Origin of the sequence: Spiroplasma endosymbiont of Ammophila pubescens (assembly GCF_964020965.1) — a bacterium.
GTDB lineage: Bacteria > Bacillota_I > Bacilli_A > Mycoplasmatales > Mycoplasmataceae > Spiroplasma.
Genome location: NZ_OZ026611.1, coordinates 1,441,788 through 1,557,130 on the forward strand (window position 1 = coordinate 1,441,788; position 115,343 = coordinate 1,557,130).

A 115,343-nucleotide genomic window follows, 5' to 3' on the forward strand; every position below is an offset into this window, starting at 1 on the left:
CTGTAAATCATTGATATTTGTTTTTAATTTATTTAACATTTACGTTAAATTATATTTAATTGCAAAAGAGTAAATAAAATTAGTTAATTCTCTTAAAAATTGTTTTTTATCAACATCATAAAATTTATTAATATTATATTGTTTAATATAAGTATCTCAATTTTTATATAAATCCATAAATTTATCACTAGGTTTATTATAAGAAACACCAGTTGAATAACTATCCTTTAAAAAATCTAAATATCATTTATCGTTATAAGTTAATGATTTTGATGTTTTTAAAGTAGGATTAATAAAATAATTGGTATCACTTCAATTTTCAAAAAAAATGCTGCGTAAAAACATCGTATTAATAAAATTAGTTTCATTAATACCAGTTTCCACACTACGCTTTGTTCTTGATTTTTCTGTTGTTTGTGATTGATGGTTTTGTTGTAATGTCATTGCCCCTAACGAAAAAAAAAAAAAAAAAGAAATCAATAAAATTGGTATAAACGAAAATAATACTAAAAACTTACGCATTATTCTCTACCAACTTATTTTTACGATTTTCTTTTATTAATTTAATAATTTCATTAAATAAATAACCATAAAAATAATGAATTATTAAGATATATCACAATATATCAAATAATAAACCACAAATTATATAACCATTTATACCATCATATTTCTCTTTTAATTCTTCAATCGTTGAAACTGTATCTAAAATACATACAAGCGTTAACGAAAAACTTATAATAAGATATAAAATTAAATCAACCCAAGAAATAAACAAACCATTTTGTTTCTTTTCTTTTTTTATTTTCTACATTACTTTTCATAAATTCAACTCCTAACTATATAATGTTTTTGAAATAATAAAACCAATAATATATAAACTTGATATTGTTAACATTAACGGATGACTAAATAAAATCGCCATTTTACCAAAAATAGATAATAATCAAGTATCAGAATTATATAAATCCATAATAATATTTTTTGCTGATGTCAACTGATTAATAATAACAGTAATAAAACCATTACCAAATATAGCGATTGCAGCTACCAATAAAACTAACTTAATCATATAAAATTAACTCCTTACTTATTTTTTTATTCTTTTAGTGCTATGAATTCTTTTAAATCCTTGTTCTCTTGTTTTTACTTGTCTTGCTAAACTTGATAACTGTTGTTTATTGCGACTAACTTTAAATTGTTTTCGTTCTTTAATATGTTTTTGTAAACCTTGTTTAGTACTAGAAACACTCCGAATAGTAGCACCGTATAGTTTAGAACTATTAATAACACCGCTTTTAACCGTTGAACCTAAATCGTTATAATTAATTGATGTTCCGTGAATAGCATAAATTGATAACTTAATAACCATAAAAAAGATTAAAAAATAAGCAATTGTTATATTTGTCATTGGTAATTTAGTATTTCAAATCACATTAAAAACAAATAAAAAATTATCAAAAATAAAACTAAAAATCTTATTTCAATTATCGTTATTAACGCTTTCACTTAATAAATTACTCATTTTTTATTTTTCCTTTTCCTTTTTTTGCTTTTAAATTTTCTTTCAAAATATCAATATCAAACAATTCTAAGCGTTGTTTATTGTTTAATTTTGATATATCTTTTCAAAAGTATTCTTTTTTATTAATAACTTCATCATTTTTTAAATCACGGACAAAACTTAATCAATGACTATCATATTTATTAGCAAATTCAAGCGGAATAATTATCTTAAAAAACCGAATTCCTAATCCAACATCTGACTTATGTTTTGCTCTTTTACCTTCTGCTGTTCGTTCTACTGATTTTGTTTTTCAAATTTCATAATCAATAATATCTTGGAAAATACCAATTCGCATAATAAAAAAACGATTAAAAATATTACCTAATTTAGATTTAACGGGTTTTTTCAATGAAATCGGAATAATAATACCGCTTGCTAAATGACGAATATTATTTCACATCATACCCTCACGCTGTACGGTAAAAATCGCTCTATTTTTAAAATGTCTTGCTAAAACAATCCACACACTTTTACCACCATGAACTTTTTTAACTTCGTGAGGACTAATTCCATCAATATATAAAAAACTCTCATCAAATAAAATTAAACTATCATCAGGTGGTACTAATTTAGTTCTATCAGTAAAATCTAAATTATTAAAAGTTAAAAGTTTTATTGCATCATCTTCAATTGGATAATTACTATAAATTTTCTTCGTTAAAAGTTTCATAACTTGTGATAAAAAAGTTAAAAGTAATGTTTTACCAGTTCCTAATTTACCAATAATTACGGATAATGGATTATCTCAAATAAAGTAAACTAAACGAAAAACATTTAACTGATAAAAAACATTTTTTCAAACTCACCAAATAAAATAAACAGATTGTAAAGCAAATAATAGTCAAAATACTAAACCAGTATAATTTAATGAAATTATTCAAAGTAATAAATCAATTAAACTAAACAAAACCATTTAACCATTAATATAACAAAAATTTATTAGAAAAAATACAAACTTTTTCATTTTACCCCCAATAGTTTTTTATAATTAAACTAGTATTATTATGGTTTTCTCTCCCCACAAATCAAAAAGGAGAGTGATAAAAATTAAGAAAATTTTAAAATAATTTCAATATTATTGCCTATTATTGGAATTATAAACTTTTTAATTAATCCTATCGGAAAATTAATTACTACAATTAATTTGTAGAATGAATATTTAAAAATATTAGTCAAATAAATGCAAAAGAAATATTTTTTACAACATTATTTATATTAATAATTACTGCATTCATAATGAAAATATACATTATATTCAAAAAAAGATTTTAAAATTTTGTGGGGAGAGAAAACCATAATAATAACAAAATTTAATTATTTAAAATAACTAACTATTTTAAAAACCATTCACAATAAAAACCATGTTAAAAACAAAATTACAATTCAAACACCAACCATCAGAGTTAAATATTCATTTTGAGTTAAATTTCAAGTTGTAATAGTTTCAACATTTGTTTTATCTATAAATAAAAAGACATGAATAAAAAACTCTTTTAATTTTTCTCAATCATTTTGCATCTTTAAAAACTCCACATTTTTTGAATAAGTTTAAAAAATATTCCAAAAAATAAAATAATAAATAATACAAACGATAAAACATATAAAAATTCAGGGGCATTTTAACCAATAATATAACTAATAAATTGAACTCAATAATTATATAAACTCATTTAATTTAAACTTTCTAAGTCATTAATTAATTGTTGTACTTTTTCATCACTTCAATTTGTTAAATTATTATTGTTATTTGTTTTTACTTTTTTAGGTTCATTTTGAAATAATGCTTTATGCATACGCGTAAAATAGTTTTGTTTATATTGATTATATAAATCAATTATTTCTGTTCCAGTTAAAAATTTTCAATCGTGTTGTTTTAAATTTTCATCATATTTTACAATACGATAATAATTATCATAAATCAAACCAATTGCTACTTATTCAGAGTGTTTTTGACTAGGATAAATAAACTTATTACTCAATCAAAAACCAATATGGTGATTATGATTAGGTAAATTTATAAAACTTGCTTTATCTGTTTCAAAAGGAATAAGTTCCTTGCTAATAAAATAATTTTCTATATTTTGATTTTTCTTAACAAAACTACTCAATTTTTTCAACTCCTTCATAACAATTTAAACAATAAAATTCATCAAATCGTAATCTTTTCATATCATTAAAACAAGTTTCACATTTATATTCAAAATAATTAATCATTACTTATCATCTCCTAACTAAATGTTTGTTTAATAAACAATGTTATATTTAATGTTTATATATTGTTTATTTATTGATAAAAACATTTATTATTAACAATGTTATACATAATGCTAATATATTGCTTATTTAATGTTTAATAAACAATGTTATTAACAATGTTAAATATATAAAATAGTAAAAATTGGTACACTGAAAAATACTATTAAGTTTTAAAGTAATAGTTATATAAAATAAATTAATAAAAAATAAATAAATTAGTGTGCCTTAATTTTGTTTAAAATAACTTAAAATATAGTGTTATATTCTATTAAAATCCTTTAACCATATGACGGAAAAAGTTTAATATCTTAATAATAATAAATAATCCAAATGGAATTAAAATAATTCACGCATCACCTAAAAAGGTCATTAACTGCGGTAAAATACCATATACAGCATCTTTTACTTTACCCATTGCATTACCTAACCCAGTTCAAATAGAATCCATTCCAGTCCCAAAAGTAACTGCATCTGCTAAAAAATTCATTATTTTCTATCCTCCTTGTTTTCAATTTCTTTTTTATCTTTTTTCTTACCTTGAATTTGTCTAACTTTTTGATAAATTGATAAACCAATTCACGCAAAAATACCTAACAAAATCAAAATACTAAATATTCATGTTAATCATACTGGCATGATATAACTCCTTTCAATAAATTAAAAAATTGAAATTTGCAAACTCGCTCCGCTCGTTGTCGCTTTGCTCCACTTAAAAACATTATTAAATAAATTATCCACTAATAAATTACGCGGAATAATTTATTCTTTTACTTTTTAATTTCAATATCTTTTGCAATATTATTGATAATATTAATAACAATATCTTTACCATACTTTTTCACTAACGACCACAAAATAAAATATTGCTTTGTTTGCATAATTTCAACTCCTTATTTAAAATATTAATAAAATTTATTTTGTAAAAAATGTAAATACCACAAAAGTACAAAATGTATGTGGTTTCTACACCCCCCAACAGACAACATTCTTAGACTGTTAACTTTTCCACATAATCCTCATCAGTTCTCCTACTATTTCCCAACAATTCTAATTCGGTTGTTAACCCTCGAATCCGATCAACAATTCTTAATGCTTTTACTTTATTAATTTCTTTATCATTAATTTCAGTTTTAACATTTGCATAAATCGTTGTTAAAGCTGTTGTTGTAAAATTTGATGAAAAAAAAGTTGGCAGTCGACGACTAATACGGTCATTTAGAATACGAAATAATAAATCATCACGAACTCATGGAGAAACTGTTTCTCCACCAATATCATCTAAAAATAAAACATCCGCTCCTAATAAAATTTCTACTAATGATGATTCACTATTAAAAAGATTAAATGATTCCTTTACTCGATTAATTAAATTAATTACTGAAATAAAAGCAACTTTACGATTATTATTTGCTAAAACATTAGCTAAGCGAATTAATAAATAAGTTTTGCCAACTCCTGGCTGGCCATGAATATATAAACCTTTTTTTCGTTGACCTTTAACAAATTTAACCATTTCGCCAATAATAAGATGCATATTATTAAAATTTTCATCTTTTTTAATATCATTTAATCGTAGTTTTAATAATTCATCACTAAAGTCATAATAAAGATAATTATTTTTAATTTTATTTTTTTCTTTAATAGCTATTGTATGATTACATTCAACTCGTGTTAAAAACAAATTATTATTTTCTTTTTTAATATAATATTTGTAACCTTTAAAGGATTGTTGGCATAAAGATAAAGATGATGTTTTTTCACATTGATGATAATTTTTTAAATATTCTTGAAAGAGTGTCTCAAACTGTTGATAATTATTAATATCAAACACAATTTCTTGTAAATTAAGTATTAACTCTGCATTGTTTTGAAGTTGTTTTAATAAATTTAGTTTTGACATTGCCCCCATCTCTCTTTCATTTTTACTATTATAAATTTTTTAAATCATCTAATAATTGTGTAAGATCAACTTTTTTAATTCCTTGTTCTTGCCGTTTTTGTTCATAAATTTTATTATATTCTAATTCAGCCATATTATGTTTAACTTCTTTTTCTTTCCATTGATATGTTTTTGCTTTAATAGCATCTTTTGTAACTTTACTTTTTTGTGTTTTTGCATAAGCACCGCGTAAATGCTCCATTGCTTTATCAACAGTATTAATTTGTAATTGATGAAAAGTGTTTGCAATTTTTTCACAATACTTTCTTTCAATTCGATGAGCATTTTTAAATCAAACATATTCAATTAAGCAATTAACTACCCCTTGTCTCAATGAATAATTAATAATTAAATCGCGAATTAATTCAATTTCAATTGGTGTTGGCTTCTTATTTTCTCGTAGTAAAGTTAAATATTGAATTGGATCAATTGAAACCATTTCATTAATTTTTGCTTCTAACATATTAGTTGGTTTAATAACATTTTCATCATTAACAATTAAATTTAATTGTTCTCCATTAAGTTGTTTTTTTAATATTGCTTTTTGATAAAAATCAGATAGTAAATGTTGAAATGTTTCATAATTAAAAATTCGTTCTTTGGTAGTTAACTCAATACTTTTATAAATAAAAATAGCAAGATTATTTGTTAAAACATTGTAATAATTTGCTAACTGGATAATTTTTTCACGATATGGTAAATATAATTTATGATTTGCATTTTTTGATGCTAAGTATTTATCAATATAAACAAAATCAAATGTCATTGTTTCATCACTTAATTGACCAGATAAATCATTATGCTTCTGTTTACCCTCTTGCTTATTAACAATAAATTTAGCTTTAATAATTGCAAAAGATTTTTCTCCTACAATATTCAATAAATAATTTCTTAAAATTTGATTTTCAAAAAAAGCAATTGCGGAAATTGGTAATTGTGGTTTTAAAATATAATGCTTTCCTTTTTCACGTTTTAAAATCTTTAATAAACCAATTGTTTCTAATTTACTTTTTGCTACTAAAAATTCATCATATGATATTTGTAATAATGTTAAAAGATTCTCTAAATGATATTTAGTATTTAATTCTAAGATGAAATCTTGTGCTGTTAAGGCAATATATAACATATGTGCTTTATCGCCAATAATTGGCCGATATAAACATAAAAGTAACATACGTTCATCATCTGACAATTGATACTCTTGTTTAATTAAATAAGTAGTTTCTTTTTCCATCATTTTCCCGTTCCTCTTTGTTTAATCATTAATAATATTACAATGAACAATTAATAAGTAAATATAATTTGTTAAAATAATGCTATTAACTTACTTATCCACAATCTTTTTTAAATAAAACAATTATAATTATTAAGTTTTTAAAACTTTTCCACATATAAACAACTTTTAACTATTATATCTTTTCTGTTTTTTAAATTTAATTGGTGTTAAAACTAATAATCCTTTTTGGGTGCATCATAAAGCAAGATTATGACGTGAAGTAATTAATTTATATAAAATAGTAAAACTTGAAATAACCATTGGTAAATAAATTGCCAATTGAATTGGAAACTTAATTGCTTTAATAACAAAAGCCATTGGGAAAAGAACTTGTTTTAGACCGATTGCATATAATCATAAAACATTAAATGCAAATGAAATTAAAGCAAACCCTATTGCATATAAGATAATTGTTTTTAATATTCAAAATTTATCACTTTTAAATAAAAAAATCATACTTCCTAAAAAACCATATAAAGCAAGATTAAAGGAAAAACCACTATGATATGTTCCACCAATATTTACCAAAGCCCCTAAAGCATCAGTAGCAAGACCACTCAATACACCCCAAAATGGTCCAAATAACATTCCAATCACAAAAATTAAAAAGTTACCTAATGCTAATTGAATTACTCCTCCTCCCATAAATGGAAACGTAATAGTATAACTAATGACATTTGTTAAAATAACAGATAATGCAATTAATAAACTTATAATTGTAATTGTTAAAATACTAATTTTTTTTCAATTTTTATAATCTAATAATACCCCAAGATAAAATAAAATAGCAATCCCTAAACAAGCACCAATATTTGTTAATATATATAGCATATTTTACACCCTCTCTAAATAAAACTGATAAACCAACGGAATAAAATATAAAGACCCACAAACTAAAATATTTTTTGTTTTATTTCGTAATAATAATTTTTTCCAATTTTTAACTTTGTTCTGTATCTTAATATTATTAATGTCTCAGGACATTGGATGCTGAAATTCCGTAATATATAAATTATTGCCAAAATGTTCCTTCAATAAAGTTAAATTTTGCATATAATCTTTTTTTTGTGAAGAAGCATACAATACTAATACTTCATTTCGATTCAAATTATGTAACATTTCAAAAGTATGAATACAGGCACGAATTCCTTCTGGATTATGTGCTCCATCAATAATAAAATACGGATTTTTACTTAGTTGGGTAAAACGCCCTAAGACTGGGTTCACTTTTAAAAGCTCATAATTAATTTTAAACTTAAAAATTTTTAAAAACTTAATAACTAAGCCAACATTAAATTCTTGGTAATAATTAATTGCTTGTGGGTAAACTTCGCTTGTAATAATATTATCCGAATTATAATATTTTGCAATTAAATTAAAATGTTTTTTACAACTAGCACTAATAAAAAGTTGACAATTGTTTTTTGCAATTCCAACTTTATTTTGAATAATACTATTCAAAGTATTGCCTAATATCTCAGTATGTTCATAATCAATTGAAGTTAATAAAACAGCTAATTGATTATTAAAAACATTCGTTGCATCTAAACAGCCACCAATTCCAGCTTCAATAATTGCAATATCAATTTTTTGATCTAAAAAATATTTAATACAAATTAAAACTCAAATTTCAAAAAAAGTTAATTGATAAATTTTAATTTCTTCTTTAATTTCTTTGATAATTCGTTTTAAATCACTATCACTAATCATCTTGTTATTAATTTTAATTCGTTCATTATGTTTTGAAAATGCTGGTGATGTAAAAAGACCTACTCGTTGATAATTTAACATTAACTGGCGGTGTAAGTAATTTGAAACTGATCCCTTTCCGTTTGTACCAACAACATTAATTACTTTAATTTTATTTTGTGCATCCGCATATTTTTCTGTTAATAATTTTGCCAAATTATATTTTTTTCGAAAAAACGTTGCCTTAAAAAGTTGTTTTTTAACATCCATTGTAACCTCTTACTTTAATAAAGGTTTTAAATATTGCGCCGTATAACTAGTGCCACTTTTTAAAACAAGTTGTTCTGGTGTTCCTGTTGCAACAATCATGCCACCACCAACGCCACCTTCTGGTCCTAAATCAATAATATAATCAGCCATTTTAATAACATCTAAATTATGTTCAATCGTAATAACAGTATCACCATTATCAACAATTTTATTCAAAACTACTAACAATCTTTTAACATCATCAACATGTAATCCCGTTGTTGGTTCATCTAATAAAAATAAAGTTTTTCCCGTTGTCCGTTTTAACAAGAAGGTTGATAACTTAACTCGTTGGGCTTCTCCACCAGACAATTCTGTTGCTGATTGGCCTAATTTAATATAACCTAACCCAACCTCTTGCATTGTTCCTAACTTCTGACTAATTTTTGGTTGTGCCGCAAAAAAATCACAAGCTTGGTCAACTGTCATTTCTAAAACATCATAAATATTTTTATCTTTGAATTTAACTAATAATGTTTCATCATTATAACGTTTCCCTTCACAAACTTCACAAGAAACATAAACCGTTGGTAGAAAGTGCATTGAAATCTTAATAATTCCATCACCTTGACAATGTTCACAACGTCCACCTGGCACATTAAACGAAAAACGACCCTTCAAATACCCTCGTCCTTTAGCTTCATTTGTATTGGCAAATAAATCACGAATATCATCAAAAACTGATGTATAGGTTGCTGGATTACTCCGTGGTGTTTTCCCAATTGGATCTTGGGAAATATTAATTACTTTATCAATGTTATCAATCCCAACGATTTTATCATGTGCCCCTGGTCGTTCAGTTGCTAACCCTAAATTTTTCTTAATACCCTTTCATAAAATTTCATTCATTAAAGTTGATTTACCACTTCCTGAAGCACCTGTTAAACAAACAAATTTATTTAAAGGAATTGTAACATTAATATTTTTTAAATTGTTTTCTCGTGCTCCTTTAATTTCTAATACTAAGCCATTACCACCACGCCGTTTTTTGGGCACATCAATTGCTAATTCACCAGTTAAATATTTACCAGTAATTGAATTTGGGTTTTGTTGAATATCATCAATACTTCCCGCAGCAACAACTTGCCCCCCATTAATTCCTGCACGTGGACCAATGTCAATAATATAATCACTAGCACGAATCGTATCTTCATCGTGCTCAACAACAATTAAAGTATTTCCTAAATCACGTAAACTTTTTAATGTTTCAATTAATTTATCATTATCTCGTTGGTGTAATCCAATTGAAGGTTCATCGAGAACATATAAAACCCCTGTTAATTGACTGCCAATTTGCGTTGCTAATCGAATTCGTTGAGCTTCTCCACCTGATAATGTTGAAGTATTACGTGATAACGTTAAATAACCTAATCCAACACGACTTAAAAAATCCAAACGATTAACTAATTCATTAATAATTAATCGTGCAATTTCTTGTTGTGATTCTGTTAATTTTAAATTCAAAACTTCTTTTAATTCATCTTCAACAGATAAATCAGTAAATTCAGAAATACTAATATTATTAATCTTAACTGATAAAGGAATTTCATTTAATCGCTTTCCTAAACAAGTTCCACATTTTTTATCTGTCATAAATTGTTTATAATATTCACGTTGTGATTCACTTGATGTTTCCGTATAGCGACGTTCAATTAACTGCCCAATTCCTTCAATATAATCATATCCCCGTATAATGTTCCCACTAGCTGTTTTTAAATTATATTCAATTGGTTCATCACTACCACGAATCAAATATTCTAGCTGCTCTTTTGTCAAATCACTGACGGGTTGTTCTAACACAATATGATAATGATTGGCTAAAACTTTAAACTTTTGCCATTCAATATTTGTTGTATTAACAATATTTTTTAAATAAATAATTGCCCCTTGTAAAATTGATAATGACCGATTAGGTATCAATAAATCTTCATCAACTTCTAATTTTACTCCTAATCCTTTACATTCACTACAAGCTCCTGAGGGTGAATTAAATGAAAATAATCGTGGTTCTAATTCCGGAATAACAAAACCACAAATACTACATGAATAATTAGTTGAAAAAAGCATTTCCTTTTTTTGATCAGCAAAATCAATTTTTACTAATGCATTACCATATTTTAACGCTACTTCAATTGCATCATGAATTCGACTTAATAAATCTGCTGATTCTTTATAAACCAAGCGGTCAATAATAATATCAATCTTTTGTCGTTTATTTTTATCTAATTCAATTTCTTCATCTAAAGTTTTGATTTCATCATTAACCTTGACACGAATAAAACTTTCTTGTTTTAAACGTTCAAATAAATCTTTAAAACTACCTTTCTTATCACGAACTACTGGCGACAAAATCATAAATTTTTCACCTTCTATTAAAAGTTGTTTTAAATTATTTATTATTTCTTTAACTGTTACTGATTTAATAACCCCATGACCATTAATACAATATGGTGTCCCAACGCGAGCATATAATAAACGTAAATAATCATAAATTTCAGTAACTGTTCCAACAGTACTGCGAGGATTATGACTAGTTGTTTTTTGATCAATAGAAATCGCTGGTGACAAACCTTCAATTGCATCAACATCAGGTTTTTCATTTCCACCTAAAAATTGGCGAGCATAACTTGATAGACTTTCAATATAACGGCGTCTTCCTTCTGCATAAATGGTATTAAAAGCTAATGATGATTTTCCACTTCCTGATAAACCAGTAAAAACAACTAATTTATCTTTAGGTACCTTAACATCAATATTCTTTAAATTATTCTCTCGAGCGCCTTTAACAACGATTCAATCTTTTCCCATTCTCTCACCCTCTTAATTAGTTTTTTGTAAATTAGCATCATAAAATAATCTTATTTTTAAAAAAGAAAATTGTAAATTTTTAATATGTACAAATGATTAAATCTAAGTTTAAAAAATCTAACATTAACTGTCAGATTAATAAAATTAGTTAAGTTCTGTCACAATTTGACTTACTTTGGTTTCAACAAAATAAGCATATTCTTTAATTAATTCTTCTTGTCCTTCTAAAAAGAATAAAATTTTCATGATTTTTTCTTTTAGATCTGAAACTTCTTCATCACTACTATAATTTTCAATAAAATAGATTTCAACTAATTGCTCTGCAATTTCTTCATCAGCAACTGATTGTTCATAATAATTATTGTAATTAGCTTCATTTAGAACTTCGCCAATAAAATCACGAAAAAGTTTATCATCATTAATTTTAGTTTTAATTTCTAATAATAATTCCTTTAATTCTGGTTTCATAACTTCCTCCCTTGTTTAAACTACTTATATTGTACTATATAAATTAATTATTTGTTTGAAGAAATAATTTGTTATATTGCTTCAAATATTTAGCACGATGTTCATTAATTGCAAGCAATTACTTACTAAATTAATGTTTCTTTCGTCAAAAATTCATTTTTTTCAATTTCAAATGGTTTTAAAATTAGAATTACAACATTTTGTAATCTTAATACTAATTCTTAATTATCCAATAATTGAATAGCATTAGTTAATATTTTTTCATAATTAAAGCCTGCTAAAGAATCATTTACGGGGCCAATTAGTTTGGCGTTCCTTTTTAAAAGTAATCGTTGTAAACGCTCATATTCATCATCAAAATAATTTCGTTTAATATAAAACTCAACTTCTTTTTCAAAATCATTAGTATTTTTTGACTTTTTGCGACGAAAAATATTACGATGATTACCAGTTGTATATCCTTTAAAAACTAAATTTGATAAATCCGTTGTTAAATCAATATTTTCTTCAACCTTTACTGTTACAATAAACAAAACTCGTACGACATAACCAATAAAAATTTGATTACTTTTGTCATTAAAATCATAATATTTTAAAATATCTAAGCAAGTAATAATATCATTACGCAGTGATTCTGTTTGATAACGATGATATAGTTTAGTTAATTCATCAACTAAAACTTTAATATTACTATCCATCCTACCCCCGCTTCATGCTCCTATTATGATTTTACCATATCTGATGAAATTACAAATGGTAAATTAATATTATGTTCTTGCAAAAAGATAATTTTTTCTAACCGTGATAATTGCTTAAAAGCGGCTTCACGTTGCATTGCTGTAGAACGAGTTGCATATTCTTCACTATAAATTATTTTGACTGGTCGTCGTTTTGCTAAAGCGGTATATTTTGCCCCAATGCCCATATTATGTTCTTTTTCGCGCCGTCTTAAATCAACCGTATAACCAGCATAGAGTGTTTCATCAGCACAGAATAAGACATAAAAATAATGTTTTTGCATCATATTGCTAAACCATCGTTTCAAAATCAAGCACTTTGTCAGCTCAATTAACATTAAAATTAATATCATGCGTTGTAATTAGAACTGTTCCATCAAAGGCTTGAATTGCTTCTAACAATGATTCTTTGGCCAAAACATCAATATGGTTCGTTGGTTCATCTAAAATTAGTAAACTACATGGTTGTAAAGATAATGCCGATAACCGAACCTTTGTTTGTTCACCACCCGACAAATTTGTCATCTGATTTTGCATTAAAGTACTTTTAACGCCAAAGTTGGCTAAAATACTTCGAATTCTCCCTTCTTCCAAGTCTGGATATAAGTTTTTTAAATATTCAATTGGTGTCATATCCATTAATTGTTCAATTTGATGAAAATACGCAATAACTACTCCATTACCAATTTTTAATGTTCCACCTAACTTAGGAATATTTCCTGCTAAAGTATTTAGAAAGGTTGTTTTTCCAATTCCATTATATCCTCGCACAATACATTTTTCACCATCACGAATATCAAATGTTAATTGCTTAATTAAAGGAAACTGATATCCTATTGCTAATTGCTCTGCACTAATAATAGTCGTACTAGCTGGTATCTTATATTTAAAAACAAATTTTGGTTTTGTTAATTCATGCCGTTTATCCATTACCTCAATTTTATCAATTTGTTTTTGTCGTGACTGGGCGCTTCTTGCTGTTGAAGCACGCGCCTTATTTTTTGCGACATAAGTTTCCAATTTTTTAATTAGACGTTCTTGACCTTTTTGTACTTTATCATATTGTTCATTTTTTAATTAACTTAATGCTAAATATTGTTGATAATTACCAACATAGCGATTAATGCTTGAGTTTTCAATAGCATAAATCACTTTTGCTACTTTATTAATAAAATCAATATCATGAGAAACAACTAGAAACGCTTTTTCATAATTTTGTAAAAATTTGGCTAATCATTCAACTTGTTCTAAATCTAAAAAGTTAGTTGGTTCATCTAATAACAAAAAATCATTTTCTGATAATAATAACTTTGCTAGGATAACTTTTCCTCGTTGACCACCCGATAATTCGGATAATTTAACATTAAATTTTTCTGGATCAATTCCTAAACCATCAACTAAACTACGAATTTCCTTATCAATTGTTTCAAAACCATTTTGATCTAAGTGTTCTTGTAATTTTAGTGCTTTGACAAGTTCATCTTCATCATAATTAAGACTCATTTTTTCATAAATTGCATGAATTTTTTCCTCAATTTCAAATAAATGTTGATATGTTAATTTTAAAAATTGATCAACTGTTAATGTTCCATCTAACTCTTGGTGTTGGTGTAGATAACCAATTTTTACCCTTGGATGCAACTCAATATCTGCTTCATCAGGAGTAAGTTTTCCATAAATAATACTTAATAATGTTGTTTTCCCTGTTCCATTTGCTCCAATTAAAACTAAATGTTCACCTTTATTAATTCGAATTGCTGAATTTTTATATAAAACTTTCCCACCGTTAGCATGACTTAAATTTTCAATATTAATTAAACTAATTTTAACCTCAATCCTTTATTCCAAGATATAATTATATCTTATTTTAAGAAAAATAAAAAGAAGTTAAATCTATCAAAGTTAACTTCTGAAAATAAAATCTTATTTATTATTTTTTATTATTAATTATTTTACTAACCCTAAAAAAGTTTTTGGTTCTAAACTAGCACCGCCAACCAAAGCACCATCAATATCTGGTTGAGCTAATAATTCTTGAATATTTTCCGGTTTAACACTACCTCCATATTGAATTCGTATCATATTTGCTACTACTTCATCATAAAGATTAGCAATTTTTGCTCGGATTATTGCACAAACATTTTGTGCAATCTCAGCTGTTGCTGTTTTCCCTGTTCCAATTGCTCAAATTGGTTCATAAGCAATAACAATTGTTTTTGCATCTTCAAAATCAATACCTTGTAATGCTTTTTCAATTTGTGTTTCAACAATTTGCTGTGTTTCATTGTTTTCATATTGTTGTAATGTTTCACCACAGCAAATAATCGGCACCATCCCTTTTGCTAAGATTTTTTTTGCTTTTAAGTTTACTGTTTTATTTGTCTCATTAAACATTTCACGACGTTCTGAGTGTCCAATAATAACATGCGTAATCTTTAAAACTTGCAACATTTCAACTGAAATTTCACCAGTAAAAGCCCCAAAATCTTCATAATGACAATTTTGAGCCGCAATAATTAAATGATACGCATGTTGTTTTGCCACTGCTAAATTAACAAATGGTACTGCAATACCAGCTTCAAGTTTTAAATCATGACATACATTATCAACTTGTTTTAAAAAGTCAATTGTTTCATACGTTGCTTTATGCATTTTTCAATTTCCAATAATAATTGGTTTTCGCATTCTTCTCCCTCGTTTCTATCTAACATTTTAATTATATACTTAAATTTTAATGATTTCTTAATAAAATATTAACTTTCTTAATGTTATAATGTTTTCATAGAGGTGAAAAGATGTTTTTATCAGCATTTGAAATGAAATACAATACTAAATCAATTAAAAGACTACCAAAAATTAATAATTCAGATAAATGGTTAATTATTGATATTCGTCCAAAAGAAGAATGAATTGAAAGTCATATTATTAATAGTATTAATATTCCTCATCATCTTTTTCGTTTAATTTATTCAAAAAAAGTAACTAAAAATAAAAAAATTCTTTTTGTTTCAAGTGCTGACCATTCTCATTTAGATTTATACCGTTTATTAAAAAAACATAATTTTAAAGTTTATATTCTTCTTGGTGGATGAAAAAAAGTTCATCAAACTGATGAACTTGATAAAATTATTACTTATAATCCTATTGATTAACATTATTAATCAATGGGGTTTTTATTTTTACTTCACCAGCAGGTGGTGTTGCTTTATGCCATAATAATAATTCATTAATACCTCATATTACTAATGTTCCCCCAATAATAATTAATAAACTATATAAAGTTTTATGATTACTACTATAAGCAAAGAAATTATACATAATATAATCTATTGAACCTATTAGCAAGAAAAGAGAAAAACCACCATAATAATACATTCCTTTTACTTTTGCTACTTCTACTCGCTTTGTATAACGATTAACACAAACAGCAATAATTAAACTAATATAACATAGAAAAGCAGTAAAACTAACGGCATTAGAAGAAAGATCTAATAAATACATTGGATCACCTATAACGCCAAGACTAAGTCCCATTAATATTAAATTGAAACAAACAGTAATTGCCATTTGAATCAAACCAATTTGTTGATAACTTAATTCTTTCTTTCCAATATAAACAAGATTTTCTTCTTGCACTGTATGTCCAAATGAAGGAGCTACAAAGGTTAAACCATTAATACTCATTAATGCTGTTAACATAATAAATCACATTAAGACTTTTGCAATTGGACCACCAAGGAGATTTTTAAATAAAGTAAAAACACTACCATCATTTGTTCCTAAAAATAAAGAAATAACTTCTAAAATATAAAAAATAGTAATAAATAACATTGCAGCAAATAATGCTTTTGGAACAACATTTTTGTTAGAAACTTCTTTTTGTAATCCTGCAGCATAAATAAAACCATCAAATGAAAATAATACTGGTAAAATCCCCATAAAGAAGTTACCAAACTTTAATTCCCTATATTTATCAAAAACATTATTTTCAATTGGAGCAACAAAGCCTATAACTAGACTAACTAGTAAAGGAATAAATTTAATAAATGTTCCAATTGTTTGAACTCATTTACCAACATTTCGGAAAAAAATATTTATTAAGTAAAATAAAATTAAAATAACAAGGCCAATAGCAATCGCAATTATATGTTGTGTTTCCTTACTAATGCTTTGCACTTCTAGTGCATCAAACATTGCATTAATACTAAAAATTGGGAAAAGACCCAATAAAATTGGGAAATAAAAAAAGATATAAAATAATGCTATTAAACTACCAACTTGCCGACCAATTAAAATATTAGCCCATGATGGTAATGTCCCATGTCCACTTTTAGTTTTTACTGATGTAACTTCAATAAAGACCATAATCATTGCCATTCCTAAAATTCCAACTAAAATCCATAATCCAATTGATAAATAAGGATTTTGAGTAAAATATAAAAGATGTCCTTCTGAAGTATCATTTTTTAAATAAATTCCAATTCCAATTGTAATTCCAACCGCTGTTGAAAAAACAGTTAAAAATTCAAAAAATTTAACGTGCTTTTTAGGCTTTCCCATTAGTTTTTCCTCCATTTTTAATGACCTATTTTAATAAAAAATAATAAATGAATTATAACATAAATTATTTTATATTTTCATAATATTTTTTCTTAATTTCACGAAATAAGTGGTTTACTCCCGATTTTGAAATTTCAATACTAGTTTCATTTTCTAATAATGCTGACAAATCTTGCAACGATGCATCGGGATAAGCAATTCGTAATAAAGCTACTTTTTTGGTATTTTCATTTAGTTCATCAAACAAATCATGTTCAAGTAAATAATTAATCATTGCAACTTGTTCTTCCCCAGCTTTAATTGCTTTTTGTTGATTTGAAATTTCAATATTATTTAAACGATTAATACTATTAACCATATCCCTTGAAATACGAGTATTTTCAAAAGCAAGGACACTATTAATTGCATCAATTAATTTTAAGAAATCTGAAACTAAAATTGATTTTTTTAAATAACAAACATAACGATCATGACGGACAATTATCTTAAATGAAAAATGAAATTTATGCAATAATTTTTGAAAATATTGTGCTGAAACTTCATCATTAAACTGAACTTCTAAATGATAATTACTTGTTTCTGGTGAATTAACACTACCACAAGCAACAAAAATGCCTGCAATATAAGCACGTTGTTGTCGTTCATTTCATTCTGATGGGATGGCAACAATTTTTTGATTAGTTTCTGCATCAAAAATTTGTAGGTCTTTTAATATTTCAGTAGCTCGTTCTTTAATTCGTAAACTGAATGTTTTGCTATTTTTTAATTTTGTACCTTGAACAATAATGATGTCAATTTTAACTTGATATAAATTTTTTAAAAACGTATAAATTGTTCGAATAATTAGATTACTAATTGAGGTTACTTCAAAGTTAAAAAAATGATTACTAATATTTAATGTCATATTATATTTAACAAAACCAGTTAAAAAAGCTTTCTGACACATTTGGTCAAATTCTTTTCTAACAATTTCCTCTTTTACTTCCAACGCAAAGCTCATATTTATCCCTCATTCTAATTTAATAATACAGAAAAACCACTACTTTAGCATAGTGGTTTATTAATTACCCTTTTTGTTTAAATTCTCGAATTTCTTGTTCTGAATCATGAAACGATTCAGCTTGAATATCACCATCAATTTTGCGAATAACAACATTTGCTAATTTAATTACAACTTCATGTGCAATTGATAATTGCATATGCTCAAATAATTTTGCAGCTTCTTCAACATAAGCGTGTAATGGATTTGTTTGAGCATAACTTCGTAAGTAAATTCCACTTCGTAATTTACTTGCTTGATCAATATGTTTTGTTCAATAATCATCAAACGAAGTAATAATTGCACTTCGTTCAATTTGATTAATAACATCAGCAGGAACATCTTCTGTTCGCGCTAAATAAAATTCATTCATTTTTGTTGCCACATATTTCGCAACTTCTTCTCGCTTCATTTTTTCCATGGCTGCTTTATCTAACACATTAGCTGCAACAACTTTATCACTAATCCCCTTAATTAAGTCATCATAATGAATAAATCATTCCCCATGCGATTTATTACCAAACATTTTGGTTAAATCATAAGCTGCCGAATATTGCATTTTTTTAATGATTGGTTTTAAATCAGTTGCTGTTAAAATTTGATCACGTCGTGCATACATTGCTTCACGATGTTGTGCTAAAACATTATCATAATCTAAAATATGTTTTCGTTGATCAAAATTCATTCCCTCAACTTTTTTTTGTGCATTAGAAATTGCTCTTGTTAACATTCGTGATTGAATAAAATCCGAACCTAACCGAGCAAAAATTCGACGTAGGCGATCCCCACCAAAACGCATCATTAATTCATCATCCATAGCAACATAAAACCGTGAAAAACCAGGATCTCCTTGTCGTCCTGCTCGCCCTCGTAACTGGTTATCAATTCGACGTGCTTCGTTTCGTTCAACCCCAAAAACAGTTAATCCTCCAATTTCTTTAACACCATCACCTAACTTAATGTCTGTTCCCCGACCAGCCATATTTGTTGCTAAAGTAATGGCTCCTTTTTCACCAGCTTTTGCAATAATGTCTGCTTCACGCTCATGATTTTTCGCATTTAACATTTCAAATTTTAAGTTAGCATTTCGTAAATAATGCGACACAATTTCTGATGAATCAACTGAAGTTGTTCCAATTAAAATTGGTTGTCCCTTTTCATGCAAGGCAATAATTTCTTTCATCATTGCTTGCATTTTTGCATCACGATTTGCAAACATATAATCAGCTTCATCACGACGAATTAATGAGTGATTAGTTGGAACTTGAATTACACGCATATTATAAATTTTAATAAATTCTTCTTCCTCTGTTTTTGCAGTACCAGTCATCCCACTTAATTTATTATATAATCGGAAAAAGTTTTGGTAAGTAATTGTTGCCATTGTCACTGTTTCTTCTTCAATATCAACACGTTCCTTTGCTTGTAATGATTGTTGCAAACCATCACTATAAGCACGTCCCGGCATTAAACGGCCAGTAAACTGATCAATTAAAATAATTTCATTATTTTGAACAACATATTCAACACCATTTTTAAAAACAAAATTAGCTTTTAAAGCATTTAGGATTAAATGGTATAATTCAGTATTTTTAATATCAAATAAAGAATTAATTGAAAAGATTTTTTCTGCTTTAGTAATTCCTTCTGGAGTTAAATAAACTTGTTTTGTTTCTAAATCAATTTCAAGATCATTCTCTCGTGATAATGATTTTGCAAAATGATCAGCTGCTTGATATTGCGGTGTTCGGTTTTGACGTCCCCCCGAAATAATTAATGGTGTTCTTGATTCATCAATTAAAATTGAGTCAGCCTCATCAATAATGGCATAATTTAATCCTCGTTGGACTTTCTCACTGTAAACTTTTACCATATTATCTCGTAAATAGTCAAATCCTAATTCAGCATTAGTAGTATAAGTAATATCACAACTATATGCTTCTCTTTTTGCATCTTTAGTGATATCACGAGAATTTAAACCAACTGTTAAACCTAAAAAACTAAAAACTTGACCATTAATTTCTGAATCCCGTCTTGATAAATATTCATTAACAGTAATAACATGAACACCCTTACCAGTTAAACCATTCAAATATGTTGGCATTAAAGCAGTTAAAGTTTTTCCTTCACCTGTTTTCATTTCAGCCACATCACCTTCATGAAGAACAATGCCCCCAATTAATTGGACACGATAAGCATGTAATCCTAAAATTCGACGAGCTGCTTCACGGGCAACAGCAAATGCTTCAACTAAAATATCATTTAATGTAGCACCTTCTACTAACTTCGTTTTAAATTCATTTGTCTTTTCTTTTAATACATCATCAGACAGTGCTCGCATTGTTTCATCTAATGCCATAATTTTATCTGCTATTTTCCCATGTTTTTTTACAATTTTACGATCGCTAACTGCCATTCAACTATCTCCTCTATTCTATATAATATAATTATAAACATTCAAATTTATTCTATCATAAAAAACAATAGTTGGCATAATTATTCCATTTTGACAAAATAAAACGACATTTTGTCGTTTTATTATATTATTTATTTTGAACAGCTTCAATACCAGGCAGTGGTTTCCCTTCCATATATTCTAAACTAGCACCACCACCAGTTGAAATATGCGTAAATTTATCTTTATATCCTAATTGAATTGCCGCTGCAGCTGAATCGCCTCCTCCAATTAAAGTAAAGGCTCCTTTTAATTCAGCAATTGCTTCACAAACAGCTTTTGTTCCAATACTATAATTTTTAAATTCAAAAACTCCCATTGGTCCATTTCAAGCAATCGTTTTTGCATCCGCTAATTCTTTTTTAAATAATTCAATTGTTTTGGGACCAATATCTAACCCCATATAACCATCATTAATATCCAAACCTGTTGTAACTTTTGCTGGTACATCAGCAAATTCAGGTGCTTCTAATGCATCAATTGGTAAAATAATTTTTCCTTTTCCTTTTGCTAAAAAGGTTTTAGCAATTTCAACTTTATCAACTTCTAATAATGAATTTCCAATTTTGTGACCTTGAGCAGCAAAAAAAGTATATGCCATTCCACCACCAATTAAAATCTTATCTGCTTTTGTTAATAAATGTTCAATTACCCCAATTTTATCAGAAACCTTTGCGCCACCAATAATAGCAACAAATGGTTTAACTGGATTGTCTACTCCTTGTGACAACATTTTTACTTCTTTTTTCACTAAAAATCCTAAACATGATTCAGCAATATTTTCTGCAATCCCAACATTTGAAGCATGAGCACGATGCGCAGTTCCAAATGCATCATTAACAAAAACATCACCCAAACTTGCTCAATATTTCCCTAAAGCAGGATCATTTTTGCTTTCTCGTTTTGCAGTTGCTTTACCATCACTATCAACACTAATTTGACCATTACTATTAATAATATCAGCAAAGCGTGTATTTTGAAATAAAATTACATCTTGATTATGCATTTCATCAATAGCTTCTTCCAATTGTTTTCCTTCAAAAGCATTAATAAACTTAAATGGTTGTCCTAATTTTTGTTCTAATACCTTTGCCACTGGCGCCATATCACGTTTTTCTAAATCATCAGCTGTTTTAACTTTCCCTAAATGAGAAAATAAAATTACTTTTGCTTCTTGTGCTAATAAATATTTAATTGTGAGTAAAGCTGCAGTAATCCGATTATCATCAGTAACTTGCCCATCCTTCATTGGAACATTAAAATCAACACGGACTAAAACTTTTTTTCCTTTAACTTGAACATCTTTTAATTCTTTTTTGTTTGTCATAAATCCTTCTCACTTTCTTTTTCATCTTTATCCAATATATATCTTACCGCAAAAAATACCTTTTTAATGACAACTATTAAGGTATTCTAAGGCAAATTGCGCTGCTTTTGCTCCATCACTAATCGCAGTTGCAATTTGTCGTAATGTTGTATTTGTCACATCACCAGCGGCATATAATCCTGGCAATGCTGTTAAACATTTATTATTAACAATAAAATAGCCTTCTTCATTTAAAACTCCTAAGTTTTTTGCAAAATCACTAATTGGAATCGCCCCAATATATGGGAAAATAGCACTAACTGGTAAATTATCAATTTTACCTGTTTTCACATTTTTAATAACAACTGTTGTCACCCGTTTTTCGGTCACATCCTTAATTTCAGTTACTATTGTATCAACAATAAAATTAATTTTAGGATGTGCTTTTACTTTATTCACAATATTATTATCAGCACGAAATTCATCACGACGATGAATTAGATAAACTTTATTAACAAAGCGCGCTAAATAAAGAGCTTCTTCAAGAGCAGCATAGCCTCCCCCAACAACAACTACATCTTTTTCTTTATATAAAGCGCCATCACAAACTGCACAATATGAAACTCCATGTCCTTCCAATTCTAATTCATCAGGCACTCCTAATTTACGTTCAACTGTTCCGGTTGCAACAATAACTGCTTTTGCTAATAAGATTTTTTTTGAAAATAACTCTAATTTAAACAAATTATCTTGTCTTATAATATTTGTCACACGATCAGCAATATATGGGATTTTTAATTTTTGGGTTTGTTCAAACATTTTCATGGCTAATTCATAGCCTTGAATATTATCAAAACCAGGATAATTTTCAATTTCACTTGTCTTTGTTACCTTTCCTCCTGGTGCTCCTTTTTCAATCATTGCAATATTTGCCATTGCTCGTGCAGCATAAATTCCTGCTGTCATCCCACCAGGACCAGCTCCAATAATTAAAATATCATATATTTCATTAGTATTGTTTTTCATATAATCATCCGTCTTTTCTTCATTTTATAACAGCTATCCATTGGGCAAATAATATTAAAATAATACCAATTAAAATCATTAAACTAAGAATAACATAATTCAATGTTCGCATATTTTTTAAAAATAAATAATGATCATCTCTTTGTGTTTCTAAAATAATCCGAATGAAATTATAACCAGCAATATACATCCCAGTTTTAATTCCACAACGGAAAATTTTTAAACGATGAGGGTTTTCTATTTTTTCTAATTCTCGGACATCAGCTGTAAAAATTTGTTTTAATCGTGCACCACAATATTTCCAATGTGCTTTCATCACTTGTTTTTTTGTCATCTTATGTTTATTTTTAAAATAAACTTTTTTCAAATTTACTTGTTGTGATAAATTATTAACAACCATAGGATCGGGTTTGATATCATAGTATCATTTTGCTCAAAAACCTTTTCACGATAACTGCATAAAATCAGGTTCTTCTTTTTTAAACCTTCAATAATAACTATAACGAAATATTAATGGTAATGCAATCACAATTAAGAATCATAATAAAATATTAGCCAATGATTCATATAGAAAAATTGGTTGAAAATATTGCACATTATTAAAATCAGTTGGGTCAACAGGGTTTCCGTTAATCCCAATTGCCTCTGTTGGATGAAAATTATTTGGTACCGGAGTTGGGACATATCATTTAAATAAATTATCACGAATAAAACTTGGCAATCACATTAATTGTTCGCGTGCAATTGGTTCTCCTAATAATTCATGATTAAAAAAATTACCTCATCGCCCAATTGCTTGTGCTAACAAAATATTTGGAACAATTAAATCAGCATATACTCATAACGAAATATTATGTTTTCGTGATTCAAAACCAAATCAAATTCAGCCGGCAATTAAACCAAAAATTAGCCCCCCATGAATACTCATTCCTGGTTCTCAGAAAGCAAATAATGTAAAAAAGAAAATTGGATTTTTAACATCAAATTTACCAAAAAAACTAGCCCCTAATAAAGCAATCGGTGTAATCACAAAAATTCCTCAGTAAAATCCTTGCGTTGGAATATCACGTTTGCGAAAATTAATTCATGATAAAATAATGGTAATTGCAAAACCACAAAAAATTAAAAATCAATAAGGACGAAATCAATTTCCATAAGTATCGTGGACAATTCATGTTGCTAAATTCACGTTATAAACTCCTTCTCAATTCTATTTTGAATATTCTTTAAAACGATCTTGTAAAATTTGCATCGAAGAAATTCCCGCTTCATCTAATTTTAATTTTGAAACTGCTGTCTCAACTAATTCACTAACATTACGCCCATATGTAACTGGAATTGTTACAATTGGTACCTTTGTATCTAAAATTTTAATATGTTTATACTTAGATCCTAATCGGTCAATTGATTTATAATGTTCATCATCTAAATGAATTAATTCAATTACTAAATCAATTTTTGATTCATCTAATAACACTTGCAAACCATAAATTTTACTTAAATCTAAGATTCCTAAACCACGGACTTCAATTAAATTTTTTAACATTTCATGTGATTGCCCATATAATCTATTATTTCGTTGCTGAATAATAATCCGATCATCACCAACAAACAAATGATTTTTTTTAATTAATTCTAATGTCATTTCTGATTTTCCAATTCCTGATTTTCCTTTTAATAAAATTCCTTTCCCAAAAACATTAATTAATGATGCATGTTCTTCTGTTACTGGTGCGAAATGTTCATCAAAAAATTCTAATACCATTTGATATAAACGACTTGTTGTAATATTGCTTGCACGAACAACTGGACAACTATGTTTTTCCGCAATTTCTAATAATAATTTATCAGTAAATTTTTCCGTTAAAATAATCATTGGAATATTTTCATTTAAAATATACTTATAGCGCTCTCTTCTTTCTTTTTCACTTAAGGTATTCACAAATAATTGCTCTTTATTTGATAACAAAACTACCCGACGATTACTATTATTTTTTTCAAAATCAAAGCCAGCTAATTCTAATCCTGGTCGATTAAGACCATAAATTTTAATAGGTCGTTTAAGACCTTCCCTTCCAGCTAACACCTCGTAGTCAAATTTATCAACAATATCTTTTACAATAAACTTTGTCATTCCCAGTTCCTCCCTGTAAATTAATACTATCACAAATCATTATTCTGCTTCAATTTCAATAATAATATCGCGTAATTCTGCAGCTCGTTCAAAATCAAGTTTTTTACTTGCCTCATACATTTCTTTTCGTAAATCTTGTAGTAATCCTTTTTTAACTGTTTTATAATCTTTTGATTTTTTATTTTTAATGTTATGTAATTTATCATTTTGACGTTTAATATTAGTATAATTACGAATATTCTTAATAATTGTTGTTGGAGTAATATGATATTTCAAATTATATGCCTCTTGAATTTGCCGATGGCGAGCAGTTTCTCGCATTGCTTTTTGCATTGATTCAGAAACACTATCAGCATATAAAATAACATGCCCAGCTGCATTCCTTGCAGCACGACCAATTGTTTGAATTAAACTTCGTTCATTTCGTAAAAATCCTTGCTTATCAGCATCAAGAATACAAATTAATGATACTTCTGGAATATCAATTCCTTCACGAATTAAGTTAACACCAATAATACAATCATAAACTCCTTTTCGTAAATCCAATAAGATTTGACTACGTTCTAAAGTTTTTAATTCACTATGTAAATATGCAACTTTAACATTTTGTTCTTGTAAGTAACTTGTTAAATCTTCTGACATCCGAATTGTTAAAGTAGTAATAAAAACACGTTCATTTTTTTTCCGACGAATTTTTACTTGTTCAATAATATCATCAATTTGTCCTACTGTTGATTTTACTTCTACGGTTGGATCTAATAATCCCGTTGGACGAATAATTTGTTCAACCACTTCATTATTTACTAAACCTAATTCATAATCACCCGGAGTTGCTGAAACATAAATAACATTTTTTAATTTTTGATTAAATTCATCAAAATTTAAGGGACGATTATCTAATGCACTTTTTAAACGAAAACCATAATTTACTAAGGTTTCTTTTCGACTTCGATCTGTATTATACATTGCTCGAATTTGCGGCAATGACATATGTGATTCATCAATAATAGTTAAAAAATCTTGGCCAAAAAAATCAATCAAAGTATACGGCGCTTCACCTTCTTCTCGTAAATCTAAATGTCGTGAATAGTTTTCAATTCCAGAACATATTCCATTTTCACGAAGTAAATCTAAATCATATTCAGTTCGTTGTTTTAAACGTTGTAATTCAACAATTTTTCCAGCTGCTTCTAATTCAGCTAAGCGAACTTTTAATTCTGCTTCAATTCGTTTAATTGCTTCAGCTAAACGTTCTGGAGAAGTAATATAATCTTGCGCTGGAAAAATTGTTAATGTTGATAACCGCTGTGTAACATTACCAGTAATTCCATCAATATAAGCTAAATCATCAATTTCATCTTCAAACAAATCAATGCGAATAAAAGTTTTAACATTTCACCCTGGAACAATTTTAATTACATCACCTTTAGCACTAAAACTACCTGGAATCAATTCAATATCATTACGAACATATCCTGATGATACTAAAAAATTGGCTAAATCTTTTTTACTAATTTTTTGATTACGATTAATTTGCAAAAAAGATTTTTTATATTCATTTGGATCTTGTGCTCCATAAATTGCAGCAACAGAAGCCACGACAATAACATCTTTACGAGTTGTTAAAGCATTAAAAGCACTTAACCGCATCATGTCTAACTCCATATTTTGGCGAGAATCTTTATTAATGTATAAATCTTTTCCTGGCAAATAAGCTTCCGGTTGATAAAAATCAAAGTTTGAAACAAAATACTCAACACGATTTTCTGGAAACATTTCTTTTAACTCAACATATAATTGCATTGCTAATGTTTTATTATGTGCCATCACCAATGTTGGTTTTTGATAATTTTCAATAACATTTGCCATTGTAAATGTTTTTCCAGTTCCCGTTGCTCCTAATAAAACTTGATGTTTTTTATTTACTAATAAATTGGTAGTTAATTTTTCAATTGCCAGGGGTTGATCACCTGCTGGCAAATAATTTGATGTTAATTTAAACACTATTTCACTACTCCTTTATAATTTTGCTTTTCTATAATTATATCAATTTTCCTTATAATTACTTTAAAAATAAAAAAGTAAAAGGAATTTTACTTTTTTAGCCATTAGTAATATTAACAACAGGAATATCAACACCAGCTCAATAAAAATCAATTGTTTTATTGGTTGTAAATTGCATTACTTGCACTTTCATTTCATAACTACCCGTTACTTTTCCCCCATCTGGTGTAATTGTTACAATATATTCTCCCTTTACTAACTCAGCACCAGTTGCTCCCGTTGGTTTCTGTTTAATTTCTGTATTTAAAGAAACTCCAGCACGGTATTCTTTTGGCAATCATTCCATAACAGCTGTTTGAACACTTTTTACTAAATCTTCTTCTTTAAAATTATTATTTAAAAATGAAGGAGCTGGAATTTTATTTGCAAACTTTGTTAAATCTAAATCAAACATTGGTTCATCAACAACCTTAACTGTAATTTAAATTTTTTTAGTAACACTTGTTGCTTTTTCTGGTGCTGAAATAATAACATTATATGCTTGTTCTAATAGTTTTTTTGTATCATCAGTTTCTTTTTCAACTTTATATTCAATTTCATCTTTTTTTTAACTGCTGGTGCTAATTTTCCTTCAACATACTGTTGAACAGCTTTTTTTAAATCACCCACAGTATTATTAATCGTTAAATTACTCTTAAATCCTTTTGTTGAAATAGTTGCTAAATCAAATTTAAATTTACTTTGATCAACAACATTAATACTAAAATTACCCATTCCTTAGATGGTCTTTTCATTAGCTTTTGCTGTTAAGGTAAGTTCATAATTTCCAACCACTAATTTTCCGCCTGTAGTACTACCAGCTGGCATTGTTTTTACCTCTAATTCAATTTCATCAGGATTTACTTTAATATTACTTTCTTTATCTAATTCAGCAATAATAACATCTTTAATATTAGATTCACTTTCATTGGTTGTGAAATAATCCTTTTTTAATATGGTAAAATCAACTGCCCCTAAATCTGATAAAACTGAATAACCCTATTGATGAATTTTTGCTTTACCATTGATTTGATAATAACCCTTTAATGTTTGCTTTGCTTCTGCACTAACTTTTGCTTTATTAACCATTGCAGTATTAATAAATTCTGCTGATGGTAATAAATTTTGGGATGTTTGAAACAATGTTCCATCAGCAGCCGACATTATACGGACAACTACTCCATTAATACTCGTTGGTTTATCTTTTTCATTTCCCAACAAAGTAACACTATAAACTGCAACCGCCAAAGAATTAACTGCGGCTGTCCCTTGGTCATAATTTGTTCATGGATTTTATAACTCTAACGATGGATAACGCATTCATTGATTTTGTGAAATGTTTTGATAATTATAATAAAACTTATTTTCTGCCACTGAATCGCCTTTCATATATAAAACGTTATACATTAAAAAATTATTAACTGCATTAATTACGGCTGGAGCAGCTGTTTTGGCAACTTGATTATTACCAGGAAAATCATCAAATGGATTAGTTTGACAACCAATAACATTAATTCCAATTGCTGATGATAAAGAAAATGTTGTTAATAATGATAATAATTTTTTCATTTTCTATACCTCCTTAATCAATTGTATTTCGTTCCATTTTTTTAATTTGTCTTTTACTTAGTTTTGTGTAAGAATACTTTTCACTAATGTTAGTAAACAAGATTTCTTGAACTTTTTCTTTAATATCTTTCTTCTGATCTTTTGTTAAAATTAATAAAACACTTCTTTTATGCGCATATTCTGATGTAGAACTAACTTTGGCCATCGCTTTATAAATCACACTCATTCGACGAATACCATAATGAGCTCGCAAGAAACGAATATGTAAAGTGATTAATGTTATTGCAATCATAACAATCGCCATTGCGAGTAACACTAAACAGTTCTTAATAATATCTGCTTGATAATATCATAGTTGTCCTGCTCCAGAAGCAATTCCATAAATAATATTGCCCATATTATGCATTGCATAAGTAAACGGCATAATGTTTGATAATGTATTATAGAATGGATTTGACATAAAAGCTGGGAATAAAATTCAGCCACAAGCAAAGTTAAACATTAAAACAACCATATTTAACACTCGTGATGATACTTCACCTGAAATTGCTAATCAAATTCCGCCAACAATAAAAGTAAAGATAAAGCCAACATATAAAGCAAATAAATATAATAATCAAAATGCTGAACCTAATTGTCAAAACCCAATTGGTAATAACATTAGTAATAAAATTGAAACTTGAATAAACATATTAACTTGCAAAATTAACATTTTGCATAAATAATGTTGATAAAATCTCGTGTTTGGTATTCGTGATCGGCGATTATAAATAATTGTTGATGCAAAAATTCCAATAAAAGTAGTAACTAAAATAAATGCCTCTCCCAAACCAATTCCATATTGACTATATTGTTTTCCAATTAAAGTGTATGGCATTTTAAAAATATCAAGAAGATATGAACCTGTTTTCGGTAAAACTTTTTGCTGATGATGAAAATTCAGAATAATTCATTTCTTTTCTTGCAAAAGAAACTTGTTTTGTGCTTTTATCAATTTGAAACGCTGGAGGTGGACTTGTAATCCCAATATGAAATAAATCATTAACAATTGGCATTAAAGAGATTGGTAAAATTCCAGTTAAAAAACGATAAATTTCATCAGCAATTTTAGCATCAATATAATTTCCTGAAATAGCAACATCTAAAATATTTTTTAAGGCAACTGCTCTTTTTTGCACTGGAATAATATCAACCAAATTAATTCCCATGATCCCTGGAATTAATGATGGATCAAGAAATTCAAAAAGAAAACGATTAATATCTGCCTCTTGAATTGTTCGATCATTTGGTGTAGTTGATGTTGGAGGATAATAACTAAACATTGTAAATAATGTTGTTGCCATTAATTGTGGTAAAATTTGTGCAAGAAAGATGTTGTTAAATTCGCATAAAAGTTACTAATCATTCCACTAGCAAAATTTTGCCGGAATGTTCCTCAAAATGTAATCCGATTATTTGTAAACCAACGTAGTTCTTTAATAATAAAACCATTTAATTCTGTTGCTGGTAAAGTATGAGTTGGATCACCATCTTTACAAAGATTATTACCATCAAAGCCATCAAAACAAACATAACTAGCTTTATTCATATTTACAATTAATGTAGCTAAATGTTGTGTAAATCCTTGTGGAATTCGAACTTGTATTAAGTACTTACTATCTAATTCTCTAACATTTTGCCCACTATAACGAACATAATCGCCTTCAACTTTTCCAACTTTTAAATCATAAGTAAAACGATTAGTATTTGGATTATAAAAATTTAATTTAGTAACAGCTTCATCAGTAATACTAGTATAATAATCAATCTTTCCAACCATTTTTGCTTGAATAGTACAGTCAGTTTGATTATGAACAGTATAATCAAATGAAACTGCTTCTGCATTTAGTAATGAATCAGTTCCATCTGTTGATGGTGGAAAATTTTTATCATCTTTATAAATCATACAAACATTAGCATCTTGATTAACAATTGCCATTGGAATTCTTTGTAAATTTTGGTATGGATTAAAGAAAGCTCAAATATAGAAAAATCCATAAATAAAGGTCATAAAGCAACCAACAATGGCAATTACTTTATTAAATGGTTTTTCAATAAAAAATGCCCGTAATTCAGTTCTTAAAATTTGACGAAATTTTGGTTTAATTTCAATATTGTTTTTCTTATTTACCTTGTATTCATCATTTTTCATTCAAGAGCCTCTTAATCGATTCCTTCTCGATTATCGTTATAAACATAATTTGTTTTTAATTTTATTAATTCTGCATTATATTTTGCAAATTTAAATTTATTTGTAATTTTATCTTTTTGTTGTTCAACAATTACACGCAATTCATTTTCTAAATTTTCTATTTCATGATTAATATCCATAATTTTATTATTTATTTTACGAATTTTAATGTTGTATAATTCATCTTTTATAATTTTTGATAATTTATAGTTTTTATTTTTTTCCGCATTCAACTCTTCTAATTGTCGTTTTAATTTTATAATTCGCTCTTCTATATGACGATTAACTTGAGTTTTATTTGCTTCTAATTCTTTAATATTATTAGCTAAAATTAATAATTTTTCTTGATAAATTGGAATTAATCTAGCTTCTGGTTTAGTTTGTTTTAAATGATTTAATTGTTCTTTTTCTAAGTTATATCCCACAATTAATTTATTAATTTTTTTATCATGCGGATTATCAAAAACAGTTAGCATTATATTACTATTTAATTCATCAATTTTCTTTTGTAAATATATTAATTCTTGTCGTAATGTATAAACTTTTTTTAATTTTAGTTTAGAACTATGTTCATTAACTATTCTTGATATAAGCATATATTCATCTTTTAATTCTTCATATTGCTCATTTAAAGCAACAATCCGGGCATAATTTGGATTTCTTTTTAACATTTCAATTTCTTTGCGTGCTTCTGTAATTTTTTCCCCTAATGCTTCTAATTTTATTTTTAATTTTTGGGATTTACGAATATCTTTGGCATCATTAGTAATCTCTGCTTTTTGAACTAAAACAACATATTTTTGCTTAATTACTTCAAAACGATTATGTTAAACTTCACTTATTGCTTCTAATTTCTTGCTTCGAACTATGGCTGGATCTTTATATAAAGAATTAATTTTATCTTCTAAATTTTTTATTTTTTGTTCGCGATGTTTCTCATCAATATATTGTTTAATTAATAGCGAATATTCAACACTTAAGTTGTTAATAACACGGCGACTTCTAACAAAGTCTTTTGTTGCATCAATACTATCCATTGTTTCATAAATCTCTTTTAAACTGAATGTACCAAACATTTCAATACTACGATAAATATATGCGGTACATAATCCAATTCCTAAGAAAACTACTAGGAAAATCATTAAGGCACCAAAACATCCTAAAATTTCTGTATTGTACATGCTAATAATTCCCTCATTAGAAGCAATTCCATAGACAATATTGCTCATTCCAAAAATTGTATATTTAAATAGCACAATTTAACTAATTGCTTGGAAAAAACCATTTTGTAAAATAACTGGAAAACTTCCACCACCAGCAGTTAAATTAAAGACCGTATAAATAATACATAAGAATCGTCCAACATTATCGTCTGGCATCGAATATCATAAAGCCTGGGTTATTGTTGTTAAGACGGTCGCGGTGACTATCATTCACATTAACATATAAACAATTGGTGAGCCCAATTTTCCATAACCAACATCCAATAATCCTAAAAATAATAATAATGTTTGAACATAAGAAGTGATTAACATTGTAAATCATTTTAAAAAATAATGTTGATATCATTTTGCATTAGGTGTGTAGCTTTTTTTACGATAAATAAAAGTTTGTGTAATTTCTCCAATTCATAATGAAATTGAAATGAAATATAATTCTAATCCATATCCTTATGTTCCAAATTCATATCCTTGAATATGTCTATCAACGCTTGTTGAGCGTGACATATTATTTAAAAAGTATTGTGTTACTGATAATAATTTTGTTTTGTATTCAGAAAAATAAACACGTTGTTCTCATCTTGGATCATTGTTTGGATTTCCTAAATCTGGAAACATAATTTGAAATGCAAATGGTAAAATTTGTTCCATTTTAAGATTAACTGTTATTCCAATATTAATTGAAACAAGCACATCATTTTTAATATGATTAAACATTTTATTTACAGATTCATATAAAACCGGATTTTTTTTCTTTTAAATGTTGTAATGCTTTATATAAATTTGATGGTTCACCTGGTTTAGTACCAGGAAAACAAGCAGTTACGGTCCCATCACAATCATAATTATTAATATTTTTTACAACTTCCATAATAAAATTATAAATATTTTTGGGAATAATATAATACTCACCAAAACGAGAACTACCACCACCGTTTGAACTTTCGCCATGGTCTTGGCGCGATGATAATCAAAACATTGTTTCTGGTGCTAATGTTGTTAAAATACTAGTTGCTAAACTTCCAAAACTAACTTGTAACATACTCATCATATTTCCAATCATAAAACTATGTTCATAAGTTGCTCAAAATTCCATTTTATTACTGCTAAAATAATCCATTGTTTTAAAGAAATCATTTTCATCATCAGTAAAATTAGGATCACCAATTTGTGCTAATCCTCGCATTAATTTATATGTATTTAAAGTATAACTAGTTTGAATTTTTAATTGCACTCAATATTTACTATTTGGTGTAAAGTTAGTTTCATCTTCTTTTAAATATTTAATTGTTGGTGTAATATCACCAATCGATGTTGTTAATGTTTTTGAATTTTCATCGTATTTATTATTATTAGTAATAACACTGTCAATTAATGAAGCATAACGATAATTAAGTTCATATTGATTAGGATCAAATCCTTCACTTTGATATCATTTGCTAGCTTGACCATTACATTCCTCTGAATTTTTTGCTTGTAAATAACCGACTTTAACAGCATTATCAATAAACTCTGTTCCACCTTTTGTATTTACATAAGCAACACAAGTTGCATTGTCACGATTGGCAATTGCCATAGGTACTTTTAAAATATTAGCAACTGGATCTCAAACTACAGTAATACAAATAATTCCATATAAAAATGACATAAAACAGATTAGCAAAAATCTTAATAAATGTTTTTTATCGCGAGCAATTGAATTATACAATTCTGTTTTAAAAATGCTTCCAAATGTCGCACGACCATATTTAATGTTATTGATATTTTTTTCAGTTTTAGACTCAACAACTTCATTTCGATTTCCATCATCGCCATCCATATTTTCACTAATTTCTTTTTCGTTGTTGTTCATATTCAAATAACCCCTTTATAAATTTATAAAAAACACTGACTCATAAATGATATCACAAAAAAAGTTATTAAGCAATAAAATAAATTATGTAAAATAATACACGATATGAATATAAAATACAAGAAAATAAATAATTAATTTTAAAATTTATAATTATGAATGAATTTTTATGACAATTAAGAATTTGTAAAAGAAAATAAAAATATTTTAAAATAAGGTATTATAGCAAATTATTAACTACAATTTTTCATTAATTTTTTTGAATTGCATTTACAATTAAAAAATAAAACTCTAAATTATAAAAGTTTTATTTTCTAAATTATTTTTAAATTTGTAAAATCTAAAACAAATTTTTTAGGTTTCTTAATAAAAAAAGCTTTAATTGTTTGTGCGGCAATAAAATAAATAGTTGTTAAATAACCAGTAATATTTAATTTACTAAAAAAACTATTTGCATTCTTAATACAAGAATTAAGAATACTACCAACTAAATGAAATAATAATAAAATAATTAATTTTAGACATAATAATAATGTTGTTCAATTAATGCAAATTTTAAAAAAGTTGCTTTTTGATAAAAAACGGTATTAATAAAAGATAGAATAAAAAATAATGAAAAAATAACTATACATATTACAAAAGGAAATATTTCTTCTTTTATCGTTAAAATATCTGTTGTTGAAAATAAAATAGCAAAGTAAACAAAAACAAAAATACTCGTAATAAAAATAATAATATTTTCATGAAAATTCATTCTTTGATTAACATTAATGCTTGTTTTAACAATTTTGTCAATTTCTTTTTTATTAAAAAAAATAAATTAATAATAAAACTTAAGTTAAAAAAACTATATATTAAAATTAAAAAATAATATTTATTATATTTATTATCTTCTAATACTGTTGTTCAAGTAATAATTAAAATACTATAAAAAATATTCATAATTACACCATACAGAACAATAGTTAAATATGGATAATAACCCTTTAAAATAAAATTAAGAAAAAATATTTGAAAAATGGGATCATATATCGTAATGCTAATATTGTACTTAAAAAAGAAAACTGCTGTAAATAAATAGTAACTAATAATCAATAATAAGAATAACATTAAAATTAAAATACTTATATTAATAATAATTTGAATAATGCGTCTATAACCATAAATTGAAGTTGTCATTATTTGCTCCTTGATATTTTTAACTAGTGATATATTGTAATATAATAATTTGGATAAATAGCTTTTTCTTAATTTAATTATAGCAAAAAACTACTTTAAAATTGATTATCTAATAATAAATAAATTACTCTCTTTCTTAATAAAAAAATTAAATGTTATAAAAAAAATTTGCATTTCTTAACTAAACAATGCAAACTTTACCAACTATTTTATTTTTTTATTTTCTCAATTATTTTTTTATTTCCTCGTTACATTTTGAATAAACATCTGATAAACTACGTTTTTCAATCATTGCTCTAATCATCTGTGAAATTAAATTAGCAATTAAAATGACTTCTAACCCGTCAAATAATCGATCTTGATTAATATCAATCGTATTTGTAACAATAACCTTTTTAACTGTCCCATCATTAATAAGTTCTGTTAAACGCTCTTTTGCTGGGGGTGAAAATACTCCATGGCATGCTAATAAATAAACTGCTTTTGCCCCATGCTGTTTTAATGCTTTTGCTGCATTACAAATTGTGCCAGCTGTATCAATCATATCATCAACAATAAAACAAATACGGTCTTTGACATCTCCTAAAATAAATTGAACTTCACTAACATTTGGTTTTGGACGGCGCTTATCAATTACTGCAATATTCCCAGCTAAATTTCCTAAACGATTAGCCACATCTCGTGCCCGTACTAATCCACCATGGTCTGGTGAAACAATTGTTATTTCTTCTTTAAGATGGTCTTCTTTAATTTTTCGAACAATTGTTCTTACTAATTCTTGTGTTGAACGTAAATCATCAACTGGAACATCAAAAAATCCCATTGATTGTGGTGAATGTAAATCAACAGTCATTACTCTTGTTGCCCCTGCTGTTGTTAACATATTTGCCACTAATTTACATGTAATTGGTTGGCGACCACGTGCTTTTCGGTCTTGACGAGCATATCCAAAGTAAGGAATGATCACATTAATGCTTTGTGCACTACCTCGTTTTAGAGCATCAATCGCAATTAATAATTCCATTAGATTCTCATTGACTGGTCAAGATGTTGATTGAATAATATAAACATCTTTCCCCCGCACTGAATTCATTGCCCGTACCAAAATTTCACCATCAGCAAAACGAACAGTTTCCATTTCTTGTCTTGTTACACCTAAAATTTTACAAATTTCGTCTGCTAATTTTATTCCAGCAGATAGTCCATATATACTAAAACTTTTTTCTTCCATTAGTCCTCCTCTAAACATTTAAACTCCAATAAAAATTCTAAATTGAATCTCTACCTATTATTATATACATATCCATAATTAATTAAACTAACTTTGTTATAAAAATGCTATAATTAAATAGTGAAGGTGATTAGAATGACACAAACAAATCAAGCAAAAGATATTATTGATAATCTTCGCCCTTATATTAACCAAGATGGCGGAGATATTGAATTTGTTGAAGTTAAAAATAATATTGTTTATGTTCGTTTGGCAGGAGCATGTGTTGGTTGCGGATTAATTGATTCAACAATTAAAGATGGTGTTGAACAAATTGTTAAACAAGAAATGCCTGGTATTATTGCAGTAGAAGTTATTATGTAACTTCTTTTTTTGTAAATATTTTTTAAAGCAATTTTTTGATCAATCTGATGAGTAACAACCATTCCAACTAATTCGCTAATCTTACTTTCAACTTGGTCACGATTATAATATTCACCACTAATAAATTTAGCGCTAAAGAAAACAACAACAATTAAAATAAAGCAACTAATGGCATAGCTTAAATATAAATATAAAATAACTTGCTTTAATGAATCTAAAAATAAATCATTTTTAATAAATGGTAAATTTCAATCTAAATTTAAATTACTAAAAATACCAACTTGATAATGTGCAAAACCCCGAATTAAAAACTGTACAAGAAATGTTACTAAAGCATTTAATGCTGAAAAACAACCCGTGACAGGTTGATTTTGAATCCGATAATTCCACATCATTGTCATTGAAAATAAAATTCCAAACAAAAATATCATTGCAAAACCATTTAAAAATTGACAAATTAATAAAACTTCCGGAATTGAAATGATAGCAACAAAAATAAAATATAGACTTCAAATTATTAATGCTAAAATTAATGAATTCTTAATTCCAATTTTTCTAATAAAAAAATAAATAAACATTGCACCAATAATTTGCGCAAACCATAAAATTTCTTGAACTAAATGTAAATAATATTCCACCATCATTTTACTGTGATAACGTACTCAAGTTTCTTGTGCTAAAATAAGATTTAAAAAATCACCTTGACTTAATTATCTTAAAATAGCAATAAAAAATAATAAACTAAGAGAATAACAATAATTTTTCATCATGAAAATGTACTAAAATGTTTTAAAACTTTCGGAGAAAAAGCACCAATATTGTTTTTAATTTCCGGCATATAAAAACAAAAAGCAAATGAAAACATTAGGATAATAGTAATTATTCCAAAAATAATATAACGGAATGTTAACTCACTATTATTAAAATTTTTAACAAACATCAATACATTAGCACCAGTCATATTCGCTATTACAACAATTGGTAAATTTAAAGTTACTGTTGCAAAAGGATTAGTTCGATAAAAATAAATCTCATTAAAACTTAAATATCATAATGAATTTGTTGAAACACCAAAGCCAAAAGTAATCGTACAAATAATCATAGTAATTTAATTTTGCGGTAAAATAAAAACTAATAAAATTCCTAAAAACATTAAGCAATATGAAATTCAAAACCATAATTTCCGACTTTGAAATAATCCTGTAATTCATGAAGCTGGAATAAAAAAGATTGCCGCATATAAAGATGTACTAACTACTAATAAAAGAGTAATTGAATTAATATTTTTAGCAAAATCAAAAATGATAAAATTATAATTTAAAGTTAGTTAACATGATAATGCTAACCAAAAACAAAAATGCTGAATAATAAAAACTCATTGATAAAAATATTTTATTCCTTTTTTAACCAAGTTAGTTATATATCCTAACATAAGTAAAACTGTTAAAAAAGGATATAAAAATAAATTATCTCAATTATTCATAATTTTATCCTAAAGATTATTAAGTTTTTCAACACGAAGCGCATGACGACCAGCATCAAAAGTACTATTTAAAAACATATCAACAATTCAAATTGCATTTTGATTTGCAATAACTCTAGCACCCAATGCCAAAACATTAGCATTATTATGTTCGCGCGCTAATTTTGCTAGCATTGTTTCATTACACAATGCTGCTCTAATTCCTTTTACTTTATTTGCCGCAATTGAAATTCCAATTCCTGTTCCACAAATTATAATTCCAATACTATTTTTTTCTTTAATTACGCGTTCACCAACAACTTGACCAATATCAGGATAATCAACTACCTCAATACTATCTGTACCTAAATTAATAATTTCATATTTTTGTGCAATTAAATGTTTAACAATTGCATTTTTCATTTCAATACCTGTATGATCATTCCCAATCACAATTTTCATTCTTGTTGTTCTCCTTTTCCTACAATTTAACTATAACATATTGATTTTTTAAATAAAAAACAAAAATTAATTCCTTGTAATAATATCCAATAATTTTCCAGGACTCATTGACGTTACTGTTACAATTAATTTTGTCTGTTTTGCAACTACAACATATAAGTTCCCTTTTAAATCATCTAATTTAATATATAAATTTTTTGTTGTCTCAATTCGATCAGAAGAATTATCAATCATTTTAATAATTTTTTCTTTAATAATTCAGTCATTTTCATTTTTAAAAGCAGAAATTCGTTCTCGAATTCGTTGCAAACAATGAAAAGAAAACCCTAAACGGTGTTGATAATAATATCCCATTTCTATATCCACCTACTTTACAATTATTATACAGATATATTTTTAAAAAAAATAATGATAAAATATTAAAAAAAAGTAGTACTTTCCTTTACACTTTTTTATCTATTTGCTATAATTCCTTTGTGTCTTAAAAGTCGAAAGGAGAGCAAAAATGGCTAATATTAAATCACAAATTAAAAGAGTTAAAACAAATTCAAAAGATAATTTAGCAAATAAATCTTTTAAATCATCAGTAAAAACAGCAATCAAAAAAGCAGAAATCGCTATTAACGCACAAGAAGCAAACGCATCAGAATTAGTTAATACTGCAATTAGTTTAGTTGACAAAGCAGTGACTAAAGGAATTTATCATGCTAATAAAGCAGCTCGTGTTAAAAGCAGATTAATGCTTAAAGCACATTAATTTCAAAATCCTTTTCAACAAAGACAGTAAATATTAAAAAATAAAAAAAATCATAATTAATATGATTTTTTTATTTATTTTTTGATTTATTAGAGTCATCTTTTTCAAAAACATTATCATCCTTAAACTCATCATCAAATAGTGTTGGATCCATTTCATATTTTTGTCCATTCATCATTGCAGTAACTACTTTTTGGTATTCTGTATTGGCACGAATTAATTTATTACGGTCTGTTTTAGGAGCTAAAACTGCTAAAATAATAACCATAATTCCTGCAAGAAGACCAGTAATCATTGAAATAATTGTAAAAATATGTAATACTTGGTAAGTTGTGCTATTATAAACTTCGCTTACTAAACTATTAATTGTCATAGTTAAATCTGAATCTGGTAATAATAATCATCCTGTTATTTCTAATTGTGGGTCGTTTTTAATAATATAGCCACCATTAGGTACCGATATACTATTAAAATATTTCTCAACAACATTTGGTAATAATACTTGAATTAATGACAATGAAGAATAAAGAAGAATAATGATTGATAATACAACTGGTCAGAATCTAACAACATAATTATCCCGTTTAAAACGCTTTTTCCCTAATAATTCATAACCCAAGAAAATTCCTGGCAAAATCGATAAAATTCCTGAGAAGGTTTGCAACCCTGCGGACTGCATTAATAAAAATTTATATTTTGAACCAAAACTAAATACTTCACTAAAATTATTGTTAGCATTATGTAAAGCACTATCAGCCACACCACCAATAATAACAATTACACTAGTTCCTGGAATTGTATAAACAATTACTTTTGTGTCTAAATAGATATTTAAATAGGAATTTAAAAATCACAATAAAATTAACAAAGCAGAAGCTAAAATAACAAAACCAGCAACAATTTTCTTTAAAATTGGCATATACTTTGGTTTTGAAGTATAAAAGTAAAACCGTGGGTCTAGGCGTGGATGAATTGGCATATTTGCCATTTGCTGCATCATTTGTGACATATCAAATTTACCTGGATCACTAAAGTCCGGGCCAATGCCACCCATTGACGCTCCTATGCCTCCAATTCCCCTTGCTGATCCTACTTCCGGTTGTGATTCGTCTGCCGCTTCTTCATTAGCTTTAACTTTTAACTTCTCACGAGCATTATCAATTGCTTTTTCATCAGTAAAATCAGCTGTGGCATCAATTAACTCATTAGTGACGATGTTTTCTCTGGTAATATAATTTTTTTCAACACCAAAATTTGAAACAATATATTGCACAAAAGCAACATATTCTTCATCTAACATATTAAAAGTAGCCCCATCAACCTTTTCAATTGTTTCTGATTCATTAGTAATATCAGCCAAAACCTGAGCAAATGAAAGAGTAAATTTATTATCATTTAAATTTGCATTAAATTCTTTTTCTAATGTTAATAAATTACAAACTTGTTGAATTATTAATTTTTTAAAGTCCTGGTTAACTATTACTTGTGCCTTAATATTATCATCGTTAAAGATATTATATAATGTATAAACTATATGGGCATATAATTTATTTTCTTTCATTTATTTATGTCCCTCATCTCTCTTTTTTTAATAATTTAATTTATATCAAATAATTTAATTAAATACAAATCACTACTAATTTCTTTTCTTATTATACCTTTTTTTATATTATAATCAATTCAAAATAATTCTTGAATAATATTATTTGCTTTATTAATACTGAAATTATGCATATGCTCTGAAATTTTTTTTACTCGAAACGGATGAATTTGTAAAATTTCTGCAATTTGTGAAGGTGTTTTTTTTAAAGCAGATAAAACAATAATATCTCTTGTAAAAATAATACTATTGGTAATTAATGCTAATAAAGCAATACTATTTAAACCCCGTTCTTGTAAATAATGATAATTTATTAAAAAACTATTCAAATCATTTTTTAATAAATCATCAACTAATTTAAAAATATCGGTATCTAAATACTTTGTCATATTATTTTCAATTAATTCCATCGTAATATTTGAGTTTATTAATAACAATTTTTCTAATTCATTTTTAATAATATATAAATTATTTGGCAAATATTCAACAATCTTAGGAATTAAATTTTGTTTAATCGTCCCATTATGCTTTGTAATATAATAATCAATAAACTTAATTAATTCATTATATGATAAATTTGTTGCTTTTAAAACACTAGTTAATGCTAACATTTGTTTAGTTATTTTTAAACGATTACTAAGTTTATTGACTGGACAAATAAAAATAATAAAAGTACTCGGATTTGGAGCTGCTAAATATTCCATTAAAATTGTTAAATAACTTTTATTGTCTATTTTTGTTTTAATCTTTTCTTCTGTAAGAAAATAACTATCATTAACTATTATTATTCTTTTTTCTGAAAAAATTGAAGTTGTGTTGGCATCATTCAGAATAGATAATAGGGGGTCTTCTAAATAATTATATTCTTGTAAATCATACTCATTATCAGGATTAATTTTTTTTAAAATCTTATTTTTTTGCATTTTAATTAAAAAAGCATCTTCTCCATATATTAAAAACATCTTTTAAAGCTCCTTTAGAATGTTTTAAAACTTATGACAAAGTAATATTATCATATAAAGTAAAAAATAAATTAAGGATTTAAAATAATTTAATTGCTGTTGATGCTGACATAATATTAAATTGAAGATTTCTTCTACAATTTGTAAAATAAATTTAACACCTAATTGTTTTTAAATTTTCAACAACAATTGGCGCCGGATAATTTTGGCGTTTTGTTTTTTCACCAGAGATGAAGCAAACCTTTGGTGTTATTTTTTGTAAAAATGCTAAGCTTGAACTAGTTTCTGAACCATGATGCGGAACTTGTAACAGAATGATTGGATATAATTTTTCTCGTAATAAATTTATTTCAATTTTTTTACTAATATCACCTGTTAATAAGATTTGATATTGACTTATTTTAACCAAAAGCACTAAACTATTATTATTTTCATCTTTATCATTAATTGTTTTATGTAAGACAGTAAATCCTAATCCACCAAATTGAAATGTTTTCAATTTTGTATCATTTTGAATTACTTGTTTAACATTAAAATATTTTTTTACAGTTGGTAAATTATTCTTATGATCATCATGTTGATGTGAAACAAAAATAGCATCAATTCAATTAATACCTGCTCATTTTAAATAATTACTAACTAATTGTTTTGAACGACCATAGCCAACACCAACATCATATAAAACTGTTTTTAAAGCACGCTTGTCTTGAAAAAACAATTGTTTGACCGTTACCAACATTTAACATTGTCTTTGAATAATGAATACTAGTAAAATATGATTGCAAACTATAACAAATTATTGATAGAATGCAAAATATTCTAAATATTTTGTTTCCAAACACACTTTTATTCATTCCTCATAAAAGAATATAATATAATAAAAGAAATCACAAAGGGACATAACCAATATTTCATATTAAATTAATTTTATTTAAAATCACCATATAATTAATTAATTAATTAAAAATAAGTAAAAATATTGATAAATAAAATAACATGGTGGTATAAAAACAATTATTAAAGAGAATAAATAAATTAATGATAAGATTATTAACAATAATAAATTAAATAAAATACTGGAAAAATTTAATTGATAATTAAAATATAACATTCATCCAAGTAGAAAAATAAATACCATTAAGTTATAATATAGCAATTTCTGTCAAAAATAATAATGTTTTGTTTTTAAATTTAAGTTTAAAAATAATCATGTTATTGTAAAACTATATCAAAACCCACTTCCTAAAAAACTATATGGAAAAAATAATAATATTAATAAAATACTTAAATTTCATTTTTGCTTTGCTATTAATTTATAGTCTCAAAAGTGAACATTAAATAGTGATAACGATAACAAGACAATTGCTTTTACACTAGCAAAAGAAAAATTTAATAAATATAAATAAAAAAATAAGAATAAGTAAATTAAAAAATAATAACCTTTTTGTCGTATTATTCGTTTAAAAATTTTGCTTAAAATATAAAACAAAATATTAAGATGATAACCTGAAACAACTAACAAATGAATAACGCTCAATTAAAGAAAATAATCATATAAAACAAGTGTTGTCTTTGTTTTTTGCCCAAATAAAAATAAGGTAAGCGTATCTTTTGTTAAGTTATCATAACTATTAAAAAACTTTGTTATTTTGGCAAGAATAGTATTTCCAGGTTTAACATCAATTACTTTTGTTATATTAAACTGATAAAAAATGTTATTAGCATTCAAAAATGATTGCATATTTAATTCATATACATTAGGTTCTGATTTAATGTTTGAATAATAACCCTGTAAACAAATTTGATCATGTAAATTAAAATTAATAGTTGTTTTTAAAAAATATTGTTTTCAACCAACACTAAAATAATAATAACCATTTCCTTGTTTTTGAATTTTGCCACAAACAATGTTGTTCTCCTGCAAACTTGGTTGTTGTAAATAATAATGACATAATGCTGAAACAATGATTGCAAAAATTAATACTCCTCAATAAATTTTTTGTTGTTGCCAAATCAAAATAAACCCTAAACATAAAACGACTAAAATTGACCAATAACTATTAATTAATAATAAATAATTAAATCCAATAATACCACCCACTAATAAAAATTGTTCTTGTTTTAAAAATTTTAATTTAGATTTTAAATTAAAAAACACAAAATAACCTTAAAATATTAAAATATTTTACATAAGTTCCTGCTAAATATTGTTGTAATTTATTTATTATCTTTTTTGTATCAGTAGTTTCTAATTGTAAAATATTTATTATTTGAGAATGTAAAAATTGTGGAATTAAAACCTGATTCAAAAGTTGTTTGGTAATTAAATAGCAGTGGTATCATTTAATATATTTTGGGTTTGGAATTAAACCAATATTTGTCAATTGCCGATATTTTTTTTGCAATGTATTTTGATTAATTGGCATATAGTTTTGAAACTTAAAATTAAATTTTAATAAAATTTCTTCAATTGAAATCCCAAGCATTTGTTCAGTTATCTGAAGCGGATTTGGAATAATATTTTTGTTAAGTAATGGCAAATTATATTTATTAGTAAAAACAATTTGATAAATATTGTTATTAAAATATGTTGTAGGTTTATTTTTTTTGATAATTATTATCACGAAAAGAAAATAAAAAATAAATTAACGTAACTAATACTCCGAATAAAATTGTAAACATAAAATACCCCTGCTTTTTAATTGTTCTTCCCTACTTTCAAATTACTATATAATCATCTTATTTTTTATTTTTAAAATAATTATTAGTTTTTCCCAGCAATTAAAATATTATATTTATTTAATACATAACCATCTAAATTAGTTATTTTAAATGGTCTATCGACCATTTCTGGTTGAGCAACATACATTCCCTTCTCATTAAGTTTCGCTACAGGAACATAATCACGTTGATAATTAATCATTGCGCCAGATTCTGGATCATGACCATTACGATAATAATTATAATTATTTTCATAATCCATTACTTGTTGATATGGTGAAGTGTAATTAGCTTCTTCTGTTAATGCTGATGAATTTTGAATAATAAAATTCATAAATTTATAAGCTAACTCCTGATTTTTAGCATTTTTTGATAAAACCATATTATCACTTCAAATGTTAGTTCCTTCAACTGTTTCTGGTGTTCACGCCGTTGTTGCTCGTGGGCGAGTAATAATTAATTTTTTTCCCTTCGCTTCTTCATAACTCTTTGCAAATAATGTATCCGCATAAATTGCATCCCCATTATACATAAAAGCAAAATCAAAACGTCCATCACCAACTGCATTGATTAACTCATCATTCATTAAGGCGACATTATTATGTTTTAGCAATGTTGCTAATTCGTTGTAACCATGATCAACTTCCATTTGCGTTGTTGGTACTGGTTTGAAATAATTTTTTTCAGTAGTTAACATAAATAAATTTCGTGGATCATTATTAATTAAAACTCGTTTATTTGCTGCGGCTGCTTGTCATAAAATATCTCATGAAATGCCATTTGAGATAATCTTATTATTTTCAACATCATTAAGTTTAATTTGATCGCGATTTATACTAGGTTCTCACTCTGCACGTTGATAACCAAATTTTCCTTGAGCTGTTGTTGGTAAATTTTTATTTGCTTTAGCAAATATCTCATCTAAAAATTTTAAGTTACTTTCTGTTGGATTAATCACAAGTGATACTTCTCCTCAAAAATAAGGTAAACTATAATTAACAATTGTTTTTTGAGTAGCATCTTTCAGTTTATTTTTATTTAAAACATTTAATAATCCATCAGCTAATGATGCCGCATAATTTTTATCAAAACATTTTGCTGTTGTTGGATCCAAAGTAGAAGGAATAATACAATTTTGATAAAATTCTGGATTTGTTTTTTGTACTGTTGCTACATCAACATTTAAATCATTAAAATATTCATTCCCAATTGTTCGTTCTTTGACATCTTGTCCATGATAATTTGGATTAGGTTTAATAATGTTGAAATTTTTATCAACATCATTTAATTTTTGATAATCAATTTCTTCTAAACGTCCTTCTTGCGCTAACTTATTAATCATATAGTCACTTGGAACCATCACGTTATAATGTGTCGTATATAATTTGTTATACAATGTTTCATTACTATCATAAACACTATATTTAACTTTTACATTATATTTTTTTTCAAACTTACTAATTAAATCTGAAGTAATATATTCACCTCAATTTGCTACTGCTAAATCATAAATATTATTTTTAATATAAACTGCTGTTAGCAAAGCAATTGAGCCAACTGAAATTGTTACTAATGATAATGGCTTTCAACTTTTTGCCAATCAACGGAATTTTTTTCGTGATATTTTATTAATATTTTCTTTGGTTTCTTGCCGTTCAATAAAAGTTTGTTTTTTATTCTTAATTCATAAAACACTTTTATCATATTTTTTTTCTAGTTTAACAATTTTTCAGCGTAATTGTTCTTTTTGTTTTTCATTATTAATTTTTTTATTATTTAATTGATGATAAAGAAAGGCTAATTTCTTTTCATAGCGCATAATATCTTTATCTTTATAAGTTCCTTTTAACATTTCTCGGCGAAATTTATTATAATTAATTTTATAAACATTTCATCCATTTCATCCAATAATAATAACTCCAATAATTGCAATACAAATAGTACCAAAAGCATTAATAAAAGGTTTAATTTTTTTCATTGTATAAATAAAAGTTGCGACATTGACATCGTCACCACCAGTAAAATAAGAGATAATAAAGTCATCAAAACTCATTGCAAAGGCAATTGCTGCAGCTGCAATAATTGCTGGTTTTAAAATTGGTAAAATAATTTTTCGCAAAGTTTGTGAGGGCTTTGCACCTAAATCTAATGAAGCTTCAATTAATTTTGGATCAACTTTCCGTAAGCGTGGTAATACTGTAATAATTACATATGGAACATCAAATGAAATATGCGCTAAAACTAATGTTAACATTCCAAAATTTGCTCCTAAAGCAATAAATAACATCATCAACGAAACAGATGTAATAATATCAGCATTAATTAATGGAATATTAGTAATTGATAATGTCATTTTTTGTGTAACTCGCCGTGCTCGACTTAATCCAATCACAGCTAAAGTGCCAATAATAACTGAGACAACAGTTGCAATTACTGCTGTAAAAACTGACACAATAATACTTTGTAAAAAAGGTTGCTCACTAGCAAGTTGTTTATACCAACGATCAGAAAAACCATTAAAAATACTCATACTTTCACCATTATTAAATGAAAATAAAATTAAAATCATAATTGGAATATAAATGAATAACATAATTAATGCCATATAAGATGATTTAAAAAACTTTTTCATTGCGACGCCACTTTCTTGTTTCAAAATATTTTGATAATGAATTTGATAGCACAATAATTAAAAAAACAATAAGGGCTAAGACAACTGAGATTGCTGCGCCAATTCCAAAGTTTTCTCCTTTAAAGAAATATGCTTCAATTACATCAACAATTAAATTAATACGACCATTCCCCATAAATTTAACAATAATTAACGAAGTTGCTGATTGCACTAATAATAATGTTCCACCCGCAATAATACCTGGGATTGATTGACGAAAAATAACTTTTCAAAATGTTTTAAAACCATTTGCTCCCAAATCTTTTGAAGCTTCAATTAATGAAGTATCAATTTTATCTAAACTATTATAAATTGGTAAAATTACAAATGGTAAAAATGCATACACCATTCCAATAGAAACCGAAATTGGGGTTCCAAGTAAACTTGGAGCAATAATATTAAACATTGTTTGTAATCCAATAATTTTTAGTAACATATTAATTCAAATTGGTAAGGTTACTAAAATTCAAATATTTTTTGACAATAGTTTTGATTTACAAAATGCCATCACATAAGCAACTGGATAAGCAATCACAATTGCAATTAAGGCCGCAATTAATGAATATCCTAAGGCTAAGAATAGTGCAATAACAAATTTTTGCTCTGAAAAAAAAGTTACAAAATTTTTAAAATTAATTTCAAAAACTAAACTATTTCCCGTTGGTTGAATAAACGAATATAATAAAATAATTAATAATGGTACAACAATTAATAAAATCATAATAATAAGGTATGGCCATAAAATTGGATTGAACCCTCTTTTAAACCATTTGTTTTGTTTTGCATGATAAGAAATGTTTAAATATTTTGTTCGACATCACGCAGCAAAATGTTGACTAATTGATTTAATTTTACTACCTTGTTTTTTAAATCATCCTTTACCTTTTTTTGGTGGTTTATTTTTGTTTTCCATCATTCTTGCTCCTTAATCATCAATCTCTTTCCACATAACATGAATATCTTCAACATTTCATGAAATATCAATTTGATCACCTTCTTCAACTCTATCTGTTGAATGAATTAAATATTTTCGTTCTTTACATTTAACAATAATTTCCCAATGAACTCCTTTAAAATTAACTCTTTTAACTGTTCCTGTGAAGAATCCTTTCCCAACTGGAACAATGTCAATATCTTCAGGACGAATAATAATATCAATTTGGTCTTCATTTTCACCAAATCCACGGTCAACACAAACAATTTTTTTGCCATCAATTGCTACTAAATTATCTTTAATAAAAATTGCATTTGAAATAATATTTGAGTCCCCAATAAATTGTGCTGTTCATAAATTCTCTGGTTCATTATAAATTTCCGCTGGTGTTCCAACCTGTTGAATTGCTCCATCATTCATTACAATAATACGATCAGACAATGTTAATGCTTCTTCTTGATCATGCGTTACTAAAATAAAAGTAATTCCAATTTCTCCTTGCAAAGTTTTTAATTCTGATTGCATTTTTTTTCGTAACTTAACATCTAATGCAGCCATTGGTTCATCTAATAACAAAACCTTTGGCTTATTAATTAATGCTCGTGCTAATGCAACGCGCTGGCGTTGACCACCCGATAATTGTTCAACTGATTTATCTTCAAAACCTTCTAATCCTACTAATTGTAAAAATTTCTTTACTTCAGTTTCAATAACATCATACTTATTGCGTTTAACTTTTAAACCATAAGCAATATTATCAAAAACAGTTAAATGCGGAAATAAAGCATAATTTTGAAAAACAGTATTAACTTCTCGTTTATGAACTGGCGTTTTTAAATAGTCCTTTCCTAAAAATAATAACTTCCCACTATTAGGTTGTTCAAATCCAGCAATAATTCTTAATGTTGTTGTTTTTCCACATCCTGATGGTCCTAGTAATGTGACAAATTCTCCTTCTTTAATGTTTAAGTTAATTCCTTTCAAAACCACTTTTCCTTCATATTGTTTTGAAATGTTTCGTAACTCTAAAATATTTGTTTCCAATGCTCCTGCTCCTTTTCTAATCTTTTAAAATATTGGTGGTGTTGAAATTCATAATACCTCAACAACTTCATTTGTTTCATTTTTTAAATAGTGTTGATTATTACCATATAAATAAAAACTATCACGAGTATCTGCTGTTTGTACTTTTTGCCCAGAATAAACTAACACTGTTCCTTTCAAAACATAACCAAAAATCTGACCATCAAATGGTAATATCCGTTCTGATTCTCCTTGCGGCTTAATTTGAATTAAAATTGGTTCTAATTCATTTACTTGCGCATTAGGAACTAATCATTCAATTCGATAATCATTTTGTTCAACTTCATAATGTTCTTCTGCTGCATAAACGAATTTTCTATTTTTTTCTTGTTTAAAAAAATCTGCTAAGTTGGTGCCTAAAACTTCTAAAATACTTTCTAGTGTTTCAATACTCGGAGAAGAAATATCGCGTTCAAGTTGACTAATAAAGCCTTTCGTTAATTCACAACGATTTGCTAATTCTTCAATTGTTAAATTATTTTTTTGACGTAATAGTTTAATTTTCTCTCCTAGTAACATAGACAACCCTCCTTTGGTAATTTTGTTTAGTTATACTAAACTTTTTGTTTTTAAATTACGACCACATTAATTATAAAAAAAACAAAAAAAATATCAATAGTTTTGATGATATTTTTTATTTTTTAAAATATTTATTAATTGCTTTTGCTACTCCTGAGCGACGATAATGGGCAGTTGTATCATCAGAAATAGTTTTAATATCCGCTTTAGCATTTCCCATCGCAATTCCAACGCCAGCTCATTTTAACATTTCATAATCATTTGAACCATCACCCATCGCAATAATTTCTGCTGGTTGAATATTATATATTTTAGCAAGATATTCTAAAGCATCTTTTTTGTCACTACCCTTTGGACTAATTTCTAAATTTAAACTTTGATTTGGCAAATATGACCAATCAAAAATATTAAATTCATATTTTACTAAAAGTTTTGCTTTAAATTTTTGAACATTCTCTTTTTTACCATTAACAACAAACTTGTAAGCTTGGTCATGTAAAGTAGTAGGATCATACACTAATATTCTTTTTCGTTTTGTGTGAAAACTCATTCATTTAGTCATCAAACTATGCTTAGTATTAACATAAGCAAAATGTTCATTCTTAACGGAATATGCTCATAATTGAATTTTACACTCATTAGCAAGATAAAAAACATTGATTAATTCATCATTAGAAAAAACATTTTGTTGAAGAATTTTTTCTTTCGCAAAATCATAAATTATGCCACCATTAAAACCAATTACTAGCATTTTATTTTCAATAATGCCTAATTTTTTTGCAACTTTTCTAATCGCACCAATACTACGCCCAGTTGCAATAATCACTTTAATCCCATTTGCCAATGCTCACTTAATTGCTACAACATTTTGCTTTGAAATTCGATTTCTACTTGCTGTTGTACCATCCAAATCAAGAGCAATTAACTTATACTTCATTAGTTTTTCTCCTCTTATTCTTTATGTTAATTATATCTAAAAATTAAACACCTGGTAAATATTTTATTAAACTTTGAACTTTATCTAATCTTTCTCATGGTAGTTCAGTATGGTAACGACCAAAATGCCCATAAGTTGCCGTTTGTTGATAAATTGGTTTTTGTAAATCTAACATTTCAATCATTGCTTGGGGACGAAAATCAAAATTTTCTTTAATCGCCTTCAATATAATATCATTTGCAACAAAATTAGTTCCAAATGTTTCAACAAAAATTGAAATCGGTTCAGCAACTCCAATCGCATAAGATAATTGAATCTCACATCGTTTAGTTAATCCTGCCGCAACAATATTCTTTGCAACATAACGAGCCATATATGCTGCTGAACGATCAACTTTTGTTCCATCTTTTCCTGAAAAAGTACCACCACCATGCCGTGCATAGCCACCATATGTATCAACAATAATTTTTCGCCCTGTTAACCCAGCGTCACCTTTTGGTCCACCAATTACAAATCGACCAGTTGGATTAATTAAAACTTTAAAATCTAAATTCATTTTAAATTCTTGCACAACTGGTTCCATAATTTCCGTAATAACAAAGTGTTTAAATTTAGCTTCATCAATATCTTCATCATGCTGAATTGACATTAAGATTGTATCAATATAAATATATTTAGCATTTGTTATGTCTAACGTTACTTGTGATTTCATATCTGGTCGTGCCCCAATAAACATTCCTTTTTTACGTAGCATACTTGCTCGCTTTACTAAAGCATGAGCAATAGAAATTGCTAACGGCATATAATTATCTGATTCATTTGTTGCATAACCAAACATAATTCCTTGGTCCCCAGCTCCAGCTTTATCAACACCAAGTGAAATATCTGGTGATTGTGTTTTAACTAATATTTCAACTTCACAAGTTTGTCAATCAATTCCTCATTCTGCATCATTATAACCAATTTCTTTTAATACTTTACGTGCTACATTGGCATAATCAACTTTTGCTTTTGTTGTAATCTCACCACCAATAATAACCCGGTTTGTTGTAATAAAGCATTCACATGCTACCCGTGATAAGGGGTCTTCTTTTAAGCATGCATCTAAAACAGCATCTGAAATTTGATCACAAATCTTATCAGGATGCCCTTCTGATACTGATTCTGATGTAAATAAAATTCGCTCTTTTCCCATCTTTTTCTTCTCCTTAATCATAAATAAAACCACATCAGAATAATGTGGCATTAATAACAATATTTTTACATATAAATTAATAGTTAAGTTCTATTCAATAACTAATAAATCTTATTGGTAGCATATCATTTTGCCCTGCTAAAAGCACCTTCTAGTTAAATATAGGGTTGCTAGTGGATCATTGCTTAGCGTACTAACCACTTCTGAATAAGTTTTATGTTGTTACTTGACAACAAGTATATTATAACTTAAAAATTAGTTAATTTTAATTTAAATTAATTATTTCGGTAAGAATTTCAACACTAATATTTTGATTAGTGAATAAGTAATGTTTTGCTGTTTCAATTTTTTTTATTTTAACTAGCCCATTATTAATTAAAGTTACTTGTTTTGTATCATAAAATTTATCAACCTCTGCTTGTAATATTAAAGTTTTTACTTTAAGATTATTAATTTGTTTTACTATCTTTTTATTAAGATAATTAAATTGTAAAATTTGATTTAAAAAATAAGTTTGTTCTTTTTCCATCATTAAAGTACTATAATCTTCATTTTGACTTAAAAGTTGATAATCAATATGAATTTTAAGAGTTTTGTTTAAATTAAATAAAAAACCAAATCCAATCCCAATTTTGCTAATCATTGAAAATTTTATTCCATTTAAATTTGTAATTGGATTAACAAAAACAACTTTTTCAATTAATGGTTTTTGTTTCAATAATAAATTAATTAAACCACATGAAAATCCTTCTAATAATAAAATAATTCTTTGTTGTTCATATTTATTTTTTAATGCTGTAATTACGTCAATAATATCATTCACTAAAACTCCAACATTTTTAATACTAGTTGGCACATTATCTCCGACATTGCGTTGATTAAAACCAATTACTGAAACTTTATGCTTAGCTCATATTTCATTATTAATTAAACCAGTAAAATTTTCCTTACTACCGTATAAATCATGAACTGCTAAAATAATATCCTGACCAGTTTTATCAATTGTTCCTAATGTTGATAATTCATATTGATCAGAAGTAAGAAAGTGTTTATGTTCGATATATTCAGGTAATTGAATTTCTCCTCGTTTTGTTTTCTTGTTTAAAAGACGATAACAACGTAGAAAAAAATAACAACACAAAAAAATTCCTAGAATAATACAAACAACAATAATGATTACACTCGTTTTAATTAAACTAGTCATTTAAGTTACTCCTTTATTATCCTAAAAAATCAGCTTCATTTTTTGGATGAATTAAAATTCGTTCAATTTTCACTGCTTGGTTAGTTTTATCATCTACTTGTAATCATACCGCTGAAAAAATTAATTTATCATTTTCAGCTGCTGGTTCAAAACGCACTGGTAAACCAGTTTTTTCCTTAAGAATAATTTCTTCTGGATTTGCCCCAATAATTGAATTATAACTACCACACATCCCAACATCGGTAATATATGCTGTTCCTTTTGGCAATATTCGATTATCTGTTGTTTGAACATGAGTGTGCGTTCCAAAAAAACCAGTAATAATACCATCATAATTCCAAGCAAAAGCTAATTTTTCTGCACTAGCTTCGGCATGAAAATCAACAAAATAAAGCTCACTATCATCATTATTAATAATTTCTTCAAAAATTGTGTATGGATTATCTACTGGGTCCATAAAACTACGACCCATTAAATTAGTCACACGAATTTTTTTATTATTAATCTTAATAACAACTGTGCCTTTCCCAGGTGTAAACGAATTCATATTTGCTGGTTTTAATAAATCATTTACTTTTTCAATATAATTTAAAACTTCTGGATTACGAAAAATATGATTTCCGGAAGTAATAATATTAATCCCCATTTCTTTTAATTCATTATAATGATGCTTTGATAATGATTTCCCATGGGTAGTATTTTCACCATTTGCAATAATTAAATCAAGCTTATATTTTTTTATTATTTGTGGCAAATATTTATTAACAGCTGTCCGTCCAGCTTGTGCATAAATATCACCAATCATTAAAATATTCATTTTAGTTTCTCCTTAATCACTATCAATTTTTTTTAATTTTTTTATTAATCCAGCACATTCCTTAATATTTTCAAATTCTTGATAAATGATATCTCGCTGATGTTGCTTATAACCTAATTGTAAGTTATTTTCAAATTTATGCAAAGCATTTGTGATTTTTACCAATGAATCATAAACAGCATTACGCGAAACATTTTTTAACCCTGCAATTTCACTTAATGAATAATCATTAAAAAAATATAATTCAAAATATTCTCTTTGCTTTGTTGTTAATAATTCCCGATATAATTCATATAAAAGAATTAACTCATTTGATTTTTCTAAATCTTTCATTATTCTATTTCCACTTCATCCTTGTTAAATAAATCTTTGGTTAAATTATAAATATATTGCTCAATATCAAATTCTTGTAAATCAGTTGGTTGCTCACCCAAACCAATTAACTTAACGGGAATATTTAATTGGTCCTTAATTGCTAAAACAACGCCTCCTTTAGCCGTACCATCCATTTTTGTCAAAACAATCCCACTAACATCGGTTACCTCCAAAAAATTCTTTGCTTGTGAAATACCATTTTGACCAGTAACCCCGTCAATTACTAATAAGGTTTCATGTGAAGCATCGGGAATTTCGCGTTTAATAATACGATTAATTTTATTTAATTCATTCATTAAATTAACTTTATTTTGTAAACGTCCCGCTGTATCAATAATAATAATATCAACTTGTTCTTTTTTTCCTTTAATTAATCCATCATAAATAACACTAGCTGGATCTTGCCCTTCTTTTAACGGTTTAACAATATTAACATTTAAACGTTCTGCTCATTTATTTAATTGTTCAACCGCCCCTGCCCGAAAAGTATCACCAGCAACTAATAGGACCTTTTTCTTTTGATCAAGAAATTGTTTTGTTAATTTAGCAATAGTTGTTGTCTTACCGGCACCATTAACACCAACCATCAAAATAACATTTAAGCGCTGGTCTTTAATATTTAATTTATTTTGTTTACTTTTTGGATCATTATATAAATCCATAATTACTTCAACCAAATAATCATTTGTGTCCTCAATGCTTCAACCTTTTCGTACTTTTTTACGAATTTGATTAGTAATTTGTAAAACCATATTCATTCCCATATCACTTGCAATTAAAATTTCTTCTAATTCTTCTAAGTATTGATCATCATATTCTTTATATTTATGTGCTAATTTTTTAATATCATTAGAAAAGGTTAAACGTGTTTTACGTAACGCCTTTTCTAATTTAATTTGTTTTTTTTCTTCACGTTTTGCTTTTAATTTTTGAAAAAAACCCATTTCTTTCCTTCACCCTATTCTATTGCTTGTTATAATTTCACAACAACTTTAAAAATATCTGTCTCCATAAAAGTTTCATATGCTTTTAATACTTCATTTCTATTAAAAGTTTTTGATACTAAATACTTCGGAATAATTTCCTTATTTTTAATTTTTAATACAAGTTCTTTTAAAATATAACAATTTAAAATTCTGGTATGAATAGTAATATTTTGATTTCATAATTGTTGTAAGTTAAAGACAACTGGTTTTTTAAAAACACCAATTGTAATAATTGTACCATTAAAATTAATCATTTGTTGTGCCTACTCAAAAGTACCCCGGTCATTACCTACACATTCAATTACTAAATCATATTTAATATCAAAAGTAGTTAAAGTACTATCATAAATTTTATGCGCCCCCATTTTTTTAAAATAATTTAATTTTTGACTATGATGACTATAAATATCAATTTTTTTATTATATTTATTTAATAACAATAAAATGCCTAAACCAATTGGCCTCCATCACCAATAATAGCAATATTATTAATTTGTTTTAAATCAATTTTTTTAATAACATTTTCATATCCTGTTGGTAACACATCGCTTAACATTAAAGCATCAGTTAAATTCATTGTTTTTGAAATTTTAATAACACTATTTTTCCCATAAGGAACATGAGCATATTCAGCATGCGTTCCATTAATTTTAGTTCCTAAAATAAAACCACCATTAGTACAATTAGCAAATGCTTTTTGTTCACATCATTGACAAATATTACAATGAGTAACACATCCAATTGCAACGCGATCACCAATTTTAAGATTTGTAATATCAGCTCCAATTGCTGTCACGACGCCAACTCCTTCATGCCCCATAATTGTGTTAGGAACAACACTATTATCATGCCCCGAATATGAACAATAATCCACATGTGAAAAAGTAAATCCCTCAATTTTAACAATAATATCTGTTGCTTTTTTAATAATTGGCTCGTTAGTTTCAGTTCATTAAATTTTCTTTTTTCCTTGAAAAATTAATGCTTGCATTTTCTTTCACTTCACTTTCTACTTATGATTATACCGAAATAATAATGATGTTAAACAAAAAAGAATAAGACTAAATAACTTTAACCTAATTATTTTGATCTTATTTTTCAACTTGTAAGGTACCTCGTTCAAGTTCTCCTGCAACATTAGGATCAATTAAATCCGTAAATAAACGTTGACGAGGTGTTCTTAAATTAAAATATTGACGTGAATTTTTTCGAATTAATTCTTGATTCTCATTAGTTAAATTCATAAAAACACAGGCATCAGTACAAACTGGTAAATTATTAAACATAATAACTTCTGCAGCATATATTTCTGCTAATTGCACAATATCCTTAATATCTTCATCAAATGGAACAATAAAACTCTCTTCTAAATCGTTAATTCTTTCAATTGATGGATCATTCGCAATCCCAATGCCAATTCTAACCTCACGGACAGCTTGATATTTTTCATATAATGTATAATTAATAATTTTAACAGTTGTATTAATATAATTAGCAATTTCAATTAAATAATTTAAATCCCCATCATCTTCGTATAATGCCAAATAAATATTTTCATGGCGATGAATTCCAATAATATTTTCACCCATTTTTAAAGAATTTAAAATAGTTTCTTCTAAACTATTTATAATTCATTGATAAGTATTTTTATCATATGCTTTTTTAATTTCTTTTTCATTAATAAAACGAACAACAACTGATGAAACAGATTGACTTTTATCTTCTTTTAAATAAAAAGGTGGTAATTGTAAATTTGATAATGCCACACAATTACGATATTCATCAAATCTGTTTTTACTATAAACATATTCTTTTAATATTTCAATCGTTTGTTGCGGTTCTCACTTCACATTGGTTACCTATTATTATAAATTAATTAAGTTAATTATATCATAAAAAGCCCTAAATTAAAGGCAATTATTAGGTTATAGTTTAAAAACCATAACCTTTTAAGTCTTTAAAATAAATTTAGAAGGAAGAACATAATAGGTCGCATGTAAAAGATTGGGGTTTTTGTTTTTAAATATTATTTAGTTCAATAAAATAAAGACATTTTTTTCTTGTTTTTATAAAAAACCCCAATTTTCTTTATACGACCACATATACCAAACATTATTTTAAAGTTAACTTTAGTAAGAACATAATTTAATTATTAAAAAATTCTTCTTATAAAACTTTTTATTTTGTAAGAAGAATTTTTAATTAGATATATGATAATTATATTTATTTTTCAATGTATGATAAAAATTAGAAATAGATGTTATCACATCATTGCTTAATTTTTTATTTTTAATTTTTCCTTCTCATTCTTTAATCATATTGTTATTAACTTCTTTTAAAAAGTGCTTTGCAAAAAGAATAAATTGGTCTGAATTATTATTTTTTTCAACAAGGTCTAAGGCAAGACTTCAATCAATTCTATTTAATATTCATTGTCATATTTCTTCACTACGGTCAACAGATAACCGGATTATCAACATCATTTTAATAAATAATACTTGATATTCTTTTGAAGCTTTTTTCAATAATTTAAACATTTTTTTTAACTTGTCTTTGATATTTAAAAGTTTGAAAAAAATAAAAGTATTTCTTTAAAATTTTCTGGTTTTTCGCTTTCTACTTTTTCTTGTTCAAGTTCAGTAAAAGTTTTTTTACTATTATTAAATATTTCATGTTTTAAACTAATAATATTATTTAATAGTTTTTTAACAAAATTATCTGCCAATTGTTTAGACGATGTTCTTTTTTCTATCTTCTTTTGATTATTAATCTGCTTATTCTTTAATAATGTCCAGTAATTAAAAATTACATCATAAAATTCATTTTTAATAAATCCATTAATAAATTTTGCTTGTAATTTTTCTTTATCTTTATAAGTCATAATTTTCCTCCTAAACATTATTATTTTCATATGACTTTTTTATTTTAAAAGCATCTTTTAACTAATATCATGTTCATTGGAGTTTGTTATTTCCCCTTCCATTCTTTCATATGATTGATCTTTATTACTTTGTTTAAATAATTTTATAAAACCATTAATCGCATTGTCAATTGTGGAAGATGTTTTGTTTATTAGAATTTCCATTATTCTTGAATGATTTTCTATTAACTTTTTATGTATTTCATCAATTTTTACTTTATTTAGTTGATTATTTTTATTAGCAATAAAAATAAATATTGAAGAAATAATTGTACTTATGAATGATAACTAAGCAACAATAACGGTAACTATTTCTCCCGTACTCATTTCTACTTCCTCTCTTATTTATACTTTTATTATAACTTCTAACAGTTTTACACTCATATATTAACTAAAAAATAATATATTTCCTTATTATTAATCATATTTATTATAATTATTTCTTCTTTTGTTTTAATTTTATATATAAAATTCCTTTCTTTTCTTTAAAATCATAATTGTCTTCAAAATTGTTTTTAAAAAATAATGAAGATTTATTATTTTGTGCCCCATAATTTTTGGGATTAAAATCTGGAATTTTTCGAAGTAAATTTTCAATAATTATAGAAAACTGAGTAAACCCATCATTATTTTTATCATTTTCTTTAATTATTGAATTTACTACCTCAATTAATTCTTTTTTTTTACCTTCTACTATTGTTTTATTTACATTATTTTTAGCACTACTTTCTTTTTTATTTTCTTGAGGTTTTTTCTCATTAATTTTTTTAGCATTTAAAATTTTATTAACACTTATGAATCTATGATAAAGTTTTTTATATTCTTGAGATTTTTCTAAATTTCCTGCACCAATAACTGTTTTATTTTTCTGTTTAATTCTTCTTACAATTGGAGTAAAATCTAAATCATTAGTTGCCAAACAAAAACAATCAACATAATCTTTTCTTAATCATTCCATTACATCCAAAGCAATTCTAATATCAACCGCATTTTTACAATTTGAATATGTAGTCTCAACAATAAAATCATTAAAACCATATTTTTTCCCTTTTTCATATATGTTTTTATCATCTGTATTAGAATAAAATGCACCTTTATAAATAACATTTCCCATTTGTTCTAACTCATCAAATAAAATATTTAAATGCTCATCACTATTAAAATTATCAAAATCAATCATTAAAACTATTGTTTTATTAGTTATTTCCATACAAGATATTCACCTTTATTATGGAATTTTCAATCATCCTAGTTAATTTTTAATACTTATAAAGTTTAAAATAATATTATAAATTAAAAAGTTTATTTATTTACTTTTTCTAACTTCAAGGTTTTCCTATTTTCTTTTGTGTATGATTATCCTTAGAACTACAATTAGAACAGTTGGTACAAAATTCACCATCAGTTCCTAAGCAAGAACAATTACAAGCATAACAACCTTGTGGGTGTTGTTTAGGATTCATAATTTTAAAACTCCTTCTTATATAAAATATTATTTAATAAATTATTATTACTAATTAGCAAATAGCAATATCATACTTTTTATTAATTTTAACATATTTAATATCAGAAAAATAAAATTTCTAAAATTAACTTTTTAAAAATTAATATTTCCGACGTAAACGCTCATTATCGCGTTGCTTAATTGTTTCTCGTTTATCATAATTCTTCTTCCCACGAACTAAAGCAATTTCTAATTTAGCATAATTATTTTTAAGATATAACTTTAATGGTACTAATGTTAAACGTTCTAATTTAATTCGTTGCAAAATTTTTTTAATTTCTTTTTTATGCAAAAGTAATTTTCTAGTCCGATCAGCATCTGATATATATGATGTTGAAAATTTATATTGAGCAATTATCATATTGATAACAAAGGCCTCATTTTTTCGAATAATAACAAAGGCCTCATTAATTGATACATCATTATTACGAATTGACTTAATCTCACTGCCTGTTAAAACAATACCAGCTTCATAGGTTTCAATAATTTCATAATTATACCGTGCTTTTTTATTAACTGTAATTGTCAACATTAATATCAACTCCTTAATCAACTAGTTCAAAATCAATTTGCCGTAATTTTTTACTTGCTTTCTTTACTCTAATTCGTACTTTTTTTCCTAAAAAATATTCTTTTCGTTTCCGTTCTCCAATTAATTTTAAACTTTTTTCATCAAAAACGTAATAGTCATTTTTTAAATCAGTAATATAAACCAATCCTTCAATTGTATTTGGTAATTCAACGAAAATTCCAAACGAAGTAACTCCTGCAATAATGCCATCATATTCATAGCCAATTTTATCTTCCATATATTCAGCTTCTTTCATTTTGTCAACTTCTCGTTCACATTCCATTGCCCGTAATTCTGCAAGGAATGACTGTTGACTAGCATGACTAACAAAAGTTCGCGTTTGTTCTAAATCAGTAATTTTAACTTTTCCTTGAAATAAATATTCTTTTAATAAACGATGAACAACTAAATCAGGATAACGCCGAATTGGTGAAGTAAAGTGCGTATAACATCAAGATGCCAGTCCAAAATGGCCATCATTAATAGCACTATATTTAGCTTTTTCCATACTTCGTAATATTAAAGCTGAAATAACTTTAAAATTTTCCTTATCCTTTAACTTATTTAAAATTTGCTGTAAATCTTTAGAATGAATATTTTCTAACTTACCTTTAATATTTAAACCTAAATAAGATAATTGCGTATACAAATCAAACAATTTTTTTGGTTTTGGCTTATCATGCACACGATAAACAAATGGCAAATCCATTCAATAAATTGTTTCGGCTACCGTTTCATTAGCGCGAATCATAAAACTCTCAATCAATTTTTCTGCATCAGCACGCTCTCGCACAACAATATCTTTAATCTTACCATTTTTATTAACAATAAACTTTGGTTCATCTAAATCAAAATCAACAACCCCATCATGTTCTTTTTTTAAAACTAAAATTTGATATAACTGTTGCGCTAAAAGCAACATTTGAGCAATTTCATCTGAGATTTGATTTTTTTCTTGACAGAATAACTTATTAACTTCATCATAAGTTAATCGCGCTTTTGAAATAATGACAGCTTCATAAATACTAGAATTAACAACATGTCCCTTCTTATTAATTTCCATTTCACAAATTAATGTTAATCGTGGTTCAAAAGGATTTAACGAACAAATCCCATTACTTAATTTTTCCGGTAACATTGGAACAACCCGGTCAATTAAATAAACTGAACACCCTCGATCAAAAGCTTCTTTATCAAGATAACTATTCTGTGGAACATAATGTGCAACATCAGCAATCGCAACCAATAATAAATAATTACCATTTTGATTTTTTTTAACTAAAATAGCATCATCAAAATCTTTTGAATCATTCCCATCAATTGTAACAAACATTTTTGCTTGTAAATCACGGCGTGATTTATCTGCTAACATTCTTGCAACATCAACATCTTGTTTAATTTGATTGGCTTCATTTAATGTTTCTTCATTAAATTTAGTACGAATATTAAATTCATGTAAAATAGCCAAGACATCAACACCGACTTGATTAGTATTACCAATAATCTCAATGATTTTAACTTGCATTAAATTGTTTTTACTATTAATATTTGTAATGATTCCCTTTACAATTGTATTTTCAATTGCATCAGCTAAATTAATAATTTCAGCACGATATTGCGTTAATTTATTATTTAAAATTTCTAAATATTTTTGTTGATGACGATTCTTTTTAATAACTCCAATTACATATTCATTATTTCGCTTCAAAACTTTAATTACTTGTGCTTCTGCTTTTTTAGAATTATTATCATTTTTTTGTTTTTTTAAAATAAACAAAACTTGATCTTGGTCTAAGGCATTATTTAAATCATCTTGTTTAACATAGTATTCTTCTTGGTTTTCACTAATTTTAATAAAACCAAAACCTTTTTTATTAATGCTAATAACTCCTCGTAAATAAATTTTTAGATCAAAATAATAGAACCGATGTTGTTGTGTGACCCCAATAATATTATCATTTTCTAATTCAACCAAAACTTTTAACATCATTTTATTATCATTAATTTTATTAATATCTAATAACTGTGCTAATTCAATCGTATCAATTGGTTTTGTTTGTTTTTTTAAAATAGCTACAATTCGATCATGCATATACCTTTCCCCTAAATGAAAAAAGAGACATTTTTAAATCTCTTTTCAATTAATGATATTTTTAAAGATTTAATTATTACAATAGAACTTTTGTTAATAAATTTATCAATAATGTAATAATTAATAATGTTGAACCAAATGTTAACATAAAAATAGATAATGTTCGATCTAACCCACGTTCTTTACTATTAGCAAATAATTCATCATTACCACCATTTAAAGCACTTAACCCTGTTTGTGCTTTTTTGTTTTGTAATAAACCAATAATAATCATAATAATTGATACAATTAAAGCAATTATTTCAAAAACATAAATAATTGTATTGGCTACTTGTGGTTCAATTGCTAAAAACATCATGCTTGATAGGTTCATTAAAACATCCCTCTCTAAATTAAATTATGTTCTTATTAATAATACTATAAAATTACTAAAATTATTGTATTTTAAATTAATTTTAATTATTTTTTTCAAGGTTGCTTAAATAATGATAAATTCCTCCGGTATTATTGCTGCTAGCTACATCGTATGCTAAATTTAAAATCGGAGTTTGACTATGTTCCATTGCAATTGCATAAGGTAAAATTTCAAACACAGAACGGTCATTATAATTATCACCAAAATATAAAACATTCTCTAATTTAATTTCACGTCCTTGCCTTTGATTTAAAATATCAATTAAATGTAAAATTGCTTGCCCTTTATTTGAATTACCATGTACAATATCACATCCATATTCAGACAGTGGTTCAACATTAATATTTAAAACTTGTTTTAAAGTTGTATACATTTCTTGAAACATTATTTTGGATGAATGCTTTGCAACAATTTTATTGGCTATTCTAATATCATCAAAGCAGAATGGTTTTACTTGCTTCATTCCATCTAAAAATGCATCTGGTTTTGATTTAATTTTTAATAATTTTTCACCCGCACAATATAAATTATCATCATCTTGATATGAAATTGTAAAATCACATTGATATTTTAATAAAATATCAATTACAATAACTAAATCCGAAACTGGCATTAAATTGCTATAAATTGACTTATTGTTTTTAGTATCATACACTAAAGCACCATTAGCACCAATAACATATTGACAATAATCCTTAATTTTTAATTCTCTTGTGTAATTATCAAAACCAAGGGGCATTCGTCCTGATGCAATTGATACAGCAATCCCTTTTGCTTGCAATGCAAGTAATTTATTTTGAACAAGAGTTGGTAATTCTTGCTTATCAGTAATTAATGTGCCATCAACATCAGTAACAATTAATTTAATTTGATTACCATTAATTTTTAACATGACAACCTCATCTTCTATTTTAATATTGTCTTATAAAGATAATAAGCAATTCCTGCCGCATTATTATCTTTTGCAGTAACTGCAAAAGCAACTTCTTTTAATTGCGGTGTAGCATTGGCTAATGCAATTCCATATTTTGAATTTTTAATCATCTCATAGTCATTCATTTGATCACCAAAACACATAATTTCATCTGAATCAAGATGGTGATTTTCTTTATGTTTAAGTGCTTCAATTAATTTTAAAATTCCCTGTCATTTATTAACATTTTTAGGAATAATCTCAATAAACCCATATCCCGTAACTTCTGTCCTTAATGTTTTACTGACTGCAATTTGTTGTCGTAACCAATTTTGTTTTTGTTCATCATGACAAGAAATTACAACCTTACGCATTTGCGGAATTTCATTTCAATCTAAAACAATTGCTTTAATGTCAGTATTACAAAATAAAAAAAGATCATCTTTAATAATGCTTGATTGTGAAACATAAGCTTCTTGTTCATTAAGTGGTGCTAAATAAAAATCATGACCAAATTCTCGAACAATATTCATTGCTCATAATGTATCTTGATATGAAATTATTTCATCATAGACATATTCTTTTGTTTTTAAATTTAAAACAGCCCCACCATTAGCACCAATAACATACGGACAATGGTCAAGAATTCCTAATGTTGTTGCATAATCAGATAAACTACTAGGAACCCGTCCTGAAGCAATCGTTACTAAAATACCCATTGCTTGAGCCTTTTTTAAAGCCTCAATATTTATAGTTGGAATCTTTTTGTCTTTATCAGTTACTAATGTTCCATCAATATCACACACGATCATTTTTACTATCATTACATTGCCTACCTTCTTTTAATATTACTTAGTTTATCATATAAGTAGTCTCAGACATTATCATTTTATCATGTTTTATTTTATATTTATAATTAAGAAAATTAAAACAAAAAATCTCAAAAAAGAGATTTCTATTTTCGTATCTAACTAATAGATTCAACTTTATAAGCAAGAATTTTAACAAATTCTTGTTCAACTTGCAAAATTCCACCAGCAATACTTAATTTATATTCTTTATTATTAACTTTGTATGTCATTTCAGATGGAACAATTGTTGAAACAAGAGGAATATGACCATACAAAATACCCATATATCCCGTAATTGTTTTCACTGTTATAATATCAACTAAACGATTAACAATGACACCCTGTGGTGTAATAATTTTTAAACTAATTTGATTCGCCATTTTAATTATGTTTTAAAGCCTCGGCGACTTTAACAACCTCATCAATTGTTCCAACATATAAGAATGCTTGTTCTGGTACATCATCATATTTTCCTGCTAAGATTTCTCTAAAAGCACGAATTGTTTCTACTACAGGGACATATTTCCCTGTTTTTCCAGAAAACTTTTCAGCTACAAAAAATGGTTGTGATAAAAAGTTACGAATTTTTCGTGCTCTTGCAACAGCTAATTTATCTTCATCTGATAATTCATCCATCCCTAAAATGGCGATAATTGATTGTAATTCTTTAAACTTTTGGAGGATTTCTTGTACTCCTCGTGCTACTTCATAATGTTCTTCACCAACCACTAATGGGTCTAATAATCGAGACGAACTTCCTAATGGGTCAACTGATGGATAAATTCCTAATGCTGCAATTTCACGGTCTAAGACAACCTTAGCGTCTAAATGAGCAAATGTTGTTGCAGGAGCTGGATCAGTTAAATCATCCGCTGGCACATATACTGCTTGGACAGAAGTAATACTTCCTTTTTTTGTTGAAGTAATTCGTTCTTGTAATGCTCCCATTTCGGTTGCTAATGTCGGTTGATAACCAACTGCTGATGGCATCCGTCCTAATAAGGCTGATACTTCAGAACCAGCTTGGGTAAAACGGAAAATATTATCAATAAATAATAAAACATCTTGGTTTTTATCATCACGGAAATATTCAGCAATTGTTAATCCAGTTAAAGCAACTCGCATACGAGCTCCTGGTGTTTCATTCATTTGCCCAAAAACCAAAGCTGTTTTATCAATAACACCATTTTCAATCATTTCATAATATAAATCATTACCTTCTCGTGTTCGTTCACCAACACCAGCAAAGACAGAAATTCCTCCATGTGCTTTTGCCACATTATTAATTAACTCTTGTACTAATACTGTTTTTCCTACTCCAGCACCACCAAACAAACCAATTTTTCCCCCTTTTGCAAAGGGAACTAATAAATCAACAACTTTAATGCCTGTTTCTAAAATTGCAACTGTTGTTTGTTGTTCTTCATATGATGGTGCTTCACGGTGAATTGGACGCATTGTTTTTGTCTTTGGCTGTGGTTTTTCATCAATTACTTCTCCAAGAACATTAAACATACGTCCTAAAACCTCTTCACCAACCGGAACTGTAATTGGCGCTTTTGTATCAATCACATACATTCCCCGAACCATTCCTTCTGTTGGTCCTAAGGCAATTGCCCGTACGGTGTCATCACCAATATGTTGAACAACTTCTAAAACTAACTTTGTACCATTATTATTAACCGTAATAGCATTATATAATTCAGGCAAATATTCTTCCGTAAACCGTACATCAACAATAGGTCCTAACACCTGTACTACTTTTCCATTTTTCTCCATTTTTTAACCACCTTTTAATTTTCTTGCGCGCCAGCCCCAGTAACAATTTCTGTAATTTCCTGTGTAATTGCTGCTTGACGCTTACGGTTATATAATAACGATAATTTTTCTAACATTGCATTTGCATTATCTGTTGCATTTTCCATTGCTACTCGCCGTGATGCTTGTTCTGAAACCTGTGATTCAACAATTGATGAAAATAAAATGGTATTTAAATACATTGGCACCGCATTTTCTAAAATCGTTGCTGGATCTGGTTCAAATTCGGTAATAACATTAATGTGTTTTGGTTTTTCATGTTGTGTTACCTTAATAATTGGTAACAATTGTAAAATTGTTGGTTCAAAAGTTACATTATTAATAAATTTTGTATAAGCAATTTTAATTTCATCATAAGTATTTCCATTAAAACCAGATAAAATTTCTTGTGCAAACTCACGTGCATCATCATAAGAAAAATTAATATCAATATTTTTTCTTGTTTGCATAATTTCATAACCTTTATGGGTATAAAATGTTTCTGCTTTAGAGCCGATTGCAATAATACAATCACTTTTTCGTAATTGTTGTAACACCAACTTATTAATATTAATATTATAACCACCACATAAACCTAAATTTGAATTAACAATAATTCAACAAGTACGTTTACTATCTTTTATGCCATCTTTTTTTTGATAAATTGAATCATCTGCTTTACTAATGATATCATTAAAAACAGTATAAACTTCAGCAAAATATGGTTTTGAATTAGAAATTCGTTTACCAACTTTTTTTAATTTTGCTGTCGCTACTAATTTCATTGCTTGTGTTATTTTAGATGTTGAAGTAATTGAAGTAATTTGTTTTTTTAAATCTGTTCCGACTGCCATTTTGTTCTTTTAACCTTTATTGTCCTAATTTTTTCCACTCTTCAATTTGTCCAAACATTTCTGGTTTATAATCAGCAATTTTATTGGTAATTTTTTTAACAACATTAATAATTTCATTATCAATATTAGTCATTAAGGTATCGTTATAGGCTTTGGCCTTTGCTAATTCAGTATAGTATTTTTTTGCTTTTATATTAAAATGTTCAATTATTTCTTCTTTAAATTCTTGAATTTTATCAACTGGAATTCAACGAATTCTTTTTTTCTTAACTGCTAATAAAATTATTGCTTGGTCAATTTGTGAAAGCGGTGAATATTGTTTTTGTTTTAAAATTTCAATTACTCGTTTTCCATGTTCTAATACTTCTTTTGTCGCATCATCCAAATCAGAACCAAATTGAGCAAAGGCTTGTAGTTCACGATATTGTGCTAATTCTAATTTTAATGAACCAGCAACTTGTTTCATTGCTTTAATTTGTGCTGTTGACCCTACTCGTGACACCGATAATCCCGCATCAACCGCAGGGCGAATTCCAGCATTAAACTGATAATTATTTAAGAAAATTTGCCCATCAGTAATTGAAATAACATTAGTTGGAATATATGCTGAAATATCACCCGCTTGTGTTTCAATAATTGGCAAAGCAGTAATACTTCCGCCTCCATATTCTTTTGTTACTCGCGCGGCGCGTTCTAATAACCGACTATGTAAATAAAAAACATCACCAGGATATGCTTCACGACCAGGTGGACGGTGTAATAATAGTGCCATTGTTCGATAAGCAACAGCATGTTTTGAAAGATCATCATAAATAATAATAACATTTTCACTAGATTCCATCCATTCTTCACCAATAGTAACACCAGTATATGGTGCTAAGTATTGTAATGGCGCTAATTCACTTGCTGTGGCTGAAACAACTGTTGTATATTCTAATGCACCAGCAGCTCGTAATTTTTCGACAATTTGTGCAACAGTTGATGCTTTTTGCCCAATTGCAACATAAATACATTTTACATTTTTCCCTTTTTGATTTAAGATGGTATTAATTCCGATTGCTGTTTTTCCTGTCTGGCGATCACCGATAATTAATTCTCGTTGTCCTTTCCCAATGGGAATCATCGCATCAATTGTCATAATTCCCGTTTCCATTGGTTCATCAACTGATTTTCTAGTCATAACACCAGGTGCAATTCGTTCCACAGGACGTGTTTTTGTTGCTTTTAATGGTCCTTTCCCATCAATTGGTTGTCCTAATGCATTAACAACACGGCCTAACAACGCATCACCAACTGGCGTTTCAACAATTTTTCCTGATCGACGAACTTGATCACCTTCATGGATTGTTGTATCGTCACCCATTAAAACGGCTCCAACAGCGCCTTCTTCTAAGTTTAATACCATTCCATAAATTTCATTCGGAAAAATTAGCAATTCACTCATCATTGCATTGTCAAGACCATCAATTAAAGCAATTCCATCACCAACTGTTACAACAGTTCCTTCTTCATGAATTTCAATTTTTTTATCATATTCTTTAATCTGTTTTTTAATTATTTTGGAAATCTCATTTACATTTAAAGCCACTTTTTCACCCCATCTTCTATTTATTATATATTGCTTTTTGTCGCATTGTTTCTAATTGTCCTGCAATTGAACCATCAATAATTTCATGCTTAATTTTAATCCGAACTCCGCCTAATAAAGATGGATCAATTTTGTTAACTAACTCAATATGATAGCCAAATTTTTTACTTAATTTTGTTTCAATTGTTGTAATTTGTTTTCTTGTTAATGGTTGGGTTGAATAAATATTTCCATATTGAACATCATAACTAATATTTATTAATTTTCTTAAACTTTTAAAAATTCTTCTAACATAACAAAAAGCTTCACGATCAATTAATAAAAAAAGGGCATTTAAAATTAACGGATCAATAACTTTTTGAAATGGTTTTGCTAAAATGTTCTTTCGTTCTTCTTTTGCAATGTCAGCATTCATCATTAACTTAATATAATCTGGTTCTTGTTTAAATAAATCTACGATTATATTACTAACTTCTAAAAAATGATCAATTTTTTTTGTTTCAAGCGCCAAGTCCATTAAAGCAGCTGCATAATTATCAATAAATTTTTCACTAACTAACATAACTTACTACTCTAATTCTTTGATAAACTCTTCTACCAATTTTTCATTTTTTTCTTTATTAATTTCTTTGCTTAATAATTGCTCAGCTGCATTAAAAGCAACATTAATAATTGATTTTCGAATATCATCATAATATTGCTCTTTTTCTTTTTGAATTTCTTTATGGGCCTGTTCATTTAATTGCATAACTTCAGCTTTTGCTGTTTCTAAAACTTGATGACGTTTTGCCTCTGCTTCAGTTCGAGCCGCAACAATAATACTATTTGCTTCTACCTTCGCTGTTGTTAACAATTTCGATGCTTCTTTTTGATCAATTGTTGCTTTTGCTTGTTTTTCAGCAGCATCTTGAATTAATTCTCGAATTTTATTGCGACGAGCCCGCATTGCTTTTCGAAATGGATTATAAACTCATTTTGATAATAAAATTAATAAAATAATTGTCGCAATAACATGCGCAATAAAAACCCATAGATTAGGAAATAATTGATTAATAATTTCTGCTGGTTCAATTGGTTTTGACATTAATCACATTGTCATAGACATCTAAGCCTTCTTTCTTTCCAACTTTTTACTTTTCATTAACCAGTAACAAATGCTAAAATAATCGCAATAACTAATGCATAAATTGACCCTGATTCAGTAATCGCAGCAGCAATAATATATTGTGTTCTAACTTTACTTTCAACTTCTGGGTTTCGAGCAATTGCTTCAACAGCTTTTCCACCAGTATACCCTTGTCCAATTCCTGAACCACAACAACCAATGGCAGCTAATCCTGCACCCAATAATGACATTCCCTTTGTAAAACCATCATTAATTCCAGCCATAAATCATATTGTCATCATATTCGATAGCAAATCTATTGTCATAAAATTTATCATATTATAATTTTCCTCTTCCTTAACAAATATATAATTTTATTTTAATCCTTTTTTAGCCATTTAAATTAACATTTTTAATTTTTTGTTCTTTTTTTAACTTAATTATCTTTTCGTTTTTATCTTTGGTTTCTGTTTTCATTTCCATTGCCCAATAGGCAATTGTTAAAATTGCAAAAATATATGCTTGAATTAAACCATCAAAAACATCAAAATAAATACTTAAAAAAGGTAAAAATACACCAGCTAATAAATCAACAGGCCCAATATAAGGAATCTGTCCTCAAATAAAGCTCATTAAAGCTGTGAACAAGATAATAATAACTGTTCCTCCCAAAATGTTTCCAAATAAACGAAATGAAATTGAGATCAAAGGAACAAATTGGGTTAATAATTCTAATGGATTGACAAAAAACTTTTTAAAATATAGTAGTTTTTGATATTTAATCCCAAAATAATATATTCCAAAAAAGGTAATCAATCCCATTGATAATGGGACAGTATAAGATGTTGCAAGTGATTCAAACCCAACAACACTCATTAAATTTCCAATCCCAATATACAATAATAAGTATATAACATAAACTGTTAAAAATTTATATTTTGATCCCATCAAATCAACAACTTGTTTTTCAACTCACTTAATTGTAATTTCAGCAAAAAGTACTAAACCAGTTGGAATATCGGTTGGACCAAGTTTTTTTAAGCGTTTATAATAACCTATTGATAAAAGCATAATAATAAAGGTAGTAATAACTATCGTTACTAATTGCGGTAATAAAATTGTATAACTTCATGCATCCATTCCACTTTTATTTGGATCAGGGATTAAATCCATTGCAAGAAATTGACCAAAGTTACTATTCATTGCCATTTTTCTTTTCCTTTCTGCGTTGATGAATGGGAAATTTAACATTTGCAAATAATGATGAAAATGGACATAAACTAATTCCAACAATTATTGTGTAGATACTAAAAAAACTAGTATTCTCAGCATAAATAACTATAGGTATAGCATAAATCACTAAGCGAACTAGGTACAATAAGATAAAAAAGTACTTATTTAAACTTATACTTAACAATCATCCAGAAAAACAAATGATTAAGAAACCTATAAGAGAAAACAAATACCCCAAAACTAATCCTGTGTATAAAGTTCAATCTCGTTTTAATGTCAAATATATCATCGTCAATACTATTAGTATTCCCAAAAACATTATTAAACTTATTATTGACAGTTTATATTCTACACCTTTAAAATAGTTTTTTCAATTTAATTTATTTTTTTTATTTAGTTCCAAAAATACGGTCTCCAGCATCACCTAGACCAGGAATAATATAACCATGTTCATCTAAACGTTGGTCTAATGCAGCAACATAAATATCAACATCTGGATGATACTCTTCAATACATTTTTTTCCTTCAGGTGCAGCTACCAAACATACTAATTTAATATTATTTGCTCCTCATTCTTTAACTTTTTGAATTGCCACATTAGCACTGCCCCCTGTCGCTAACATTGGATCTAAAACTAAAACATTTGCTTTATTAATATTTTCTGGTTTTTTGGCAAAATATTCATGTGGTTCTAAGGTTTTTTCATCTCGGTATAATCCAATATGTCCAATTTTAGCGTTTGGGACCAAATTAATAATTCCATCGACCATCCCCAAGCCTGCTCTTAAAATTGGAAATAAAACAATATCATTTGCAATTTTATATCCCTTTGTTTTTGCTACTGGTGTTTCAATTTCAAATTCATTTAATTCAATATTTCGAAATATTTCATACGCCATTAATTGCGCAATTTCATCTAAATTTTCTTTAAAGACCTTTGAATTACTCTCCTTTTTGCGCATTCTTGTTAATTTATCCAAAATTAACGGATGTTTTATTACAGTAAATGACATTAATTACTTTTCCTCCTTAATTTATTAGATTTTAACATAATTATAAAGATAATACCAAGATTTAATTTGGAATTACTTACATTTTTAAAAATAATTAAATAAAAAGAAATAAATTGAACTTTCAAACTTATTTCTTTTTTAATCTTTCATTATTTTCTTATCACTTATAATGTTGAACCTGATTTTATCATTAGATTAATGTAATTAGAAGATGAAGGTGATTCTTCTGTAATCTCAAAACTATAAAATAATTTTAAGTATAAAATTGCAGTGTTGATATCCATTCAAACAACTCCCTTCATATAAAAATAACCTGAATATCATTCCTTATTAATAGTTGTTCTAAAATCATTTTTATTATCTAACATTACCCAATCAAATTCATTCGTAAATACTTTTAAATCACTTGTAGGAATAAATAGTGCAAAATAATTTGGATTATCAATCTTATTATCATTAACTGTTATTTCAAAGTCAGACAAACAAACGACAGAAAATGTTTTTAACTCATTTAAATTATTAATTCCTAACGCTGTTAAATTAACTTTACACTTCAGATTCAATTAAGTAAGTTTTATCTTTTTGCTGGCTATTATTATTTTGTCAAGGCTCTTGTACCTTATTAGCTGTAACAAGAGAAGCACCATTATTAAACATTATTATTGCTCCTAATAAACTTAATATTTTTTTCATAACTTAATAACTCCTTTCTTTAAAATAATAAGAGTTAATAAATTAATAACTATTTATTTAATATTGCAATATTATTTTTTATTTTTTAATTATATCCCTCAAAATAAAAAAGTCATAGGTTTTAACTACAACTTTTTTAACTTAAATTAAATCTAAATTCTTGATTTGGTAATAAACAATCAACAATTTTTTGTTCATTTTCGTCTAATTGACCAACAAGGTTACGAATACCATCGTTTATCATCCGTTTTGTAATAATTTGAACTTCACCTTTATAATTTTGTGCCTTATTATTTAAAATAACAACATCACCTTTTTCAAAATATTTACCACTGAAGGGACGGACAGGCAAATCACAATCTTGATATTTAATCCGAGCAAATGTACTACGAATCATGTACTCCGCTAAATCTGGGCGAACAAAATGAATTGTTTGGTCAAGAAGTATCGCTTTTTCAGTAGGAGACACTCCCCTATCTGTTTTTAAACTTAATGTAATTAAATGTAAATTAATGTTTTGTAAAGTTGCAAATTCTTCATCATTTAAAAACTGCGTTGATACAATAATATCGTCTACACCTAAGGCCACAAAATGACGAATTTGAAAATCTAATGTTAAATCACGATACATTTCAATGCTTGGTAATTTATCATTATATTGCCAAGGTCCTTGTGCATCATTCCGTTGTAAAGCTACAAAAACTTGTAATGGAATTCCTAACATTTTATAAATAAATTTTTTTTCAATAAAATACATTAATGAACTAGCAGTATAACGTTGTGGATAAAAATTCCAACATCCAATCAAATTATTTTTATTTGCATTTAATGATAATAAATATTCTAATTCTTGGGCAGGATTTGATGCATTTAAAATGATTTTAATATCTTCTTTATTATGTGTTAATTTTGTAACATCTTCGCCACTAATTCCTTCATCAAAACGAATTCCTTTTAACCCTAATTCAGTGATAAAAAAATTCATAACTTGTTCACGATTATTTTTATCTAATTCAAATTCTTCATAAACAGCACCATTGACATCACCATAAACATCAATTCCTAATTTATTAGCTGTTTTTGTTAATTGTAAAAAACGATTAAATAACTTTTGATCACTTTTTTTAACATTAATTAAGGTAGTAAAAATAACCTTAATTTGAGCTTTTGCACATTTTGTTAAATATGTTTCTAAATCATAGTTTTCTGCAATCAAATGTGGATATAAGCTAACACCAAGGCGCATAACAATTAATCCAAAACTTTTTTTGCAAGTAATTTATCATATAATTCAATAAATTCTTTTGATAATTCAATAACAATTTGTGCTGTCATCATTTGATCTTCGGCATGTATAAATAACACGGGAATTTGATGTTTTATCCCTTGTGCCTCTTCTTGAATAATAGTCATATGTTGTTTTTCTGCTTCAATAATATTTTGCTCTGCTTCTATAATCAAATTATTAGCATCTGCAGTTTTTCCTTCTTTTGCAGACTTAATTGCAATTAAGGCATTTGATTTTGCCATACCAGCATAAGTAATAATACCAAACGATACTTCTTCAAAATTTATTTTTTTCATTTTTATGTTCTCCATTTCTTATTTTGTTTTATCCATTTTAGAAAGCGCATAATACCCTGCCCCATACATTCCTGCCTTATCTTGTAAATTTGAAATCTCAAGAGTGAAAGTTTTTAACATAAAATCACCAATTCGTGCTTTTACTAATTCTTCTAATATATTTTTTAATTTTACTCCTAAATTAGTAACACCCCCAGCTAAAATAATGACTTCTGGGTTCAAAATATATAACATTGTTACAATGTGATACGCTAAGGGAATCAATCCTATAGTAATTGTTGCAATTGTTAATTCATCATTTTGATCAAATAAGGGTTTAATATCAACTAATTTTAAAGCATGTTGTTCTTTTTCTTTTAACTGGTGTAATAAACTACCCGGATTTTTATCAGCAGCTTGGTTAATTAATTTTGTCAAACCTGTAGCTGAAGAAACTGGTTCAATACAATTTTCTAATCCACAAGTACAAGCAAATAATGTTTGAAAAGAACCGCCATGACCAAGTTCGCCAGCAAAACCATTTGCGCCTGTTCACAACTGGCCATTTAAAACAATTCCACCACCAATTCCAGTTCCTAATGTATATAAAACTAATGATTCTTTTTTATCATAAATCCGATCTCAATATTCTGCTAATGCAGCTGCATTAGCGTCATTAATAATATTAACTGGTTTTTGAAAAATTTTCTCAGCTTCTTCTTTAATATTAAAATTACATCAATTTAAATTACCAGCTAAAACAACAATCCCATTTTTTTCATCTAAGAAACCAGGAATTGCAAAACCAATTTGACTAATTGTTGCTCAATCAATTTGATGTTGTTTTAATTGCTGATCAATTTCTTCTTTTATGGTTTGTAAAATTACTGCTTTATTTGTTTTAACTTTAAATTCACAACGAATAACTTTTTTTTCTGAAAAAACAGCACATTTAGAGCTAGTTCCTCCTAAGTCAATTGCTAAAACATTCATTATTTTTTTCCTCTCTATAACTCAATAATTTAATGATCATTAGTATTATTTGTTAATTCTAAAATTTTAATAATTTCTAATTAAATTACTTTTGGAACAACATTTGACTCATTTTTTTTTATTTTTTCATAAATCATACACATGTTCAATTTCAAACCGTAGTCCTTCACCAGCGGTTGTAAATGGTTCATCAATAGTTTTAATTAAATTACCTTGTAAATCATAAACTTGATAAGTATATGCCATATGACAAGAATATTTCTGATAATCAACATTGTATTTTTGCAAATTACCACCTAATTTAATGTAACCTTTTGTCCCTAAAATTTGTGCTGATAATTCACTAGATAAACTATCACTAGCAATAATTGTTAAAATCCCATGATTTTTATGACGAATATTTAAAATAGAAGTAGAAATTGCATTATGTGTTGAATAAGCATTATTTAAATGTGTTACTAATTGAGCTGGTCCTAATAAATCAAGTCCAATAAATAAAGCATACATTCCACCAGCTAAATGTAGTCCAACAAAATTTTTATCATTTGATTTTGGTTCTGGTTTTTTACCACTTGTTGAAACTTTCGCATGACTAGCATTCAAATATTCAATTATTCCAATTAAACCAGATTTCAAATCTGCTTTCATCATTTGATAAGCTGGTGAAAATCCAGTTTTAATACCATCAAATAATAAAACATTATTTGTTGTTGCTAAATCATATAACTCTTGTGCAGTTTGATATGATAATGTTAATGGTTTTTCACAAAAAACATTTATTTTATGGGACAATAATTGTTTAGAAATTTCATAATGCGTTGCATCACTTGTACCAATATATACTAAATCAAAATTTGTAGCATCTTGAATTAACTCATCTAATGACTGGTAAACTTTGTGAATTTGGTAAATATCTTTATATTGCAAAGCTTTTTCATAAGTTAAATTATAAATTCCAAATAAAGTAATTTGATCTTTACATTTTGTATTTTGTAAATCATCTAAAAATCATTTTGTAATTCGTCCTGCACCAATTAATACAATTTTCATGTCAGCCTCCTTATTTATATCAAAAGTCTCATGTTGTTAATTCCGTCTTTAATAAATTCGTTAAAACATCAATATCATCATATGCAAGATTTTTACCATTTGTCGCAATTACTCGTTTATATCAAACATAAGATAATTTTGGTGTTCGCGTTTTAATTTTACTATTAAAATCAACAGAAACCAAGCCATAATCTTTCCGATATCCTCCACTTGGAGAAAAAATATCACAATAAGTTCATAATGAATAACCAATTAAATTAACTCCACGCTCAAGTGCTTTAAATACTTCTGCTAAATGTAAACTTAAATAGCGAATCCGATCTTGATCTAAAATTAATGGTACTGCTTTATTATCAAAATCACCCATTCCATTTTCAATAATCATTACTGGCTTTTGATACTCTTTTCATAATATTTCAGCTCCAATTGCTAACATCTTTGGGTCAATAATTCAATTTCATTTTGTATATTTAATATCTTTTGGAAATACTTGTTTAAAACCCGATATAAAAAAAGTATGACTTTTTTGGTGCAATTCTTTTAAATTATCAACATAATTATCCCTAGTAATATAACATGGACGATAATAATTTCAACCAATTAAATCCAATTGATGTTTTTTTAATAAGTTTAAATCTTCATTACTAATTATAAAATCAATGTTTTCATCTTCTAATCATTGGAAAAAAATATCTGGATAAGTTCCTTTTAAATTTGGATCCAAAAAGAAATTTTTAAATCATTGGTTATACTTTTCAACTGCTGCTTCATCACCTTCTCGGAATTGATATGGTGGCGCTCAATCATGGTCAATTCCTAACATTGTATCATTAGCAAGATAACCTTTTTGCTTAGCTAAATCAAATTCTTGTTTTGTAATTGCTGCACTAAGGTTTAAATGATGAATTGCTTTAGCAAAAGCTGTTTTATTATTTTTTGCTGGTGGTAAATAATCATTTAAATAAGCATCTAATGTAAAAGTAGAATTCTCGTCATTAACAAATCATAAATTACTATATTTCCCTAAATATTGAAACACAATGCGTACATAGTTTCGGAATCATTCAATTACATTACGATTCTCAAATCCACCTTGAATTTCTGCCCACATTGGTGTATCTCAATGATATAAAATTGGAATTGGTTTAATTCCATTTTCAACTAATGTTTTAAAAACATCATCATAAAATTTAATCCCTTCTGGATTAAAATCAGTACTATTTTTAGAAAAAATTCGAGTTCAATCCATATTATAAACTAATCCTTGTAAACCCATTCGTTTCATGATTCGAGTATCAGTCTTATACTTACTATAAAAATCAGCTGCAACTTCAATTGAATTAATTTCCCTTTCTGCCTTTCCTAATGGCGGAATTGAAAAATTACGTTTTGTAAACTCATCTCAAATTGATTCTGTTCGTCCACCTAAACTACGACCTCCTTCAATTTGAAATGCACATGTTGATGCAGCAAAAATAAATTTCTTTTTAATCATAATTTTCCTCTTTCTGATTTTTATTATTGTTTTCTCTATTATATTTCGTTAAAATTAAGAAGGGTGATTGAAATGACAAATCAACAGATTATTATTCTAATAGCAGTAATTTTCTTTATTATCCCATTTATTGTTTGAACAATTGTTCGATTTAAAACAAAAGTATTACAACGCTATTCAGCATGACATAAAATTGCTTTAATTTTATCATATAGTATTTGTTTAAGCATTTTTTTAATTCTCTTAATTTTAGCTGTAACTATTTTTGCTTAAAATAATTTATTAAAAATTGAAAAGCACCAACCACTAATTACTTAGTAGTAGGCGCATTTTTTATTTTTTAGCAGCATGTTGTGCTGCTTTTTTTGCTTCCCGAGCTTTTTTTAATTCTTCTTTTGCTTTTTGTTTTTCAGCTTTTGCTTCTGCTTTAATCTGATTACGATATTCTTTATCATGCAAATATTTCATTTCTTCTTCATATGCAACAGTATCTGTTTTTTTCAATTTACGATAATAAGTATAATTATCTAATAAAATAAATGGAATCCAAATTGCTGTTGAAACAGCAAAACAAATTAGTGCAATCAGAATTGCCATTGGGTCAACAGTTGCTAAAAGTGCTCCTAAAAATCAAGGTGTTGTTCAAGGAACCGTTACATAGACAACATTAACAATATGTAAAGGTCCTGTTGCCACTCAACCAATTAACATTGCAGTCATTGGTGATAAAATAAATGGCACAAGATAAGTTGGATTTAATACTAATGGAAATCCAAAAATAACTGGTTCATTAATATTAAAACATCCTGCAGGTAGTGCATATTTTGAAACTTCTTTTAATTCACGACGACGAGATAAAATTAAGACCATAATTAATAATCCTAATGTAGCTCCTGATCCTCCAATATTCATATAAATATCAAAGAATGGTTTTCCAAAGATTCCAACTTGATCATTTAAATTTGTTCTTGCTGATAATCCCGCCGAAATTAATGCTGTATTAACTCCAATAATCATTCATCAAATTGGTTCAAAAATAGCCGCCATAATGTTTGAACCATGAACTCCAAAGAATCAGAAGAATGAAATAAAGAATACATAAAGAACTGCTAATCCTAAACCACCATTCCCTGTGGCAAAACCAATAAATGATGAAGTAAAGAATCGGTAAATTGCTGCCCCAAATCCAAATGCATTAGATGAAATTGGAACTGTTACATAATGTAAAGAAACTGTTAAAAATACTTCACCAGCAGCATTAGTTGAAAAAAACATATTTGTTGATAAATATTCAATTCCTTTATTTCCTAAAATAGTTCCACCAAAATTACCACCTTTGGCCAAAATAAATTGACCTAACGAATTTCAGCCTGTTTGGGTCATTAAACCATCAGCATTTCTTGGATCAAAACTTGCAAATCACGCTTCCATTGCACTTTGATCTCCAAGTCCAAAATTACTAATTGCAGTTTCAACTGCTTTTAAATCAGCTTGACCAAAAATCAAAGCCCATCCAGCTCCTTTTGTTGCTAAGTCTCAACTACCATTAGGAAGTTTAGCAAAAATTTCAATACCATAAGTAGAAGATAAGAAATCTGCAAAACTATTAAGTGTTACATTTGCACCTAATGTTGGATCTCATAAGTTTCCTGATGAAACAAGAGTATTTCATTGTTCAACTTCAAAACCAATATTTGGTAATGCAATTGCTGGTGCTAAAAATAAAATATTAAAAACACCAATAATACTTAATGTGAAAACCATTGGTAAAAATACTGCAAATGATTTTCCCACCGCTGGTGGTACACCAGCAGGTAATTGAATTTCTAATTTTTTCATATTTCCAAACCAAACAAATAGTTCAGTTGTTGTTATCCCAATAATTAAAACGGTAAATAACCCCTTCGAATCCATAAAGAAGGAAACTTGTCCCATATTTGCAATAATGAATCCGGCAAATGATGCTAAACCAGCAATAACCGGTGATTTATAATTTCTTGATAAGGCTAAGAAATAACCTAATAAAAATGCAAAATACAATGACATTGCTCCAATTGTTGCAATTTGAATTTGCCCAAAAGCTAATTCTCCAATTGATGAGGCTTTTCCTCAACTAGTTGATGTATCAGCAAATAAACCTCCTATTGAATCCCAACTATATCCGGCTGCCCTGGCAAAAAGTCCTAATAATGATACTTTTCCTGAACCAGCTCCTCCGAAGATAATTGCATCAATTAATAAACCAATTCCTCCTGCAATAATTAATGGAATCATTGTTCCAAATGCATCACGAATTGCTGATAAATGACGTTGATTTCCTAATTTAGACATTGTTGGCAATGCCTTATTATTTCATCAACTTTTAAAATCCATACTCTTGGTTTTTTTACTCTTTTCTGAATTAAATTTATCATTACTCTTTTCCATTATCTTGAAAATTCCTTTCTAAAAATAATACTTATCTTTCTAAAATTACCCAATTAATTGTAAAGCTAATTCAAGAGCTTCTTTTCCCTTTCCTAGCGCATAAACATTCGCTGGAATAACTGAAACAGGCTTTTTTGTCATACTTTTAATATTATTTTCAATATATTTTACTTGTGGACCAAGTAAAATTACATCATAATTTTCTAATACAGATTGTGCCTCAGCCATTGCTTTTGCTTCAACATGAACATCAACATTCATTATTTCCGCTGCTTCTTTCATTTTTTTAACTAAAATTGAAGTACTCATTCCAGCTGAACATACTAGTAAAATTTTTTTTATAACATACCACCTTTCTAATCAAATTACCTTTACCTCAATTATATATTATGTCCTTTAAAAAAGCAATATTTTTTAAAGTAATTTAAAAAATAAGAAAATTATTTTATTTTTCTGATATAATTTTCCAAGAGAAAGGTAAAAATAATATGGTATCATCTTTTATAATTTATTTTACTTTTATTCCAGCTACAATATTCTTTATTATTTGAATGACAATTCGTATTATTGAGAAAAGTTTTCATCGTTATTTATATTATAAAAACCATATTCTCTTAATTTCGGGTACAATTTGTAGTTTAACTGTTTTAATAATTATTATTGTTGCTTTTATTGTCTAATATTATTTTTTACCATTGTTTAATTATTAACACTGAAAGTAAAATTTATTATCTCAGTATAAACTATCTCTGATAATGAAAAAAGTGATCCAGAACTAAAATCAGGTGATAAAGCAATTCCTATTTTATCAAGATTTAATTGCGGATATTGAATTGCCAAAACATTTTTTATCATAATAATATAATCTTTTGTACTAGAAACCCTATTGTTAAAGTTTAATACTCCTAAATCAACATTATTTGGTACTATCTTATTCAACTTAGTTGGTCTAAAAACATTAACTCTCATAATTGCTTCATCAGTATAAACACTTGTATCATTAGTAATAATTTTAATATTTTTATTTTCACATTCTTCAACATTAATTTTACTAATATCTAAAAAATAAAAAAAATGAAGATTATTTTTAATTTTTTGTAATGTTAATTCTTCATTTTCATATAAAATAACAGTTAACTCATTATTATCAATAATATTAAATAATTTCCGAGCCTTTTGTTTTTCAGAACTTGTAATAGCAGTAGTTCCCTGCACAATTTCGATTGTAAATGTTAGCATTGTTAATAAATATAAAATTTTTTTCATCATTATTTTCCTTTCTTTTGATTATTTAAAAATAATAATATTTTTTGTAAGTAAAAGCGGAATGGTTAATACTGATTAAATGTTCTATATTTTAAAATTAATAGTTCTTTAATTAATAAAAACCTAAACCACAACAATATGATTTAGTAATAGAATTTTATTAAAAAAGAAGATATATTACAATATATCTTCTTTTAATTTTTTATTTAGAAAATAACCGAATTGTTGCCAATCGTTCTTTATATTTACTCATTTTAATCTCATAATTAGTTAATTGTTTTGGTGATAATAAGTCTAAATTTCGTTTTAACTCATACATTTGCATATCAAAGCGAATAACCTCAGCTTTAAGATAATTATTCCGCATAATTTGTTCTAAATAACCTGTTTTTGCTTTTAAACTTTTAACAATTTCTAAATAAATAATCTTTGTTTCTTGTCCATTTTTTTTACTAAGAAAACGAAAATTTTTACTAATCCAAGCTTCGGATGTGAATCATTCTAGTGTTACTTCCTCATTCTCATTAAAACAAGCTAAATGCATTTCTCGTTTCTTATCCTTTGTTCCTGCTCGGTAAAAAGCATCATTTTCTAAATCATCATATGTTAGGTTAGCATTCATATCATGCGCCAACATTGTTAATAACATATGAAAAGTTTCACCTAATGGTTTTTTAACTTTAATTACCCGAATTAACTTTAAAATTCGTGATGCTTCACTATACCGTGAAACATACACTTGTTGATTAAATTTGCTATGATTATCATCATATTCTTTTCGTAAAACAATTAGACGCTCTGAATCTATAATTTTCATTTTAAATCCTTAAATTACTTCTGTTTCATATTCAAATATACCTGTTTTAGCAGTTTCAGCAATAAAATTAGCTGATTTTTTTAAAACCCTTTTACCGTTATTAGTTAAATCTAATTGAACAAATCCATAACGATTTTTATACGCATTCATTCATGATCAATTGTCAATATAAGCTCAAGAATGATAACCAAAACAATTAGAACCTTCTTTAATTGCTTGATGAACTCAAACTAAATGTTCTTTAGTAAAATCAATGCGATATTGATCATTAATAATACCATGTTCTAAAAAACGCTCTTCATTCTCAACTCCCATTCCGTTTTCTGAAATATAAACTGGAATGTTATTATAATGTTCTTTTAAATTCATTAATGTGATATAAATTGCCTTAGGAAAAATTTCTCATCCTCGGTATGGATTAATACGACGCCCCGGCATTTCATAAGGTTGGTAAAAATAGTGTGGTGTAATTACTCCATTAATAAAATCTGGAATAAAATCAACGCCTTTTACTCGAGCTGGTTGATAAAAATTAACTCCTAAGAAATCAATTTTTAAGTTCTCATCTTGAATTAATTCTTCATCTCCATCAGCAATTTGTCACATAAAGTTATATTTTTTAGCAACTTCTTTTAATTCTTGTGGATAAACATTTTTAACCATTGGATCTAAAAAACAATTAATTGTAAACAAATCATGTCATTTTGCTGCTTCTAAATCAGCTTTATTTTTACTACGAGGAATTGATGGTGAAATGCTTAAAATGCACCCAATTTCTCCTTTTAATTTTAATTGTCGAAATACTTTAATTGCTTTTAAATGAGCAATTAAAGTATTCCATTGGGCTTGCATACCATGTTGCATATTAACTTCATTTGGAAAATGTCAATCATATCAATAACTACCTTCAATTACAACAATTGGTTCATTAAAAGTGGTAAACATTTCAACTCGATCACCAAATAATTCAAAACAAGTTTTTGCATAAAAAACAAAAGCATCAACGACTTCTCGTGAAAGTCAACCACCTTTTTGTTGTGCTCAATATGGCATATCAAAATGAAATAAATTAATAATTGGTTTAATATTATTTTTTAACATTTCATTAATTACATTATTGTAAAATTCAATTCCTTTTGGATTAACTGTTTTTCCATCAGGAATTAATCTAGTTCATTGAATTGATGTTCGTAATGAATTAAAATTTAACTCCCTTGCAATTTTAATATCTTCTTGATAACGATGGTAAAAATCATTCAAACAAGGTTGTTGATTAAAAAAACGGTATTTTTCTAACTTAAATCAATGATCTCAATTTGATGCAGATTTCCCATCTTCCAAAGATGTCCCTTCTGTTTGCGGACCAGAAAAAGCACTACCTCATAAAAAATTTTTTTTAAAATTATACTGCCCCATTAGAAATCTCCTCTCTAAAACACTTTTATTATATCTATTATTTAGAGAATAAACAATAAAACATTATTTAAGTAATTTGGATTTTAATACTAAATATTGTTTCCATAATGTTTCTACACGACTATGTTTAAAAATAAAAAGTTTATTTTTAATTAAATGTTTTAAATTATCAATTTCTGTTCAAATTGTATTAACAATATCACGACTATATTTTCAGGCAATGCGATTTCGATTAAACTCTTTTAAATCTAAAATTTTATAACTACCATCGGCAAAAACTTTAATGTCTAAATCATAATCAATATACTTAATTGTTTTTTGCTCCATAATAAATGGTGATGCAATATTACAATAATAATTTATTCCGGTATCTTTAAGCATACAAATAATATTACTTCAATTTTTCCGATTAAAAATCCAGATTGCTGGTTCATTTGTTTTTCATTTTCTACCATTCAATTCTGTAACAGTAACATCTTCATTTACTAAAACAATATATTCTTCTTCTAGTAATAAAACAACTGCTGATTCTCAACTACGGTAAACTGAACCATTATGTTTATAAGCATGTACTAAGACACTATCTCCAACTTGTAACGAGTCCATAATGTTACCTCCTATAATTTACTTTTTTAAAATTACAGCAAAAAAACAACTAAAAATAATACAATAAAAAATTATGTAAAATTATTAAATTTAAATTGCCATAATATTTAATTTTATTTTGATATTAATTACTTTAAAATAAAATGCTATCTTAAATACGTCAACATTTTCATTATATCAGTTGTATTTATTAAGTAAATAGACAGACTTTAACTAATTAGAAATTTTTTTATTGGAAATAAATTATTTTGGAAATTATAAATTTATATATTGCTTTTTACAAGACCTTATAGTTAAGTAAAAATCTCCCCTATTTGTTTGATAATTTTAATAGGGGAGATATTATGTTAGATTTGATATTTTTTCTTTTTAAAAATAAAAAAACTACTTTTGTAGTTAAAAATGGGGCGGCTGATGGGACTTGAACCCACGAATGCCGGAGCCACAATCCGGAGCGTTAACCTCTTCGCCACAACCGCCATATCTGATTATATAAACAACCTTATTTATTATAACTTAAAACAAAAAAATGTAAATAGAATTATTCCTACATCTTAAAAACATATTTTTTATAACATTAAAATAAATAAGATATTACTTTAAAAAGGATTATTATGTTAATAAATCTTATCATTAATTTTATATTATATAATATATTAGGTACAGCTATGTAGTACCCAAGGGAGTAAAAATAGAAAAAAAATAACAAAATGTATATAATTAAGAAAAATAAAATTTTAACTAAAAAATTAATAATTCGTAATGTTAAATTTCTTTGTTTTGCTAGTTACGTTCAAACTGAAACAGATGTTATTAACTTCTTAAAAAAGTATAAAGATAAAAAATCAAACCATAATGTATATGAATATGTCATTGGGAATTGTCGTGAAAATATTTACAAAACCGATAATGATGAAAAACGACATATTGCAGGAAAAACTATCTTAGAAAATATTATTGAAAAAAATATAACAAATATTATTGTTCTAGTTCTTTGGTATTTTAATTCAATTTACAGTTTACCCAAAGATTGAATTAAAAATGGATATGCAATAATTACGCGTATTATTTTAAATTCTGTTCAGTTAGAAAAAATTAATGAACAAATTAAAATTGGAATTTTATTACGCCTATTAAATGAAGTATTTTTACGAGAACTTTTAGACAAAAATAAAATTAATTGTAGAAACCACATACATTTTGTACTTTTGTGGTATTTACAGTTTTAAAAATAAATTTTATTAATATTTTAAATAAGGAGTTGGAATTATGCAAACAAAGCAATATTTTATTTTGCGGTCGTTAGTGAAAAAGTATGGAAAAGATATTGTTATTAATACTGTCAATAAGATAGCAAAAGATATTGAAATTAAAAAGTAAAAGAATAAATTATTCCGCGTAATTTATTAGCAGATAATTTATTCAATAATGTTTTTTAAGTGGATCAAAGCGACAACGAGCGGAGCGAATTTGCAAATTTCAATTTTTTAATTTATTGAAAGGAGTTATATCATGCCAGTATGATTAACATGAATATTTAGTATTTTGATTTTGTTAGGTATTTTTGCGTGAATTGGTTTATCAATTTATCAAAAAGTTAGACAAATTCAAGGTAAGAAAAAAGAAAAAAAAAGAACTTGAAAAAAAGGAGGATAGAAAATAATGAATTTTTTAGCAGATGCAGTTACTTTTGGGACTGAAATGGATTCTATTTGAACTGGGTTAGGTAATACAATGGGTAAAGTAAAAGATGCTGTATATGGTATTTTACCGTAGTTAATGATTTTTTTAGGTTATGCGTGAATTATTTTAATTCCATTTGGATTATTTATTATTATTAAGATATTAAACTTTTTCCGTCATATGGTTAAAGGATTTTAATAGAATATAACACTATATTTTAAGTTATTTTAAACAAAATTAAGGCACACTAGTTTATTTATTTTTTATTAATTTATTTTATATAACTATTACTTTAAAACTTAATAGTATTTTTCAGTGTGCCAATTTTTACTATTTTATATATTTAACATTGTTAATAACATTGTTTATTAAACATTAAATAAGCAATATATTAGCATTATGTATAACATTGTTAATAATCAATGTTTTTATCAATAAATAAACAATATATAAACATTAAATATAACATTGTTTATTAAACAAACATTTAGTTAGGAGATGATAAGTAATGATTAATTATTTTGAATATAAATGTGAAATTTGTTTTAATGATATGAAAAGATTACGATTTGATGAATTTTATTGTTTAAATTGTTATAAAGGAATTTAAAAAATTGATTAGTTTTGTTAAGAAAAATCAAAATATAGAAAATTATTTTATTAACAAGGAACTTATTCCTTTTGAAACAGATAAAGCAAGTTTTATAAATTTACCTAATCATAATCGCCATATTGGTTTTTGATTGAGTAATAAATTTATTTATCCTAGTGAAAAACATTCAAATCAAGTAGCAATCGGTTTAATTTATGATAATTCTTATCGTATTGTAAAATATGATGAAAATTTAAAACAACACGATTGAAAATTTTTAACTGGAACAGAAATAATTGATTTGTATAGTCAATATAAACATAACTATTTTATGCTTATACATAAAGCATTATTTTTAAATGAACCTAAAAAAGTAAAAACAAATAACAGCAATAATTTAATAAATTGAAATGACGAAAAAGTAGAACAATTAATTCGCGATTTGAAAGAATTAGATAATGAGTTTATATAATTATTGAGTTCAATTTGTTAGTTATATAATTGGTTCTAATGCCCCAGAATTTTTATATGTTATATCGTTTGTGTTATTTATCATTTTATTTTTTGGAATGTTTTTTAAACTTATTCAGAAAATGTGAAGTTTTTAAAGATGCAAAATGATTGAGAAAAATTAAAAGAGTTTTTTATTCATGTCTTTTTATTTATAAATAAAACAAATGTTGAAAGTATTACAATGTGGAATTTAACACAAAATGAATATTTAACTTTAATGATTGGTGTTTGAATTGTAATTTTGTTTTTAACTTGGTTCTTATTATGAATGATTTTTAAAATAGTTGGGTATTTTAAATAATGAAAAAGTTTGTATTTTTTCTAATAAATTTTTGTTATATTAGTGATTCAATGGTTTTGTTTAGTTTAATTGATTTATTACTTTGAATAATTTCTTTAAATTTTACTGGTTTAGTATTTTGATTATTATTTGTTTTACAATGTGTATATTTTGTTTGATGAATTTGAAAAAATGTTTTTTATCAGTTAAATGTCTTTCGTTTAGTTTACTTTATTTGAGATAATCCATTATCCGTAATTATTGGTAAATTAGGAACTGGTAAAACATTGCTTTTAACTTTTCTATCACAAGTTATGAAGCTTTTAACGAATAAAATTTATAGTAATTATCCAATTGAAGATGATGCAATAAAACTTTTAACTTTTAATAATTTAGATTTTACTGATAGAACTAAATTAGTCCCACCTGATGATAGTTTAATTTTGTTTGATGAGAGTTTTTTTATATATTGATGGAACTAGTCCCCACGAAGTTAAAAAAGTTCATGGTGGTAAAAGTGTGTAAATTGTTTTAGCAAGACATTTTAAAAATAGATCGATTTTTACTGTACAGCGTGAAGGTATGATGTGAAATAATATTCGTCATTTAACAAGTGGTATTATTATTCCTATTTCATTGAAAAAACCCGTTAAGTTAAAATTAGGTAATATTTTTAATCGTAGTTTTGTTATGCGAATTGGTATTTTCCAAGATATTATTGATTATGAAATTTGAAAAACAAAATCAGTAGAACGAACAGCAGAAGGTAAAAGAGCAAAACATAAGTCAGATGTTGGATTAGGAATTCGGTTTTTTAAGATAATTATTCCGCTTGAATTTGCTAATAAATATGATAGTCATTGATTATCATTTGTCCGTGATTTAAAAAATGATGAAGTTATTAATAAAAAAGAATACTTTTGAAAAGATATATCAAAATTAAACAATAAACAACGCTTAGAATTGTTTGATATTGATATTTTGAAAGAAAATTTAAAAGCAAAAAAAGGAAAAGGAAAAATAAAAAATGAGTAATTTATTAAGTGAAAGCGTTAATAACGATAATTGAAATAAGATTTTTAGTTTTATTTTTGATAATTTTTTATTTGTTTTTGATGTGATTTGAAATACTAAATTACCAATGACAAATATAACAATTGCTTATTTTTTAATCTTTTTTATGGTTATTAAGTTATCAATTTATGCTATTCACGGAACATCAATTAATTATAACGATTTAGGTTCAACGGTTAAAAGCGGTGTTATTAATAGTTCTAAACTATACGGTGCTACTATTCGGAGTGTTTCTAGTACTAAACAAGGTTTACAAAAACATATTAAAGAACGAAAACAATTTAAAGTTAGTCGCAATAAACAACAGTTATCAAGTTTAGCAAGACAAGTAAAAACAAGAGAACAAGGATTTAAAAGAATTCATAGCACTAAAAGAATAAAAAAATAAGTAAGGGGTTGATTTTATATGATTAAGTTAGTTTTATTGGTAGCGGCAATCGCTATACTTGGAACTGGTTTTATTACAGTTATTATTAATCAGTTGACATCAGCAAAAAATATTATTATGGATTTATATAATTCTGATACTTGGTTATTATCTATTTTTGATAAAATGGCGATTTTATTTAGTCATCCGTTAATGTTAACAATATCAAGTTTATATATTATTGGGTTTATTGTTTCAAAAACATTCTATAGTTAGGAGTTAAATTTATGAAAAGTAATGTAGAAAATAAAAAAGAAAAGAAACAAAATGGTTTATTTATTTCTTGGGTTGATTTAATTTTATATCTTATTATAAGTTTTTCGTTAACGCTTGTATGTATTTTAGATACAGTTTCAACGATTGAAGAATTAAAAGAGAAATATGCTGGTATAAATTTTTATATAATTTATGGTTTATGATTTGATATATTGTGATATATCTTAATAATTCATTATTTTTATGGTTATTTATTTAATGAAATTATCAAATTAATAAAAGAAAATCATAAAAATAAGTTGGTAAAAAATAATGCGTAAGTTTTTAGTATTATTTTCGTTTATACCAATTTTATTGATTTCTTTTTTCTCGTTAGGGGCAATGACATTACAACAAAACCATCAATCACAACAAACAGAAGAAAAAGCAAGAACAAAGCGGAGTGTAGAAACGGGCATTAATGAAACTGATTTTATTAATACGATGTTTTTACGCAGTACTTTTTTTGAAAATTGAAGTGATACCAATTATTTTATTAATCCTACTTTAAAAACATCAAGATCACTAACTTATAATGATAAATGGTACTTAGATTTTTTAAAGGATAGTTATTCAACTGGTGTTTCTTATGATAAACCAAGTGATAAATTTATGGATTTATATAAAAATTGAGATAGTTATGTTAAACAGTATAACATTAATAAATTTTATGATGTTGATAAAAAACAATTTTTAAGAGAATTAACGAATTTTATTTATTCGTTTGCTAATAAATACAATTTAGCGACAGTATTAAATAAATTAAAAGCAAATATAACTGATTTACAATCAGTTAATTTAAAATTTCAAAAATAAAAGTTAATTGATAAAAAATATTATAGTAATGAGATTAAAAATATAAATAATAAATGATATATTGGTATTTTTAATCTCATTACTATAATATTTTTTATCAATTAACTTTCAATTACTATCTTTTGGTGGTTGTTGTGGTTTTTTTGGTTCTGGTGTAAGTTCTGGTTTATTATTCCCGTTTTCATTGTTATTTGGTTTTTTATCAACTAATTAATGATGTTGTACTTGTTGCTGTTAATCCGATTGCTCCTAAAATACTAAGTCATTTTTTCATATTTTACTCCTTTTTTATCAAATTCTATTGACATTATATATATACAAGTATTTTTAAATATGTTTTAGAAACGATACTTACTTATTATAGTTATGATTGTTTAAAAAAGTTTGAAGTTTTATAAAAATTATTTTAAATGATATAACTATACTATATTATTTTTAAAAAATGAGGTGAATTAATGAAATATATTATTAATAACTCTAATTTAGGTGATTTACAAGCAAAATTGCAAGATTTTTTAAGTAAAAATTATAAAAATAAATACTATAAAAGAATAAAAACAAAAATATTTGCATATATTAATTTATGTAAGGAATTTTTTTTAAAACTAAGTTGTTATTAAAAGACTTGATTAAAAAATATTTTAAAAATAAATTTTCAACTTTTTATTACTGAGCAAATAAAATTTTACTTGCATATGCAAATAATAATTTTGAAGATTTATTATTAAAATCAACAGTTCCTAATAATATTAATTATCAATATAGTAATGATGTTCGCGAAAATATTTGTGATTTATATTTTGAATATTGTGATAAACACGCTGGGGGTGTTTTATCATTGTTTTATAATTTAAAAAAAGGAATTCATGGTGAAGAATTAAAAAATAAAGCACCAAAAAATTTAAAAACATTTTTTCGTTGACTTAAAAAAGATAGGCGTTGATTAAAAATAAAAAATAAAATTAAAGAAATTAAAAGAAAACATCCAAGATATGAAGTTAAAGAATTAGGATTATTACAAATGGATGCTAAATATTTTATGCCAAGTAAATTTCCAGTTGATAAAAAGTATTATGTTTATGATTTTATTGATGAAAGAATGAGAGGAGTATTCGGTTATATTTATGATAAATTATGCACAGAGAATGCTATTGATGCTGTTAAAAGAGTAATCAGTGATTTTAAAAAAATATTTGGTATTAAAATAACACGAATTAGAACTGATAACAGTTCTGAATTTATTAATAGTCATCGGAATAATCAAAAAAGTACTATTAAAGAAACTACTTTTACTCAATTTTTAACAGATAAAAATATTTTACATCAAACAACACCTGTTCGTTCTCCGCAGTCAAACGGTAAAATTGAAAGATTTCATCAAAATTATACTAAGTTATTTGTATTTGATGAAAAAATATTGGATGCAGCTGGTTTACAAAATAAATTAAATGATTATTATTACTTTTATAATTTTGAAAGAGTGCATAAATCTTTGAATTTTCAGACACCATTTGAATTTTTAACTAATTTAACTAAATAATTTTAAATTTATAAAGTTTTATTTAAACTATTTTTTAGTATGTTAATTTTAGAATTTTTATTTATATATGTATCATTTTTAATGATGTTTTTATATTTTAATTATATTTTTTATTATTTTTTCTTGTTTTGTTGCAATCTCCAAAATGTGTGTGGTATACTACAAAAAATAAAATTAATATTATATCTAGGTTAATTTATCGTGGTGACTTAATTTTTACTATAATTATTGATCGTAACAACAGTGTACTAATTGAATTAGATAATTTAATTATTAAATGAAAAATCTATAGTTATAAAATTTTAAAAAATTAAAAAATCTTATTAATTTTTAATTAATAAGATTTTTTTATGACAACGTAATTAATTCTGGTGATTCTAAAATTTCTTTTAACCGTGTTAAGAAAATCCCTGCTTCTGCAGCATCAATAATTCGTTGATCAATTGTTAAAGCAAGATTCATTATTGAACGAATTACTAGTTTATCCCCTTTTATGACAATTGGTTTACGAACAATACGCCCAACACCAATTACTGCTGAATTAGGATAAAAAATTGTTGGTGTTGCATTAACTGCTCCAACCATTCCATAGTTGGCAATAGTAATAGTACTTCCTTTTAATTCATAATCATATAATTCACCTTGACGTAAACGTTCAATTGTTTCTTGAATGTTAATTGCAATTTGTTTTAAACTCATTCGCTCAGCAAATTTAATAACTGGAATAACTAATCCCTCACTAGTTTCTGTTGCTAACCCAATGTGTTGTGAATTTTTAATTACAATTTGATTTGTTTTTGAATCATAATATGAATTTAATTTTGGATATTCACTTAAAGCTAACGAAACTGCTTTTACTAAAAAACTCATTGTCGAAAATCGAACACCATGCTCAGCATTAGCATTTTTTAATTTTCGTTGTTGATCAATAATTGCTGACATATCAATTTCAGTATTAATTGTTAATGGTGGTACATGTGCTTGAGACATAATCATTGATTGAATCGCAGGATATCTTGTTGATTTAATTTCTTCTCTTGTTTCTAATCCCTGTGGTTCAACTTGACTATTAGTATTAATAATATTTAAATTGTTATTTAATGGTTGTACCAAGTTTCCATAAGTATTAGGAATTGTAGTTTCTGTGGAATTAAATTTTTTAACTTGTAAATTATGTGTTTCACAATTATGTTCAGTTTTTAATTCAGGTCCTTGTTTATTATTAAATTTAAATTCTTTTAACATCTCTTTTAAAACAGGATCTGAGTCATTCATTGTTTTTAACATTTGTTGCATTAACATATATTGCATCATTTTTTCAATGTTTGTTCCATCTGTATTATTATTATTATTATTATTATTATTATTATTTACTTGACGTAAACTTTGAATTTCTCGTAATAATTCATTTTGACGATTATTTTGTTCTTGATTAGCTAAGCGTTCTTTTAAAATTGCCAATTCAATCATTACATTATTATCAATTGTACCTTTTAAACTACAGTTACTTTCATCACTGTTTTCAAGTTGAGTTAGTTGCTTATATGATTGTTGTTTTTCATATGATAAAGATGGTTTAACTATATCATCATTTGTTTTTTTCTGCTGCGAATTATTATCATAATATTCATTATCTAATATTTTATATTGTGATTCAACTTCTTCAAAAGAAGGACGCTGATAATTACTAATTCCTCCTAAAACAGAATCAACTTCAACATTTCCTTTTGCAATTTGTTCCATTCTTTTCTTAATTAAATCTCGTTGATTTCTTGTTTTTAAAATTTTTTCTCGTTGCCCATTATCATTTAATTTTTCATATAAACGATCACGATAAGATTTTAATGGAGAAAAATGTCCTTGTTTTTTTTCTTTCGCTTCATTTGACTCATTTGGATCAATTGTGTAACCATCAGCAGAAATATAAGCCTCATCAGATAATTTTTTGTAATTTGTTTTAAAAGTATTAACATTGTTATTATAATTATAAGCAGAACTACTATATCCAGTTTGTACTTCTGATGATACATTTCTTTTAATTAAATCATTCATTCTTCCTTGGATAATATTACGTAAAATTTTAGGACGTCCATCTTCATCTAAAAAATCCATTGAATTTTTGGAATTATCACTTTCTAATGATAACTCATGAAAATCATTATTATTATGTAATTGCTCACGACGTTGATTTACAAGATTACGAAAACTAGTATTTTCATTTTGACTACCAAAAAATGCTGCTGCATTAATTGGTGCTTCATCTTGATGCTTTGTTTTATTAACTAAATATTTTGCATATTCTTTTGCTTGATTTTCTTCTGTTAATTTTGTTTGTCCAATTGGAATAGCATTCGTTATAATATTTTGGTTGGGAATAGAAGGCGGTTGATTCAAACTATTTGTTTGTGATTCAAAGTTACCATCTTGAAACATATTACTATTCAAATCAGGAATATTAACCATTGTTGTCTTCGCCTCACTTTTTATTTCTTTATTCATTGGGTTTTTAATTGTATCAATTGAACGAATTTTTTCTCGATTATTAATAATATCATTATCATTAATTTTTAAATTTTTAAATGATAATCTTTGTGTTTTCTTAGGACCAAAAGATAATGCTGTTTCATCCCATCGTTTCTGTTCTTCTTGTGTTATTTTAGTGGGTTGTTCAAAAAGTTGTTTTTGTGATGATGAATTGTTTTGTTGCTGAAAATTAATAGATTTATTTTGTTCAATATTTGTTGAAAAATAAGAACTATTATTAATAGTATTCTCTTTAGAAAAGGGAGTTCCACCATTTTGGTTAAAATTTTGTGATAATATCGAAGTATCATATGGTTGTTGTTCATTAATTAATACAGCTCTTGAATTAATAATGTTTTCATTATTGTAAACTTGTTGCTGATTCAATAAAGGTGGCGTAAAAGTTGGATGTAAAGTATTTTCGTTTCCAATACTAATTCCTGAATAATCATCTTCTTCAACATCATTTCATTTTGTTCCAAATTGACCATTTTTTGTTGTCGAAAATTTTACCCCTTTTTTATTTAAACGAGTAAATTTGTTATCTTCAAGACGTTTAAAATAATACTTTTCAATTTCATTTTCAGTTGTTAGCAAATTAGCAATAACAGCATTGGGTTTAATTTTAGTGTCTTCTTTAATTGGCTTAACAATAATTCCATCCATTGGGGCTGTAATAATAGATTCACCATTTTCAGTTTCAATTAAAGCAATTTTATCACCTAATTTAACTTCTTCATTCTGATATAAGAATTTTTTTAAAATTCCTTTTTTTTCTAACGTTAATACTCTAATTTTTTTCATTGTTTCTGATTACCCCATTCAAAAAAACTTAATATGTTTTATTAAATTTAGTTTAGCCACTTTTATACCCATTTTATTACAAAGTAATTATATCATACATTCACTGTTTTTTAGTATTAAAATGAAAAATAATATTATACACAAAAAATAAAAAAATGCAAAATTTTTACATTTCTTTCGCATTTCTTTTTATCCTTTTTACTTTATTATCAAATTCTGTAATATGCTTAATTTCTGTTAAATTTTTTACCCATTTTTTTCGTTTTAAAATAATCAATGCTCAAATTGCTTTTAAACTGTCAACTGATTGAATAATTAATACAATATAAATAATATCTAAATTTGAAGTAAAAATTAAAATTGCTAATAATGATACTGGCACTAATCATGTGAATAAAGCATCTAAAACAAAGGCATTTATCACAGCACCACCTGTTCTAATAATGGCATAACTTGTTGCAGCAATCATTAAACAAGGATATCATAATCCATAAGCAAAAAGCATCCAATGTGCAATTCTAAATGTTTCTGGCGTATTATTTACAAACAATAATTCTGGTAAAAATCATCCTCCAACAACTAAAATTAATCCCGCAATAATTCCAACTAGAAAAGACAAAATAACTAAATGTTTACCATTATATTCTGCCTCTTCTAAATTATTAGCCCCTAACCGGCTGCCAACTAAAACTGAAGTTCCCGCAGCAAATCCATGATACAGCGACGTATATAAAGCAGCAATAATTGTTGAAAAAATCGCATTTGCTGTTAAAGCATCTAAACTATAATATGCTCGTAATTTAACTTGTACTACCATTCCGACTGATCAAAAAATTTCATTTAAAACAATTGGTCAAGCTTTTTGAAACGCTCGTTTTGTAACATAACCATCAAAGTGTCATCAATTTCGAGGAATAAATTTATACCGTTTATATTAAAATAAAACTATTATGAAAACAAGTTGCAAAATACGTGAAGCTGACGTAGCAATTGCGGCTCCTTGTACACCAATTCCATTAAAATTTGCAATAAAATTTGGTTCAATTAAAAATGGATTCATAAAACAATTCGTACTTAAAGCAATAACTGAAATTCATACTGTCAAACCTGCTCGACCAGTTTCACGTAAAGTCGTAATGAAAGCAATGTTAATTGCTAACAATGGATATGATAAAGCAACTATTTTAAAATACTTTGCTCCTTCTAATGTTGAAATTGACGCTGCTCTATATTCAAAATATTTAAACCACTGAATTGCTAAATCTTTATCCTCAGGTTTTAATTGTGCAACTATCTCAGGGCGAGGAGCATATTTTGGTGTTGTAGTAAAACTAATCATTTCATAACCACAAACCTGCGATAAAATTAATACAATAAGGCAAATGATTAAACAAACATAAATTTTTAATAATATTACTTGTTGTAATTCTTTATACTTTTCAGCACCATAATATTGTGCATTAAAAACTCCAAAACCATAACAAACTCCGCTTAGAATTGCAAACATAATAAAATAAAGTTGGTTAGAGGCATCAACTCCATTAATTGCTAATTGTCCTGCTGTATAATGATATCCAACATAATTTCCTAAACCCCAACTATCTCAAACTGCTTTTACATGATAAACATTATCTGCTCCAAAAATATATTTAATCTCATTAAATAGTTCTTGATAACCATGGACATTTTTTGAATTGAACTTGCAAAAAAATTATCAACTAAGTCTGTTGATTCCATAATAATTTCTTGTAATGTTGCTAATAAAATTAGTACTAATGCAGTCACATATCATTTTTTTGAGGCAAAAAATTTCAGATGTTTTTTGCCTTGTACTTTTATCATTGTATCCCCTTTTATATAATGAATCTAAAATATCCTGGAAATATTATAATATAAAAAAATAAAAATTATGATTTTTATTTTAAGTTATCTTTATCTTGATTTTTATTTTTATTCTTATTTACTGCTTTTTGCTTTTTGTGTTTTTTTCTTGACTTACCAATTTTTTGCCATAAACTTTTTAATTTTTTATTTTCACTATGATTTGCAACTTGATCAGTTCTTCGTTTGAAAAAAATAACTAATCCAATTATAAGCATTAAAATTATTATTGAAATTAATAAAGCAGCTCATCATGGAAGAACATCGAATAATGATTTTACTAACAAATGCATTGTCTTGTCCTCCTTTTATATTAATATTTTCTATTATACACAAAAAAATAAAAAAAATTAATAATCCTTATTATTAATCTTTTTTTAATTTGGGTTTGATGATTACTTTTTTGTTATATGGCGGTGATTATGTTCTTTTTTTTTACTTTTTGAGATTTTTTATTAGCAACTACTTTATTAGTATGTTTTTTTACCACAAATTGTTTCATTGAAATTGTTTCACCAGTACGTTTTTTATCTACAACTTGTCAGAAACCATACATAAACGCAGTAATTAAAGCCCCAATAATCATAAATAAGAATGCTAGTAATATCCATCCTCAAGCACTAGCTCATCCATAAACTCCAGCATCACCATTACCACGACCTAACGCTGATAGGAATCTAACAATTGGTCCACCATTACCATCCAAATCAGCAATTCCTACAGCACCAGCTAAAGCACCCGCAATTGCTGAACCAACAATGTTATTTAGAATAACACGTTTTGGATTATTAACTGCAAATGGAATTGCTCCTTCTGAGATTCCAATACATCCCATAAAGAATGCTGTTGAACCCATTGTGCGTTGTTATTCATTATAGAATGGTTTAAAAATTCATGTTACAATTCCTATTCCCATTGGCGCAACTGGAATTGCAACTGCCATTGCCCCATTGGTGTATAAATTTTTGAACCAATTAAACCTGTACATGCTAAGAATGCAACTTTATTAATTAGTCCACCCATATCAAAACCAGCCATTGCTCCGATCAATAGTCCAAAGCCTAATCCAATTGCTACATTAGCAGCATTTGAAGTATTACCTCATGTTCGTGAAATTCAATCTTGGAATTTACCCATTACTCAACCAACAGTTGAGCCAATCACAAACATCATAATCATTCCATAGATAAAGCCGACAACAATTAGAATAAAGAAGATTGGCATTACTGGTTTTAATCCTTTTGGAACATTTCAAGTATTAATTCATTTAACAGTATATCCAACCGCTAATCCGGCTACAATTGCTCCAACGAATCCAGTTGGAGTATTAACTGCTTCAATTCCTGATAAAGGATAAAAGTTAGCAGCATTATTTCGAATAAATGAAACAACTAAAGCTGGAGCAATTGCTGAACGACCAGCAATTGAATTAGCAATAAATGCTCCCAAAATTGGAATCATTAATGTAAAGGCTGATACCCCTATAACATTAAGATAATAGAAAAATTTTTTTTGGGTCAGTTAATGGGTCAGTATAAAATATTTCTCCTCAATGTGCTGTTGTTCCGCTAGCATCAGAAATTCAACCCATTCCTTTTAATGAACCATGAAAATTATCATAGTTTGGACCATAAATTGCTTTTTCTAATCCTAATGAAATAGCAATAAAAATTCCTCCTAAAATAACAATTGGAACCATATATGAAACCCCAGCCATTAAGTGTTTTATTACTCCAACTTTTTGGTTGCTACCATTAGCACCTTTAGTAATAAATTCTCCAGTTGGTTGCACTTTTCCTTCTTTTAAATCTTTCCATATCAAGTCCAATATCCGTTGCAGCAATGATTACTTTGGCTTCTTTAATTTCTCCCTCTGTAAAATCATTGCGAACACCTTCAGCTTCATCTCCGTGTGTTTCAACTTTAATGTCGTATCCCAATTTTAGGAGCAGTTTGGTTTAACTTATCCGCAGCTAAAAAAGTATGCGATACTCCTGTTGCGCAAGCTGTCATTGCTAAAAGCAACGGTTTTTGACCAGTTGGAGTCGTTTTGGTTGGAACCTCTTCTTTTCCAATCCCAGTTAATAATGCTGTTGAAATTTTTGCTTTGTCTGTTTCAACTTTCATTGCTTTTTTAAAATCTTCATCCATTAATTTTCGTGCTACTTCACTTAAAATTCCTAAATGAATTTCTCCTGATTTAGCTTCAGGAATAATTAAAGCAATGGCAACTTTCGTTGGTTTTCCATCCATTGCATTTCAATCAACATCATTTTTGAAACGAATAAATAAAACCGCTGTATTTGTAACAGCATTAATTCGTGCATGAGGAATTGCAAAGCCATCTTCAAAACCTGTTGAAGATTCTTTTTCTCGGGTCTCAAAACCTTTAACAAGTTCATTGCGGTCAGAAACATATCCAAGATTTTCAGCTAATTGAGCAAGTTCTAAAAAAGCTTCTTCTTTAGTTTTAGCTGTTGAATCTAAAATAATATGTTTTTCATTAAAAATGTTATTATAAATATAGTTTTTCCTCCTTCCATTTATAGTTTACTATTTTTAAATATAAAATGGAATTTTTTTCTATAAAATTAAAATTTAATAGGTGTCATTTTTTTAGTTAAAAAAAGAGCAAAAATTCAAATTTTTGCTCTTTTTAAATTTATCTTTTATAACTTAATAATACTTTACCCTTAACATTTATTGTTAATTTTTGTGCTAATTCCACAATTATTGCTGATTCACCTGCTAAAAGTTCTGTTGTTCCGATGGTTATTTTTCCTTCAACAACTGTTACTTGTGCTCATTTTATAGTATTTAAATCAAGTTCTCGTGTTTTTGTTAACAAATGTAATGTAAAATATTCATTATCAATTAAAATTCCTTCATTACAATGAACAATTTGATTAGTTGAATCAGAAACTGTTGTTACATCAAAACATTCTTGTAAATGAAGCGGACGAAAGTTTCCATCTTTATCAGCACGATCAAAGTCATAAAAACGATATGTTATATCTGATGAACGTTGTAATTCAAAAACTGTTACACCTGGGGTAATGGCATGAACTTTACCTGGAGGAACATATAAAAAATCCCCTTTTTGTACTTTTACTTCTGTAAATAATTGTGCTCATTCCTTTTTTTCAACCAATTGAATTAATTCTGCTTTTGTTTGAGCATAATGTCCATAAATTATTTTAGCATCAATAGGGCAATCAAGGATATATCAACATTCGGGTTTACCTAACATTTTGTTATGTTTTAAGCTATATTCATCATCAGGATGAACTTGAACTGATAAATAATCATTTGCTGTAATAATTTTGGATAATAAAGGAAATTCTTTATCAGTAGTTCCAAAATATTCTGGATGATTTGCAAAAAATGTTTTTAATGATACTCCCGTCTCAGAACCATTCGCAATATAACTCATTCCATTATCTAATGCACTAATCACTCATGCTTCACCATATAAGTCATCTGTTGGCAATTGAAAACCAAAATCCGCTAATTTTTGCCCCCCTCATAAACGTTCTGAAAAATATGGTGTCACTTTAATTACTTTATACATAAATGTCCTCCTCAGTTTTTCTATTATATTAAACCACAAAAACTGAAAAAATAATATTATCATTAAAATTTATAGTAAGATATATTTAACTAATAAAATGATTGGAGTCAAAAATGGAAATTATTCCTATTCGAAGTTATCTTAAAAAAATTAAATGGCATTTATTATGACTTTTTGCTGCATTAGGTATTGTAACAATTATTTTTATAATTATTTTCCTAGCATTAAAAAACATGCCATCACAAGATAAATTAATTTATTGTTCAATTTTTCTTGTGGTTAATTTAATTATATTATTTATTAATTATTTAATTATTAAAAACCCCTTTATTTTTTCAAAAATTTATTATTATGACAACAACAAAAATCGATTACGTTTAAGTTTATATTTTTATTTTTTTGTTTTAATCATTACAATTGTTTTCTTCTTTTTAACTTTAATTTCCATCCAACTAATTTTAAAAACAACTTTTAGTCTTGTAATTAAGCGATTGTGATATGTTGGCTTAGGATATGCTCTATGAAGTTGTAGTATTATTGGTGGATTTAATACCATTAATTTAATTATTTTAAATAAACCCATTCCACCACAAAAATCTACTACCTAAAATCATACACTAAAACTCATTGCAAAACAGTCAATAATCATTCAATGTCTTGATGAATAACATCAATAAATTTGTCAAAATATCTTGATAAGTTCCAATAAAATATAATCCGAGTAGTCGTCCTTTTGGGTTATTAAAACTATTAACAAAATAATTATCAAAAACAATTATCAAGCTCCCATCATCAAAGTGCATTGTTGGGATTTTTGTTTCTTCTTTTGCTAACTCAATTAAATTGACTATTACTTTGGTGTTAATAATTTTCGTATTAAAATTTGGTCATTTGCATTAACAGCAAACATTTTTTCAAATTCTGTTGATTATAATGTTGTATTATCTCTTGTTTTAAAAATTTTTAAGAATGTATGCATTGCTTTAATTGTAGCAACTAATTCTGGCATTTGCTTAACATCAAGAGTCAAATATGGATATCTCATATAAGTAACTTCTTCATCTTTACCTCAACCATTCACTTCGCGTCGTGTCAATGTTCCAAATGAGTAATTAATATCATTTTCATAAAAATTAATAACATAGTCTTCTTTAAGATCTTTCGTATTAGGTACTCCCATGCGTGGAAAAAGATTAAATTTTTGAGTAATAGGAGCAATTTGATATTGTTTTTTTGCCAAAGCATTAAGACCAATTTGATAAAATTTCTCAAACGGTAGTTCTTGCATAATAATTTTTTGTAATTTTGCTGCTTGATAATACTTTGTAAATAATCAAATCCCTAAACTTAAAGTAACTAAACTACTAAAAACTAAAATAATTTTGCCGCAATACCTAATTCTAATAATCCTTTTAAAAAACTAAGTGGCATTCCCATAATTATTGCTAATAATAAAAACCACAAGAAAAATTGAACAATAAATTAATTTATCTTGTGATGGCATGTTTTTAAACTCGCATTAAAGTCACAAACTGCTGAATTATAAAAACGTCGTGCAGCGGCAATATTATCTTCACAATCTCTAATTCCTGCTTGTAATTCAATTACACTGTTATTAGCTTTTAAATCTGGATAATTTTCTAATAATACATTAATTTTACCAGCTTGACTTGTAACAGCATTATTAACTTGCTCTAATTCCTTCACATTTAAGTTTTTATTTGCTTGACTACGTAATTCAACAACTGTTGTTAAAGTATCTTTTTCATATTTCATATATTGCTTTGTGCTATCAATTAATTTTGTTAACATATCAATTCTTCGTTTTAATTTAACATCAATGTCAGAAGCTGTTTCTTCAATTTTTTCTTTATTTCTAATTAAATTATTTCTTGATAAAATAAATAAGAAAATTGGGATAATTAAAATAAATCAAATGTATAAGCCGAATAATATCATTTAATGTTAATTCTAGTTCTGAATCAATTGCTGATTGATTAATAAAAATATCATCTAGAACAGAATCATATAATGATGTATATGTATTGTAATAAACATTGTTAAATATATAAAATTAAAAATTAAGGCACACTGAAAATAACTACTTAGTTTTAACTAATAGCTATTAAAATATAAAATTATACGTTTATAATTAATCAACTCACATAAAAGCTATGTGCCATAGCTAAAATATATGAATGGATCAGTTATAATAAATATTAAAAGCCTTTAACCATGACACGGAAAAAGTTTAATATTTTAATAATTACTCAAATTCCAAATGGAATTAAAATAATTCAAGCATCACCTAAAAAGGTCGTTAACTGCGGTAAAATACCATATACAGCATCTTTAACTTTCATCATTGCTTGTCCCAAACCGCTTCAAATAGAATCCATTCCACCTGAAATAATAGGAGTATCTGTAGCTAGAAAATTAACAGCCGTTGTTAAATACATACCTAACATTATTCTTTATCCTCCTTTTTTTCAAGTTCTTTTTTTCTTTTTTCTTACCTTGAATTTGTCTAACTTTTTGATAAATCGATAAACCAATTCACGCAAAAATACCTAACAAAATCAAAATACTAAATATTCATGTTAACCATACTGGTATAATTTAATTCCTCCTAAAAATTTAGTTTGCGCGACACGCTCCGTGTGTTCGCTACGTTCAAAAATAAACAATATTTAATAAATTACCGCTAATAAATTACGCGGATAATTTATTCATTTTCTTTTACATTATTAGTTACTATCTTATTAACAGTATTAATAACATTATCTTTTTCATACTTAATTACTAAGGACCGCAAAATAAAATAATGTTTTGTTTGCATAATTTCAACTCCTTAAATTAAATTTTCTATACATAAAAAAAACAAGATTATATCTTGTTTTTAACTAACAACCCGTATCTTTGCAACGGTCCCAAAAATTAATAAAGCATTAGATAATTTTGCTATTAAAAGAAAATTTAAAGGTGATGCTTATAAATGTCATATTGTTAATATTAATGATACTGTTGAATTTTCTAAATTAGGTGGTGAATAATATTTTGGTGAATATAATGCTTGATATCTTGATCGTACAATTACGATTGAAACCACTTATAATTTTCAAAGAGAAGATTTTTTAAGATTTTATTTAGTTCCTTTACAATCTGATAAAGAAGATGTTGGTGATAATTTATTAATGTTTATTTCAAATACTCAACCAAAATATAATGATTTAAATGAATTAGTATATTGAAATATTACTTTTAGTTATGTTAAAGATTATATTAATACTACTGGGCAAACTATTCAGCAATTCGTACAATTTTCAGCATCAAGTGAAGGTTATGTAATTCCTAAAATAATATGAGATGATTTAGGAATTCCAAAAGATTATGAAATTAATGAAAAATTTACTGGTGATAATGGTATTAAAAGTATTCAATTAACTTTATTAGGTGATAATGGTTTCACTGCACCAGTTATTTTTGGTCGCCCTATTGAAAATTTAGGGAAATGAAATGAAAAAGTATATCCTCAAAGAAGATTATTTATTGACGATTTAAAAATGCCAGTAGCGGATAGTTTAACAAAATCATCTAAACCATTAACTACTTATTTATTAACTAATGGTATTCATGCTATTAATGGTCAATATGATAATTGATTAAAAAGAAAACAAGGTCAATCTAACCAAGAAATTAAAAAGAATTATGAGAGTTATTTGAATACAGATAGAAAATTAACCCAAGCAACTAACCCAAATAATTTAACAGTTAAAGATGTTGCTTTAAATTATAAAAGTAATAAAATTATTAAAGATTTTGATGTTAGAGCAAATGGTTATTTTAAATATAATGTTGATATAGGATATAACACAATTAATTCAAGTAAAAATCGTGGTCAATTAAAAGACATGTTAAATTTATTTAGTGTTATGGTTAATCATATTATTTCATTGCCAGTAGATATAACAGAAAGTATTGCATGAACTCAAAGAGATATTCCTATTGTTGGTAAATTTTTAAATGCAATAAGTTTAGGTATTCCTATTTATTGAAAAACTATTGATAATAATACTAATAATTTATATCCAAATATTAAAACTAGAATTCCTTTATTTATTGGTAAAGCAAATTATACATTTTATGATGAAAGTTATTGACTTATTATTGAATATAGTACTAGGCCATCAGCAAAAAATCAAGGTAATATCCCGTTAGATGCTTTTAGATATAATACCCAAGATGAGGTAAATGATATAATTGATGCTAGTGCAAGTAATACAAGTTGAGCATTTACATTAACTGATAAAATACAAGTTTCAAAATGATCTAAAAGTCAAAAAACAGAAATTGAAAAATACGCTTGAATTAGTAGTGTTATGATACCTCAATCATTTAATGATGAAGAAAGTATTTATTTAATTAATGAAGAAAGTGTATCATTACCAACAATGGAAACAGGAAAGAATTTATTAACTGATATTGTTGGTAGTGGTCGTTATATAATTGATGCAGTTGGTTTTTATAATTTAGGTAAAACTGCCTGTCGTATTTATATGTTTTCAGATGATATTAATATATATGACCAATATTCAATTATGAGTTATTTTGTTAGTTTACAAACTACAAGTTTATATAATAATTCAGTGCGTGATTGATTAACTCTTTATTCACTTAGTTATTTAGATCAATATATTGATGATGATATCGTACATGAATGACCTGTTAAATTACCAGACCCACCACCAAGTATTAATTTCTATCCAGTACAATTAATATTAAACAAAGCAGATAGTAAACTAAATGCTAAAAGCACATGAGATGGATGATCCGCTACACCTGATAATAGAACATATTCACAAGATATTTTATTATTTGATTTTGGAACATTTGGATCAACTGATTGACAACAAGTTAAAGATAATTATGATGAATTTGAGTTTGGAAATGATGGATTTATAAGAATATAAGGAAGACCAAGCGGCAATCACCCTAATGGTAATTATGTAAATAAATCATTAGCGGAAAGATATATTATTAAAATAAAAAATATTAATGAAAGTGGATATACTATTTTTAATAATTTAGAAGAAAAAAATTATCCATAGCATCCAAACCGAGATTATTCAGGTTATCATTTTAAAACACAAATTATATTTTATAGTCAAGGTGTTAAACTAAAAATGCGTGTTAATTATGAATTGTATGTTAAAGGTGGTAATTATAAAATTTTAGGTGAAACTGTTGAAGCAAATTTTGAAATTAATACTATGGCAGTAACAAATATTACTTTAAAGAAAAAATAGGTTTTTATACCTATTTTTTTATTCTCCATTAATAACTTTTACATTACCCTTATCATCAATAATTAAATCGGGTGATGCTTTATCTAATAAATTTCAACGAAAAACTGATTTAAAATATGAACCATTATCAGCATATCAAGTATTAGTTGTATTAATAATTCCCTCTTTAATTAATAATGTATAATAACGAAATCGTGATGGTTTAAAAATAAGACTATATTTATTATAATTATCTATTTTTTTTTCATTATTTGTATCATTCAAAAATTTAGTAATCTTTCAATTATCATTTTTATTACCGCGTCATACTACATAATAATATTTATTATCCACAGTATTAAATGGTTTTTCTTGTGATGCCATTCATTCTAAATTGTTTTTAATAGTTTGGTCTTTTGTATCTATTTTATGTTTTTCTTTTTCTTTTTTTAATTCATCTTCGCTATATTGTGGTTTATTACAAGCAACTAAACTTGTGGTGCTTGTTCCTACTAATGTAATTGCACCTAAAATACTTAATAATTTTTTCATTGTAGAATTTTTCTTCCTTTATCGTCATCATCATAACATATTATTTTAATTTTTTATAAATTATTATGATACTATTATCATAGTTAAATAAAAAAAGAGAATGATCTTGATCATCATTCTTACTATAATTATATTACACATAATATTTTTTACAAGTAATAGATGATAATGTTTTTATTCTTTAACTTTTGCAAGAAAGGATGTTACTTGTGGCATATAAAAAATGAGATATTGTTTGAGTTTATTGATTACATATTAATAAAATTAAAGATTTTTTAAATATTGAATTAAGTAATTTTTGAAAAGAAAATCCAATTATAATAGAAAAAATTTGGAATAATAGTAAAAAAAATATAAATAAATTTTTTATATGAACTGAAAAAATTAATAAAATTGTAGAACAAAATAAATTAGAATTTAATAATAATTTAGAAATTGAAGAAAAAAATATTATTTTACTTGATTGTTATCATGAATTGTTTGAATTGTTAATACCACTTTTAGATATATCTAAAAATCAAATAAAATTATTACAAAAAATAATAATAAATGAAAAAAATATATACGATTTATTTTTTTAATTAATATGTATAAAGAAATTTCTTTAAATATTGAAATTTTAAAAAATAATAAATCTATTTATAGGCCATGTGTTATATTTCATAGATCCAGTGATTACTATTGAGTTATGCCCATTCATACAATTAAAGAAGATAAAAATAATTATATATAATAATAGTAAATTTGATATTTTATTAAATAAAAAAAGTATTATTAAATGTTATTCTTTTGAAAAAACTCACATAAGTTTAATTAAAGACAAAAAAATAATAAATAATAAGGATAAAATAGATAATTTAGATTTACAAAATAAAATTACAGAAAAGTTTAATTGATTTTTCTTAAAATAAAAACAGAGAGTAAAATACTCTCTGTTTTCCTTTCGGCCATTACTGGCATAACTTATAAAAGTTATCTATGTTTCCATAGATCATATCCCTAGAATAATTTAATTATAACACTTTTTAATTAAATTGTTGATTATTTTTATAATAATGTTACGATGGTGTCGTAAAATTAAGAAAGGAAGATAAAATATGAGTTATGAAATCTTAATTGGTATTGGAGTTGGTGCTTGTTTTGTGGGTATTTTAGGTTATAAAGGATTGGAACTTTTAATTAAAAAAGTAACTAAAAATAAACTTAAACAGTCTACAAATAAAATAGTAGGACAAGAAACATTAGAGGCTATTCATTTAGGTTTAATTCAAACTGCTAATACTTTTGGTCTTGGTAATACAGAATGAGCACAAGTATTAGAAACAAATAAACCTATTAGTGAAGAAGAGTTTAATCATATTGTTAAAGTTCAAAGAGCAAAAACACCAATTTCTAAAAAAGATATTAAGTTATCTAATAAAACAATTAAAGTCTAAAAAAGACTTTTTTTGTTTATAATGGTGATGCGAAGAGGTGAATTATGGCAGATACAATAAAACTAATGATTATTTTGTTGGGTGAATACCAGAAAAAGAATCATTTAATTTAGAGGGCATTGAATTAAATAAAACATATGAGTTAAAATTTTCAATAAGTTTTAAATCACCTAATCAAATGACAACATATTTTTGTAAAGAAGATTTAACTTTAAATTTTACACAAACAGCTATGTATGATAGAAAAATATGGTTAACTAAACATGTAAATTATTTTACAAGTAAAAACGGATGATTTTTAGGTCTTTGACTTGATGGATGAAAAGTAAGTAATGTAAAGGTTGTAGATGAACTAACTTCAGAAAATATAGTTAATTATACAAGCAATAATATTCCATTAGTTAAGGAAAAAATTAAAAATAAACTTAATACTTATTTTCAAGGTTCTGCAAGTTCAAATGATGGTTGGTTTTATCATGATTATAAAATTAATGTAAGTGTAGATTCATATCAATATGAAACTAAGCTTAATCCTAAAAATTATCCTTATTGAGATTATGCCTATATTCAAAAAGTTAATTTAACATTTTCTTTTGTTAATGATAATAGTTATAATTATCAAACTTTAGGAATAGTTTTAACAGAATTAGATTAATTTATGAACTTTAAATTTCTAAAATCAAGAAAAATGGTTTCCATATTTAGTACATTATGTGTTTTAGGAATGGAAACAATTATTGCAGCAGTATCAACAGTTATTGCTGGACAAAAAACAAAAGAAAATGTATATTATAAATTTAATGGGCAAATTTTTAGAACAAATGCTGATCTTATGAGTTATGTTAATAATAATGTTAAAATGGAATCATACCAAGCGGAACGGAATTATTATTTATATAATAATAAAGCTTATGATATTTTTGAAATGGATAAATTACGTTCTAATTTGAAACAACAATTTTCAATTCAAACATTCCATACTTATCGAAATCCCGCTGAATATATTATTAATAATGCAGGTTATACAAATGAAAAAAGCATTATTCCCTGCTGAACCTCAAAAAGTAAAAACAAATAACAATAATAATTTAACAAATTGAACTGTTGAAAAAGACCAAGAATTAATTAATGACTTAGAAAGTTTAAATTAAATGAGTTTATATAATTATTGAGTTTAATTTTTAAGTTATATTATTGGTTCAAATGCTCCCGATTTTATATATGTTATATCGTTTGTATTATTTATCGTTTTATTTTTTGGAATGTTTTTTAAACTTATTCAGAAAATGTTGAGTTTTTAAAGATGCAAAATGATTGAGAAAAATTAAAAGAGTTTTTTATTCATGTCTTTTTATTTATAAATAAAACAAATGTTGAAAGTATTACAATGTGGAATTTAACACAAAATGAATATTTAACTTTGATGATTGGTGTTTGAATTGTAATTTTGTTTTTAACTTGGTTCTTATTGTGAATGATTTTTAAAATAGTTGGGTATTTTAAATAATGAAAAAGTTTGTATTTTTTCTAATAAATTTTTGTTATATTATTGGTTCAATGGTTTTGTTTAGTTTAATTGATTTATTACTTTGAATAATTTTTTTAAATTTTACTGGTTTAGTATTTTGATTATTATTTGTTTTACAATGTGTATATTTTGTTTGGTGAGTTTGAAAAAATGTTTTTTATCAGTTAAATGTCTTTCGTTTAGTTTACTTTATTTGAGATAATCCATTATCCGTAATTATTGGTAAATTAGGAACTGGTAAAACATTGCTTTTAACTTTTCTATCACAAGTTATGAAACTTTTAACGAATAAAATTTATAGTAATTATCCAATTGAAGATGATGCAATAAAACTTTTAACTTTTAATAATTTAGATTTTACTGATAGAACTAAATTAGTCCCACCTGATGATAGTTTAATTTTGTTTGATGAGAGTTTTTTATATATTGATGGAACTAGTCCCCACGAAGTTAAAAAAGTTCATGGTGGTAAAAGTGTGTGAATTGTTTTAGCAAGACATTTTAAAAATAGATCGATTTTTACTGTACAGCGTGAAGGTATGATGTGAAATAATATTCGTCATTTAGCAAGTGGTATTATTATTCCTATTTCATTGAAAAAACCCGTTAAGTCAAAATTAGGTAATATTTTTAATCGTAGTTTTGTTATGCGAATTGGTATTTTCCAAGATATTATTGATTATGAAATTTGAAAAACAAAATCATTAGAACGAACAGCAGAAGGTAAAAGAGCAAAACATAAGTCAGATGTTGGATTAGGAATTCGGTTTTTTAAGATAATTATTCCGCTTGAATTTGCTAATAAATATGATAGTCATTGATTATCATTTTTCCGTGATTTAAAAAATGATGAAGTTATTAATAAAAAAGAATACTTTTGAAAAGATATATCAAAATTAAACAATAAACAACACTTAGAATTGTTTGATATTGATATTTTGAAAGAAAATTTAAAAGCAAAAAAAAGGGAAAGGAAAAATAAAAAATGAGTAATTTATTAAGTGAAAGCGTTAATAACGATAATTGAAATAAGATTTTTAGTTTTATTTTTGATACTTTTTTATTTGTTTTTGATGTGATTTGAAATACTAAATTACCAATGACAAATATAACAATTGCTTATTTTTTAATCTTTTTTATGGTTATTAAATTATCTATTTATGCAATTCACGGAACATCAATTAATTATAACGATTTAGGTTCAATAGTTAAAAGCGGTGTTATTAATAGTTCTAAACTATACAGTGCTACTGTTCGGGGTGTTTCTAGTACTAAACAAGGTTTACAAAAACATATTAAAGAACGAAAACAATTTAAAGTTAGTCGCAATAAACAACAGTTATCAAGTTTAGCAAGACAAGCAAAAACAAGAGAATTAGGTTTTAAAAGAATTCATACCACTAAAAGAATAAAAAAATAAGTAAGGAGTTGGTTTTATATGATTAAGTTAGTTTTATTGGTAGCGGCAATCGCTATATTTGGAATTGGTTTTATTACAGTTATTATTAATCAGTTGACATCAGCAAAAAATATTATTATGGATTTATATAATTCTGATACTTGGTTGTTATCTATTTTTGATAAAATGGCGATTTTATTTAGTCATCAGTTAATGTTAACAATATCAAGTTTATATATTATTGGTTTTATTATTTCAAAAACATTATATAGTTAGGAGTTAAATTTATGAAAAGTAATGTAGAAAATAAAAAAAAGAAAAGAAACAAAATGGTTTATTTATTTCTTGGGTTGATTTAATTTTATATCTTATTATAAGTTTTTCGTTAACGCTTGTATGTATTTTAGATACAGTTTCAACGATTGAAGAATTAAAAGAGAAATATGCTGGTATAAATTTTTATATAATTTATGGTTTATGATTTGATATATTGTGATATATCTTAATAATTCATTATTTTTATGGTTATTTATTTAATAAAATTATCAAATTAATAAAAGAAAATCATAAAAATAAGTTGGTAAAAAATAATGCGTAAGTTTTTAGTATTATTTTAGTTTATACCAATTTTATTGATTTCTTTTTTTCTCGTTAGGGGCAATGACATTACAACAAAACTATCAATCACAACAAACAGAAGAAAAAGCAAGAACAAAGCGGAATGTAGAAACGGGCATTAATGAAACTGATTTTATTAATACGATGTTTTTACGCAGTACTTTTTTTGAAAATTGAAGTGATACCAATTATTTTATTAATCCCACTTTAAAAACATCAAGATCACTAACTTATAATGATAAATGGTACTTAGATTTTTTAAAGGATAGTTATTCAACTGGTGTTTCTTATGATAAACCAAGTGATAAATTTATGGATTTATATAAAAATTGAGATAGTTATGTTAAACAGTATAACATTAATAAATTTTATGATGTTGATAAAAAACAATTTTTAAGAGAATTAACGAATTTTATTTATTCGTTTGCTAATAAATACAATTTAGCGACAGTATTAAATAAATTAAAAGCAAATATAACTGATTTACAATCAGTTAATTTAAAATTTCAAAAATGAAAGTTAATTGATAAAAAAGATTATAGTAATGAGATTAAAAATATAAATAATAAATGATATATTGGTATTTTTCCTAAAATGTGAAGTTCAGGTAAACCCATTATTCCGTATAATATTTTTAAAGCAATTAATGATGGAGAGGATATTTCTATTTATGGTAAATTTGGTAACGGGTTTAAAACTTCAAATGATAATGTTTATCGTTGAGATGGAAATGGTGAACCAATTGAATTACCAAATTTTAATAAAAATACTGGTAAAATTACAGATTGAAGTGTTGATAATCAAAATAAAGTTAGAGATTTTTTAAATAATTATTTAGATGTTATTATTCAAGAAAACATTAGAGTTCAACAAGGGGTAATCCCGATTATGATAGTCCTATTGTTGGAACACAAAGAATAATTTTTGATTTTGAAATTATTAATAATTTGAATAAGTCTAGTATTGGTACTATTTTAACTAAAAAATCAATTTATCGAATGATTTTAACGATTGATGAACGAAAAAATATTATTGCTGGGAGTTTAGAGTTAACACATATTAAGGCACGCAGTTTTAATGTATCTGAATCTACTCATAAAAATGAAAAATTAGGTTTTTTTTTTACTTTTATGAAAGAAAAAGAAAATATCTTTAATTTTGAAGGAAATATTTATTCTATTGGACAATGAAATCTTTATAATACTATTTATTATCAAAAAATGACTGGAAAAATAGATATTAATAACTTTTTAAAATCTTTTTTTTGCTTATGCTTTGATTCCTATTTTTCAAAATCGGAGTAATTTTATTGAAAGTGGTTATATTGATAATTTACAATATGATACTGTTTTGATTAACTTTTTTGGTTTAAAATTAGAAAATTTTAAAGATGTTATTTTAGATGAAAATGGAAAGTCAATAAAATATTTTAATGACTATAATAATTATATTTATAAATTTGAAAATAATAAAAAAGTTTTAAAAACCGAAGCAGAGAAAAAAGAATTTGAAGAACAAAAGAAAAAATTTTTAGTTTCTTATGATAAATTTAAAGAATTATTGAATAGTATGTTTGTTGTATCTAAAAATTTTTATAAGGATTATTTACGAACAATGTTTGATTTAGATAATAATACTTATACGCAAGGATATAACAAAAAATATGGTTTGTTAGCAAATAATGGTTTTAAAATTTATTCACGATATTTTTATTTTTCTGATAAATATAAATTATTAAATTTTAAGATGTATTCAGCCTATAAAAATCGGTTTTATAACACAAATTATGGAGATGTATTTAACTATGATTTTTCAGTTTCAAATGATTATAATATTAATCAAAATGAAGGATATTGTTTTTGAAGATGTTTTAAAAGATAAATATGGTTTAAAATATAAGAAAATGGAAGAACAAAAAATCGAATATAATGTCTTTGAATTACAAACACAAAAAGAAATAAACATTATCATTTGAAGTTTTAAACCCGTTACCAAATTTACCATAAATAGAAATATCCTCTCCATCATTAATTGCTTTAAAAATACTATACGGAATAATGGGTTTACCTGAACTTCACATTTTAGAAAAAATACCAATATATCATTTATTATTTATATTTTTAATCTCATTACTATAATCTTTTTTATCAATTAACTTTCAATTACTATCTTTTGGTGGTTGTTGTGGTTTTTTTGGTTCTGGTGTAGGTTTTGGTTTATTATTCCCGTTTTCATTGTTATTTGGTTTTTTACAACTAATTAATGTTGTTGTACTTGTTGCTGTTAATCCGATTGCTCCTAAAATACTAAGTCATTTTTTCATATTTTACTCCTTTTTTATCAAATTCTATTGACATTATATATATACAAGTATTTTTAAATATGTTTTAGAAACGATACTTACTTATTATGGTTATGATTGTTTAAAAAAGTTTGAAGTTTTATAAAAATTATTTTAAATGATATAACTATACTATATTATTTTTAAAAAATGAGGTGAATTAATGAAATATATTATTAATAACTCTAATTTAGGTGATTTACAAGCAAAATTGCAAGATTTTTTAAGTAAAAATTATAAAAATAAATACTATAAAAGAATAAAAACAAAAATATTTGCATATATTAATTTATGTAAGGAATTTTTTTTAAAACTAAGTTGTTATTAAAAGACTTGATTAAAAAATATTTTAAAAATAAATTTTCAACTTTTTATTACTGATCAAATAAAATTTTACTTGCATATGCAAATAATAATTTTGAAGATTTATTATTAAAATCAACAGTTCCTAATAATATTAATTATCAATATAGTAATGATGTTCGCGAAAATATTTGTGATTTATATTTTGAATATTGTGATAAACACGCTGGGGGTGTTTTATTATTGTTTTATAATTTAAAAAAAGGAATTCATGGTGAAGAATTAAAAAATAAAGCACCAAAAAATTTAAAAACATTTTTTCGTTGACTTAAAAAAGATAGGCGTTTATTAAAAATAAAAAATAAAATTAAAGAAATTAAAAGAAAACATCCAAGATATGAAGTTAAAGAATTAGGGGATTATTACAAATGGATGCTAAATATTTTATGCCAAGTAAATTTCCAGTTGATAAAAAGTATTATGTTTATGATTTTATTGATGAAAGAATGAGAGGAGTATTCGGTTATATTTATGATAAATTATGCACCGAGAATACTATTGATGATGTTAAAAGAGTAATCAGTGATTTTAAAAAAATATTTGGTATTAAAATAACACGAATTAGAACTGATAACGGTTCTGAATTTATTAATAGTCATCGGAATAATCAAAAAAGTATTGTTAAAGAAACTACTTTTACTCAATTTTTAACAGATAAAAATATTTTACATCAAACAACACCTGTTCGTTCTCCGCAGTCAAACGGTAAAATTGAAAGATTTCATCAAAATTATACTAA

138 protein-coding genes, 1 tRNA gene, 7 pseudogenes and 1 riboswitch (2 of these 147 cut by a window edge) are annotated in these 115,343 nt (G+C 26.2%); of the genes and pseudogenes, 31 read left to right on the forward strand and 115 right to left on the reverse strand.

Annotation, left to right across the window (positions count from 1 at the left end):
- From ABNT63_RS09505 to tpiA, 19 genes and pseudogenes are all read right to left on the reverse strand, one after another.
- Window positions 1-522: pseudogene (locus ABNT63_RS09505) on the reverse strand (spiroplasma phage ORF1-like family protein); it reaches 1,710 nt to the left of the window's first position.
- The gene (locus ABNT63_RS09510) at window positions 515-778 is read right to left on the reverse strand and encodes a hypothetical protein (protein ID WP_348735530.1); all 264 of its coding nucleotides are present in this window, start codon (window positions 776-778) and stop codon (window positions 515-517) included. The pseudogene ABNT63_RS09505 and the gene ABNT63_RS09510 overlap by 8 nt, the downstream one beginning before the upstream one ends.
- A gap of 57 nt (window positions 779-835) precedes the next feature.
- Complete coding sequence (locus tag ABNT63_RS09515) at window positions 836-1,072, reverse strand: hypothetical protein (RefSeq protein ID WP_348735531.1); 237 nt, start codon at window positions 1,070-1,072, stop codon at window positions 836-838.
- Between the two features lie 18 nt (window positions 1,073-1,090).
- Entirely contained in the window at window positions 1,091-1,525 is a 435-nt protein-coding gene (locus ABNT63_RS09520; RefSeq protein WP_348735532.1) for a hypothetical protein, read from the reverse strand.
- Entirely contained in the window at window positions 1,518-2,480 is a 963-nt protein-coding gene (locus ABNT63_RS09525; protein ID WP_348735533.1) for a hypothetical protein, read from the reverse strand. Before ABNT63_RS09525 ends, ABNT63_RS09520 begins: the two co-directional genes overlap by 8 nt.
- 401 nt (window positions 2,481-2,881) lie before the next feature.
- A complete protein-coding gene (locus ABNT63_RS09530; protein WP_348735534.1) occupies window positions 2,882-3,085 on the reverse strand; it encodes a DUF2649 family protein in 204 nt (67 codons plus the stop codon).
- 152 nt (window positions 3,086-3,237) lie between these two features.
- Window positions 3,238-3,675, reverse strand: a pseudogene (locus tag ABNT63_RS09535) (DUF3627 domain-containing protein).
- Window positions 3,676-4,091: 416 nt separating this feature from the next.
- A complete protein-coding gene (locus tag ABNT63_RS09540) occupies window positions 4,092-4,310 on the reverse strand; it encodes a hypothetical protein (RefSeq protein ID WP_004028164.1) in 219 nt (72 codons plus the stop codon).
- Window positions 4,310-4,459, reverse strand: coding sequence for a hypothetical protein (locus ABNT63_RS09545; protein WP_348735535.1), 150 nt, complete (start codon window positions 4,457-4,459; stop codon window positions 4,310-4,312). The genes ABNT63_RS09540 and ABNT63_RS09545 overlap by 1 nt, the downstream gene beginning before the upstream one ends.
- 352 nt (window positions 4,460-4,811) lie before the next feature.
- Complete coding sequence (locus ABNT63_RS09550) at window positions 4,812-5,723, reverse strand: ATP-binding protein (RefSeq protein ID WP_348735536.1); 912 nt, start codon at window positions 5,721-5,723, stop codon at window positions 4,812-4,814.
- Between the two features lie 28 nt (window positions 5,724-5,751).
- A complete protein-coding gene (locus ABNT63_RS09555) occupies window positions 5,752-6,999 on the reverse strand; it encodes a DnaD domain protein (RefSeq protein WP_348735537.1) in 1,248 nt (415 codons plus the stop codon).
- A gap of 165 nt (window positions 7,000-7,164) precedes the next feature.
- A complete protein-coding gene (locus tag ABNT63_RS09560) occupies window positions 7,165-7,869 on the reverse strand; it encodes a folate family ECF transporter S component (RefSeq protein ID WP_348735539.1) in 705 nt (234 codons plus the stop codon).
- A 3-nt stretch (window positions 7,870-7,872) separates the two neighbouring features.
- On the reverse strand, window positions 7,873-8,997 hold the full coding sequence (locus tag ABNT63_RS09565; RefSeq protein ID WP_348735540.1) for a bifunctional folylpolyglutamate synthase/dihydrofolate synthase: 1,125 nt from the start codon (window positions 8,995-8,997) through the stop codon (window positions 7,873-7,875).
- A 9-nt stretch (window positions 8,998-9,006) separates the two neighbouring features.
- The gene (gene uvrA, locus ABNT63_RS09570; protein WP_348735541.1) at window positions 9,007-11,844 is read right to left on the reverse strand and encodes an excinuclease ABC subunit UvrA; all 2,838 of its coding nucleotides are present in this window, start codon (window positions 11,842-11,844) and stop codon (window positions 9,007-9,009) included.
- Window positions 11,845-11,988: 144 nt separating this feature from the next.
- Window positions 11,989-12,312 carry a hypothetical protein gene (locus ABNT63_RS09575; protein ID WP_348735542.1) on the reverse strand — a complete coding sequence of 108 codons (324 nt, stop codon included), beginning with the start codon at window positions 12,310-12,312 and terminating at the stop codon, window positions 11,989-11,991.
- A gap of 221 nt (window positions 12,313-12,533) precedes the next feature.
- Window positions 12,534-13,010, reverse strand: a complete 477-nt coding sequence (locus ABNT63_RS09580) for a hypothetical protein (protein WP_348735543.1) — start codon at window positions 13,008-13,010, stop codon at window positions 12,534-12,536.
- Window positions 13,011-13,033: 23 nt separating this feature from the next.
- Entirely contained in the window at window positions 13,034-13,336 is a 303-nt protein-coding gene (locus ABNT63_RS09585; protein WP_348737188.1) for a GIY-YIG nuclease family protein, read from the reverse strand.
- A gap of 4 nt (window positions 13,337-13,340) precedes the next feature.
- Window positions 13,341-14,873, reverse strand: a pseudogene (locus ABNT63_RS09590) (ABC-F family ATP-binding cassette domain-containing protein).
- A 123-nt stretch (window positions 14,874-14,996) separates the two neighbouring features.
- Window positions 14,997-15,734 (reverse strand): triose-phosphate isomerase, encoded by a 738-nt coding sequence (gene tpiA / locus ABNT63_RS09595; RefSeq protein WP_348735544.1) that lies wholly within the window; start codon window positions 15,732-15,734, stop codon window positions 14,997-14,999.
- A gap of 110 nt (window positions 15,735-15,844) precedes the next feature.
- Between tpiA and ABNT63_RS09600 the strand changes: the two genes are divergently transcribed.
- Complete coding sequence (locus ABNT63_RS09600) at window positions 15,845-16,201, forward strand: rhodanese-like domain-containing protein (protein ID WP_348735545.1); 357 nt, start codon at window positions 15,845-15,847, stop codon at window positions 16,199-16,201.
- On the opposite strand, the gene ABNT63_RS09605 is transcribed toward ABNT63_RS09600, so the two are convergent.
- From ABNT63_RS09605 to ABNT63_RS09710, 22 genes are all read right to left on the reverse strand, one after another.
- The gene (locus ABNT63_RS09605; protein WP_348735546.1) at window positions 16,191-17,609 is read right to left on the reverse strand and encodes an APC family permease; all 1,419 of its coding nucleotides are present in this window, start codon (window positions 17,607-17,609) and stop codon (window positions 16,191-16,193) included. The two genes, ABNT63_RS09600 and ABNT63_RS09605, sit on opposite strands and share 11 nt — an antisense overlap.
- 64 nt (window positions 17,610-17,673) lie before the next feature.
- On the reverse strand, window positions 17,674-18,609 hold the full coding sequence (gene whiA / locus ABNT63_RS09610; RefSeq protein ID WP_348735547.1) for a DNA-binding protein WhiA: 936 nt from the start codon (window positions 18,607-18,609) through the stop codon (window positions 17,674-17,676).
- Window positions 18,610-18,673: 64 nt separating this feature from the next.
- Complete coding sequence (gene secA / locus ABNT63_RS09615; protein ID WP_348735548.1) at window positions 18,674-21,064, reverse strand: preprotein translocase subunit SecA; 2,391 nt, start codon at window positions 21,062-21,064, stop codon at window positions 18,674-18,676.
- A 127-nt stretch (window positions 21,065-21,191) separates the two neighbouring features.
- Entirely contained in the window at window positions 21,192-22,430 is a 1,239-nt protein-coding gene (locus ABNT63_RS09620) for a phosphoglycerate kinase (RefSeq protein ID WP_348735549.1), read from the reverse strand.
- A gap of 63 nt (window positions 22,431-22,493) precedes the next feature.
- Window positions 22,494-23,435: a thioredoxin-disulfide reductase gene (gene trxB, locus ABNT63_RS09625; RefSeq protein WP_348735550.1), complete on the reverse strand. Its 942-nt coding sequence runs from the start codon at window positions 23,433-23,435 to the stop codon at window positions 22,494-22,496.
- Entirely contained in the window at window positions 23,419-24,624 is a 1,206-nt protein-coding gene (locus ABNT63_RS09630; protein WP_348735551.1) for a prolipoprotein diacylglyceryl transferase, read from the reverse strand. The genes trxB and ABNT63_RS09630 overlap by 17 nt, the downstream gene beginning before the upstream one ends.
- Window positions 24,625-24,645: 21 nt before the next feature.
- Entirely contained in the window at window positions 24,646-25,569 is a 924-nt protein-coding gene (gene hprK, locus ABNT63_RS09635; RefSeq protein WP_348735552.1) for an HPr(Ser) kinase/phosphatase, read from the reverse strand.
- Between the two features lie 39 nt (window positions 25,570-25,608).
- On the reverse strand, window positions 25,609-27,573 hold the full coding sequence (gene uvrB / locus ABNT63_RS09640) for an excinuclease ABC subunit UvrB (protein WP_348735553.1): 1,965 nt from the start codon (window positions 27,571-27,573) through the stop codon (window positions 25,609-25,611).
- A 97-nt stretch (window positions 27,574-27,670) separates the two neighbouring features.
- Window positions 27,671-28,027, reverse strand: coding sequence for a hypothetical protein (locus tag ABNT63_RS09645; protein WP_348735555.1), 357 nt, complete (start codon window positions 28,025-28,027; stop codon window positions 27,671-27,673).
- A gap of 92 nt (window positions 28,028-28,119) precedes the next feature.
- Window positions 28,120-28,347: a hypothetical protein gene (locus tag ABNT63_RS09650; protein WP_348735556.1), complete on the reverse strand. Its 228-nt coding sequence runs from the start codon at window positions 28,345-28,347 to the stop codon at window positions 28,120-28,122.
- A 264-nt stretch (window positions 28,348-28,611) separates the two neighbouring features.
- Window positions 28,612-28,860, reverse strand: coding sequence for a hypothetical protein (locus tag ABNT63_RS09655; protein WP_348735557.1), 249 nt, complete (start codon window positions 28,858-28,860; stop codon window positions 28,612-28,614).
- A 45-nt stretch (window positions 28,861-28,905) separates the two neighbouring features.
- The gene (locus ABNT63_RS09660; RefSeq protein WP_348735558.1) at window positions 28,906-29,181 is read right to left on the reverse strand and encodes a lipoprotein; all 276 of its coding nucleotides are present in this window, start codon (window positions 29,179-29,181) and stop codon (window positions 28,906-28,908) included.
- A 13-nt stretch (window positions 29,182-29,194) separates the two neighbouring features.
- On the reverse strand, window positions 29,195-30,058 hold the full coding sequence (locus ABNT63_RS09665; RefSeq protein ID WP_348735559.1) for a hypothetical protein: 864 nt from the start codon (window positions 30,056-30,058) through the stop codon (window positions 29,195-29,197).
- Between the two features lies 1 nt (window position 30,059).
- Window positions 30,060-30,524 carry a hypothetical protein gene (locus ABNT63_RS09670; RefSeq protein WP_348735560.1) on the reverse strand — a complete coding sequence of 155 codons (465 nt, stop codon included), beginning with the start codon at window positions 30,522-30,524 and terminating at the stop codon, window positions 30,060-30,062.
- Window positions 30,524-31,372, reverse strand: coding sequence for a hypothetical protein (locus ABNT63_RS09675; protein ID WP_348735561.1), 849 nt, complete (start codon window positions 31,370-31,372; stop codon window positions 30,524-30,526). The genes ABNT63_RS09670 and ABNT63_RS09675 overlap by 1 nt, the downstream gene beginning before the upstream one ends.
- A gap of 11 nt (window positions 31,373-31,383) precedes the next feature.
- Entirely contained in the window at window positions 31,384-32,082 is a 699-nt protein-coding gene (locus ABNT63_RS09680; RefSeq protein WP_348735562.1) for a hypothetical protein, read from the reverse strand.
- 156 nt (window positions 32,083-32,238) lie between these two features.
- Window positions 32,239-32,667 carry a hypothetical protein gene (locus ABNT63_RS09685; RefSeq protein WP_348735563.1) on the reverse strand — a complete coding sequence of 143 codons (429 nt, stop codon included), beginning with the start codon at window positions 32,665-32,667 and terminating at the stop codon, window positions 32,239-32,241.
- 3 nt (window positions 32,668-32,670) lie between these two features.
- Complete coding sequence (locus tag ABNT63_RS09690; RefSeq protein ID WP_348735564.1) at window positions 32,671-32,946, reverse strand: hypothetical protein; 276 nt, start codon at window positions 32,944-32,946, stop codon at window positions 32,671-32,673.
- A gap of 135 nt (window positions 32,947-33,081) precedes the next feature.
- Entirely contained in the window at window positions 33,082-33,348 is a 267-nt protein-coding gene (locus ABNT63_RS09695) for a hypothetical protein (RefSeq protein WP_348735565.1), read from the reverse strand.
- A gap of 1 nt (window position 33,349) precedes the next feature.
- Window positions 33,350-34,483 carry a hypothetical protein gene (locus ABNT63_RS09700; protein ID WP_348735566.1) on the reverse strand — a complete coding sequence of 378 codons (1,134 nt, stop codon included), beginning with the start codon at window positions 34,481-34,483 and terminating at the stop codon, window positions 33,350-33,352.
- A 517-nt stretch (window positions 34,484-35,000) separates the two neighbouring features.
- The gene (locus ABNT63_RS09705) at window positions 35,001-35,237 is read right to left on the reverse strand and encodes a hypothetical protein (RefSeq protein WP_348735567.1); all 237 of its coding nucleotides are present in this window, start codon (window positions 35,235-35,237) and stop codon (window positions 35,001-35,003) included.
- A 654-nt stretch (window positions 35,238-35,891) separates the two neighbouring features.
- Window positions 35,892-36,893, reverse strand: coding sequence for a ribose-phosphate diphosphokinase (locus tag ABNT63_RS09710; protein ID WP_348735568.1), 1,002 nt, complete (start codon window positions 36,891-36,893; stop codon window positions 35,892-35,894).
- A 135-nt stretch (window positions 36,894-37,028) separates the two neighbouring features.
- Between ABNT63_RS09710 and ABNT63_RS09715 the strand changes: the two genes are divergently transcribed.
- Window positions 37,029-37,256, forward strand: a complete 228-nt coding sequence (locus tag ABNT63_RS09715) for a NifU family protein (RefSeq protein WP_348735569.1) — start codon at window positions 37,029-37,031, stop codon at window positions 37,254-37,256.
- A gap of 715 nt (window positions 37,257-37,971) precedes the next feature.
- On the opposite strand, the gene ABNT63_RS09720 is transcribed toward ABNT63_RS09715, so the two are convergent.
- The 3 genes from ABNT63_RS09720 to ABNT63_RS09730 form a co-directional block, all read right to left on the reverse strand.
- Window positions 37,972-38,358, reverse strand: a complete 387-nt coding sequence (locus tag ABNT63_RS09720; protein WP_348735570.1) for a hypothetical protein — start codon at window positions 38,356-38,358, stop codon at window positions 37,972-37,974.
- Window positions 38,359-38,748: 390 nt separating this feature from the next.
- On the reverse strand, window positions 38,749-39,180 hold the full coding sequence (rpiB, locus tag ABNT63_RS09725; protein WP_348735571.1) for a ribose 5-phosphate isomerase B: 432 nt from the start codon (window positions 39,178-39,180) through the stop codon (window positions 38,749-38,751).
- Window positions 39,181-39,246: 66 nt separating this feature from the next.
- Entirely contained in the window at window positions 39,247-39,534 is a 288-nt protein-coding gene (locus ABNT63_RS09730) for a hypothetical protein (RefSeq protein ID WP_348735572.1), read from the reverse strand.
- A 151-nt stretch (window positions 39,535-39,685) separates the two neighbouring features.
- Here ABNT63_RS09730 and rpsT point away from each other — a divergent pair, with 151 nt between their 5' ends.
- Window positions 39,686-39,937: a 30S ribosomal protein S20 gene (gene rpsT, locus ABNT63_RS09735; protein WP_348735573.1), complete on the forward strand. Its 252-nt coding sequence runs from the start codon at window positions 39,686-39,688 to the stop codon at window positions 39,935-39,937.
- A gap of 70 nt (window positions 39,938-40,007) precedes the next feature.
- On the opposite strand, the gene ABNT63_RS09740 is transcribed toward rpsT, so the two are convergent.
- The 47 genes from ABNT63_RS09740 to ABNT63_RS09965 all read right to left on the reverse strand — a co-directional run bounded on the left by ABNT63_RS09740 (window position 40,008) and on the right by ABNT63_RS09965 (window position 78,591).
- Complete coding sequence (locus ABNT63_RS09740) at window positions 40,008-41,498, reverse strand: hypothetical protein (RefSeq protein ID WP_348735574.1); 1,491 nt, start codon at window positions 41,496-41,498, stop codon at window positions 40,008-40,010.
- 35 nt (window positions 41,499-41,533) lie between these two features.
- Complete coding sequence (gene holA / locus ABNT63_RS09745; RefSeq protein ID WP_348735575.1) at window positions 41,534-42,499, reverse strand: DNA polymerase III subunit delta; 966 nt, start codon at window positions 42,497-42,499, stop codon at window positions 41,534-41,536.
- A gap of 154 nt (window positions 42,500-42,653) precedes the next feature.
- A complete protein-coding gene (locus tag ABNT63_RS09750; protein WP_348735576.1) occupies window positions 42,654-43,238 on the reverse strand; it encodes a ComEC/Rec2 family competence protein in 585 nt (194 codons plus the stop codon).
- 213 nt (window positions 43,239-43,451) lie between these two features.
- Window positions 43,452-44,036, reverse strand: coding sequence for a ComEC/Rec2 family competence protein (locus tag ABNT63_RS09755; RefSeq protein ID WP_348735577.1), 585 nt, complete (start codon window positions 44,034-44,036; stop codon window positions 43,452-43,454).
- Window positions 44,037-44,600: a hypothetical protein gene (locus ABNT63_RS09760; RefSeq protein WP_348735578.1), complete on the reverse strand. Its 564-nt coding sequence runs from the start codon at window positions 44,598-44,600 to the stop codon at window positions 44,037-44,039.
- A gap of 46 nt (window positions 44,601-44,646) precedes the next feature.
- Entirely contained in the window at window positions 44,647-44,985 is a 339-nt protein-coding gene (locus tag ABNT63_RS09765) for a hypothetical protein (RefSeq protein ID WP_348735579.1), read from the reverse strand.
- A 278-nt stretch (window positions 44,986-45,263) separates the two neighbouring features.
- Window positions 45,264-47,852: an extracellular solute-binding protein gene (locus ABNT63_RS09770; RefSeq protein ID WP_348735580.1), complete on the reverse strand. Its 2,589-nt coding sequence runs from the start codon at window positions 47,850-47,852 to the stop codon at window positions 45,264-45,266.
- On the reverse strand, window positions 47,836-48,804 hold the full coding sequence (gene potB / locus ABNT63_RS09775; protein ID WP_348735581.1) for a spermidine/putrescine ABC transporter permease: 969 nt from the start codon (window positions 48,802-48,804) through the stop codon (window positions 47,836-47,838). Before potB ends, ABNT63_RS09770 begins: the two co-directional genes overlap by 17 nt.
- Before the next feature lie 12 nt (window positions 48,805-48,816).
- Complete coding sequence (gene potA, locus ABNT63_RS09780) at window positions 48,817-49,869, reverse strand: spermidine/putrescine ABC transporter ATP-binding protein (protein ID WP_348735582.1); 1,053 nt, start codon at window positions 49,867-49,869, stop codon at window positions 48,817-48,819.
- A gap of 24 nt (window positions 49,870-49,893) precedes the next feature.
- Window positions 49,894-50,427: a helix-turn-helix domain-containing protein gene (locus tag ABNT63_RS09785; RefSeq protein WP_348735583.1), complete on the reverse strand. Its 534-nt coding sequence runs from the start codon at window positions 50,425-50,427 to the stop codon at window positions 49,894-49,896.
- Between the two features lie 115 nt (window positions 50,428-50,542).
- A complete protein-coding gene (locus ABNT63_RS09790) occupies window positions 50,543-51,364 on the reverse strand; it encodes an HAD family hydrolase (protein ID WP_348735584.1) in 822 nt (273 codons plus the stop codon).
- A 43-nt stretch (window positions 51,365-51,407) separates the two neighbouring features.
- A complete protein-coding gene (gene metK, locus ABNT63_RS09795; RefSeq protein ID WP_348735585.1) occupies window positions 51,408-52,559 on the reverse strand; it encodes a methionine adenosyltransferase in 1,152 nt (383 codons plus the stop codon).
- A gap of 108 nt (window positions 52,560-52,667) precedes the next feature.
- Window positions 52,668-52,773: riboswitch (SAM riboswitch) on the reverse strand.
- 51 nt (window positions 52,774-52,824) lie between these two features.
- Window positions 52,825-53,763, reverse strand: coding sequence for a hypothetical protein (locus ABNT63_RS09800; protein WP_348735586.1), 939 nt, complete (start codon window positions 53,761-53,763; stop codon window positions 52,825-52,827).
- A 16-nt stretch (window positions 53,764-53,779) separates the two neighbouring features.
- Entirely contained in the window at window positions 53,780-54,580 is an 801-nt protein-coding gene (locus ABNT63_RS09805; protein WP_348735587.1) for a TIGR00282 family metallophosphoesterase, read from the reverse strand.
- A gap of 12 nt (window positions 54,581-54,592) precedes the next feature.
- Window positions 54,593-54,913: a YlxM family DNA-binding protein gene (gene ylxM / locus ABNT63_RS09810; protein ID WP_348735588.1), complete on the reverse strand. Its 321-nt coding sequence runs from the start codon at window positions 54,911-54,913 to the stop codon at window positions 54,593-54,595.
- Entirely contained in the window at window positions 54,913-55,899 is a 987-nt protein-coding gene (gene ftsY, locus ABNT63_RS09815) for a signal recognition particle-docking protein FtsY (protein ID WP_348735589.1), read from the reverse strand. The genes ylxM and ftsY overlap by 1 nt, the downstream gene beginning before the upstream one ends.
- Before the next feature lie 29 nt (window positions 55,900-55,928).
- On the reverse strand, window positions 55,929-56,195 hold the full coding sequence (locus tag ABNT63_RS09820) for a hypothetical protein (protein ID WP_348735590.1): 267 nt from the start codon (window positions 56,193-56,195) through the stop codon (window positions 55,929-55,931).
- A gap of 9 nt (window positions 56,196-56,204) precedes the next feature.
- A complete protein-coding gene (locus tag ABNT63_RS09825) occupies window positions 56,205-56,381 on the reverse strand; it encodes a hypothetical protein (protein ID WP_348735591.1) in 177 nt (58 codons plus the stop codon).
- An 8-nt stretch (window positions 56,382-56,389) separates the two neighbouring features.
- A complete protein-coding gene (locus ABNT63_RS09830; RefSeq protein WP_348735592.1) occupies window positions 56,390-56,815 on the reverse strand; it encodes an alcohol dehydrogenase catalytic domain-containing protein in 426 nt (141 codons plus the stop codon).
- A 217-nt stretch (window positions 56,816-57,032) separates the two neighbouring features.
- On the reverse strand, window positions 57,033-57,791 hold the full coding sequence (locus ABNT63_RS09835; protein WP_348735593.1) for a hypothetical protein: 759 nt from the start codon (window positions 57,789-57,791) through the stop codon (window positions 57,033-57,035).
- 348 nt (window positions 57,792-58,139) lie between these two features.
- Window positions 58,140-58,478 (reverse strand): hypothetical protein, encoded by a 339-nt coding sequence (locus ABNT63_RS09840; protein WP_348735594.1) that lies wholly within the window; start codon window positions 58,476-58,478, stop codon window positions 58,140-58,142.
- A gap of 23 nt (window positions 58,479-58,501) precedes the next feature.
- Window positions 58,502-58,822: a hypothetical protein gene (locus tag ABNT63_RS09845; RefSeq protein WP_348735595.1), complete on the reverse strand. Its 321-nt coding sequence runs from the start codon at window positions 58,820-58,822 to the stop codon at window positions 58,502-58,504.
- Between the two features lie 57 nt (window positions 58,823-58,879).
- Window positions 58,880-59,026: a hypothetical protein gene (locus tag ABNT63_RS09850; RefSeq protein ID WP_348735596.1), complete on the reverse strand. Its 147-nt coding sequence runs from the start codon at window positions 59,024-59,026 to the stop codon at window positions 58,880-58,882.
- Window positions 59,027-59,297: 271 nt separating this feature from the next.
- A complete protein-coding gene (locus ABNT63_RS09855) occupies window positions 59,298-60,071 on the reverse strand; it encodes an NYN domain-containing protein (protein WP_348735597.1) in 774 nt (257 codons plus the stop codon).
- A gap of 109 nt (window positions 60,072-60,180) precedes the next feature.
- The gene (locus tag ABNT63_RS09860) at window positions 60,181-60,324 is read right to left on the reverse strand and encodes a hypothetical protein (RefSeq protein WP_338990102.1); all 144 of its coding nucleotides are present in this window, start codon (window positions 60,322-60,324) and stop codon (window positions 60,181-60,183) included.
- Window positions 60,325-60,465: 141 nt separating this feature from the next.
- The gene (gene smpB, locus ABNT63_RS09865; RefSeq protein WP_348735598.1) at window positions 60,466-60,897 is read right to left on the reverse strand and encodes an SsrA-binding protein SmpB; all 432 of its coding nucleotides are present in this window, start codon (window positions 60,895-60,897) and stop codon (window positions 60,466-60,468) included.
- Window positions 60,898-60,910: 13 nt separating this feature from the next.
- Entirely contained in the window at window positions 60,911-63,028 is a 2,118-nt protein-coding gene (gene rnr / locus ABNT63_RS09870; RefSeq protein WP_348735599.1) for a ribonuclease R, read from the reverse strand.
- Window positions 63,029-63,104: 76 nt separating this feature from the next.
- Window positions 63,105-63,401, reverse strand: a complete 297-nt coding sequence (secG, locus tag ABNT63_RS09875) for a preprotein translocase subunit SecG (protein WP_348735600.1) — start codon at window positions 63,399-63,401, stop codon at window positions 63,105-63,107.
- A gap of 82 nt (window positions 63,402-63,483) precedes the next feature.
- Complete coding sequence (locus tag ABNT63_RS09880; protein ID WP_348735601.1) at window positions 63,484-64,335, reverse strand: HAD family hydrolase; 852 nt, start codon at window positions 64,333-64,335, stop codon at window positions 63,484-63,486.
- Window positions 64,336-64,349: 14 nt separating this feature from the next.
- A complete protein-coding gene (locus tag ABNT63_RS09885) occupies window positions 64,350-65,180 on the reverse strand; it encodes a Cof-type HAD-IIB family hydrolase (RefSeq protein ID WP_348735602.1) in 831 nt (276 codons plus the stop codon).
- 143 nt (window positions 65,181-65,323) lie between these two features.
- Entirely contained in the window at window positions 65,324-65,587 is a 264-nt protein-coding gene (locus ABNT63_RS09890) for a FoF1 ATP synthase subunit delta/epsilon (RefSeq protein ID WP_348735603.1), read from the reverse strand.
- 1 nt (window position 65,588) lies between these two features.
- On the reverse strand, window positions 65,589-66,986 hold the full coding sequence (atpD, locus tag ABNT63_RS09895) for a F0F1 ATP synthase subunit beta (RefSeq protein ID WP_348735604.1): 1,398 nt from the start codon (window positions 66,984-66,986) through the stop codon (window positions 65,589-65,591).
- A gap of 14 nt (window positions 66,987-67,000) precedes the next feature.
- Window positions 67,001-67,858, reverse strand: a complete 858-nt coding sequence (gene atpG, locus ABNT63_RS09900) for an ATP synthase F1 subunit gamma (RefSeq protein ID WP_348735605.1) — start codon at window positions 67,856-67,858, stop codon at window positions 67,001-67,003.
- Window positions 67,859-67,874: 16 nt separating this feature from the next.
- Window positions 67,875-69,446, reverse strand: a complete 1,572-nt coding sequence (gene atpA / locus ABNT63_RS09905) for a F0F1 ATP synthase subunit alpha (protein WP_348735606.1) — start codon at window positions 69,444-69,446, stop codon at window positions 67,875-67,877.
- A gap of 16 nt (window positions 69,447-69,462) precedes the next feature.
- The gene (locus tag ABNT63_RS09910; protein WP_348735607.1) at window positions 69,463-70,008 is read right to left on the reverse strand and encodes a F0F1 ATP synthase subunit delta; all 546 of its coding nucleotides are present in this window, start codon (window positions 70,006-70,008) and stop codon (window positions 69,463-69,465) included.
- A 6-nt stretch (window positions 70,009-70,014) separates the two neighbouring features.
- Window positions 70,015-70,551 carry a F0F1 ATP synthase subunit B gene (gene atpF / locus ABNT63_RS09915; RefSeq protein WP_196234365.1) on the reverse strand — a complete coding sequence of 179 codons (537 nt, stop codon included), beginning with the start codon at window positions 70,549-70,551 and terminating at the stop codon, window positions 70,015-70,017.
- A gap of 35 nt (window positions 70,552-70,586) precedes the next feature.
- Entirely contained in the window at window positions 70,587-70,889 is a 303-nt protein-coding gene (gene atpE, locus ABNT63_RS09920; protein ID WP_004028354.1) for an ATP synthase F0 subunit C, read from the reverse strand.
- 52 nt (window positions 70,890-70,941) lie between these two features.
- On the reverse strand, window positions 70,942-71,760 hold the full coding sequence (locus tag ABNT63_RS09925; protein ID WP_348735608.1) for a F0F1 ATP synthase subunit A: 819 nt from the start codon (window positions 71,758-71,760) through the stop codon (window positions 70,942-70,944).
- Window positions 71,747-72,205 (reverse strand): MG406 family protein, encoded by a 459-nt coding sequence (locus ABNT63_RS11430; protein ID WP_431607841.1) that lies wholly within the window; start codon window positions 72,203-72,205, stop codon window positions 71,747-71,749. Before ABNT63_RS11430 ends, ABNT63_RS09925 begins: the two co-directional genes overlap by 14 nt.
- Window positions 72,174-72,797, reverse strand: a complete 624-nt coding sequence (gene upp, locus ABNT63_RS09930; protein WP_348735609.1) for a uracil phosphoribosyltransferase — start codon at window positions 72,795-72,797, stop codon at window positions 72,174-72,176. Before upp ends, ABNT63_RS11430 begins: the two co-directional genes overlap by 32 nt.
- A 164-nt stretch (window positions 72,798-72,961) precedes the next feature.
- The gene (locus tag ABNT63_RS09935; RefSeq protein WP_348735610.1) at window positions 72,962-73,360 is read right to left on the reverse strand and encodes a hypothetical protein; all 399 of its coding nucleotides are present in this window, start codon (window positions 73,358-73,360) and stop codon (window positions 72,962-72,964) included.
- Window positions 73,344-73,490 carry a hypothetical protein gene (locus ABNT63_RS09940; RefSeq protein WP_348735611.1) on the reverse strand — a complete coding sequence of 49 codons (147 nt, stop codon included), beginning with the start codon at window positions 73,488-73,490 and terminating at the stop codon, window positions 73,344-73,346. Before ABNT63_RS09940 ends, ABNT63_RS09935 begins: the two co-directional genes overlap by 17 nt.
- A gap of 136 nt (window positions 73,491-73,626) precedes the next feature.
- Complete coding sequence (locus tag ABNT63_RS09945; RefSeq protein ID WP_348735612.1) at window positions 73,627-74,736, reverse strand: MupG family TIM beta-alpha barrel fold protein; 1,110 nt, start codon at window positions 74,734-74,736, stop codon at window positions 73,627-73,629.
- A 5-nt stretch (window positions 74,737-74,741) separates the two neighbouring features.
- Window positions 74,742-75,074 (reverse strand): PTS lactose/cellobiose transporter subunit IIA, encoded by a 333-nt coding sequence (locus ABNT63_RS09950; protein WP_348735613.1) that lies wholly within the window; start codon window positions 75,072-75,074, stop codon window positions 74,742-74,744.
- 18 nt (window positions 75,075-75,092) lie between these two features.
- Entirely contained in the window at window positions 75,093-76,046 is a 954-nt protein-coding gene (locus ABNT63_RS09955; protein WP_348735614.1) for an ROK family protein, read from the reverse strand.
- A 66-nt stretch (window positions 76,047-76,112) separates the two neighbouring features.
- Window positions 76,113-77,096 carry a Gfo/Idh/MocA family protein gene (locus ABNT63_RS09960; protein WP_348735615.1) on the reverse strand — a complete coding sequence of 328 codons (984 nt, stop codon included), beginning with the start codon at window positions 77,094-77,096 and terminating at the stop codon, window positions 76,113-76,115.
- A 10-nt stretch (window positions 77,097-77,106) separates the two neighbouring features.
- Complete coding sequence (locus ABNT63_RS09965) at window positions 77,107-78,591, reverse strand: glycoside hydrolase family 1 protein (RefSeq protein WP_348735616.1); 1,485 nt, start codon at window positions 78,589-78,591, stop codon at window positions 77,107-77,109.
- A gap of 72 nt (window positions 78,592-78,663) precedes the next feature.
- Between ABNT63_RS09965 and ABNT63_RS09970 the strand changes: the two genes are divergently transcribed.
- The gene (locus tag ABNT63_RS09970) at window positions 78,664-78,864 is read left to right on the forward strand and encodes a hypothetical protein (RefSeq protein ID WP_348735617.1); all 201 of its coding nucleotides are present in this window, start codon (window positions 78,664-78,666) and stop codon (window positions 78,862-78,864) included.
- 60 nt (window positions 78,865-78,924) lie between these two features.
- Here the strand turns inward: ABNT63_RS09970 and ABNT63_RS09975 are convergent, their stop codons facing one another.
- Both ABNT63_RS09975 and ABNT63_RS09980 read right to left on the reverse strand, forming a co-directional pair.
- Complete coding sequence (locus tag ABNT63_RS09975; protein ID WP_348735618.1) at window positions 78,925-81,018, reverse strand: PTS sugar transporter subunit IIC; 2,094 nt, start codon at window positions 81,016-81,018, stop codon at window positions 78,925-78,927.
- A 45-nt stretch (window positions 81,019-81,063) separates the two neighbouring features.
- A complete protein-coding gene (locus tag ABNT63_RS09980) occupies window positions 81,064-81,327 on the reverse strand; it encodes a PTS sugar transporter subunit IIB (protein WP_431607829.1) in 264 nt (87 codons plus the stop codon).
- Window positions 81,328-81,506: 179 nt separating this feature from the next.
- On the opposite strand from ABNT63_RS09980, the gene ABNT63_RS09985 reads away from it, so the two are divergent.
- Window positions 81,507-81,698, forward strand: coding sequence for a hypothetical protein (locus tag ABNT63_RS09985; protein WP_348735619.1), 192 nt, complete (start codon window positions 81,507-81,509; stop codon window positions 81,696-81,698).
- Between the two features lie 19 nt (window positions 81,699-81,717).
- Here ABNT63_RS09985 and ABNT63_RS09990 read toward each other — a convergent pair whose 3' ends face one another.
- The 5 genes from ABNT63_RS09990 to ABNT63_RS10010 form a co-directional block, all read right to left on the reverse strand.
- Window positions 81,718-82,284 (reverse strand): hypothetical protein, encoded by a 567-nt coding sequence (locus tag ABNT63_RS09990; protein WP_348735620.1) that lies wholly within the window; start codon window positions 82,282-82,284, stop codon window positions 81,718-81,720.
- A gap of 202 nt (window positions 82,285-82,486) precedes the next feature.
- A complete protein-coding gene (locus tag ABNT63_RS09995) occupies window positions 82,487-83,101 on the reverse strand; it encodes a hypothetical protein (RefSeq protein WP_348735621.1) in 615 nt (204 codons plus the stop codon).
- 9 nt (window positions 83,102-83,110) lie between these two features.
- The gene (locus tag ABNT63_RS10000) at window positions 83,111-84,517 is read right to left on the reverse strand and encodes a glycoside hydrolase family 1 protein (RefSeq protein ID WP_348735622.1); all 1,407 of its coding nucleotides are present in this window, start codon (window positions 84,515-84,517) and stop codon (window positions 83,111-83,113) included.
- A gap of 63 nt (window positions 84,518-84,580) precedes the next feature.
- Window positions 84,581-85,123: a DUF402 domain-containing protein gene (locus tag ABNT63_RS10005; protein ID WP_348735623.1), complete on the reverse strand. Its 543-nt coding sequence runs from the start codon at window positions 85,121-85,123 to the stop codon at window positions 84,581-84,583.
- Between the two features lie 403 nt (window positions 85,124-85,526).
- A tRNA-His gene (locus ABNT63_RS10010) sits at window positions 85,527-85,602 on the reverse strand.
- A gap of 231 nt (window positions 85,603-85,833) precedes the next feature.
- On the opposite strand from ABNT63_RS10010, the gene ABNT63_RS10015 reads away from it, so the two are divergent.
- The 11 genes and pseudogenes from ABNT63_RS10015 to ABNT63_RS10065 all read left to right on the forward strand — a co-directional run bounded on the left by ABNT63_RS10015 (window position 85,834) and on the right by ABNT63_RS10065 (window position 92,303).
- Window positions 85,834-86,352 carry a YigZ family protein gene (locus ABNT63_RS10015; protein ID WP_348735624.1) on the forward strand — a complete coding sequence of 173 codons (519 nt, stop codon included), beginning with the start codon at window positions 85,834-85,836 and terminating at the stop codon, window positions 86,350-86,352.
- A gap of 283 nt (window positions 86,353-86,635) precedes the next feature.
- Window positions 86,636-86,779: a hypothetical protein gene (locus ABNT63_RS10020; RefSeq protein WP_348735625.1), complete on the forward strand. Its 144-nt coding sequence runs from the start codon at window positions 86,636-86,638 to the stop codon at window positions 86,777-86,779.
- Between the two features lie 641 nt (window positions 86,780-87,420).
- The gene (locus ABNT63_RS10025; protein ID WP_348735626.1) at window positions 87,421-87,870 is read left to right on the forward strand and encodes a DUF3627 domain-containing protein; all 450 of its coding nucleotides are present in this window, start codon (window positions 87,421-87,423) and stop codon (window positions 87,868-87,870) included.
- A gap of 138 nt (window positions 87,871-88,008) precedes the next feature.
- The gene (locus tag ABNT63_RS10030; RefSeq protein ID WP_348735627.1) at window positions 88,009-88,212 is read left to right on the forward strand and encodes a DUF2649 family protein; all 204 of its coding nucleotides are present in this window, start codon (window positions 88,009-88,011) and stop codon (window positions 88,210-88,212) included.
- Window positions 88,212-89,226, forward strand: a pseudogene (locus ABNT63_RS10035) (hypothetical protein). The gene ABNT63_RS10030 and the pseudogene ABNT63_RS10035 overlap by 1 nt, the downstream one beginning before the upstream one ends.
- Entirely contained in the window at window positions 89,219-89,653 is a 435-nt protein-coding gene (locus ABNT63_RS10040; protein ID WP_348735628.1) for a hypothetical protein, read from the forward strand. The pseudogene ABNT63_RS10035 and the gene ABNT63_RS10040 overlap by 8 nt, the downstream one beginning before the upstream one ends.
- An 18-nt stretch (window positions 89,654-89,671) precedes the next feature.
- Window positions 89,672-89,908, forward strand: coding sequence for a hypothetical protein (locus ABNT63_RS10045; RefSeq protein WP_348735629.1), 237 nt, complete (start codon window positions 89,672-89,674; stop codon window positions 89,906-89,908).
- A gap of 11 nt (window positions 89,909-89,919) precedes the next feature.
- Window positions 89,920-90,228, forward strand: coding sequence for a hypothetical protein (locus ABNT63_RS10050; protein WP_348735630.1), 309 nt, complete (start codon window positions 89,920-89,922; stop codon window positions 90,226-90,228).
- Window positions 90,221-90,835, forward strand: a pseudogene (locus ABNT63_RS10055) (spiroplasma phage ORF1-like family protein); the annotation flags it as partial. The gene ABNT63_RS10050 and the pseudogene ABNT63_RS10055, both read left to right, overlap by 8 nt.
- A 383-nt stretch (window positions 90,836-91,218) precedes the next feature.
- The gene (locus ABNT63_RS10060) at window positions 91,219-91,383 is read left to right on the forward strand and encodes a hypothetical protein (protein ID WP_348735631.1); all 165 of its coding nucleotides are present in this window, start codon (window positions 91,219-91,221) and stop codon (window positions 91,381-91,383) included.
- Window positions 91,374-92,303, forward strand: a complete 930-nt coding sequence (locus ABNT63_RS10065) for a DDE-type integrase/transposase/recombinase (protein ID WP_348735632.1) — start codon at window positions 91,374-91,376, stop codon at window positions 92,301-92,303. The genes ABNT63_RS10060 and ABNT63_RS10065 overlap by 10 nt, the downstream gene beginning before the upstream one ends.
- 348 nt (window positions 92,304-92,651) lie before the next feature.
- Here ABNT63_RS10065 and ABNT63_RS10070 read toward each other — a convergent pair whose 3' ends face one another.
- The 11 genes from ABNT63_RS10070 to ABNT63_RS10120 form a co-directional block, all read right to left on the reverse strand.
- Window positions 92,652-95,630, reverse strand: coding sequence for a 2-oxo acid dehydrogenase subunit E2 (locus tag ABNT63_RS10070; protein WP_348735633.1), 2,979 nt, complete (start codon window positions 95,628-95,630; stop codon window positions 92,652-92,654).
- A gap of 166 nt (window positions 95,631-95,796) precedes the next feature.
- Window positions 95,797-96,447, reverse strand: a complete 651-nt coding sequence (locus tag ABNT63_RS10075) for an MATE family efflux transporter (protein ID WP_348735634.1) — start codon at window positions 96,445-96,447, stop codon at window positions 95,797-95,799.
- 117 nt (window positions 96,448-96,564) lie between these two features.
- Window positions 96,565-97,137 (reverse strand): MATE family efflux transporter, encoded by a 573-nt coding sequence (locus ABNT63_RS10080; protein ID WP_348735635.1) that lies wholly within the window; start codon window positions 97,135-97,137, stop codon window positions 96,565-96,567.
- 107 nt (window positions 97,138-97,244) lie between these two features.
- On the reverse strand, window positions 97,245-97,472 hold the full coding sequence (locus tag ABNT63_RS10085) for a hypothetical protein (protein ID WP_348735636.1): 228 nt from the start codon (window positions 97,470-97,472) through the stop codon (window positions 97,245-97,247).
- A gap of 74 nt (window positions 97,473-97,546) precedes the next feature.
- The gene (locus tag ABNT63_RS10090) at window positions 97,547-97,804 is read right to left on the reverse strand and encodes a hypothetical protein (RefSeq protein ID WP_348735637.1); all 258 of its coding nucleotides are present in this window, start codon (window positions 97,802-97,804) and stop codon (window positions 97,547-97,549) included.
- Between the two features lie 113 nt (window positions 97,805-97,917).
- Window positions 97,918-98,367: a hypothetical protein gene (locus ABNT63_RS10095; RefSeq protein WP_348735638.1), complete on the reverse strand. Its 450-nt coding sequence runs from the start codon at window positions 98,365-98,367 to the stop codon at window positions 97,918-97,920.
- A 50-nt stretch (window positions 98,368-98,417) separates the two neighbouring features.
- On the reverse strand, window positions 98,418-98,972 hold the full coding sequence (locus ABNT63_RS10100) for a hypothetical protein (protein ID WP_348735639.1): 555 nt from the start codon (window positions 98,970-98,972) through the stop codon (window positions 98,418-98,420).
- A 28-nt stretch (window positions 98,973-99,000) separates the two neighbouring features.
- Entirely contained in the window at window positions 99,001-99,303 is a 303-nt protein-coding gene (locus ABNT63_RS10105; protein WP_348735640.1) for a hypothetical protein, read from the reverse strand.
- Window positions 99,275-99,451, reverse strand: a complete 177-nt coding sequence (locus tag ABNT63_RS10110; protein WP_348735641.1) for a hypothetical protein — start codon at window positions 99,449-99,451, stop codon at window positions 99,275-99,277. Before ABNT63_RS10110 ends, ABNT63_RS10105 begins: the two co-directional genes overlap by 29 nt.
- Entirely contained in the window at window positions 99,435-100,058 is a 624-nt protein-coding gene (locus ABNT63_RS10115; protein WP_348737191.1) for a fructose PTS transporter subunit IIA, read from the reverse strand. The genes ABNT63_RS10110 and ABNT63_RS10115 overlap by 17 nt, the downstream gene beginning before the upstream one ends.
- A gap of 115 nt (window positions 100,059-100,173) precedes the next feature.
- On the reverse strand, window positions 100,174-101,082 hold the full coding sequence (locus ABNT63_RS10120) for a type I phosphomannose isomerase catalytic subunit (RefSeq protein WP_348735642.1): 909 nt from the start codon (window positions 101,080-101,082) through the stop codon (window positions 100,174-100,176).
- 113 nt (window positions 101,083-101,195) lie between these two features.
- Here ABNT63_RS10120 and ABNT63_RS10125 point away from each other — a divergent pair, with 113 nt between their 5' ends.
- Window positions 101,196-101,690, forward strand: a complete 495-nt coding sequence (locus ABNT63_RS10125) for a hypothetical protein (protein WP_348735643.1) — start codon at window positions 101,196-101,198, stop codon at window positions 101,688-101,690.
- A 320-nt stretch (window positions 101,691-102,010) separates the two neighbouring features.
- On the opposite strand, the gene ABNT63_RS10130 is transcribed toward ABNT63_RS10125, so the two are convergent.
- The 4 genes from ABNT63_RS10130 to ABNT63_RS10145 form a co-directional block, all read right to left on the reverse strand.
- On the reverse strand, window positions 102,011-102,370 hold the full coding sequence (locus ABNT63_RS10130) for a hypothetical protein (RefSeq protein WP_348735644.1): 360 nt from the start codon (window positions 102,368-102,370) through the stop codon (window positions 102,011-102,013).
- A 194-nt stretch (window positions 102,371-102,564) separates the two neighbouring features.
- Window positions 102,565-103,041, reverse strand: coding sequence for a LemA family protein (locus ABNT63_RS10135; protein WP_348735645.1), 477 nt, complete (start codon window positions 103,039-103,041; stop codon window positions 102,565-102,567).
- A 260-nt stretch (window positions 103,042-103,301) separates the two neighbouring features.
- Window positions 103,302-103,550 (reverse strand): hypothetical protein, encoded by a 249-nt coding sequence (locus ABNT63_RS10140; protein ID WP_348735646.1) that lies wholly within the window; start codon window positions 103,548-103,550, stop codon window positions 103,302-103,304.
- Window positions 103,519-103,665: a hypothetical protein gene (locus ABNT63_RS10145; RefSeq protein WP_348735647.1), complete on the reverse strand. Its 147-nt coding sequence runs from the start codon at window positions 103,663-103,665 to the stop codon at window positions 103,519-103,521. The genes ABNT63_RS10140 and ABNT63_RS10145 overlap by 32 nt, the downstream gene beginning before the upstream one ends.
- 611 nt (window positions 103,666-104,276) lie before the next feature.
- Between ABNT63_RS10145 and ABNT63_RS10150 the strand changes: the two genes are divergently transcribed.
- Entirely contained in the window at window positions 104,277-106,052 is a 1,776-nt protein-coding gene (locus tag ABNT63_RS10150) for a hypothetical protein (RefSeq protein ID WP_348735648.1), read from the forward strand.
- A 213-nt stretch (window positions 106,053-106,265) separates the two neighbouring features.
- The gene (locus tag ABNT63_RS10155) at window positions 106,266-106,388 is read left to right on the forward strand and encodes a hypothetical protein (protein ID WP_348735649.1); all 123 of its coding nucleotides are present in this window, start codon (window positions 106,266-106,268) and stop codon (window positions 106,386-106,388) included.
- Between the two features lie 18 nt (window positions 106,389-106,406).
- On the opposite strand, the gene ABNT63_RS10160 is transcribed toward ABNT63_RS10155, so the two are convergent.
- On the reverse strand, window positions 106,407-106,919 hold the full coding sequence (locus ABNT63_RS10160; RefSeq protein ID WP_348735650.1) for a lipoprotein: 513 nt from the start codon (window positions 106,917-106,919) through the stop codon (window positions 106,407-106,409).
- Window positions 106,920-107,128: 209 nt separating this feature from the next.
- On the opposite strand from ABNT63_RS10160, the gene ABNT63_RS10165 reads away from it, so the two are divergent.
- The 10 genes and pseudogenes from ABNT63_RS10165 to ABNT63_RS11435 all read left to right on the forward strand — a co-directional run.
- Window positions 107,129-107,500 carry a hypothetical protein gene (locus ABNT63_RS10165; RefSeq protein ID WP_348735651.1) on the forward strand — a complete coding sequence of 124 codons (372 nt, stop codon included), beginning with the start codon at window positions 107,129-107,131 and terminating at the stop codon, window positions 107,498-107,500.
- 516 nt (window positions 107,501-108,016) lie between these two features.
- Window positions 108,017-108,355, forward strand: a complete 339-nt coding sequence (locus tag ABNT63_RS10170) for a hypothetical protein (RefSeq protein ID WP_348735652.1) — start codon at window positions 108,017-108,019, stop codon at window positions 108,353-108,355.
- A gap of 37 nt (window positions 108,356-108,392) precedes the next feature.
- On the forward strand, window positions 108,393-109,010 hold the full coding sequence (locus ABNT63_RS10175; protein ID WP_348735653.1) for a hypothetical protein: 618 nt from the start codon (window positions 108,393-108,395) through the stop codon (window positions 109,008-109,010).
- A gap of 3 nt (window positions 109,011-109,013) precedes the next feature.
- Window positions 109,014-109,433: a hypothetical protein gene (locus ABNT63_RS10180; protein ID WP_348735654.1), complete on the forward strand. Its 420-nt coding sequence runs from the start codon at window positions 109,014-109,016 to the stop codon at window positions 109,431-109,433.
- Window positions 109,381-109,506, forward strand: a pseudogene (locus ABNT63_RS10185) (DUF3627 domain-containing protein); the annotation flags it as partial. The gene ABNT63_RS10180 and the pseudogene ABNT63_RS10185, both read left to right, overlap by 53 nt.
- Window positions 109,507-109,658: 152 nt before the next feature.
- On the forward strand, window positions 109,659-109,862 hold the full coding sequence (locus ABNT63_RS10190) for a DUF2649 family protein (protein WP_348735627.1): 204 nt from the start codon (window positions 109,659-109,661) through the stop codon (window positions 109,860-109,862).
- Window positions 109,862-110,884 carry a hypothetical protein gene (locus ABNT63_RS10195; protein ID WP_348735655.1) on the forward strand — a complete coding sequence of 341 codons (1,023 nt, stop codon included), beginning with the start codon at window positions 109,862-109,864 and terminating at the stop codon, window positions 110,882-110,884. The genes ABNT63_RS10190 and ABNT63_RS10195 overlap by 1 nt, the downstream gene beginning before the upstream one ends.
- Window positions 110,869-111,303, forward strand: coding sequence for a hypothetical protein (locus ABNT63_RS10200; RefSeq protein WP_348735656.1), 435 nt, complete (start codon window positions 110,869-110,871; stop codon window positions 111,301-111,303). Before ABNT63_RS10195 ends, ABNT63_RS10200 begins: the two co-directional genes overlap by 16 nt.
- Before the next feature lie 18 nt (window positions 111,304-111,321).
- Window positions 111,322-111,558: a hypothetical protein gene (locus tag ABNT63_RS10205; protein WP_348735657.1), complete on the forward strand. Its 237-nt coding sequence runs from the start codon at window positions 111,322-111,324 to the stop codon at window positions 111,556-111,558.
- A 384-nt stretch (window positions 111,559-111,942) separates the two neighbouring features.
- Window positions 111,943-113,857, forward strand: a pseudogene (locus tag ABNT63_RS11435) (spiroplasma phage ORF1-like family protein); the annotation flags it as partial.
- On the opposite strand, the gene ABNT63_RS10225 reads toward ABNT63_RS11435, so the two are convergent.
- Window positions 113,840-114,223, reverse strand: a complete 384-nt coding sequence (locus ABNT63_RS10225; RefSeq protein WP_348737206.1) for a lipoprotein — start codon at window positions 114,221-114,223, stop codon at window positions 113,840-113,842. The pseudogene ABNT63_RS11435 and the gene ABNT63_RS10225 sit on opposite strands and share 18 nt — an antisense overlap.
- Before the next feature lie 181 nt (window positions 114,224-114,404).
- Here ABNT63_RS10225 and ABNT63_RS10230 point away from each other — a divergent pair, with 181 nt between their 5' ends.
- Window positions 114,405-114,569: a hypothetical protein gene (locus ABNT63_RS10230; protein WP_348735631.1), complete on the forward strand. Its 165-nt coding sequence runs from the start codon at window positions 114,405-114,407 to the stop codon at window positions 114,567-114,569.
- A 403-nt stretch (window positions 114,570-114,972) separates the two neighbouring features.
- Window positions 114,973-115,343: the 5' portion of an integrase core domain-containing protein gene (locus tag ABNT63_RS10235; protein ID WP_348735660.1), read on the forward strand. Its footprint extends 148 nt past the window's final position; 371 of the gene's 519 nt are visible here — the first part of the coding sequence; it begins with the start codon at window positions 114,973-114,975; the stop codon falls past the right edge of the window.